Source organism: Salipiger sp. ABF4_146, from assembly GCF_056161345.1.
Genome location: NZ_JBSWYX010000007.1, coordinates 166981 through 279148 on the forward strand (window position 1 = coordinate 166981; position 112168 = coordinate 279148).

The 112168-nt window shown below is 66.7% G+C and carries 103 protein-coding genes, 2 tRNA genes and 2 riboswitches (2 of these 107 running past the window's edge); of the genes, 34 read left to right on the forward strand and 71 right to left on the reverse strand.

Annotated elements, in window-relative coordinates; all coding sequences use genetic code 11:
• The 4 genes from ACXAJT_RS12190 to ACXAJT_RS12205 form a co-directional block, all read right to left on the reverse strand.
• On the reverse strand, positions 1 to 65 hold the 5' end (the start) of the coding sequence (locus ACXAJT_RS12190) for a DUF1499 domain-containing protein (RefSeq protein WP_475235803.1). The gene continues 343 nt to the left of window position 1, outside the view; the window shows 65 of its 408 coding nt (coding positions 1-65); the start codon lies at positions 63 to 65; the stop codon falls past the left edge of the window.
• 121 nt (positions 66 to 186) lie between these two features.
• Entirely contained in the window at positions 187 to 1146 is a 960-nt protein-coding gene (gene speB / locus ACXAJT_RS12195) for an agmatinase (protein ID WP_475235627.1), read from the reverse strand.
• 4 nt (positions 1147 to 1150) lie between these two features.
• Entirely contained in the window at positions 1151 to 2317 is a 1167-nt protein-coding gene (locus ACXAJT_RS12200; RefSeq protein WP_475235628.1) for a M20 aminoacylase family protein, read from the reverse strand.
• Positions 2318 to 2407: 90 nt separating this feature from the next.
• Positions 2408 to 3568 carry a M20 aminoacylase family protein gene (locus ACXAJT_RS12205; protein ID WP_475235630.1) on the reverse strand — a complete coding sequence of 387 codons (1161 nt, stop codon included), beginning with the start codon at positions 3566 to 3568 and terminating at the stop codon, positions 2408 to 2410.
• 63 nt (positions 3569 to 3631) lie between these two features.
• On the opposite strand from ACXAJT_RS12205, the gene mazG reads away from it, so the two are divergent.
• Both mazG and ACXAJT_RS12215 read left to right on the forward strand, forming a co-directional pair.
• Entirely contained in the window at positions 3632 to 4492 is an 861-nt protein-coding gene (mazG, locus tag ACXAJT_RS12210; RefSeq protein ID WP_475235632.1) for a nucleoside triphosphate pyrophosphohydrolase, read from the forward strand.
• A 92-nt stretch (positions 4493 to 4584) separates the two neighbouring features.
• Entirely contained in the window at positions 4585 to 5595 is a 1011-nt protein-coding gene (locus ACXAJT_RS12215) for a Fe(3+) ABC transporter substrate-binding protein (protein WP_475235634.1), read from the forward strand.
• 200 nt (positions 5596 to 5795) lie between these two features.
• Here the strand turns inward: ACXAJT_RS12215 and ACXAJT_RS12220 are convergent, their stop codons facing one another.
• Entirely contained in the window at positions 5796 to 6938 is a 1143-nt protein-coding gene (locus ACXAJT_RS12220) for an alpha-D-ribose 1-methylphosphonate 5-triphosphate diphosphatase (RefSeq protein ID WP_475235635.1), read from the reverse strand.
• 72 nt (positions 6939 to 7010) lie between these two features.
• Here ACXAJT_RS12220 and ACXAJT_RS12225 point away from each other — a divergent pair, with 72 nt between their 5' ends.
• Complete coding sequence (locus ACXAJT_RS12225) at positions 7011 to 7694, forward strand: DUF1045 domain-containing protein (RefSeq protein ID WP_475235636.1); 684 nt, start codon at positions 7011 to 7013, stop codon at positions 7692 to 7694.
• Here ACXAJT_RS12225 and phnN read toward each other — a convergent pair.
• From phnN to phnG, 8 genes are all read right to left on the reverse strand, one after another.
• Entirely contained in the window at positions 7676 to 8218 is a 543-nt protein-coding gene (gene phnN / locus ACXAJT_RS12230) for a phosphonate metabolism protein/1,5-bisphosphokinase (PRPP-forming) PhnN (protein WP_475235637.1), read from the reverse strand. The two genes, ACXAJT_RS12225 and phnN, sit on opposite strands and share 19 nt — an antisense overlap.
• The gene (gene phnL / locus ACXAJT_RS12235; protein ID WP_475235638.1) at positions 8215 to 8898 is read right to left on the reverse strand and encodes a phosphonate C-P lyase system protein PhnL; all 684 of its coding nucleotides are present in this window, start codon (positions 8896 to 8898) and stop codon (positions 8215 to 8217) included. The genes phnN and phnL overlap by 4 nt, the downstream gene beginning before the upstream one ends.
• A gap of 64 nt (positions 8899 to 8962) precedes the next feature.
• A complete protein-coding gene (gene phnK, locus ACXAJT_RS12240; RefSeq protein WP_475235639.1) occupies positions 8963 to 9733 on the reverse strand; it encodes a phosphonate C-P lyase system protein PhnK in 771 nt (256 codons plus the stop codon).
• Positions 9730 to 10599 carry an alpha-D-ribose 1-methylphosphonate 5-phosphate C-P-lyase PhnJ gene (locus tag ACXAJT_RS12245; protein ID WP_475235640.1) on the reverse strand — a complete coding sequence of 290 codons (870 nt, stop codon included), beginning with the start codon at positions 10597 to 10599 and terminating at the stop codon, positions 9730 to 9732. The genes phnK and ACXAJT_RS12245 overlap by 4 nt, the downstream gene beginning before the upstream one ends.
• Positions 10596 to 10988: a hypothetical protein gene (locus tag ACXAJT_RS12250; RefSeq protein WP_475235641.1), complete on the reverse strand. Its 393-nt coding sequence runs from the start codon at positions 10986 to 10988 to the stop codon at positions 10596 to 10598. The genes ACXAJT_RS12245 and ACXAJT_RS12250 overlap by 4 nt, the downstream gene beginning before the upstream one ends.
• A complete protein-coding gene (locus ACXAJT_RS12255; RefSeq protein WP_475235643.1) occupies positions 10985 to 12076 on the reverse strand; it encodes a carbon-phosphorus lyase complex subunit in 1092 nt (363 codons plus the stop codon). The genes ACXAJT_RS12250 and ACXAJT_RS12255 overlap by 4 nt, the downstream gene beginning before the upstream one ends.
• On the reverse strand, positions 12076 to 12642 hold the full coding sequence (gene phnH / locus ACXAJT_RS12260) for a phosphonate C-P lyase system protein PhnH (protein WP_475235645.1): 567 nt from the start codon (positions 12640 to 12642) through the stop codon (positions 12076 to 12078). Before phnH ends, ACXAJT_RS12255 begins: the two co-directional genes overlap by 1 nt.
• Positions 12642 to 13091 (reverse strand): phosphonate C-P lyase system protein PhnG, encoded by a 450-nt coding sequence (gene phnG, locus ACXAJT_RS12265; protein ID WP_475235646.1) that lies wholly within the window; start codon positions 13089 to 13091, stop codon positions 12642 to 12644. Before phnG ends, phnH begins: the two co-directional genes overlap by 1 nt.
• Positions 13092 to 13204: 113 nt before the next feature.
• Here phnG and phnF point away from each other — a divergent pair, with 113 nt between their 5' ends.
• Together phnF and ACXAJT_RS12275 are read left to right on the forward strand one after the other, a co-directional pair.
• Positions 13205 to 13975, forward strand: a complete 771-nt coding sequence (gene phnF / locus ACXAJT_RS12270; protein ID WP_475235648.1) for a phosphonate metabolism transcriptional regulator PhnF — start codon at positions 13205 to 13207, stop codon at positions 13973 to 13975.
• A gap of 41 nt (positions 13976 to 14016) precedes the next feature.
• The gene (locus ACXAJT_RS12275) at positions 14017 to 15198 is read left to right on the forward strand and encodes an alpha-D-ribose 1-methylphosphonate 5-triphosphate diphosphatase (protein WP_475235650.1); all 1182 of its coding nucleotides are present in this window, start codon (positions 14017 to 14019) and stop codon (positions 15196 to 15198) included.
• 204 nt (positions 15199 to 15402) lie between these two features.
• Here ACXAJT_RS12275 and ACXAJT_RS12280 read toward each other — a convergent pair whose 3' ends face one another.
• From ACXAJT_RS12280 to phnC, 5 genes are all read right to left on the reverse strand, one after another.
• On the reverse strand, positions 15403 to 16026 hold the full coding sequence (locus tag ACXAJT_RS12280; RefSeq protein ID WP_475235651.1) for an LbetaH domain-containing protein: 624 nt from the start codon (positions 16024 to 16026) through the stop codon (positions 15403 to 15405).
• Positions 16027 to 17337 carry a phosphonate ABC transporter, permease protein PhnE gene (gene phnE, locus ACXAJT_RS12285; protein WP_475235653.1) on the reverse strand — a complete coding sequence of 437 codons (1311 nt, stop codon included), beginning with the start codon at positions 17335 to 17337 and terminating at the stop codon, positions 16027 to 16029.
• A gap of 1 nt (position 17338) precedes the next feature.
• Positions 17339 to 18205, reverse strand: a complete 867-nt coding sequence (gene phnE / locus ACXAJT_RS12290) for a phosphonate ABC transporter, permease protein PhnE (protein ID WP_475235656.1) — start codon at positions 18203 to 18205, stop codon at positions 17339 to 17341.
• 130 nt (positions 18206 to 18335) lie between these two features.
• The gene (gene phnD, locus ACXAJT_RS12295; protein WP_475235658.1) at positions 18336 to 19235 is read right to left on the reverse strand and encodes a phosphonate ABC transporter substrate-binding protein; all 900 of its coding nucleotides are present in this window, start codon (positions 19233 to 19235) and stop codon (positions 18336 to 18338) included.
• A gap of 49 nt (positions 19236 to 19284) precedes the next feature.
• A complete protein-coding gene (gene phnC, locus ACXAJT_RS12300; protein ID WP_475235660.1) occupies positions 19285 to 20103 on the reverse strand; it encodes a phosphonate ABC transporter ATP-binding protein in 819 nt (272 codons plus the stop codon).
• 290 nt (positions 20104 to 20393) lie between these two features.
• Between phnC and ACXAJT_RS12305 the strand changes: the two genes are divergently transcribed.
• The 3 genes from ACXAJT_RS12305 (at position 20394) to thiD (ending at position 24005) form a co-directional block, all read left to right on the forward strand.
• Positions 20394 to 21818: a hypothetical protein gene (locus ACXAJT_RS12305; RefSeq protein ID WP_475235662.1), complete on the forward strand. Its 1425-nt coding sequence runs from the start codon at positions 20394 to 20396 to the stop codon at positions 21816 to 21818.
• A gap of 24 nt (positions 21819 to 21842) precedes the next feature.
• Positions 21843 to 22901 (forward strand): dipeptidase, encoded by a 1059-nt coding sequence (locus ACXAJT_RS12310; protein ID WP_475235663.1) that lies wholly within the window; start codon positions 21843 to 21845, stop codon positions 22899 to 22901.
• A gap of 115 nt (positions 22902 to 23016) precedes the next feature.
• Positions 23017 to 23135: riboswitch (TPP riboswitch) on the forward strand.
• 42 nt (positions 23136 to 23177) lie between these two features.
• The gene (gene thiD, locus ACXAJT_RS12315) at positions 23178 to 24005 is read left to right on the forward strand and encodes a bifunctional hydroxymethylpyrimidine kinase/phosphomethylpyrimidine kinase (RefSeq protein WP_475235805.1); all 828 of its coding nucleotides are present in this window, start codon (positions 23178 to 23180) and stop codon (positions 24003 to 24005) included.
• Here the strand turns inward: thiD and thiE are convergent.
• From thiE to fabD, 4 genes are all read right to left on the reverse strand, one after another.
• Complete coding sequence (thiE, locus tag ACXAJT_RS12320) at positions 24002 to 24631, reverse strand: thiamine phosphate synthase (RefSeq protein ID WP_475235664.1); 630 nt, start codon at positions 24629 to 24631, stop codon at positions 24002 to 24004. The genes thiD and thiE overlap by 4 nt on opposite strands.
• Complete coding sequence (thiM, locus tag ACXAJT_RS12325) at positions 24628 to 25431, reverse strand: hydroxyethylthiazole kinase (RefSeq protein WP_475235666.1); 804 nt, start codon at positions 25429 to 25431, stop codon at positions 24628 to 24630. Before thiM ends, thiE begins: the two co-directional genes overlap by 4 nt.
• Positions 25428 to 27233 (reverse strand): phosphomethylpyrimidine synthase ThiC, encoded by a 1806-nt coding sequence (gene thiC, locus ACXAJT_RS12330; protein ID WP_475235667.1) that lies wholly within the window; start codon positions 27231 to 27233, stop codon positions 25428 to 25430. The genes thiM and thiC overlap by 4 nt, the downstream gene beginning before the upstream one ends.
• 128 nt (positions 27234 to 27361) lie before the next feature.
• A riboswitch (TPP riboswitch) is annotated at positions 27362 to 27480 on the reverse strand.
• Between the two features lie 210 nt (positions 27481 to 27690).
• The gene (gene fabD, locus ACXAJT_RS12335) at positions 27691 to 28626 is read right to left on the reverse strand and encodes an ACP S-malonyltransferase (protein ID WP_475235669.1); all 936 of its coding nucleotides are present in this window, start codon (positions 28624 to 28626) and stop codon (positions 27691 to 27693) included.
• Between the two features lie 276 nt (positions 28627 to 28902).
• Between fabD and ACXAJT_RS12340 the strand changes: the two genes are divergently transcribed.
• The 5 genes from ACXAJT_RS12340 to ACXAJT_RS12360 all read left to right on the forward strand — a co-directional run bounded on the left by ACXAJT_RS12340 (position 28903) and on the right by ACXAJT_RS12360 (position 34102).
• Complete coding sequence (locus ACXAJT_RS12340; RefSeq protein ID WP_475235670.1) at positions 28903 to 30117, forward strand: ABC transporter substrate-binding protein; 1215 nt, start codon at positions 28903 to 28905, stop codon at positions 30115 to 30117.
• Between the two features lie 135 nt (positions 30118 to 30252).
• Complete coding sequence (locus tag ACXAJT_RS12345; RefSeq protein WP_475235672.1) at positions 30253 to 32112, forward strand: ABC transporter permease; 1860 nt, start codon at positions 30253 to 30255, stop codon at positions 32110 to 32112.
• The gene (locus ACXAJT_RS12350) at positions 32109 to 32879 is read left to right on the forward strand and encodes an ABC transporter ATP-binding protein (RefSeq protein ID WP_475235674.1); all 771 of its coding nucleotides are present in this window, start codon (positions 32109 to 32111) and stop codon (positions 32877 to 32879) included. The genes ACXAJT_RS12345 and ACXAJT_RS12350 overlap by 4 nt, the downstream gene beginning before the upstream one ends.
• Complete coding sequence (locus ACXAJT_RS12355) at positions 32872 to 33573, forward strand: ABC transporter ATP-binding protein (protein WP_475235676.1); 702 nt, start codon at positions 32872 to 32874, stop codon at positions 33571 to 33573. The genes ACXAJT_RS12350 and ACXAJT_RS12355 overlap by 8 nt, the downstream gene beginning before the upstream one ends.
• An 82-nt stretch (positions 33574 to 33655) precedes the next feature.
• Positions 33656 to 34102: a MarR family winged helix-turn-helix transcriptional regulator gene (locus ACXAJT_RS12360; protein WP_475235678.1), complete on the forward strand. Its 447-nt coding sequence runs from the start codon at positions 33656 to 33658 to the stop codon at positions 34100 to 34102.
• A 15-nt stretch (positions 34103 to 34117) separates the two neighbouring features.
• Here ACXAJT_RS12360 and ACXAJT_RS12365 read toward each other — a convergent pair whose 3' ends face one another.
• The 14 genes from ACXAJT_RS12365 to ACXAJT_RS12430 form a co-directional block, all read right to left on the reverse strand.
• Positions 34118 to 37231 carry a multidrug efflux RND transporter permease subunit gene (locus ACXAJT_RS12365; protein WP_475235680.1) on the reverse strand — a complete coding sequence of 1038 codons (3114 nt, stop codon included), beginning with the start codon at positions 37229 to 37231 and terminating at the stop codon, positions 34118 to 34120.
• A 3-nt stretch (positions 37232 to 37234) separates the two neighbouring features.
• Positions 37235 to 38317, reverse strand: a complete 1083-nt coding sequence (locus tag ACXAJT_RS12370) for an efflux RND transporter periplasmic adaptor subunit (RefSeq protein WP_475235681.1) — start codon at positions 38315 to 38317, stop codon at positions 37235 to 37237.
• A 310-nt stretch (positions 38318 to 38627) separates the two neighbouring features.
• Entirely contained in the window at positions 38628 to 39881 is a 1254-nt protein-coding gene (locus ACXAJT_RS12375; RefSeq protein ID WP_475235682.1) for an OpgC family protein, read from the reverse strand.
• Positions 39868 to 41661, reverse strand: coding sequence for a glucans biosynthesis glucosyltransferase MdoH (gene mdoH, locus ACXAJT_RS12380; protein WP_475235683.1), 1794 nt, complete (start codon positions 41659 to 41661; stop codon positions 39868 to 39870). Before mdoH ends, ACXAJT_RS12375 begins: the two co-directional genes overlap by 14 nt.
• A gap of 10 nt (positions 41662 to 41671) precedes the next feature.
• On the reverse strand, positions 41672 to 41854 hold the full coding sequence (locus ACXAJT_RS12385) for a hypothetical protein (RefSeq protein WP_475235684.1): 183 nt from the start codon (positions 41852 to 41854) through the stop codon (positions 41672 to 41674).
• The gene (locus tag ACXAJT_RS12390; RefSeq protein ID WP_475235685.1) at positions 41851 to 43404 is read right to left on the reverse strand and encodes an OpgD/OpgG family glucan biosynthesis protein; all 1554 of its coding nucleotides are present in this window, start codon (positions 43402 to 43404) and stop codon (positions 41851 to 41853) included. The genes ACXAJT_RS12385 and ACXAJT_RS12390 overlap by 4 nt, the downstream gene beginning before the upstream one ends.
• Before the next feature lie 281 nt (positions 43405 to 43685).
• A complete protein-coding gene (locus ACXAJT_RS12395) occupies positions 43686 to 44354 on the reverse strand; it encodes an aspartate/glutamate racemase family protein (RefSeq protein ID WP_475235687.1) in 669 nt (222 codons plus the stop codon).
• Complete coding sequence (locus tag ACXAJT_RS12400; protein ID WP_475235689.1) at positions 44347 to 44823, reverse strand: RidA family protein; 477 nt, start codon at positions 44821 to 44823, stop codon at positions 44347 to 44349. Before ACXAJT_RS12400 ends, ACXAJT_RS12395 begins: the two co-directional genes overlap by 8 nt.
• Positions 44820 to 46004: an amidase gene (locus tag ACXAJT_RS12405; protein ID WP_475235690.1), complete on the reverse strand. Its 1185-nt coding sequence runs from the start codon at positions 46002 to 46004 to the stop codon at positions 44820 to 44822. The genes ACXAJT_RS12400 and ACXAJT_RS12405 overlap by 4 nt, the downstream gene beginning before the upstream one ends.
• A 10-nt stretch (positions 46005 to 46014) precedes the next feature.
• Positions 46015 to 46992, reverse strand: coding sequence for an ABC transporter ATP-binding protein (locus ACXAJT_RS12410; RefSeq protein WP_475235692.1), 978 nt, complete (start codon positions 46990 to 46992; stop codon positions 46015 to 46017).
• 82 nt (positions 46993 to 47074) lie between these two features.
• The gene (locus tag ACXAJT_RS12415) at positions 47075 to 48163 is read right to left on the reverse strand and encodes an ABC transporter ATP-binding protein (RefSeq protein WP_475235693.1); all 1089 of its coding nucleotides are present in this window, start codon (positions 48161 to 48163) and stop codon (positions 47075 to 47077) included.
• Positions 48150 to 49037, reverse strand: a complete 888-nt coding sequence (locus tag ACXAJT_RS12420) for an ABC transporter permease (protein ID WP_475235695.1) — start codon at positions 49035 to 49037, stop codon at positions 48150 to 48152. Before ACXAJT_RS12420 ends, ACXAJT_RS12415 begins: the two co-directional genes overlap by 14 nt.
• Positions 49038 to 49040: 3 nt before the next feature.
• Complete coding sequence (locus ACXAJT_RS12425) at positions 49041 to 49994, reverse strand: ABC transporter permease (protein WP_475235697.1); 954 nt, start codon at positions 49992 to 49994, stop codon at positions 49041 to 49043.
• 70 nt (positions 49995 to 50064) lie between these two features.
• Positions 50065 to 51663 (reverse strand): ABC transporter substrate-binding protein, encoded by a 1599-nt coding sequence (locus tag ACXAJT_RS12430; RefSeq protein WP_475235700.1) that lies wholly within the window; start codon positions 51661 to 51663, stop codon positions 50065 to 50067.
• Positions 51664 to 52040: 377 nt separating this feature from the next.
• On the opposite strand from ACXAJT_RS12430, the gene ACXAJT_RS12435 reads away from it, so the two are divergent.
• The 3 genes from ACXAJT_RS12435 to ACXAJT_RS12445 all read left to right on the forward strand — a co-directional run bounded on the left by ACXAJT_RS12435 (position 52041) and on the right by ACXAJT_RS12445 (position 56382).
• Positions 52041 to 53069, forward strand: a complete 1029-nt coding sequence (locus ACXAJT_RS12435) for a family 8 glycosyl hydrolase (RefSeq protein WP_475235702.1) — start codon at positions 52041 to 52043, stop codon at positions 53067 to 53069.
• A 141-nt stretch (positions 53070 to 53210) separates the two neighbouring features.
• Complete coding sequence (locus ACXAJT_RS12440; protein ID WP_475235704.1) at positions 53211 to 54389, forward strand: HlyD family secretion protein; 1179 nt, start codon at positions 53211 to 53213, stop codon at positions 54387 to 54389.
• Between the two features lies 1 nt (position 54390).
• Positions 54391 to 56382, forward strand: a complete 1992-nt coding sequence (locus ACXAJT_RS12445) for a glycosyltransferase family 2 protein (RefSeq protein ID WP_475235705.1) — start codon at positions 54391 to 54393, stop codon at positions 56380 to 56382.
• A gap of 18 nt (positions 56383 to 56400) precedes the next feature.
• Here ACXAJT_RS12445 and ACXAJT_RS12450 read toward each other — a convergent pair whose 3' ends face one another.
• The 4 genes from ACXAJT_RS12450 to ACXAJT_RS12465 all read right to left on the reverse strand — a co-directional run bounded on the left by ACXAJT_RS12450 (position 56401) and on the right by ACXAJT_RS12465 (position 59886).
• On the reverse strand, positions 56401 to 56982 hold the full coding sequence (locus tag ACXAJT_RS12450; protein WP_475235707.1) for a hypothetical protein: 582 nt from the start codon (positions 56980 to 56982) through the stop codon (positions 56401 to 56403).
• Between the two features lie 297 nt (positions 56983 to 57279).
• A complete protein-coding gene (gene pcaF, locus ACXAJT_RS12455; RefSeq protein WP_475235709.1) occupies positions 57280 to 58473 on the reverse strand; it encodes a 3-oxoadipyl-CoA thiolase in 1194 nt (397 codons plus the stop codon).
• 1 nt (position 58474) lies between these two features.
• Positions 58475 to 59158, reverse strand: a complete 684-nt coding sequence (locus ACXAJT_RS12460) for a 3-oxoacid CoA-transferase subunit B (RefSeq protein ID WP_475235807.1) — start codon at positions 59156 to 59158, stop codon at positions 58475 to 58477.
• A gap of 20 nt (positions 59159 to 59178) precedes the next feature.
• Positions 59179 to 59886, reverse strand: a complete 708-nt coding sequence (locus ACXAJT_RS12465) for a 3-oxoacid CoA-transferase subunit A (protein WP_475235711.1) — start codon at positions 59884 to 59886, stop codon at positions 59179 to 59181.
• 121 nt (positions 59887 to 60007) lie between these two features.
• Here ACXAJT_RS12465 and ACXAJT_RS12470 point away from each other — a divergent pair, with 121 nt between their 5' ends.
• A complete protein-coding gene (locus ACXAJT_RS12470; protein ID WP_475235713.1) occupies positions 60008 to 60769 on the forward strand; it encodes an IclR family transcriptional regulator in 762 nt (253 codons plus the stop codon).
• Positions 60770 to 60940: 171 nt separating this feature from the next.
• On the opposite strand, the gene ACXAJT_RS12475 is transcribed toward ACXAJT_RS12470, so the two are convergent.
• From ACXAJT_RS12475 to rpiA, 6 genes are all read right to left on the reverse strand, one after another.
• Entirely contained in the window at positions 60941 to 62344 is a 1404-nt protein-coding gene (locus ACXAJT_RS12475; protein WP_475235810.1) for a DegQ family serine endoprotease, read from the reverse strand.
• A 265-nt stretch (positions 62345 to 62609) separates the two neighbouring features.
• Entirely contained in the window at positions 62610 to 62801 is a 192-nt protein-coding gene (locus ACXAJT_RS12480) for a DUF2065 domain-containing protein (RefSeq protein WP_475235714.1), read from the reverse strand.
• Complete coding sequence (gene hflC / locus ACXAJT_RS12485; protein WP_475235716.1) at positions 62798 to 63826, reverse strand: protease modulator HflC; 1029 nt, start codon at positions 63824 to 63826, stop codon at positions 62798 to 62800. Before hflC ends, ACXAJT_RS12480 begins: the two co-directional genes overlap by 4 nt.
• Position 63827: 1 nt before the next feature.
• Positions 63828 to 64985, reverse strand: a complete 1158-nt coding sequence (gene hflK / locus ACXAJT_RS12490; protein WP_475235717.1) for an FtsH protease activity modulator HflK — start codon at positions 64983 to 64985, stop codon at positions 63828 to 63830.
• A 61-nt stretch (positions 64986 to 65046) separates the two neighbouring features.
• Positions 65047 to 66504: an FAD-dependent oxidoreductase gene (locus tag ACXAJT_RS12495; RefSeq protein WP_475235718.1), complete on the reverse strand. Its 1458-nt coding sequence runs from the start codon at positions 66502 to 66504 to the stop codon at positions 65047 to 65049.
• 259 nt (positions 66505 to 66763) lie between these two features.
• A complete protein-coding gene (gene rpiA / locus ACXAJT_RS12500; RefSeq protein ID WP_475235720.1) occupies positions 66764 to 67528 on the reverse strand; it encodes a ribose-5-phosphate isomerase RpiA in 765 nt (254 codons plus the stop codon).
• Between the two features lie 203 nt (positions 67529 to 67731).
• On the opposite strand from rpiA, the gene ACXAJT_RS12505 reads away from it, so the two are divergent.
• Both ACXAJT_RS12505 and ACXAJT_RS12510 read left to right on the forward strand, forming a co-directional pair.
• Positions 67732 to 69105 carry an L-serine ammonia-lyase gene (locus tag ACXAJT_RS12505; RefSeq protein ID WP_475235721.1) on the forward strand — a complete coding sequence of 458 codons (1374 nt, stop codon included), beginning with the start codon at positions 67732 to 67734 and terminating at the stop codon, positions 69103 to 69105.
• Between the two features lie 123 nt (positions 69106 to 69228).
• Positions 69229 to 70098: a sulfotransferase gene (locus ACXAJT_RS12510; RefSeq protein ID WP_475235722.1), complete on the forward strand. Its 870-nt coding sequence runs from the start codon at positions 69229 to 69231 to the stop codon at positions 70096 to 70098.
• Between the two features lie 18 nt (positions 70099 to 70116).
• On the opposite strand, the gene ACXAJT_RS12515 is transcribed toward ACXAJT_RS12510, so the two are convergent.
• The 3 genes from ACXAJT_RS12515 to ACXAJT_RS12525 all read right to left on the reverse strand — a co-directional run bounded on the left by ACXAJT_RS12515 (position 70117) and on the right by ACXAJT_RS12525 (position 72689).
• The gene (locus ACXAJT_RS12515; RefSeq protein WP_475235723.1) at positions 70117 to 70656 is read right to left on the reverse strand and encodes a GNAT family N-acetyltransferase; all 540 of its coding nucleotides are present in this window, start codon (positions 70654 to 70656) and stop codon (positions 70117 to 70119) included.
• Positions 70653 to 71249, reverse strand: coding sequence for a helix-turn-helix domain-containing protein (locus ACXAJT_RS12520; RefSeq protein ID WP_475235725.1), 597 nt, complete (start codon positions 71247 to 71249; stop codon positions 70653 to 70655). Before ACXAJT_RS12520 ends, ACXAJT_RS12515 begins: the two co-directional genes overlap by 4 nt.
• A 195-nt stretch (positions 71250 to 71444) precedes the next feature.
• Complete coding sequence (locus tag ACXAJT_RS12525; protein WP_475235728.1) at positions 71445 to 72689, reverse strand: malonyl-CoA decarboxylase; 1245 nt, start codon at positions 72687 to 72689, stop codon at positions 71445 to 71447.
• Positions 72690 to 73023: 334 nt separating this feature from the next.
• Here ACXAJT_RS12525 and ACXAJT_RS12530 point away from each other — a divergent pair, with 334 nt between their 5' ends.
• The 5 genes from ACXAJT_RS12530 to ACXAJT_RS12550 all read left to right on the forward strand — a co-directional run bounded on the left by ACXAJT_RS12530 (position 73024) and on the right by ACXAJT_RS12550 (position 78969).
• On the forward strand, positions 73024 to 74049 hold the full coding sequence (locus tag ACXAJT_RS12530; RefSeq protein WP_475235729.1) for a BMP family protein: 1026 nt from the start codon (positions 73024 to 73026) through the stop codon (positions 74047 to 74049).
• Positions 74049 to 75587 carry an ABC transporter ATP-binding protein gene (locus tag ACXAJT_RS12535; RefSeq protein WP_475235730.1) on the forward strand — a complete coding sequence of 513 codons (1539 nt, stop codon included), beginning with the start codon at positions 74049 to 74051 and terminating at the stop codon, positions 75585 to 75587. Before ACXAJT_RS12530 ends, ACXAJT_RS12535 begins: the two co-directional genes overlap by 1 nt.
• Positions 75588 to 75691: 104 nt before the next feature.
• A complete protein-coding gene (locus ACXAJT_RS12540) occupies positions 75692 to 76738 on the forward strand; it encodes an ABC transporter permease (RefSeq protein WP_475235732.1) in 1047 nt (348 codons plus the stop codon).
• Positions 76735 to 77682: an ABC transporter permease gene (locus tag ACXAJT_RS12545; RefSeq protein WP_475235733.1), complete on the forward strand. Its 948-nt coding sequence runs from the start codon at positions 76735 to 76737 to the stop codon at positions 77680 to 77682. Before ACXAJT_RS12540 ends, ACXAJT_RS12545 begins: the two co-directional genes overlap by 4 nt.
• Positions 77683 to 78969 (forward strand): amidohydrolase family protein, encoded by a 1287-nt coding sequence (locus ACXAJT_RS12550; protein ID WP_475235735.1) that lies wholly within the window; start codon positions 77683 to 77685, stop codon positions 78967 to 78969. It begins immediately after the preceding gene.
• Positions 78970 to 79122: 153 nt separating this feature from the next.
• Here the strand turns inward: ACXAJT_RS12550 and ACXAJT_RS12555 are convergent.
• From ACXAJT_RS12555 to ACXAJT_RS12580, 6 genes are all read right to left on the reverse strand, one after another.
• A tRNA-Glu gene (locus tag ACXAJT_RS12555) sits at positions 79123 to 79197 on the reverse strand.
• 125 nt (positions 79198 to 79322) lie between these two features.
• A tRNA-Glu gene (locus tag ACXAJT_RS12560) sits at positions 79323 to 79397 on the reverse strand.
• A 130-nt stretch (positions 79398 to 79527) separates the two neighbouring features.
• Complete coding sequence (gene recJ, locus ACXAJT_RS12565) at positions 79528 to 81273, reverse strand: single-stranded-DNA-specific exonuclease RecJ (protein WP_475235737.1); 1746 nt, start codon at positions 81271 to 81273, stop codon at positions 79528 to 79530.
• A gap of 231 nt (positions 81274 to 81504) precedes the next feature.
• Positions 81505 to 82473 (reverse strand): class II fructose-bisphosphatase, encoded by a 969-nt coding sequence (gene glpX / locus ACXAJT_RS12570; RefSeq protein WP_475235738.1) that lies wholly within the window; start codon positions 82471 to 82473, stop codon positions 81505 to 81507.
• Between the two features lie 157 nt (positions 82474 to 82630).
• On the reverse strand, positions 82631 to 83923 hold the full coding sequence (locus ACXAJT_RS12575; RefSeq protein ID WP_475235741.1) for a homoserine dehydrogenase: 1293 nt from the start codon (positions 83921 to 83923) through the stop codon (positions 82631 to 82633).
• A gap of 140 nt (positions 83924 to 84063) precedes the next feature.
• Positions 84064 to 84501 (reverse strand): hypothetical protein, encoded by a 438-nt coding sequence (locus tag ACXAJT_RS12580; RefSeq protein ID WP_475235743.1) that lies wholly within the window; start codon positions 84499 to 84501, stop codon positions 84064 to 84066.
• Between the two features lie 116 nt (positions 84502 to 84617).
• Between ACXAJT_RS12580 and ACXAJT_RS12585 the strand changes: the two genes are divergently transcribed.
• On the forward strand, positions 84618 to 85205 hold the full coding sequence (locus tag ACXAJT_RS12585; RefSeq protein ID WP_475235745.1) for a TetR/AcrR family transcriptional regulator: 588 nt from the start codon (positions 84618 to 84620) through the stop codon (positions 85203 to 85205).
• Positions 85206 to 85389: 184 nt separating this feature from the next.
• Here ACXAJT_RS12585 and ACXAJT_RS12590 read toward each other — a convergent pair whose 3' ends face one another.
• A complete protein-coding gene (locus ACXAJT_RS12590) occupies positions 85390 to 85881 on the reverse strand; it encodes a c-type cytochrome (RefSeq protein WP_475235747.1) in 492 nt (163 codons plus the stop codon).
• Between the two features lie 134 nt (positions 85882 to 86015).
• On the opposite strand from ACXAJT_RS12590, the gene ACXAJT_RS12595 reads away from it, so the two are divergent.
• Positions 86016 to 86447 carry a DMT family transporter gene (locus ACXAJT_RS12595; protein WP_475235750.1) on the forward strand — a complete coding sequence of 144 codons (432 nt, stop codon included), beginning with the start codon at positions 86016 to 86018 and terminating at the stop codon, positions 86445 to 86447.
• Positions 86448 to 86456: 9 nt separating this feature from the next.
• On the opposite strand, the gene ACXAJT_RS12600 is transcribed toward ACXAJT_RS12595, so the two are convergent.
• The 3 genes from ACXAJT_RS12600 to ACXAJT_RS12610 form a co-directional block, all read right to left on the reverse strand.
• Positions 86457 to 87599, reverse strand: a complete 1143-nt coding sequence (locus tag ACXAJT_RS12600) for a calcium-binding protein (protein WP_475235752.1) — start codon at positions 87597 to 87599, stop codon at positions 86457 to 86459.
• Between the two features lie 97 nt (positions 87600 to 87696).
• A complete protein-coding gene (locus ACXAJT_RS12605; RefSeq protein WP_475235754.1) occupies positions 87697 to 88380 on the reverse strand; it encodes an ABC transporter ATP-binding protein in 684 nt (227 codons plus the stop codon).
• Positions 88373 to 89659: a lipoprotein-releasing ABC transporter permease subunit gene (locus ACXAJT_RS12610; protein WP_475235756.1), complete on the reverse strand. Its 1287-nt coding sequence runs from the start codon at positions 89657 to 89659 to the stop codon at positions 88373 to 88375. The genes ACXAJT_RS12605 and ACXAJT_RS12610 overlap by 8 nt, the downstream gene beginning before the upstream one ends.
• 237 nt (positions 89660 to 89896) lie before the next feature.
• Here ACXAJT_RS12610 and ACXAJT_RS12615 point away from each other — a divergent pair, with 237 nt between their 5' ends.
• The 3 genes from ACXAJT_RS12615 to ACXAJT_RS12625 all read left to right on the forward strand — a co-directional run bounded on the left by ACXAJT_RS12615 (position 89897) and on the right by ACXAJT_RS12625 (position 92157).
• Positions 89897 to 90469, forward strand: a complete 573-nt coding sequence (locus tag ACXAJT_RS12615) for a YceI family protein (protein ID WP_475235757.1) — start codon at positions 89897 to 89899, stop codon at positions 90467 to 90469.
• A 167-nt stretch (positions 90470 to 90636) separates the two neighbouring features.
• Positions 90637 to 91755, forward strand: coding sequence for a pyridoxal phosphate-dependent aminotransferase (locus ACXAJT_RS12620; protein WP_475235759.1), 1119 nt, complete (start codon positions 90637 to 90639; stop codon positions 91753 to 91755).
• A gap of 198 nt (positions 91756 to 91953) precedes the next feature.
• Positions 91954 to 92157: a histidinol phosphate aminotransferase gene (locus ACXAJT_RS12625; protein ID WP_475235760.1), complete on the forward strand. Its 204-nt coding sequence runs from the start codon at positions 91954 to 91956 to the stop codon at positions 92155 to 92157.
• A 176-nt stretch (positions 92158 to 92333) separates the two neighbouring features.
• Here the strand turns inward: ACXAJT_RS12625 and ACXAJT_RS12630 are convergent, their stop codons facing one another.
• Positions 92334 to 93533, reverse strand: a complete 1200-nt coding sequence (locus ACXAJT_RS12630; RefSeq protein WP_475235762.1) for a pyridoxal-phosphate-dependent aminotransferase family protein — start codon at positions 93531 to 93533, stop codon at positions 92334 to 92336.
• Positions 93534 to 93690: 157 nt separating this feature from the next.
• On the opposite strand from ACXAJT_RS12630, the gene ACXAJT_RS12635 reads away from it, so the two are divergent.
• From ACXAJT_RS12635 to ACXAJT_RS12650, 4 genes are all read left to right on the forward strand, one after another.
• Positions 93691 to 94386 carry a fused DSP-PTPase phosphatase/NAD kinase-like protein gene (locus ACXAJT_RS12635; protein WP_475235763.1) on the forward strand — a complete coding sequence of 232 codons (696 nt, stop codon included), beginning with the start codon at positions 93691 to 93693 and terminating at the stop codon, positions 94384 to 94386.
• Positions 94383 to 96173: an ABC transporter ATP-binding protein gene (locus ACXAJT_RS12640; protein WP_475235764.1), complete on the forward strand. Its 1791-nt coding sequence runs from the start codon at positions 94383 to 94385 to the stop codon at positions 96171 to 96173. The genes ACXAJT_RS12635 and ACXAJT_RS12640 overlap by 4 nt, the downstream gene beginning before the upstream one ends.
• A 70-nt stretch (positions 96174 to 96243) precedes the next feature.
• Positions 96244 to 96993: a CAF17-like 4Fe-4S cluster assembly/insertion protein YgfZ gene (gene ygfZ, locus ACXAJT_RS12645; protein WP_475235766.1), complete on the forward strand. Its 750-nt coding sequence runs from the start codon at positions 96244 to 96246 to the stop codon at positions 96991 to 96993.
• Positions 96990 to 97787, forward strand: coding sequence for a fructosamine kinase family protein (locus ACXAJT_RS12650; RefSeq protein WP_475235768.1), 798 nt, complete (start codon positions 96990 to 96992; stop codon positions 97785 to 97787). The genes ygfZ and ACXAJT_RS12650 overlap by 4 nt, the downstream gene beginning before the upstream one ends.
• Here ACXAJT_RS12650 and ACXAJT_RS12655 read toward each other — a convergent pair.
• Together ACXAJT_RS12655 and efp are read right to left on the reverse strand one after the other, a co-directional pair.
• Positions 97772 to 98230: a GNAT family N-acetyltransferase gene (locus tag ACXAJT_RS12655; RefSeq protein WP_475235770.1), complete on the reverse strand. Its 459-nt coding sequence runs from the start codon at positions 98228 to 98230 to the stop codon at positions 97772 to 97774. The genes ACXAJT_RS12650 and ACXAJT_RS12655 overlap by 16 nt on opposite strands.
• A gap of 93 nt (positions 98231 to 98323) precedes the next feature.
• On the reverse strand, positions 98324 to 98887 hold the full coding sequence (efp, locus tag ACXAJT_RS12660; protein WP_475235771.1) for an elongation factor P: 564 nt from the start codon (positions 98885 to 98887) through the stop codon (positions 98324 to 98326).
• 219 nt (positions 98888 to 99106) lie between these two features.
• Here efp and ACXAJT_RS12665 point away from each other — a divergent pair, with 219 nt between their 5' ends.
• A complete protein-coding gene (locus ACXAJT_RS12665) occupies positions 99107 to 99436 on the forward strand; it encodes a DUF6280 family protein (RefSeq protein WP_066101377.1) in 330 nt (109 codons plus the stop codon).
• A 181-nt stretch (positions 99437 to 99617) separates the two neighbouring features.
• Here the strand turns inward: ACXAJT_RS12665 and ACXAJT_RS12670 are convergent, their stop codons facing one another.
• The 9 genes from ACXAJT_RS12670 to ACXAJT_RS12710 all read right to left on the reverse strand — a co-directional run.
• Positions 99618 to 101000: a hypothetical protein gene (locus tag ACXAJT_RS12670; RefSeq protein WP_475235772.1), complete on the reverse strand. Its 1383-nt coding sequence runs from the start codon at positions 100998 to 101000 to the stop codon at positions 99618 to 99620.
• Positions 101001 to 101096: 96 nt separating this feature from the next.
• Positions 101097 to 102503, reverse strand: a complete 1407-nt coding sequence (locus tag ACXAJT_RS12675; RefSeq protein ID WP_475235773.1) for a TolC family outer membrane protein — start codon at positions 102501 to 102503, stop codon at positions 101097 to 101099.
• Positions 102504 to 102547: 44 nt separating this feature from the next.
• Positions 102548 to 103198 carry a protein-L-isoaspartate O-methyltransferase family protein gene (locus tag ACXAJT_RS12680; RefSeq protein WP_475235775.1) on the reverse strand — a complete coding sequence of 217 codons (651 nt, stop codon included), beginning with the start codon at positions 103196 to 103198 and terminating at the stop codon, positions 102548 to 102550.
• Between the two features lie 267 nt (positions 103199 to 103465).
• Positions 103466 to 103783: a phage holin family protein gene (locus tag ACXAJT_RS12685; RefSeq protein ID WP_475235776.1), complete on the reverse strand. Its 318-nt coding sequence runs from the start codon at positions 103781 to 103783 to the stop codon at positions 103466 to 103468.
• A 6-nt stretch (positions 103784 to 103789) separates the two neighbouring features.
• Positions 103790 to 104089, reverse strand: coding sequence for an ElaB/YgaM/YqjD family protein (locus ACXAJT_RS12690; protein ID WP_475235777.1), 300 nt, complete (start codon positions 104087 to 104089; stop codon positions 103790 to 103792).
• A gap of 171 nt (positions 104090 to 104260) precedes the next feature.
• On the reverse strand, positions 104261 to 106096 hold the full coding sequence (gene ggt / locus ACXAJT_RS12695; RefSeq protein WP_475235779.1) for a gamma-glutamyltransferase: 1836 nt from the start codon (positions 106094 to 106096) through the stop codon (positions 104261 to 104263).
• Between the two features lie 99 nt (positions 106097 to 106195).
• A complete protein-coding gene (locus ACXAJT_RS12700; RefSeq protein ID WP_475235780.1) occupies positions 106196 to 108457 on the reverse strand; it encodes a molybdopterin-dependent oxidoreductase in 2262 nt (753 codons plus the stop codon).
• Positions 108458 to 108624: 167 nt separating this feature from the next.
• Positions 108625 to 109806, reverse strand: coding sequence for a FliM/FliN family flagellar motor C-terminal domain-containing protein (locus tag ACXAJT_RS12705; RefSeq protein WP_475235781.1), 1182 nt, complete (start codon positions 109804 to 109806; stop codon positions 108625 to 108627).
• Positions 109807 to 109901: 95 nt separating this feature from the next.
• On the reverse strand, positions 109902 to 112168 hold the 3' portion of the coding sequence (locus tag ACXAJT_RS12710) for an ATP-binding protein (RefSeq protein WP_475235783.1). Its footprint extends 409 nt past the window's final position; the window shows 2267 of its 2676 coding nt (coding positions 410-2676); its start codon lies off the right edge, out of view; the stop codon is at positions 109902 to 109904.

Below are 112168 nucleotides of genomic sequence, written 5' to 3' on the forward strand. Positions count from 1 at the left end.
GACGGAGCGAGGCGAATCCAGGCCAGACCAGCCACGACAAGCAGGATGATGATCCAGAATACCATGCGCACCACGTTTTCCTTTCCTTCTTCGCGCCCGCCGCGCGGGGCGGCGGGTTGCTTCTGATTTCACGATTCCCGCGGGCAATCAAAGGCCGAACACGGCCGCTCGCGCGATTGTGCCCGCTCAGCGCCGGGTCCATCCCCAGAGGCACAGCAGTTCCGTCGCCACATGTGCCCCGGCGATGGCGGTGGCGCCGGTGGTGTCGAAGGGCGGCGAGACCTCGACGATGTCGCCACCGACCATGTTGATCCCCGCCAGCTCGCGCAGGCAGACCGCCGCCTGATGGCTTGTCAGACCGCCCCAGACCGGCGTGCCGGTGCCCGGCGCGAAGGCCGGGTCGAGCGCGTCGATATCGAAGGTCAGATAGACCGGATGGCCGCGCACGATCTCGCGCGCCCGCGCCGCCGCCGCCTCGGGGCCGATGCGGTGCAACTCGCGCGCATTGATGATGTTGAAACCCAGCGTGTCGGGGTTGTCCGTCCGGATGCCGATCTGCACCGAGCGCGCCGGGTCCACCAGTCCCAGCTTCACCGCCTTGTACATGAAGGTGCCGTGGTCGATGCGGCCGAAATCATCGTCGGCCCAGGTGTCGGTATGCGCATCGAACTGGATCACCGACAGCGGGCCATACTTGGCGGCATACGCCTTGAGAATCGGCAGGGTGATCGAGTGATCACCGCCCAGCGTGACCGTCGCCGTCTCGGTGGCGAGGATGCCGGCGATATGCGCCTCCAGCGTCTCGGGGAAGGCGGGCACATTGGCGTAATCGAAGGCCAGATCGCCATAATCGGCAATGGCGAACTCCGACAGCACGTCAAAGCCCCAGCCATAGGGCGCATCACACGGCTGCAGCAGCGAGGCCTCGCGGATCGCCCGCGGGCCCAGCCGGGTGCCGCTGCGATTGGTCACCGCCTGATCGAAGGGCACGCCGGTCACCGCAACGTCGGCACCGGACAAATCCTTGGTGTAGCGCCGCCGCAGGAACGAAGCCGCCCCGCCGAACACGTTCTCAAAACTCGGCCCCTTCAGATCCTCGCGGGTGAAGGCGTGGTCGATCTGGGTCTTGGCATCTTCAAGCGCCATGGGATCACTCCTGAACCGGCAGCGCGGTCTCGATCAGCCGCGCGAAGAAGCTCGCACCGATCGGCGCGATCTCGTCGTTGAAATCATACTGCGGATGGTGGCAGCCATAGGTGTCGCCCTGCCCCAGATGTAGATAGGCGCCGGGCCGCGCCTGCAGCATGTAGGAGAAATCCTCGGCCGGCATGATCGGATCACAATCGTCGGTCACCAGGTCGGCGCCCACCACCTCGCGGGCAATGCGCGCGGCAAAGGCCGCCTGCTCGGGGTGGTTTTCGGTCACCGGGTAGCCGCGGTGATAGGTCACCTCGGCGGTGCAGCCATAGACCTCGGCTTGCAACTTGGCGATCTCGCGGATGCGGCGCTCGGCCAGATCACGGGTCGGGGCGCTGAAGCAGCGCACGGTGCCGGTCAGATAGGCGGTGGCGGGAATGATATTGTCGGTGGTGCCCGCATGGATTTGCGTCACCGACACCACCAGCCGGTCGAGCGCGTTGACGTTGCGGCTGACAATGGTCTGCATCGCCTGCACGATGCTTGCCGCCGCCGGAATCGGATCGATGCAATCCTGCGGCGAGGCACCATGCCCGCCCTTGCCCGACACATCGATGCGGAACTCGTCGGCAGAGGCCTGCAGCGCCCCCGGCGTGGTGAGGAAATGGCCCGGCGCATCGCCCGGCGCATTATGCATCCCGTAAACCTCTGCGACGTCGAAACGGTCCATGATGCCTTCGTCGATCATCGCCTTGGCACCGCCGCCGCCCTCTTCGGCGGGCTGGAAGATCAGCGCCACGCGACCCGAGAAATTCCGCGTCTCGGCAAGATACTTGGCAGCGGCAAGCAGCATCGTTGTGTGCCCGTCGTGGCCGCAAGTATGCGCCACGCCCGGCACGGTCGAGGCATGGTCGGCGCCCGACAGGTCGTCCATCGGCAGCGCATCCATGTCGGCGCGCAGCCCGATGGTCCGGCCCGGCCCGCGCCCCTCGATGATCGCCACCACGCCCGATTGCGCAATGCCCTCGTGGATCTCGATGATGCCGAAGCTCTTGAGCTTGTCGACGACAAAGGCCGCAGTCTTGTGGCACTCATAGAGCAATTCGGGATGCTGGTGCAGGAAGCGGCGCCATTCTTTCAGCGTCTCGGCCTCGGCGGCGATAGAGTTGATCACGGGCATTGCGGTCTTTCCTTGGTGCTGGTCCGGGCCGCCTGTCCCCGCGGGGACAGGGCGGATCCGGTCTTTGGCGCCAAGAAAGGCCGAAAAACATCACGCCCGCAAGGGTTGACGCGACTCCACCAGTTTCACGAAATACGACGCACCGATCGGGGCCGCCTCATCGTTGAAGTCGAACTTCGGGTGGTGCACCGACGGGCCGACCCCCTGCCCCAGATAGACGAATGCCCCCGGACGCGCCCCGAGCATGTAGGAAAAATCCTCGGCCCCCATCGACGGCGCGATCTCGTCCAGCACGTCGGCCGCGACGCCCTGCGCAACCCGCACGGCGAACTCGGTCTGGCGTGCGTGGTTCACCGTCGGCGGGTAATTGGGCTGGAAATCCAGCGCCGCGCTGATGCCATAGGCGCGCGCCTGCCCCTCGACGATCTCGTGCAGGCGGCGTTCGGCCATGGCGCGGATTTCGGCATCGAAGCTGCGGATTGTGCCGGCTAGGCGCATCGTCTCGGGAATGACATTGGTCGCCGAGCCGCCCTGCACCGTGGTCAGCGACACCACCAGCGATTTCAGCGGATCGGCGTTGCGCGACGGCACCGACAGCAGCGCCTGCCCGATCGCCAGCGCGCAGGGCACCGGGTCGAGGCAGAGATCGGGATGCGCCGCGTGGCCGCCCTTGCCGGTCAGCACCAGTTCGAAATCGTCCACCGCCGCCATGATCGGCCCCTTGGTCGTGGCCATGGTGCCCAAGGGCAGCGAGGGATCGGTATGGATCGCGTAGACCTCGGAGATGCCGAAACGGTCCATGATGCCCTCTTCGACCATGATGCGCCCGCCGCCGATGGTCTCTTCGGCAGGCTGGAAGATCAGCGCCACCTTGCCCGCGAAGTTGCGCGTCTCCGACAGGTATTTCGCCGCGCCCAGCAGCATTGTGGTATGCCCGTCGTGGCCGCAGGCGTGCATCTTGCCCGGCACTTGGCTGGCGTGCGCCGCGCCGGTCTCTTCCTCCATTGGCAGCGCATCCATGTCGGCACGCAGCCCGGTCACCGGCCCCTCGCCCTGCCCCTCGATGATCGCAACGACGCCGGATTGGGCAATGCCCTCGTGAATCTCGGTGATCCCGAACTCGCGCAGCCGCGCCACCGCGAAAGCCGCCGTCGCGTGACACTCCAGGCTCAGTTCCGGGTTCTGATGCAGATGACGGCGCCATGTGCGCATCTCGTCGGCATAATCCGCGATCCGGTTCACGATGGGCATGACTGGACTCCTGAAGGTCTTTGAAGCAGGACAAGGTAAAATACCCATATAGCGGAGATGTCCATGACCAGCGATCCGAGCCGCGATCTGATCCACGATGAACGTGGCGGCATGCCCCGCCTTCTGGAGATCATGCGGCGTCTGCGCGACCCCGAAACCGGCTGCCCGTGGGATCTGGAGCAGGATTTCGCCACCATCGCCCCCTATACGATCGAAGAGGCCTATGAGGTCGCCGACGCCATCGAGCGCGAGGCCTGGGGCGAGTTGAAGGGCGAGCTCGGGGACTTGCTGTTCCAGTCGGTGTTCCATGCGCAGATGGCCGAGGAGCGCGGGCTGTTCAGCTTCGCCGACGTGGCCGACACCATGTCCGACAAGATGGTCGCCCGCCATCCGCATGTCTTTGGGGACGAAAGCAACGACAAATCTCCAGAGCAGCAGACCGCCGACTGGGAGAAGATCAAGGCCGCCGAACGCGCCGCCAAGGCCGAAAAGGGCGTGCTGGATGGGGTTGCGCTGGGGCTGCCGGCGCTGCTGCGCGCGGTGAAGCTGCAAAAGCGCGCCGCGCGCGTGGGTTTTGACTGGCCATCGACCGACGAGGTGATCGACAAGATCGTCGAGGAAGCACAGGAACTGCGCGAGGCCACCGATGCCGACCACGCCGAAGAGGAATTCGGAGACCTGCTTTTTGTGATGGCCAATCTCGCCCGTCACATGGACATCGACCCCGAACAGGCGCTGCGCCGGGCCAACGCCAAGTTCACCCGCCGCTTCGGCGCCATCGAAACGGCGCTCGAGGCGCGCGGCAAGCGGCCCGAAGACAGCGATCTGGCTGAGATGGACGCGCTCTGGGACGAAGCCAAGGCGGTGGAAAAGGCGCAGAAAGTCGCCCGGGCGGAGGCGTCGCAGGCCGAGTTTAAATCCTGATCTTTCCCCTAGGGTATTGACCTGATAAATTCGCTCGGGTTATTGGCCGCCTGCGACTAGCCAATTCTGACAAGCATGACCGGAGGACTTTGATGCTGCGTCTCGGAACCGCCCTCGCCTTGATTGCCCCCACTCTCACGGCGGCCCCCGCGCTGGCCGAAGAGGTCAATCTCTACTCCTACCGTCAGCCCGAGTTGCTCAAGCCGCTGACCGACGCCTTCACCGAAGCCACCGGCATCGACGTGAATGTCGCCTATATCGACAAGGGCCTCGAAGAGCGCCTCGTCGCCGAAGGCGACCGCTCGCCCGCGGATCTCATCTTCACCGTCGACATCTCGCGCCTCGCCGCCGCCGTGCAGGCCGGTGTGACCCAGTCGGTCGAGAGCGACGTGCTCGAGCAGAACGTGCCGGCGCAATACCGCGACCCCGACGGGCAGTGGTTCGGCCTGACCACGCGTGCGCGCATCGTCTACGCCTCGAAAGACCGGGTCGATCCCGAAGAGGTGGTCACCTACGAAGGTCTCGCCGACCCCAAGTGGGAGGGCCGCATCTGCACCCGCTCCGGCACCCATGACTACAACGTGGCGCTGGTGGCCGCGATCATCCACCACCACGGCGAGGAATACGCCAAGGAGTGGCTGACCGGCCTGAAGAACAACCTCGCCCGCCGCCCGCAGGGCAACGACCGCGCGCAGGTCAAGGCGATCTGGGCCGGAGAATGCGACATCAGCCTCGGCAACACCTATTACATGGGCAAGATGCTCGAGGACGAAGAGCAGACCGAATGGGCCGACTCGGTCAACGTGCTGTTCCCCGAGTTCGAAAACGGCGGCACCCATGTGAACATCTCGGGCGTGGCGATGACCAAATCCGCGCCGAACCGCGAGGGCGCGCTGAAGATGATGGAATTCCTGACCTCGCCCGAGGCGCAGGAAATCTACGCCCACGCCAACTACGAGTATCCGATCGCCCCGGGATCCGAGGCCGACGACCTGGTTCAGGGCTGGGGCAGCTTCACCGCTGACGACACCAACCTGATGACCCTCGCCGAGCTGCGCGGCACGGCGCTGCGGCTGGTGGAAGAGGTCGATTACGACGGCTGAGTGATCTCGGCGCCGAAAAAGTCATGAAGACATCACAAGGGCCCCGCGGGGCCCTTTTTCTTGTGCTGCGCCGGTGGCGCGGAGGTTGGGGGCGCTGCCTCCTCGCCGCGATGCGGCTCACCCCCGGCGTATTGTTGAAGAGAAGAAGCCGTCGGTGTCGCCCGTGCTTCTTCTCTTTTCAAATACGCAAATCCCGCGCGTCACGCCACGCGGCTCCCGTGGCTCCAGACGCCGCGCAGGCAGGGCTGGCCCTCGATGCGCCGCACCCGCACCACGTCGGCCAGCAGTCCCGGCGCCAGACGGCCGCGATCGTCGAGGCCGGAGGCGGCGGCGGGCGCCCGGCTCACGGTGGCGATGCCGCGGGGCAGATCGTCCCAGAGGTCGGCCAGCAGGAAGGCCGCCGCCATCAGCGCCGCCGGGACGTAGTCTGACGAGACGATGTCCAGCAGATCGAGCCGGGCCAGTTCCTCCGCCGCCACGTTGCCCGAGTGCGAGCCACCCCGGATGAGGTTCGGCGCGCCCATCATCACGGCGATGTCCGCCGCCTTGCAGGCCCGCGCCGCCTCGACCGTGGTCGGGAATTCGGCCAGCCGCACGCCATGGCCACGGCTCACCTGCACATGATCGGCCGTGGTGTCGTCATGGCTTGCGAGCACCGCGCCAAGCCGCCGCGCCGCCGCCACCGCACCGGCCTCATGCGCCGCGCCCAGTTCGCTGCGCAGGCGCGTGAGATTGTCCACATGCGCGTCGAAGTCATCCGAACTGAGCCCGTGCTTGCCGCACATGTAGTCGCGGTATTTCTCGATGTCGCGGAACTGCCGCTGGCCGGGCGTGTGGTCCATCAGCGACAGGATGCCGACCCGGTCGGCGGCGCCGAACTCTGCCAGTTCCTCCAGCAGCGTCTCCGAGCAGGTCTCGGCCCGCAGGTGCAGAAAGTGGCTGATCTTCAGCATCTCGCGGCTGCGCGCCTCAAGCAGCTCGCCCGCCAAGGCCCGCGCATATTTGCCGTATTTCGACTTGCCGTCGGTCACCACCGAGCCCACACGCATGGCGTCGAACACCGTGGTGATGCCAACCGAGGCCAGCTCGGCATCATGCGCGAGGATCGCGGCCGCATGCGGCCAGTTCACCTTCGGGCGCGGCTGCATGTGACGCTCGAGATTGTCGGTGTGCAGCTCGATCAGCCCGGGGATCAGCAGATCGCCGGCACAATCCTCGGCCCCCGCCACCGTGGTGTTGCCCGCATCAATGGCTTCGATCCGCCCGCCCTGCATCACCAGCGTGCCGGCGATCACCTCGTCTTCGAGCACGATCCGCGCGTTGCTCAGGATGGTTCGTGCCATGGTCTACCTCTTATCGTTGGCGCTCTTTGCGCCGTCATGCATCTGTGACATGACGCTGTCATGAAGCGCGCCATGCAAAATTATTCCCGATACGCCGTCTATTACGCTCCGCCGCCGGGACCGCTGGCCGAGTTCGCCGCCGCTTGGCTGGGCTGGGACCCGGCCACGGGCGATACCGTGCCGCACCCGCAGATCGAAGGGTTGCCGCGCCCGGTCTCGGAGATCACCAAGACCCCGCGAAAATACGGCTTTCACGGCACGCTGAAGCCGCCCATGCGGCTGACCGGCAGCGCCGAGGCGCTGCACGACGATCTCGCGGCGCTGAGCGCACGTCTCGCCCCGGTTACGCTGCCGGGCCTCGCGCTGAGCCGGATCGGCAGCTTTCTGGCGCTGACGATCGAGGGCGACGCCAGCCCGCTCGCGCGCCTCGCCGGAGAGGTGGTCGCAGGGCTGGACAGGCATCGCGCGCCGCCGACCGAGGCGGAACTGGAGCGCCGCCGCCGGACGCGCCTGAGCCCGGCGCAGGAGCAGAACCTGACGCGCTGGGGCTATCCCTACGTGATGGGGGAGTTCAAATTCCACCTCACGCTCACCGGCAAGCTGGCCTTTGGCGAGGCCGAACAAGTGGCCGAGGCGTTGGATCCGGTTCTCGCGCCGCTGCTGCCGCATCCTTTTTATATCCCCGACCTGTGCCTCTTCGGCGAGGCTGAAGACGGGCACTTTCACCTGCTGCACCGCTACGCCCTCACCGGCTGAAGCAATGCCTCGAGCCGGGCCGCCGCGACCTCCAGCGGCCCGGAGTTGTCGATCTCGTGAATTGTCAGCCCGCCCGGCAGCGGCAGCGCCGCGCGCGCCAGCCGCGCATTGATCTGCGCCGCGCTCTCGCGCCCCCGCGCAGTCAGCCGCTCCGCGAGCACCTCGGGTCGTGCCGTCACATGGAGCACCTCCAACTCTGGCAGCAGCTGGGCCGCCTGCGCCAAGGCCCCGCGCGAGCCGTTGAACACAACCGGGCGGCCCGCCTCGCGCGGTGCCAATTCCGACCAGCGGATGCCGTAGTGCAGCTCGTGCGCGCGCCAGTGCAGCGCGAACGCACCCTCCGCAAGCATCTGCGCAAACAGCTCCTCCGTCACCGCGAGGCAGGGCTCGCCACCCGCATCCGGCGCGCGGGTGATCACCCGTTGCACCAAATGCAATCCGGGCACTCTCGGCGCGACCTCGGCAAGCAGACTGTCCTTGCCCACCCCCGAGGGTCCGACCAGCGCGAAAACCCGCCGCCTCATGCCGCCCGCGCCGGGGTGAAGCCGCTGACGTCGATCTCGCGGTCGCAGACCGCCTCCCGCGCCTCGGCGTCGTGAAAGATGCCGATGATCGCAGCGCCGCGCGCCTTGGCCTCGGAAATCAGCTCCAGCACCACGGCGCGGTTGGTGGCGTCGAGCGACGCCGTCGGCTCATCGAGCAGCAGCGCCGGGAACGCATGGGCAAAGCCGCGCGCGATATTGACCCGCTGCTGCTCGCCGCCCGAGAAGGTGGTGGGCGAGAGGCTCCAGAGGCGCTCAGGGATGTTGAGCCGCGCCAAGAGCGCGCGCGCCCGCGCCTCGCCCTCGGCCGCGCTGCCGCCCGCGGCCAGCACCGGCTCGGCCACCACCTCCAGCGTCGGCACCCGCGGCACCACGCGCAGGAACTGGCTGACGTAGCCCAGCACCTCGCGGCGCAGCGTCAGAATCTCGCGCGGTTCGGCCTGCGCCACATCCACATCGCCCACCATGATGCGCCCGGCCCCGGCAAGATAATTGCCGTAGATCATCCGCATCAGCGTCGACTTGCCCGCGCCGGAATTGCCCACCAGGGCCACGCATTCCCCGGGCGCGACAGAAAGCGAGGCGCCCTCCATCACCGGGATCACCGCGCTGCCCTGATTGTGCAGCACGAAACTCTTTGCAACGTCCGAGATACGGATCATCCGCCCAGCCCTTCTTCTCTTTCCAAATACGCACATCCCGCCCGTGCCAAGGGCGCCGCGCCGCTCATACCTGCAGCACGCTGGACACCAGCAGCTGCGTGTAACCATGCTGCGGATCATCCAGAACCTGATCGGTGAGCCCGGTCTCGACCACCTGCCCGCCCTTCATCACCATCAGCCGGTCGGCGAGCAGACGCACCACCGCCAGATCATGGGTGACAATCACCGCCGAGAGGCCCATCTCGCGCACCAGCCCGCGCAGGAGGTCCAAGAGCCGCGCCTGCACCGAGACATCCAGCCCCCCGGTGGGCTCGTCCATGAACACCAGCCGCGGACCGGTGACGAGGTTGCGGGCAATCTGCAGGCGCTGCTGCATGCCGCCCGAGAAGGCACGGGGGCGGTCGTCGACGCGGTCCTCGGTGATTTCCACCCGGCCCAGCCAGTCGATCGCCTGCGCCCGGATATCGGCGTAGTTGCGCGCGCCGACGGCCATCAGCCGCTCGCCGACATTGCCGCCCGCCGAGACGCCCATGCGCAGCCCGTCGCGGGCGTTCTGATGCACGAAGGCCCAGTCGGTGCGCGCCAGCATCCGCCGCTCCGGCTCGGACATGGCAAGCACGTCGCGCGGGCCGTGTGCGCGGGTGTCGAAGACCACCTTGCCCGCATCGGGGGCCATCTGGCCCGACAGGCACGACAGCAGCGTCGACTTGCCAGAGCCGCTCTCTCCGACAATGCCCATAACCTCGCCGGGCCAGAGATCGAAACTCACATCGCCGCAGCCGAGCCGCGCGCCATAGTGCTTGGTGACGCCCTGAACGGAGAGCAGCGGGGTCATGCGAATTCCTCCTGTGGGGAGAGCGCGCCGCGGTGCCCTTCGGCCTGCCGCGAGGCACAGAAATCGGTGTCGGAGCAGACGAACATGCGCCCGCCCGCATCGTCGGTGATCACCTCGTCGAGGTAGCTGGTGCCGCAGCCGCAGAGGTCGCAGGCGTGGTCGGCCTTGCTGGCCTCGAACGGATGGTCCTCGAAATCGAGGCTCACGACCTTCGTGTAGGGCGGCAGCGCGTAGATGCGCTGCTCGCGCCCCGCGCCGAAAAGCTGGATCGCCGCGCTCTCGAGCTTGGGGTTGTCGAACTTGGGGATCGGCGAGGGATCCATCACGTAGCGCCCCTCCACTTTCACCGGGTAGGCATAGGCCGTGGAGATCGCGCCGTTGTGGGCGATGTCCTCGTAGAGCTTGACGTGCATCAGCCCGTATTCCTCGAGTGCGTGCATCTTGCGGGTCTCGGTCTCGCGCGGCTCCAGAAAGCGCAGCGGCTCGGGGATCGGCACCTGATAGACGAGGATCTGCCCCTCCTCGAGCGGCTGCTCTGGGATGCGGTGGCGGGTCTGGATGACCGTGGCCTCGGCGGTATGTTCGGTGGCCTCCACCGCGGCGGTGCGTTCAAAGAACTTGCGGATCGAGACCGCGTTGGTGGTGTCATCGGCCCCCTGATCGATGACCTTCAGCCGATCCTCGGGGGTGAGGCAGGCGGCGGTCACCTGCACGCCCCCCGTGCCCCAGCCATAGGGCATCGGCATCTCGCGGCTGGCGAAGGGCACCTGATAGCCCGGCACCGCCAGCGCTTTCAGCAGCGCGCGGCGGATCATCCGCTTGGTCTGCTCGTCGAGATAGGCAAAATTATACGCCTGATCGGTCATGCCTCTTCTTCCTCGCCAAAGAGATAGACCTCGCCCCAGACGATCTCGTCGCCCAGTTCCGGGTCGGTGAAAGCTTCGAACAGCGCCACGTCGGGCACGCCTTCCTCGTCGAGCGGCAGATCGAGCGGACCGGTGATCCGCTTCACGTCCTCGATGACGCCCGCCACACCGCCGCATTCCGCGATATGTTCGGCGATCTGAACCTCCACCTCGGCAGGCGAGCCCGCCGACAGGCAGATGAACAGCACCGCCAGCGCGCTCTCGGTGTCGCCATCCTCAAAGAAAGGCGACTCGCTGTCGGGCATCCGGATCACCTCGACCAGCGCGCAGTACCAATCCTGCCCCTTCGGCAGCTCGGGCAGTTTCGCCCCGTGATAACCCTTGCTCATTCCGCAGCCTCCTTGACCGTTGCAGCGCCCATCGCCTCGGCGCGCATCTTGCGCACCAGTTCCAGCTCGGACTGGAAATCGACGTAGTGCGGCAGCTTGATGTGTTCGAGAAAGCCTGTCGCCTGAATATTGTCGGAATGGGCCAGAACGAATTCCTCGTCCTGCGCTGGTGCGCCGACATTCTCCTCGCCCAGTTCCTGCCAGCGCAGCGCCCGGTCGACCAGCGCCATGGAGATCGCCTTGCGCTCGGTCTGGCCGAACACCAGCCCGTAGCCGCGGGTGAATTGCGCCGGCTCGGTCTTCGATCCGGCGAACTGGTTGACGGTTTCGCATTCGGTGAGGGTCAACTCACCGATGCAGACCGCAAAGCCAAGCTCGGGCACCTCCATCTCGACCTCCACCGCGCCGATGCGCAGTTCGCCGACGAAGGGGTGGTTGCGTCCGTAGCCGCGCTGGGTGGAGTAGGCCATGCCCAGCACGAAGCCCTCGTCGCCGCGGGTCAGCGCCTGCAGGCGCAGCGGGCGGTCCGCCGGGTATTCCATCGGCGCGCGGGTCATGTCGGGCGGCGTATCCTCTGCGCGAACCTCGTCCTGTATCAATCCGTCTTTGTTCAGAAAATCCGTCACGCGGGGCGTCGCCTCCCGACGCGGTTCCGCGCTGCGCGCACGTGGAGGCTCGCCCTCGGCCTGCAGCGCGAAATCCAGCAACCGGTGGGTATAGTCGAAGGTTGGGCCCAGCACCTGACCGCCGGGCACATCCTTGAAGGTGGCGCTGATCCGGCGGTCGCAGCGCATCTCGGTGGTGTTCACCGGCGCGGAATGGCCGAGCCGCGGCAGCGTCGTGCGATAGGCGCGGACAAGGAAAATCGCCTCGATCAAATCGCCGCGCGCCTGTTTGATTGCCAGCGCCGCAAGGTCGGGGTCATAAAGCGAGCCCTCGGCCATCACACGGTTCACCGCCAGCGCCATCTGTTCGCGGATCTGCGCGACGCTCAGTTCAGGCACCGCGGTGTCGCCGCGCCGCTCCTCTGCCAGCCACTCGTGCGCCGCGTCGATGGCCCGCTCGCCGCCTTTCACAGCCACATACATCAGAGCGCCTCCACTTTGGTCGTTCGCGGCAATGCCGCCAGCTTGTCATCGCAGGTGAAGAAACAATCCCAACCCAATGGGAACAGTTGACTATTTCTTTCGAACGCGTCCACCTCCGGCAGCGAGAGCGCTGCCGAGGCCTCGATCCCCGGTCCGGTCAGTCGCATCCCTTCGGCGCGCAGTTCATCGCGCTCAACGATCAGCGTCGCCGCCCGGTCGGGATACTCGGCGGTGCCGATACGGTAACGGTCGAGCGGCTTCAGCGCGTCCCAAGGGCCGAGCGCGAACATCGCCTGCTCGGCGCTGACCAGCGGCGCGCCGATGTGGAAGGCAATCCAGTCCCGCAACGCGTCGGCGTCGCAGCCCGGCGCGAGGAAGATCGGCGTTTCACGATCGCAGAGCGTCAGCAGCAGCACCGCCGCGGCGGTTGAAAGCCCCGGCGCCTCGGCGCCCGCGACCTGCTCGATCCGGCCCGGCCGGGCCATGGCCTCCAGCGCCGCGCGAAATGCCCGCGCCGCCTCTACCGGAGCATCCTTGAAGCCCCCAGTCAGTACATCCTCCCGCATCAGTCGCCCCGCACCATTGTAAAGAAGTCCACCTTCGTCGCCGCCGCTTTCGCCGCGCGCGCGTCCCGCCGCGCCGCTTCCTCGGCAGCCAGAGGCCTCAGGACACGCGCCTGCATCTCCTCGGCGCGCGCGCCCTGCATCAGCGCATCCACCAGCGCCGCGCGCTGCGCGTGCCCTCGGTCACGCCCCGGCACATGCGCATGCCCCACCTCGCCGCTGTCCAGACGCAGCGCGCAACGTGTCACCGTCATCTCCCCCATGTTGAAGGGCGCGCCGGTGCCGCCCATGCGGCCCCGCACCATGACGCCGCCGGTCTCGGGCACGCGCAGCCAGTCGAAGCCGGGCAGCGCCGCCCCCTCCATCAGCGCCGCCAGCCGCGCCGCCGGGGCGCGCGCCAGCAGACCCATCCAGCCCTGCCGCGCCTTGGTTTCCTGTTCGGGAGTTTCCATCTGGACATCTTTCCGATTTGTCTAGATAACTATACAACTAGACAAGTGATACCCACGAAGCCCCGAGTCGGGCAAGGGGTCAGCACGTGAAGTTTCGGTGACAGAGGTCTTTCATGCCCCGCTCCCCCGTCTGGCAATCCATCGCCACAACGCTTGAAAACGAGATCGCCCGTGGCCATTACCGCGCGGGCGACAAGCTGCCGACCGAGGCGCAGCTGGCCGCGCGTTTCGCGGTCAACCGCCATACCGTGCGCCACGCGCTTTCCGCACTGGCGGAAAATGGGCTCACCCATTCGCGTCGAGGCGCGGGCGTTTTCGTGCGGGCAGCGCCGCTCGACTATCCGATTGGCGGGCGCACCCGCTTCAGCCAGAACGTCCGCGCCTCGGGTCGCCTGCCCGACCGACGCGCGCTGCGTCTGGAGATCCGGCCCGCCGACGCCGCAGAGGCCGAGGCGCTGCAGCTGCCAGACAGCGCGCCGGTGCTGGTGCATGAGGGCATCTCGATCGCCGGCGGTGCGCCTGTGGCGCATTTCATTTCCTACTTCCCGATCACCCGCCTGCCCGGGCTCGACACGACGCTGCGCGAGACGCGCTCGGTCACCGAGGCGCTGCGCCGCCATGGCATCAGGGATTACACCCGTGCCAGCACCCGCCTCACCGCCGAAGCCGCCACGGCGACACAGGCGCGGCATCTCAACCTGCGCGAAGGCGAGCCGCTGTTGCGCTCGGTGGCACTGAACCTTGGCCCCGATGGGATGCCGGTCGAGCAAGGCCACACATGGTTCGCCGGGGATCGTGTGGCGCTCACCGTCAGTCACGACGATGTCAGCGGCCCTGCCCACGACGCGACCCCACGTCATGCCGGTGACATAGATTCAGGGTAGTTCCTCGGAAAACCATAGAGCAGGCACGGCGGGTACTCAGCATGACGACCCTTCTCCCACCTTTGCGCCTTACCGGGGCGACCCTCCTTCGCGACGGCCGCATGCAGCGCCGCTCGCTGGTGATCGAAGACGGGTTGATCACCAAGGGCCCGCTGCCGGAGGTTGACCTTTCCGGGTATCTGATCCTGCCCGGCATCATCGACCTGCATGGCGACAGTTTCGAGCGCCATCTGGCGCCCCGTCCCAGCGCCACCTTCCCGATCGCGGCGGCGCTGCGCTCCACCGACCGCGAGGCCGCGAGCCACGGCATCACCACCGCATGGCTGGCGCAGTGCTGGAGCTGGGAGGGCGGCATGCGCGGCCCGGATTTTGCCGAGGCGATGATGGCGGGGCTTGCGGCCTACCGCCCACAGGCCCACACCGACCTGCGTCTGCAAATCCGCTGCGAGACCCATCTGCCCGGCACGCGCGAGCGGCTGCTGGCTGCGGTGCTGCGCTACGGCGTCGACTACGTCGTGTTCAACGACCATCTGCCCGAGGCGCTGGAGACCGCCGCGCGCGAGCCGATGAAGCTGGCGCATTGGGCCGCCCGCGCCGGCTGCAGCGCCGAGGAGTTCCACGCCATGCTGCGCGCCGCCCGCGCCTCTGGCCGCGACGTGCCGCGCCACCTCTGCGCGCTGGCAGAGCAGTTCGATGCCCACGACATCCGCTATGGCAGCCACGACGACCCGGACGGCGAGACGCGCGAATACTATCGGCTCATCGGGGCGCGTATCGCCGAATTTCCCACCACGGTCAGCGCCGCCAAACTGGCCCGCGCCTGCAACGATCCGGTACTCATGGGCGCGCCCAACGTGGTGCGCGGCGGCAGCCAGTCGGGCAATGTCTCGGCCCGGCATCTGATCGCCGCGGGCCTGTGCGACGCGCTGGTGTCGGACTATCACTACCCCTGCCTTTCCGAAGCGGCATGGACGCTGGTGGACAAGGGGCTGAAATCCTTGCCCGAGGCTTGGGCGATGATCTCGACCGCGCCCGCCGAGATCATGGGGCTGGCCGACCGTGGCACGCTCGACCACGGCAAGCGGGCGGATTTCGTGGTGGTCGACGCCCGCAGCCGAACCATCGAAGCGACGGTGACCGGTGGCCGCCTGACCTATCTCGCAGGCGAGGCCGGCGCCCGCCTCGTCGCGGCGTTACCCTGCCGCCGCCTCGCCGCGGAATAGGCCGGGCCGCATCCGCGCCGCGCGGTCCCGGCTTTTCAGATCCGCCCCTTCTCAGCCCATGTCGGCCCATCATGTCGGTCCATGAAAGTCGGGCCATGCAGCAAGGGCCGCCCCAATGGCCACCCAAGGCCGGCGGCCAAACCGCGGCGCCCATAGATCGATGACACGGCGAACGGGGATCTTCGCCTGATCGCGGCGTTCTAGTCAGACGCGGCCCTCGGCGTATTTCTCGAGGAAGGCCTCTGCAGACAGGGTCCGAAAATCCTCGAGCCGCGCGCGCAGCACCTCATGCGGCCAATCCCACCACGCCAGCGCGATCATGCGGTCGGCCAGGTCCGGCGCATAGCGCGCCCGAAGCGGCTGCGCCGGCACGCCCGCGACGATCGTGTAGGGCGGCACATCCTTGGTCACCACCGCCGAAGAGGCCACCACCGCGCCATCTCCCACCGTCACTTCCGGCCGTACGACTGCGCCGTGGCCGATCCATGTGTCATGGCCGATATGGGCGCGGCGCGCATGGCGGGCGGTAAAGAACGCCTCGTCGCGCCCGGCGTCATCCCAGTAATCGCCCGAGCGATACAAGAAGTGATGCAAGGACGCGTTGCCCATCGGATGATCGGTCGGACCAATCCGGGTGAAACTGGCGATATTGGCGAACTTGCCCACCGTGCAATTGGCGATGTCGGCATAGCGGTCGCAATAGGCGTAGTTCCCCATCTGCACATGGTTCAACCGCGAGCCGCGCCCGATCTCGACATAGCTGCCGAACGCGGAGGCGGTGATTTCGCACTCGGGATGAATGAACGGATCAAGGCCGAGGCGTGCCATTCAGAGCCCCTTGATCAGCTTGCGGCGCAGCCAGCCCGAGGCGCTGTCCATGGCCATGACCATCAGCACGATAAGGATGATGTAATAGGTCACCTCTTCCCAATCCTTCTGGGTGATCATCGCCTGCGTCAGCAGCAGGCCGATGCCGCCACCGGTGATCGCACCGATGATCGTGGCCGAACGGGTGTTGGATTCAAGATAGTAGAGGATTTGAGAAATCAGCACCGGAACGATCTGCGGGATCACCCCGAAGCGGTAGCGCTGCAGCGGCTTGGCACCGGTCGAGGCAAGACCCTCGATCTGCTTGCCATCCACGTTCTCCAGCGCCTCCGAGAAGAGCTTGCCGAAGCTGCCGGTGTCGGTCAGCAGCATCGCCAGCGCCCCGGTCAGCGGGCCGGGCCCGAAGGCACGGCTAAGCACGATGGTCCAGATCAGCCCGTCGACCCCCCGCAGAAAGTCAAACACCCGGCGCATGGCAAAGCGAACGGCCCTCAGCGGCGCGAAGTTCTTCGCCGACAGGAAGGCCAGCGGCAGCGCCACGATCGCCGCGCCCATAGTGCCCAGAAAGGCCATCAGCACAGTCTCGAACAGCGCCCAGGCCACATCCGCGTGGCGCCACATCTCGTTGCCCCAGAAATCCTGCCACGCGCCCGCAAGATTGCCGCGCGCCGGATCGATCTGTGCGCCGAACAGAATGTCGCCCAGCCCGTGCCCATTGTAGGGGCTGTCGAGAGTGAAGAAGAACAGCTCCCAGCCGGGGAAATAGCGGAACAGCTCGGTCTTCGAGCGCGTCAGCGCCACGCGCGCGCCCTCGGCATTGATCTGAAGACGCGAAGAGGAGGCCGAGATCCAGTCGGGCAGCCCGTCGTCGGGCAGGTTGCTGACCAGCGTGCGGCCATCCAGACGCGCCTCGATCAGCCCGTAACCCGGCACATCCCAGCGGAACCCGTTATCCGGCAGCAGGAGCACTTCCTGCCCGCCCTCAAGCAGCACACGGGTGCTGCCGTCGGCCTGCGGGATCACCCAGTCGGGGCTTGTGCCTTCGGGGTATTCGCCCTTGCGTTCGCCCTCGATCGCCACCGCGACACCGCCGTTGCGGTTGTCGCGGGTGACATGGGTCTTGTAGCTCCAGACGTCCGACAGCAGCGTGCGGGCGTTGTCCCAACGCGCGCGCTCGGAAAGCCCTGCGATGTCGAAGGCGAAGAAGATGTAAACGAGGTAGGCGAGCACCACCACGGGCAGGCCGAAAGAGACCAGCCGCTTGCGGGAGAACTGCCGGTCGGCGGCGGCGTAGAGCGCGGCGTCGGCCATCTCACAGGCCTCCTTTCTTGGACGAGATCATGGCGTTGCGCACATGGCTCGACAGTTGATCGAAAACGACGATGGTCGCGAAAAGCAGGATGAAGATGGCGGCAGCCTGATCGAAGCGCCCCTGCCCCCAGGCCATGGCGTTGCGCAGTTCGTAGCCAATGCCGCCTGCGCCAACGAAGCCGAGGATGGCCGAGGCGCGGATGTTGATCTCGAAGCGCAGCAGCGCGTAGCTGAAGTAGTTCGGCGCCACCTGCGGCACCACACCCAGCCACATGCGCTGCAGCCAGCTTGCGCCCACCGACGACAGCCCCTCGACCGGCTTGAGATCGGCGTTCTCATTGACCTCTGAGAACAGCTTGCCGAGCGCGCCGGCGGTGTGGAAGGCGATGGCGATCATCGCCGGCACCGGCCCGCCGCCCAGCACGAAGATCAGCACCAGCGCGATGACGATCTCGGGCACCGCGCGCATGATGTCCATCAGCCTGCGGAAGACCGGGATGAGCCGTGGCCAGCGCGCCAGCCCACGGGTCGAGAGCAGCGACAAGAGCATCGCCGCCGCGGCACCGATCAGCGTCGAGCAGGCGGCGATATTGATCGTCTCGACCAGCGCCGGGAAGTAGTCGACCAGATGGCCGGGAAGCCGGTCGAGCTTGGGCAACGTGTCGCGCAGCACATCGGCCGGGAAATCGAAGATTTGCGGCAGGCCGCTCCAGAAACCGCCGGCATTGCGGCTGTCGGCCAGCGTGAAGCCCGAGACCATCAGCAGCGCGAAGATGGCGAGCGTCATCCCACCGTAAAGGCGTTTGCGGGCCATCAGCGCGAGGTAATTGGCGCGCGGATCGTGGGGGGCGTCTGGGGTCTGTGTCATGCGGCGGTCCTGCGGCTGGCCCGCGCCCTGCCCGGCCTGCCCCCGTCTGGGGCGGCGCTTTCTGGCGGCGGCGGTCCGGGAAACGAAAAGGGACCCCGCGGATCGGCGGGGCCCCTTCGGTCTTGGGCGATCAGTTGATCTTCGAGCGGCGGGCCGAAACGATCGACTCGTACTCTTTGTGGGTCACCGGGATGAAATCCTTGGCATCGCCGGCGGCCACGCCATAGGCGCAATCGGCATCGTCTTCCCAGAGGTTGGCGGTCAGCTCGGTCACGGTGTCCTTGACCGACTGCGGCAGCGCCTTGCGCATCACGAACGGTCCTTCGGGGATGACGTTCGACTGCCAGATCTGCACGAGATCGTTCATATCGACGAGGCCCGCATCCACAGCCTTGCGCAGCGCGCCCGAGTTGTAACCGTCTTCCCAGTTGCCCTGACCGTCGGCCCAGGTCACGCCCGCGTCGACGTCACCGTTGTTGACCGCGACGATGGTCTGCTCGTGGCCGCCGGTGAAGACGACATCGGAGAAGTAATCGCCCGGCTCCATCGAGTAGCCAGCGTCGGCGATCTCGATCGAGGGGATCAGGTAGCCCGAGGTCGAGTTCGGATCCCCGAAGCCGAACTCCTTGCCGGCCAGATCGTCCAGCGAGGTCACGCCGCTGTCGGCGCGGGCAAAGCCGATCGAGTAATAGCCGATGGAGCCGTCGAGGTTCTGCTTGACCAGTACCGGCTCGACCGCTTCGGGGTCGGCGATATAGGTGCCGGCGTAGGACGAGGCGCCCATCCATGCGGCGTCGATGGTGCCGCCCAGCAGGCCCTGCATCACGCCGTTGTAGTCGGCGGGGGTAAAAATCTTCACCTCGACGCCAAGCGCCGCTGCGATCTTCTCGGCGTAGCACTGGTTGGAGGCCAGACGGTCCTGGGCGTTCTCGCCGCCGAGGATGCCGAGGCGGAACTCGGAGATCTCCTGCGCCTGGGCGGCGCCCACGAGCACGGTGCTGGCCAGAGCGGCTGCGATCAGTTTCTTCATCTTCTGTCCCTCATGTAAGGAATGGGCCCGTCCCGATGGGCCCGGGTGGTCAGACCGCGACTTCCGCAGCCCGAATTTCTGCCACGGCCACGGGGTCGCGGATCTCGGTGGAGGTGGCGCTTTCCGAAAAATCGGCGCCGGCGCCGTAGATGTCGCGCGCCACGCCGGTGGTCAGCTGTGCCGGGCTGCCGTCGAAGACGATGCGCCCGTCTCGCATGCCGATGACCCGGTCACAGTAGCGCCGCGCCGTATCCAGCGTGTGCAGGTTGGCGATCACCATGCGGCCGTCTTCCTCGTGGATGCGGCGTAGGTCGTCCATCACCAGTTGGGCGTTCATCGGGTCAAGCGAGGCGATGGGCTCGTCGGCCAGCACCACCTTCGGGTCCTGCATCAAGGCGCGCGCAATGGCGACGCGCTGCTGCTGCCCCCCCGAAAGCGCCTCGGCGCGTTTGGCGGCATGACCGGCGATGCCCAGACGCTCGAGAATGTCGATCGCGCGGTGCACGTCTTCGCGCGGGTAGAGGTTGAACATCGTGGCCAGCGTCGCGCGCTTGGCCAGCGTGCCGTGCAGCACGTTCGACACCACGTCCATGCGCGGCACGAGGTTGAACTGCTGGAAGATCATCGCGCAGTCGGATTGCCACAGGCGCTTGTCTCCGCCCTTCAGTTGCAACACGTCGCGGCCTTCGAAGATCAGCTTGCCCTCGGTGGCGTCGGTCAGACGGTTCATCATCCGCAGGAAGGTCGATTTGCCAGCGCCCGAGCGCCCGATGATGCCGATCATCATGGGCCGGTCGACCGTAAAGCTCGCGTTGTCCACGGCGGTATTCGCGCCGAAGCGCTTCGTCAGGTTCTCGACGGTGAGCATATTTCCCCCAGACTGTCCGGGGCGGTGTGTCGCGCCGAACGGTATCGAGGCTGTGACGCTTCGGAATCGGTTCCATGTCGGTTCGATGAAGCTTTTCTAACGCCGCCGCACCGCCGGCATATCCGGACCTTGTGACCCGCGCTTTGCCCTTGAAACAGGCATGATTTGGCGGCGAACGCGCGGGCATCGCGGCAGACTCGCCGGGCGGCGATGACGCAGGGGCATTGCCCTCCCTTGGCAACAGTGGTCTATGTCCGGACTAAAGCCCGCACGAAACTGGACCCTGCCCCGTGCCCCTGAGCGCAACGACGACCCCTACTTCCCCGCCAAAATTCACCGACCGGCTGATCGGCGGCCTGTTGATCCTCATCACCGGTCTGGTGATCCTCACGGAATGGCACATCGCACCACCCGGTCTGGATTGGGGGCTCATCCCCGCCGTGACAGCGGTGGTCGGGCTGCTGGCGTCGCAGGTCGCGCCGGGGCGCCGGTTCTTCGTCGCTTTGGCGATCGTGCTCAGCCTCGCGCTGGTCTGGCGCGCTTCGGACTGGCAGCAGGTGCTGCTGAACGCCTTTCACTCGGCTGCTTTCATCGCCGCCTTCTTTGCCGCACTGGCGACGCTGCGCAGCGCTGCCCAGCAGGCCAGTTCGATCCGCGCCGCAGGCAATTTCCTCGCACTGCAGCCGCCGGGACGACGCTATCTCGCGCTGACCCTCGGCGGGCAGGCCTTCGCTCTGCTGCTCAACTACGGCGCCATCGCGCTGCTCGGCAGCCTTGCCACCGCCGCCGCGGCGGACGAGCCCGACGAGGAAATCCGCCACCACCGCACCCGGCGCATGCTCCTTGCGATCCAGCGCGGCTTTGTCGCCTCGCTGCCGTGGTCACCCATGTCGTTCTCGGTGGCGATCACCACCGCGCTGATCCCCGGCACCAGCTGGGGCTCGGTGGTGCTGCCGGCGATCGGCACCTCGGCGCTGATCACCCTGACCGGCTGGGCGCTCGATACGATCTTCAAACCCAAGCTGTCGCATCCGCCCGCCCCGCGCGCCGAGCCAGACGGCAGCTGGGCGCTGATGGCACCGCTGCTGATCCTGCTTGCCCTGCTGGTCACCTCGGTGCTGCTCCTGCAGAGCCTCACCGGCCTGCGCATCATCGCGCTGGTGCTGCTGGTGGTGCCCTGCATGGCCGCCGCATGGGCGGTGCTGCAAAAGCGCGAGGGCAATGCACCGCTGGGCCAGCGCGCCCGCGCCTTCGCCTTCAAGGAACTGCCCGCCTATCGCGGCGAGGTGACGCTGCTGATGATGGCCGGGTTCATCGGCACCGTTGGCGCGCCGCTGCTGGCACCGCTGGTCAAGGCCTCGGGCTTTCATCCCGAAGACCTGCCCCCGGCGCTGGTGCTGGTCAGCTTCGTCTGGATCATCCCGCTGCTCGGCCAGTTGGGAATGAACCCGATCCTCGCCGTGACGCTGATTGCACCGCTGGTGCCCGCCGCCTCCGATCTGGGCGTAGCACCCGAGGCCATCGTGGTGTCGATCACCGCCGGCTGGGCCTTGGGCGGCATCAGCTCGCCCTTCACCGCCACCACGCTTCTGGTGGGAAGTTTCGGCAACGTCAGCGCGCGGCATGTCGGTCTGCGCTGGAACGGTAGCTACATGATCTGCATGCTGCTCTTGTTGTCGGCCTGGGTGCTTGCGCTCGGCTATTTCATCCTCTGACCTCCAACTCGCGAAAGTTCCGCCATGAGCCTTGCCCAAACCCCGCCCATCTTTGACGGCCACAACGACCTGCTGCTGCGCCTGCTGCGCGGGACCGTGAGCGCAGCGGATGTGGTGGACGGCATGGCCAGCGGCCATATCGACCTGCCGCGCGCCCGCACGGGCGGGTTCGGCGGCGGCTTCTTCGCGGTCTTCGTGCCCAGCCCCTCGAAGTCCGGCGACGACATGGACGCCATGGCGCAGCCGCAATACGACCTGCCCCTGCCGCAGATGATCCCCCATGCCGAGGCGCTGGCGACCACATGGCAGGGCGTCGAGGCCTTCGAGGCGCTGGCCAAGGCGGGCGCCATCACCCCCTGCACCACCGCCACCGAGATCGAGACGGCATTGACCGGCCCGAAGATGGCCGCGGTTCTGCACCTCGAAGGCGCCGAGGCGATCGGCCCGGACCTAACCGAACTGCACGAGTTGCACGCCCGCGGCCTGCGCTCGCTGGGCCCGGTCTGGTCGCGCCCGACGATCTTTGGCCACGGGGTGCCTTTCCGCTACCCCTCCACCCCCGACACCGGCGAGGGGCTGACCGAAGCGGGCAAGCGGCTGGTCAAGGAATGCTGCGAGCTGAAGATCATGATCGATCTGTCGCACCTCAACGAAAAGGGGGTGGATGACGTCGCCGCGCTCAGCGAGGCGCCGCTGGTCGCCACCCATTCCAACGCCCATGCGGTCACCCCGCACGCGCGCAATCTGACCGACCGGCAGCTTGCGATGATCGCTGAAAGCGACGGCATGGTCGGCGTCAACTTCGCCTCGGCCTTCCTGCGCCCGGACGGGCGGATGGACCCTTCGTGCAGCCTCGACGTCGTGCTGCGCCACGTCGACCATCTGATCGAGACGCTGGGCGAAGACCGCGTCGGCTTCGGCTCGGATTTCGACGGCGCCACGGTGCCCGAAGGCATCACCGACATCGCCGGCCTGCCCAACCTGCGCGATGCCATGACCGCCCATGGCTTCGACGCCGCGCTGATGGAAAAGCTCTGCTACGGCAACTGGCTGCGGGTGCTGCGCAAGACCTGGGGCGAATAAGCCCCCCACGCCCCCGCGCCTTCGTCTAGACCCAAATATCCCGGGGGTCCGGGGGCAGCGCCCCCGGCTTTCCGAGACCTTACCCCTTTAACCGGTCCCTTCATCTGCTAAGATCCCTCGCACCTAGGGGGGTCCCGGCAAGGGGCTGAGATACTGCTGGCATCTTCGCGGCGCAGTGACCCTTTGAACCTGATCCGGGTCATGCCGGCGAAGGGACAGGTGGAGCGACCGCATGCCCTCGCCGGCCTCATTTTGGAGGCCGAACCCTTGAACACCATGGACCAATCTCCCGTCACATCCGCGCGCATCCCCAACGTGCTGACCATCGCCGGCACCGATCCCTCGGGCGGCGCGGGCATTCAGGCCGATCTCAAGACCTTCTCCGCCCACCGCGCCTACGGCATGAGCGTCATCACCGCCGTGGTGGCCCAGAACACCCGCGGCGTGCGGGCCTTTGAGGCGCTGTCGCCCGAGTTCGTCGCGGCGCAGATCGACGCTGTGTTCGACGACGTGCGGGTGGATGCGGTGAAGATCGGCATGGTCGCCAACCCCGGCATCATCCGCGCCGTTGCCGACCGGCTGCGGGCGCATGGCGCGCGAAACATTGTCTTTGACCCGGTGATGGTGGCCAAGAGCGGCGACGCGCTGCTCGACCCGGAGGCGGTGGCGGCGCTGCGCGAGGATCTGGTGCCGCTGGCAACGCTGATCACCCCCAATCTGCCCGAGGCCGCTGTTCTGCTCGAGCACGGCGACGACTGGACCGCCGAGGAGATGGCCGCGGAACTGCCCGCGCTCTCCGCCATGGGGCCCGAGGCGGTGCTGCTCAAGGGCGGGCACCTGTCGGGCAGCCCCGAGAGCACCGACCTGCTGTGGTGGCAGGGCGCCACCCGCAGCTACAGCGCGCCGCGCATTGCCACCAAGAACGACCACGGCACCGGCTGCACGCTGTCGGCGGCGATCGCGGCGCTGTTGCCGCGCATGGCGCTGCCAGACGCGGTGGCCGAGGCGAAGCGCTACCTGCAGCGCGCGCTCGCAGCCTCAGACCAGCTGGAGGTGGGCGGCGGCCACGGGCCGCTGCACCATTTTCACGCCATGTGGGGCTAGGCCGCGGCCCAGGCGCGGGTGATGTCCTGCGCCGCCGCCTCTGGCTCGGGCTGACCGCAAATCGCCGAGACAACGGCCAAGCCTTGCGCGCCAGCCGCTTTGGCCTGCGCCGCGTGATGCGCTTTCAGCCCACCGATGGCCACGGCGGGCACCGGGCTCGCCGCCACCTGCGAAGCCAGCCCCTCCCAGCCCACCGGCTGCTTGTGGTCGCGCTTGGTGGGCGTGGCAAAAACCGGCCCCGCCCCCACATAGTCCACCAGCGCGGGATCGACCGCCCTTGCCAGAGCGGGGCTTTCCACCGAAAGCCCCAGCAGCATCTCCGGCCCGACCAAGGCCCGCGCCTCGGCGGGTGACATGTCGCCCTGCCCGACGTGCAGCCCATCGGCACCGATCACCCGCGCCGCCTCCACGTCGTCATTGACGATCAGCAGCGCGCCCGAGCCCGCCAGTGCCGCCTTCAGCGCCCTGCCGGTCTCGATCATCCGCGCGGTGCCCCCGTCCTTGTCGCGCAGTTGCACCATGGTCGCCCCGCCTCGCGCCGCCAGCCGCGCCGTCTCGACCATGCCGATCCCGGCGCAAAGGCCGGGATCGAGCACCAGATAGACCGAGAGATCGAAGCGTTTCATGCCGCCCCGACCTCAAGCACCGTCACCTCGGCGTTGGCGTCCAGCGCCTCGGGCGTCAGCGCGTGCAGCGCGTCGAGGAAGACCGGCGCGAAGCTGCCCGGCCCCGTCGCCGCCTCATGCGCTTGGCTGCCCGCCACAGCGTAATGCGACAGCCCCGCCACGACCGCCTCGAAGGGATCGCCGCCAAGCCCGACGTAGGCCCCGCACAGCCCGGTGAGCGCACAGCCAAGCGCGGTATTCAGCGGCATCCAAGGCGAGCCGCCGCCGATGCGCACCGCCCGCGCGCCATCGGTGACGAAGTCGGTCTCGCCGGTCACCGCCACCACGCCGCCGGTCTGCCGCGCCAGCATGCGGGCGGCGGCCTCGGCGGCGGCAACCCCGTCGCGCCCGTCAACGCCCTGCCCGCGGCTGGCTTCGCCGGCCAGCGAGAGGATCTCCGAGGCATTGCCGCGCAGCACCGTCGGCTTCAGCGCCAGCAGCTCTGCCGAGACCCGCCGTCGCAGCGCGGTCGCCTGACAGGCCACCGGGTCGAGCACCCAAGGCGTGCCCGCCGCCTGCGCCCCGGCGATGGCGGCACGCATGCCGTCCACGAAGGGCCCCGACAGCGTGCCGATATTGACCGTCAGCGCGTGCGCGAGGCCGGCAAACTCGCCGGCCTCCTCTGCATCCGAGACCATGGCCGGCGAGGCGCCCGCCGCCAGCAGCACGTTCGCGGCGATGTTCATCGCCACGTAATTGGTGATGCATTGCACCAGCGGATTGGTCTGGCGCAGGTCCTTGAGCAAGAGACCGGATGTCATGCCTCGTCCTCCTTCAGCGGCAGGTAAAGCTCGCCCCCTTCGCGGAATTTCTCGGCCATCTTCGCCATGCCCTCTTTCTGGGCCTCGGCGCGGATGTCGTGGCTGATCCGCATGGAGCAGAACTTCGGCCCGCACATGGAACAGAAATGCGCCACCTTATGCGCCTCCTTGGGCAGGGTCTCGTCATGCATGGACCGCGCCGTGTCGGGGTCGAGCGCGAGATTGAACTGATCCTCCCAGCGGAACTCGAACCGCGCGCGCGACAGCGCATCGTCGCGGATCTGCGCCGCCGGGTGGCCCTTGGCGAGATCGGCGGCATGGGCGGCGATCTTGTAGGTGATCACCCCGGTTTTCACGTCGTCGCGGTCCGGCAGGCCGAGGTGCTCCTTGGGCGTCACGTAGCACAGCATGGCCGTGCCGAACCAACCGATCATCGCAGCCCCGATGCCACTGGTGATGTGATCATAGCCCGGCGCGATATCCGTGGTGAGCGGCCCAAGCGTGTAGAACGGCGCCTCGCCGCAGGTCTCGAGCTGCTTGTCCATATTGGCCTTGATCTTGTGCATTGCCACATGGCCCGGCCCCTCGATCATCACCTGGCACTCGTGCTTCCAAGCGATCTGCGTCAACTCGCCCAGCGTCTCCAGTTCGGCGAACTGCGCCTGATCGTTGGCGTCGGCGATGGAGCCGGGGCGCAGGCCATCGCCCAGCGAGAACGACACGTCATAGGCGCGCGCGATCTCGCAGATCTCCTCGAAATGCTCGTAGAGGAAGCTCTCGCGGTGGTGGTGCAGGCACCACTTGGCCATGATCGAGCCGCCCCGGCTGACGATCCCGGTCACCCGGTTCACCGTCATCGGGATCATATGCAGACGCACGCCGGCATGGATGGTGAAGTAATCCACCCCCTGCTCGGCCTGCTCGATCAGCGTGTCGCGGAACACTTCCCATGTCAGGTCCTCGGCGATGCCACCGACCTTTTCCAGCGCCTGATAGAGCGGCACCGTGCCGATCGGCACCGGGCTGTTGCGCAGGATCCAGTCGCGGATGTTGTGGATGTTGCGCCCGGTCGACAGGTCCATCACCGTGTCCGCGCCCCAGCGCGTCGCCCAGACCATCTTCTCCACCTCCTCCGCCATCGAGGAGGTCACCGCCGAGTTGCCGATATTGGCGTTGATCTTCACCAGAAAGTTGCGGCCGATGGCCATCGGCTCAAGCTCGGGATGGTTGATGTTGGCCGGGATGATGGCGCGGCCGCGGGCGATCTCGTCGCGCACGAACTCGGGCGTCACGTGGTCTGGGATCGACGCGCCCCAATCGTGGCCATCGCGCACCAGCTGCGCCTTGGCCGCCTTGCGCCCGAGGTTTTCGCGGATGGCGACATACTCCATCTCCGGCGTGACGATGCCGGCGCGCGCATAGGCCATCTGGGTGACCGGTTTGCCATCCCTGCCCCGGCGCGGCGCGTGGCGGACGGGAAACTCGGGCACGGCGCGGGCGCCTTCGGCAAAGCCGTTGTCTTCGGGCTTCACATGGCGGCCGTCGTAGCTCTCGGTATCGGCGCGGGCGACGATCCACTCTTCGCGCAGCCGCGGCAGACCGCGGTCGATGGCGATCTCGGCGGCGGGATCGGTGTAGGGGCCGGAGCTGTCGTAGACGGTGACCGGCGGCTCGCCAGCCGAAGGGTGCAGGTCGATCTCGCGCATGGGCACGCGGATCTGCGGATGCTGCTCGCCCTTGTGCCAGACGCGGCGAGAGGCGGGCAGCGGCCCGCATGTGACGGTGGGAGTGAGGTCTTTCATCGGTCGGAGCCTCCAAGCTCAAAGCGGTGGAGACCCAGTTCCGTGCGTGAATGGGGTGACATCGCTGCGGCCAAGGCGCGGGTGTGCCCCGCTTTTCCTATCCGCATGGTCCGGGGCACAGAGCCCCCGGCAACGCCAGTGCACCATCCCTACGCCAGTATGAACTGGATCAGGTTCGTCGGGTCACTGCGCTGCGCGGACGCCAGCAGAATCTCAGCCCCTTGTCGGGACCCCCCGGGTGAGTGGCGCCACCCTGCGGCGAGTCGGGCGGGGCGTCAAGGTAGGGTCTCTGCCCAGCGGCGCGCGGGCGGCACTGCGTTGTTGAGTATTTTTGGAAAGATGAAGACAATGCCACGCCCAGAATGCATACGACCAGAATGCACACGCCCGGAATGCAAGAAGGGCGGCGCCACATGGCACCGCCCCCTGTTTTCTCTTGGCAGAGTTGAGGCGCGCCTCAGACCGCTTCGAGCGCGGCCTTCACGTCATCCGGCGCGCCGACGTTGCGCAGCGTGGCCGGACGGTGGATGCGTTTCACCATGCCCGACAGCGCCTTGCCCGCGCCGATCTCCCAAAATTCGGTGACGCCCTGCGCGGCCATGTAGTCCACCGACTCGCGCCAGCGCACCGAGCCGGTGACCTGCTCGACCAGCAGCGCGCGGATGCGGGCGGGATCGGTCACCGCCTCGGCGACCACATTGGCCACCAGCGGCACGCTCGGAGCGGTGATTTCCACCTGCTCCAGCGCCTCGGCCATGACCTCGGCGGCGGGGGCCATCAGCGCGCAGTGGAACGGCGCGCTCACCGGCAGCAGCAGCGCGCGCTTGGCGCCTTTTTCCTTGGCGATATCCACCGCCCGTTCGACCGCGGCCTTGTTGCCCGAGATCACCACCTGCGACGGGTCGTTGTCATTGGCCGCGGCGCAGACTTCGCCCTGCGCGGCCTCGTCGGCGACGGCGCGGGCGGTGGCCAGATCGAGCCCCAACAGGGCGGCCATCGCCCCCTCGCCCACCGGCACCGCCTGCTGCATGGCCTTGCCGCGGGTGCGCAGAAGCTTGGCGGCATCGCCGACGCTCAGCGCTCCGGCGGCGGTCAGCGCCGAGTACTCGCCCAACGAGTGACCGGCGACATAGCCCGCGGCGGTGATCTCGATGCCCTCCGCCTCGAGCGCGCGCATCGCCGCCAGCGAAGTCGCCATCAGCGCCGGCTGGGCGTTTTCGGTGAGCGTGAGCGTTTCGATGTCACCGTCCCAGATCAGCGCCGAAAGGCTCTCGCCCAACGCCGCATCCACCTCGTCGAACACGGCTTTCGCCGCCGGATATGCCTCGGCCAGCGCCTTGCCCATGCCGATGGTCTGCGCCCCCTGACCGGGGAAGATGAAAGCTCGCGTCATGATCGTCTCTCCTAAGGCTCGCGCGTGCGTGCGTTTGGCGCGCAGTCCTAGCGCCAAGCGACAGCCCGCGCAACGCCCCCAACGATGACGCCAGCGGTCTTCTTCTCTTGGCAAATACGCCGGGGGAGCCGCGCCCCGCGCGGCGGGGGCAGCGCCCCCTCTGCTGGCCGCCGACCGAAAACTGCGTCACGGCACCTTGGTAAGACGGCATATTCCGGCGTAAGAGGGGCAAAGCGCCCCGCCCCGAGCCGCGCCCCCAACAGGAGAGACATGGACATGACCCTGCTTCGACGCACCGTTCTGGCAGCCGCCGCCGCCCTGACGCTGGCCCCGGCGGCCGTGCTAGCACAGGAGACACCGGTCAGGATCGGCGACATCAACCACTACAAGCGCCTCGCCGCCTTCGCCGAGCCCTACCGCAAGGGCATCGAACTGGCGCAGAGCGAGATCAACGCCGCAGGCGGCGTGCTGGGCCGTCCGCTGGAGTTTATCTTCCGTGACGATCAGGGCGATCCGGCCGAGGCGGTGCGCATCGCCGAGGAACTGATGACCCGTGATGGCGCGGTGATGCTCACCGGCACGATCCTCAGCAACGTCGGCCTCGCGCTCAGTTCCTACGCCGCCGAAAAGCGCTATGTCTATCTTGCCTCCGAGCCTCTGGCCGACACGCTGGTCTGGGCCTCGGGCAACCCCTACACCTTCCGCCTGCGCACCTCGACATGGGTGCAGGCGGCGATGCTGGCCGAGCAGGCCGCGACCACCGATGCCATTCGATACGCCACCATCGCCCCGAACTACGCCTATGGCACCGAGGCGGTGGAGGCCTTCAAAGCCAACCTCAAGCGCCTGAAGCCAGAGGTCGAGTTCGTCGCAGAACAATGGCCGGCGCTGTTCAACATCGACGCCGGGGCGGAGGCTCAGGCGCTGGAACGCGCCAAGCCCGATGCAATCTACAATGTCACCTTCGGCACCGACCTCGCCAAATTCGTGCGTCAGGGCGGCGACCGCGGCCTGTTCGACGGGCGGGATGTCTACGGTCTGCTGACCGGCGAGCCGGAGTACTTCGAGCCACTCGGCGACGAGGCGCCCGAGGGCTGGTTCGTCACCGGCTACCCTTGGTATGATTTTGCCGCGGACACGCCCGGCGGTGCCTTTGTCGCCGCCTACGAGGAGATGTTCGGCGAGACCCCGAAGAACGGCAGCAACGTCGGCTACCTCACCGCGCTGTCGGTCGCCGCAGCGATTGAAAAGGCTGGCAGCACCGAGACCGAGGCGATCCGCGCCGCCTTCGAGGGGCTCGACATTCCCGACACCCCCGTCGGCCCGCTGCACTACCGCGAGATCGACAACCAATCGACGCTGGGTGCCTTCGTCGGCACCACAGCACTGAACGAGGCCGGAGAAGGCGTCATGGTCGACTGGTCGTATAAAGAGCCCGGCGCCTACATGCCTTCGGACGACGAGATCCGCGAGATGCGCCCTGCCGAGTGAGACAGCGGGAAGCGGGCGAAGGCGCCCGCTTTCATCTTTCCCCAAAACACCCTTCCCCAAACGCTCCGGGGTGACGGCCCTGCGGCCAAGAGCGGCAGCGCCCCTCCCCGGTTCCCTCTCCGAGTCTCTTGCACCATGGCCTTCTTCTTCGCCCTGTTCCTGACCGGTCTTGCCAATGCCGCGGCGCTGTTTCTTGTCGCTTCGGGGCTGTCGCTGATCTTCGGCGTCACCCGGATCGTCAATTTCGCGCATGGCTCGTTCTACATGCTCGGGGCCTTCATCGGGGTCACGTTGATGGAGCTTCTGCCCGGACATGTCGGATTCTGGGGGGCCATCGTGCTGACCGGGCTGGCGGTGGGGCTGATCGGCGCGCTGATCGAGATCACCGTGCTGCGCCGCATCTACCACGCGCCGGAGCTCTTCCAACTGGTTGCCACCTTCGGGGTGATCCTCGTCATTCAGGATCTGGCGCTGATGATCTGGGGCGCCGAGGACCGGCTCGGGCCCCGCGCGCCCGGACTGCGCGGCGTCTGGCGCATTTTTGGCGAGCCGGTGCCGAAGTATGACATCGTGCTCATCGCCATCACCCCGGTGATCCTCTTCGCCCTTTGGTATCTGATCACCCGCACCCGGCTTGGCACCCTCGTGCGCGCGGCGACGCAGGACCGCGAGATGGTCGGCGCTTTGGGCGTCAATCAGGCGTGGCTGTTCACCGGGGTCTTTGCGCTCGGCTCGGCGCTGGCGGGCTGGGGCGGCGCGCTGCAACTGCCCAAGGGCGGCGCCGATCTGCTGATGGATTTCAACATCATCGGCGCGGTCTTCGTGGTGGTGGTGATCGGCGGCATGGGCAGCCTGCCCGGCGCCTTCATCGCCGCGGTGCTGATCTCGGTGCTCAACGCGTTCGGCGTGACCTACCTGCCGCAATCGACGCTGGTACTGATGTTCGTCGTCATGGCCGTGGTGCTGATCATCCGCCCCTACGGCCTGCTTGGCCGCGAGGAAGTGGCGGGCGAGCACGGGCAGGTCGGCGCGCCGGAAACGCCCATCCGCCCGTATGGCGCCAAGGGCATCGGGCTGACCGCGGCGCTGCTGGCGGCGCTTGCGCTGCTGCCGCTCTTTGCCGACCAGTTCCTGATGGTTCTGGTGATCGACATCGTCGTGTTCGCCCTTTTCGCGGCAAGCCTGCATTTCATCCTTGGCAGCGGCGGGCTGATCAGCTTCGGCCACGCCGCCTTCTTTGGCGGCGGCGCCTACGCGGCGGCGTTGCTGGTGTTTCATACCGGCACGCCGATGGAACTGGCCTTTCTCTTCGCGCCGCTCGCCGCCGGGCTTCTGGCGCTGGCAATCGGCTGGTTCTGCATCCGGCTCTCGGGGGTCTATTTCGCCATGCTGACGCTCGCCTTCAGCCAGTTGGTCTGGAGCCTTGCATTCCAGTGGCGCAGCGTGACGCGCGGCGATGACGGGCTGATCAACATCTGGCCCGCCGACTGGCTGAACGCCACCGTGCCCTATTATTACTTCACCCTGATCCTTGGCGTCGGCGGCATTCTGACACTGCGCCATATCATCCACGCGCCCTTTGGCTATGCGCTGCGCGCCGGACGCGACAGCCCGCGGCAGGCCGAGGCGATGGGCATCGACGTCAAGCGCGTGCAATTGGTGGCCTTTGCGCTGGCGGGCATGATGGCCGGTCTTGCGGGGGGGATTTTCGTTTTTTCCAAAGGCTCGGTCTTTCCCACCGAACTGGAGATCGCCAAGAGCTTCGATGCGCTGATCGTCGTTTTCCTCGGCGGGGTGAAGACCCTGGCCGGCGGCGTGGTGGGCGCCAGCTTCATGACCTCGGTCGAGCATTGGCTGACCCGGCTGGAGTACTGGCGGCTGGTGCTCGGGCTGGTGATCATCGCCGTGGTGATCCTCATGCCAGAGGGCATCGTCGGCACGCTGCGTCGCGTGACCGGACGGCTGCGCCGCACCGATAAGGAGGCAACGCGATGACCGAGATCCTGCGCGCCGACGGCCTGCGCAAGAGCTATGACGGGTTTCTCGCCGTCGATGGCGTGTCGTTTGCCGTGCGGCAAGGTGAGCTGAAGGCACTCATCGGCCCCAACGGAGCGGGCAAGTCCACCTGTTTCAATATGCTCACCGGGCAGTTGAAGCCGACCGCCGGCGAGGTGTTCCTCAACGGCGCAAGGATCACCGCCAAACCACCGCGCGAGATCTGGCGCATGGGCGTCGGGCGCACCTTCCAGATCACCGGCACCTACCGTTCGATGAGCGTGATCGAAAACGTGCAGATGGCGCTCATCAGCCACCACCGTCGCATCTTTTCCTTCGGGCGCCGGGCGTGGACGCTCTACCGCGACGAAGCGATGGCGTTTTTGCGCACGGTGTCGCTGCAGGATCAGGCCGACCGGCCCTGCTCGGTGCTGGCCTACGGTGATCTGAAGCGGCTGGAACTGGCGATCGCGCTGTGCCATCGCCCACGGCTGCTGCTGATGGACGAGCCGACCGCGGGCATGGCGCCCTCGGCGCGCATTGCCCTGATGCAACTGGTGGCGGATATCGTTCGGCGCGAGGGGCTCTCGGTGCTCTTCACCGAGCACGACATGGATGTGGTCTTTGCCCATGCGCATCATATCATGGTGCTGAACCGCGGTCGCCTGATCGCCGATGGCGATAGCGAAGCGGTGCGCAACGATCCCAAGGTGCAGGAGGTCTACCTCGGCGGCGGAACCCTCTTTGCGGAAGGCAAACATGCTTAAGCTCGACAGTGTCCACAGCTATTACGGCAAGGCGCATATCCTCGACGGGCTGAGCTTCGAGGTCGGGCGCGGCGAGGTCGTCGCCCTGCTTGGGCGCAATGGCGCTGGCAAGTCCACCACGATGAAATCGATCATGCAGCTGCTGCGCCCGCGCAGCGGCGCGGTGCGGTTCGAGGGGCGCGATCTGATCGGCCTGCCCGCCTATCGGGTCGCCAAGGCGGGGATCGGCTACGTGCCCGAGGATCGCCGCGTTTTCAGCGATCTGACGGTGCTGGAAAACCTCGAGGTCGGGCGCCAGCCGCGCCGCGAGGGAGCGCCGCAGTGGACCGTCCCGCAACTGTTCGAGCTCTTCCCCAACCTAGCGGAGCGCCGCGCCAACCGCGGAAAACAGATGTCCGGCGGCGAGCAGCAGATGCTGACCATCGCCCGCACACTGATGGGAAACCCCGCACTGCTGCTGCTCGACGAGCCCTCCGAAGGCATCGCTCCGGTCATCGTCGAACAGATGGCGCGCAGCATCCTGCAACTGAAGTCCGAAGGGCTGACGGTGCTCATCTCCGAGCAGAACCTGCATTTTGCCCGCGCCGTCGCGGATCGCGCGATCATCATCGAGAGCGGCCAGAAGAAGTTCGACGGCAGTTTCGAAACGCTCGAAAAACAGCCGGAAATCCGCGACGCCTATCTTTCGGTCTAGGCGTGACGCCATGTAGCGCCAGTTCCCGTTGCGATTGCACGAGGGGCACCCTAGGTCTGAAGGATAAGGAGGATCCTGCCCCTTGGCCTACACGCCCGAAAACGACCGCACCGGCGCCCCGCGCTATCACCTCGACGATCAGGTCGGCTTCCTGCTCCGCCGCGCCTACCAGCGCAACTGCACGATCTTTTCCGACAGGGTCGGCGGCGCGCTGACCCCGGTGCAGTTCTCGGTATTGCAGCGCCTCGCCGAAGCCGGGCCGATGTCGCAGAACCTGCTCGGCCGCTCGGTGGCAATGGACGGCGCAACGACGAAGGGCGTGGTCGACCGGCTGGGTGCCCGCGGGCTCCTGCGCAGCGAGCGCGACCCGGCTGACAAACGGCGCCATCTGGTCTCGCTCACCGCCGAAGGACAGGCGCTTGTCGAAACCACCGTCAGCAAGGCGCTCGACGTCGCTGCTGAAACCCTCTCTCCGCTGCGGGCGCGCGAGCGTCAGACCTTGATCCGCCTGCTGCAGAAGTTGGTCTGAGGCCCGCGCCGCCGCCTAGGCTGCGGCTTTGCCTCCGCCGACCCGGCGGACCAGACGCATCACCAGCACGTAGAACCCCGGCACAAGGAAGATGCCGATGATCGTCGAGGCCAGCATGCCGCCGATCACACCGGTGCCGATGGCATTCTGCGCCGCCGCCCCGGCCCCGCTGGCGGTCGCCAGCGGCACCACGCCAAGGATGAAGGTCAGCGCGGTCATCAGGATCGGACGCAGGCGCAGTTGCGCCGCCTCCTGCGCGGCCTGTGCGATGCTACGCCCTTGCCGCCGCAGGTCTTCGGCGAACTCCACGATCAGGATGGCGTTGCGCGCCGCAAGCCCGATGGTCGTCAGGATGCCCACCTTGAAGTAGACGTCGTTCGACTGGCCAAAGAGGTAGGCTGCCAGAAGCGCTCCCAGCAGGCCCACCGGCACCGACAGCATCACCGAGAAGGGGATCGCCCAGCTTTCATAGAGCGCCGCCAGTGCAAGGAACACCACCAGCCCCGAGATCGCGTAGAGCAGCGGCGCTTGCGCGCCCGACTGCTGCTCTTGGTACGACAGCCCCGTCCACGCCAGCGAATAGCCGCCGTCCATCTCACTCACCAGCCCCTGCATCACCTCCATCGCCTCGCCCGAGCTGACGCCCGCGGCCGGAGAGCCAGAAACCTCGATGGCGGAGGTGGCCGAGTAGCGCTGCAGGCGCGGGGCCACAGGCTCCCACTCGGTGGTCATGAAAGATGAGAAGGGCACCATCTCGCCCTCGGAGTTGCGGGCGTACCAATCCATGATGTTGTCGGGCTGCATCCGGTGTTCGGCGTCGGCCTGCACGATCACCGGCCGCAGTTCGGAGCCGAGGATGAAATCGTTCACCTCGCTGCCCGAGAAGATCACCGACAGCATCGCATTGATCTCCGACAGAGTAAGACCAAAGCTCTCGGCCTTCTCGCGGTCGATCTGGATGCGCAGCGCGCTTTCGTCCTCGGTCCCCGACACCCGCACGTTGGCAATCTCTGGCCGCGCCGCGGCCTGCGCCTCGAGATCGTCGGCGGCGTCCTGCAGCGCCACGATGCCGTTGCCAGCCTGATCGACGAGGTAGAAGGAAAAGCCGCCGGTGTTGCCCAGACCGCGGATCGCGGGCGGCTGCATCACCATGATCTGCCCGGCGCGGCTCGACGCGAAGGCCGCGCTGGCGCGCGCCGCCACGGCGCTGGCAGACAGCTCGGGGGTGTCCTCGCGCTGCGCGAAGTCGCGCAGTTTGACGAAAACCATCGCCCGGTTCTGCCCGGACCCACCGAAACCGAAGCCCAGCGAAGCGAAGGTGCTTTCCACCGCGTCGCCTTCCTGTTCGAGCAGATAGTCCTCGACCTGCTCCAGTGTCGCAAGCGTCTGCTGCGTGGTCGCGCCTTCGGTGAGGTTGATGATCGTGATCAGCACCCCCTGATCCTCGGGCGGGATGAACGAAGAGGTCAGCCGCTCGTTGACCATCCATGCCCCGCCGAGCGATCCGAAGAGCACAAGCAACACCAGCGCCGGCATCTTCAGCGACCACGCCACCGCACGGCCATAGCCCTCGGTGACTTTGGCGAGGCCAGAGTTGAACCAGCGCGCCGGGGCGAATTTCGTCGGGCCATGCGCGGGCTTCAGCAGCCGCGCCGACATCGGCGGCGAAAGGATGATCGCCATCACCAGCGACAGCGCCATCGCCGCCACCATGGTGATCGAGAATTGCCGGTAGATCACCCCGGTCGAGCCGCCGAAGAACGCCATGGGCAGGAACACCGCCGCGAGCACCACATTGATGCCGACCAGCGCGCTGGTGATCTGGCCCATCGAGCGTTTCGTCGCCTCATGGGCCGACAGTTTCTCTTCCTCCATCAGGCGTTCGACGTTCTCGACCACCACGATGGCGTCATCCACCAGCAGGCCGATGGCCAGCACCATGGCGAACATGGTCAGCGTGTTGATGGTAAACCCCGTCGCCATGAGCACCGCGAAGGTGCCAAGCAAGACCACCGGCACGGCGATCAGCGGCACCAGCGTGGCGCGCCAGCTTTGCAAGAAGATCAGCAGCACCGCGAGCACCAGCACGATCGCCTCGAAGAGCGTGTGGTAGACCTGCTCGATCGACAGTTCGACAAAGGGCGAGGTGTCGTAGGCGGTGCGGAACTCGACGCCATCGGGCAGCGCCGCGCTTAGCGTTTCGAGTTGCGCGCGGACCCGCGCGGCGGTGTCGACCGCGTTGGCGCCGGTTTCAAGGTTCACCCCGAAGCCCGAGGAGCTGAGGCCGTTGAACCGTGCGTCGCCGCCATAGTCCTCCTGACCGATCTCGACCCGCGCCACATCCCCAAGCCGCACCACGCCGCCCTCTTCGGACGAGCGCAGCAGGATCGAGTTGAACTCCTCGACCGTGGTTAGCTGGCTTTGGGCGGTGATCGTCGCGGTGAACTGCTGGCCGGTGGTCGTCGGCTGCTCGCCCAGCGACCCGACCGAGACGGTAGAGTTCTGCGCCGAGACCGCGCTGGTCACATCCGAGGCGGTCAGCTGGTAGCGCGCCAGCGACAGCGGATCGAGCCAGATGCGCATGGCGTAGCCCGAGCCGAAGCTTTGCACCCCGCCCACCCCTTCGAGCCGTTCGATCGGTCCCTCGACCGTGGTCGACATGATGTCGCCCAGTTCCAGTGTGCTGTAGCTGCCGGTGGTGTCGACCAGCGCGCCGACCATGAGGATCGAGGACGACGAGCGCGAGACGCTGACCCCCTGGCTCTGCACCGGGGTCGGCAGCCGGCCTTCGACCTGACTGACCCGCGACTGCACCTCGTTCTGCGCATCCACCGGATCGACGCTTTCGTCAAAGATGATCTGGATCGAAGAGCGCCCCAGCGATGAGCTTGAGGTCATGTAGAGCATGCCGTCGAGGCCGGTCATCACGTCCTCGATCTCGCGCGTCACCGAGTTTTGCACCGCCTCGGCGGTAGCGCCGGAATAGCTGGCAGAGACGCGCACCGTGGTCGGCGCGATGTCGGGGTATTGGCTGACCGGCAGCGTCACCACCGCCAGCGCGCCCCCCAGCATGGTGAGGATCGCCAGAACCCAGGCAAAGACCGGGCGCGCAATAAAGAAATTGCCCATGGATCAGCCCTCGTCGTCCGCAGACGCGCTGCCAAAGCTCTCGGGCTCGCCGTCGCTGCGCGTGACCACACCGCTTTCCGAGATCGCAACCTCGACCGGGTTTACCTCGGCCCCGTCCTGCAGATTGCGCAGCCCGTCGACGATCAGCCGCTCTTCGGCCTCCACCCCCTCGGTCACCATCCATGCGTTGGCGTAGCTGCCGTCGTAGGTGAGCGCGCGTTTCACCGCCGTGCCCTCATGGTAGACAAAGGCGGTCAGCGTTCCGTCGGAGGCGCGCGCGGTGGCGTTCTGCGGCACCAGCACGGCAGGCGTGGTGCCAAAGGTCAGCTTCACCCGCAGGAACTGCCCGGGCAGGATGCCGCGGCGGGGATTGTCAAAGCGCAGCCGCACCACCGAAGTGCCGGTGGTGGTCGACACGCTGACCGGGGGCGACACGAAAGTGCCCTGCCCCTCGAACATCGATCCGTTCTCCAGCTCCAGCTCGGCCTCGATCCGCGCGCCACGATTGAGCGAGCCGCGTTCGAGCCGCGCGCGGGTCTGTTGGATGCGGGTAATGGATTCCTGCACGTCCACATAAATCGGATCGATGCGCGTCACGGTGGTCAGTTCATCCGATTGGTTCGCTGTCACCAGATCGCCGACTGAAACCTCTGGCAGCAGCGCGATCCCGTCGATCGGGCTGGCGATCTCGGTGCGGGCAAGATCGAGGTTGGCCAGTTCCAGCGCCGCCCGCGCCGAACTGAGCGTTGCCCGCGCCTGCATGACATCGACCTCGGCGGTGTCCACATCCGCCGCCGTGACCCCGGTGCCGACCAGCCGCTGATAGCGCGACAGCGTCGCCTCGGCACTGCGCAGCGCCGCCTCGGCCCCTGCCACATCGGCCTCTGCCGCCGCCACATCAGCCTGATAGGTGTCGCCGTCGATGCGGAACAGGACCTCGCCCTTTTCCACGTCGCTGCCCGGCTCGTAGAGGATTTCCGAGATCACCCCGTCGACGCGCGGGCGGATCGCCACCTCTTCGAACGCCGTGGAGCGCCCCGGCAGGGTCACCGAATAGGGCACGTCGGCAGTCTGCAGCGTGACCACACCGACCTCGCGGGCCGGCTGCTGAGCCGATGCGGGAAGCGATGCAAGCTGCGGAAAAGTCAGCGCAAGAGCTGCGACGAGAGCCCGCGGGAGGCGAGCGGAACGGCTTTGCGCCATTTGTGTAGTCTCCTTCTGTCGGTCGCACGGGCTGGGAGGGGCCCGCACGGAACCGTAGTACGCCGCGAGGATGACGTTCCGTCGCGAGTTTTCCAAAACAATCAATCACGCATCATCGTGAAGACGTGAAAGCGGCGCCCCCTGACGGGGACGCCGCTTTTATTTCCGTTCAACTTCTGCCCGTCCGGGCGTGTCAGCCGGTGCGCCGCTGCCCGGCCCGCGCAACGATCCCGCCGGGGGCCTCCGCCGCGCCCGCCCCGGTGCGGGACGCCCGTTTGCGCGCCGAGCCCAGCCACGCTGCGATCAGCATGATCACGATGCCCAACGGCGGCAGCCCCCAGCCCATCCACGCGGAGAGCGGGTTGCCAGCCATATAAACTTGGAACAGCAGCGACACGACGGTGCCGGTGCAGAACACCAGCAGGCCTTGCTGGCCCAGCAGGCGCAGCGGCGCGGCGACCTTCTGCGCACAGACCCGTTTCACCCACGGCAGGCACGACAGCACATAGGCCAGCGCAAGGATGTTGAGCAGCCGCGGCAGCGCCACGAAGGTCTTGTCATGCGTGGTCAGGTGGAAGGGGATCCCCGCCTGATAGAGCCGCGCCATCTGGTGGTTGATCGTGTCGCCGATGGCCGGAACGAACTTCCACACCACCGCCAGCACGCAGAAGCTGGCGCAGGTCCAGAACAGCGCGCGCGACTGCGGCACGAACCGTTCGCCGCGGCGCATGCCCAGCCCGGTCAGCACCCCCAGCACGAACAGCAACTGCCACGAGATCGGGTTGAAGAACCAGCCTCCGGGATTGGGGAAGTTCGGCAGGTTGAGCCGCCACAGCCCCGCCGCCATCCAGATCGCCAGCGACAGCGCCAGCAGCGCCGATGGCCGCCAGAGGCCGATCATCAACATCAGCGGCGCAAACAGCAACAGAACCGAGTAAGCCGGCAGGATGTTGACGTAGCCAAGCTGGTGGGTCAACGCGGCAATGCCGAACAGCGCCTCACCCGTGTTGCCGAAGACCTGCCGCAGATTGATCTGCTCTAAGAGGTCGGGCATCGCGTAGATCCCCGCTCCGGCGGCGAAGATGGCGATGGCCCAGATCGTCATGAAGATATGCGCGAGGTAAAGCGTCCAGCTGCGCTTCCACATGGGAGCGATACCATTCCACAGCCCATGCTCGGCGCGCGCCTCAGAGGTCAGACGTCCAGAATAAGCCAGCGCGGCGGCAAGGCCCGACATCAGAAAGAAGGCCTCTGCCGCGTCCGAATGGGTGAAGTTGCGGATGGTCAGATACTCGTAGGGATTGCCGGGCACATGGTCGATGAAGATCATCACCAGCGCCAGCCCGCGAAAGGCGTCGATGCGCGGGTCGCGCGGACGCCGGACGCCAGCACCCGCCCCAGCGCCCGCTAGGGCGGGCGTCTGCCTGCTGCCATCAGGCTGCGGCATGGTTTGGCTCCTTGGCGCCGGACCCCGGCTCCGGCTGCGGGGCCTGCGGCGCGCCAGTCCACTGCGCGAGGATCTCGCGGTAGGAGGCCACCACGGGCGACGGATTGCTTTCGTCAGGCGTGACAAACAGCATGTGGGTCAGCGGGCGCGAGGTCCAAGAGATCAGCACCGGCGCGAACAGCATGGGCAGGCAGACCGGCAGCAGCCACGGCACCAGCCCACGCGACAGCCAGAAGGTCACCCCCAGCGCCACGGCGCCGGTGACGGTAATCCAAAGACCAGCGCGCAGCCCCTCCATGAGCGACAGTTGCCCCTCGCCGCGCTGGCTCGACGGCCAACCACCATCGCGGCCCGACAGCACCTGAAGCACCGCCTTGGTCTGATACATCAGCATCAGCGGCGCGATCAGCGAGGTCAGCAGCACCTCTGTAATCACCGACCAGAAGGCGCGCATCACCCCGCCAAATCCGCCAACCCGCCCTGTCAGCGCGCTCTCGGTAAGAATCGCGAACTTGGGCATGATCAGCAGACCGAAGATGCCGATCATCAGCGCGATCATCTCCTTGGTGCGGTCGCTGGGGAAGACCGGGAACAGCAGGTGCGGCTCGGGGAAATAGTCCGGTGGCGGTGCGGTCACTGCGGCGATCACCGAGGCCACGAGGAAGCCGAACCACAGGAGCGAGACGAGATAGGAGAAGATCCCCAGGATGAAAACGAAGCGGCTCCAAGGTGCCAGACCGGGCGCCATTACCAGCCGGATGTGCTGCAGGTTGCCCTGACACCAGCGCCGGTCGCGCTTGGCGAAGGACAGCAGGTTTTCCGGGCCTTCCTCGAACGACCCGTCGATGCTGGCATCCACCTCGACCTTCCAACCGCCCCGCGCAAGCAGCGCGGCCTCGACATAGTCGTGGCTGAGGATGTGCCCGCCGAAGGGCGCCTTGCCCTGCAGTTCAGGCAGGGCGCAGCTTTCGGCGAAGGCGCGCACACGAACAATGGCGTTATGGCCCCAGAACGGACCTGTTGCGCCCTGCATCCGCGCAAGCCCGCGGGTGAACACCGGCCCGTGGAATGCAGCGGCGAACTGCATGGCACGGCCAAAGAAACTCTGCCCTCCGACGACGCGCGGCAGCGTCTGCAACAGGCCCATCTTCGGATCGGCCTGCATCCGAGCGATCATCTGGCGGATGGCATTGCCTTCCATCAGGCTGTCGGCGTCAAGGATGACCGCATACTCGTACGCGCCGCCCGAGCGGCGGAAGAAGTCCTCGATATTGCCCGCCTTGCGCCCGCGGTTGTCCTCGCGGCGGCGGTAGAAGATGCGGCCTTGCCCCCCCGTGGTGTCGAGGAGCTTCACGAACGCCTTACGCTCCGCCTCTGCGGCCGCCTCGTCTCGCGTGTCCGACAAAATAGCGACATCGGCCTCAACGCCCGCCGCGCGGATCGAGCGATCCATCGCCGCAATGCGCGCGAAGGTGGACACAGGATCTTCATTGCAGACCGGCACCAGCACCGCAGTCTTGGGCTGCGGCATCTGCATGTCCACCGGCGCGCGCCGACGCATGGGCGCCAGCCCCGAGAGCGCAAGTGCCGCGCCCCAGGCCAGCCATGCGGTGGTCACGAGGATCAGCCCCGCTCGCACGAAGTCCCAGACCGAGACGCCGTCCTGCAGCGCGACCTCCAGAAGCAACGCGGTAGCGGTACCAGCGGCAGCCAGAGCAAACACCGCCGCAGCGACACGGATGACGACCGTCTTGCGGTCAGGCGAAGGCAGAACGGGCATTGGCGCGTCCTCAGGCCTTCTGGCCCGGGAGGACAACGCGCTGGAGCCATTCCTGCAGCGAGACGCGCTCGCGGCGCTGCGCCTCGACGTGCTGGCGTGGCATTTCCATTGGCGCCTCGGGCGGTGCCCAATGCGGCATTTCGACGGGCCGAGCTTCGGTCACGTCCTGATCTTTCATCGGTTCAGCATTCATTCCTTCACCCATTGATAAGTCCAGGTTTCGGTAAGAGTACGTCCATAACCTTTGAGCCCGGCCTTCAGCTCTGCCACCGCCCCGTCGGGGGCTTCGACTTCGAGCACGAGGCGCCACGTCTCTGTTCCAGAGATCCGGCTCACAACCGCTTCGGCAATCTCGCCGTTCGCGGCACTCACTGAAGGTTCAACCTCGGCACCGGCAGGAAGTTCCCCCAAAGTACCGCCTTCGAAATCGATGACGAATTTCCGCCGACCGTTGTCCTCGTCGGTGCCGGAAATGCCGCCCTTGCCGACGCGCGTGCGCACCACGCGGGCCCGGTCTACCGCACCGTCACCTTCGGGAGACATCCCCCAGTGCAGGCGATAGGCGAACTCCAGCGCATCGCCGGCTTTGGTCTCGGCCTTGGGGATCCAGAAGGCGACGATATTGTCGTTGCCTTCGAGGTCCGAGGGGATCTCGACCAGCCGCACCGAGCCTTCGCCCCAATCGCCGATCGGCTCGACCATAAGCGTCGGGCGCTTTTCGTAATGCGCCTCTGCGTCGAGGTAGTGCTCGAACTCGCGGTTGCGCTGCACCAGCCCGAACTTCACCGGGCTGAGCGCGCCGAAATAGGAACTGGCCAGACGCGGCGGGTTGTTCAGCGGGCGGAAGAATGTCTCGCCGCCCTGCGTGGTCAGCACCAGCGCTTCGCTGTCGTGCACCGCCGGGCGGAAATCGTCGAAATCGCCCATGTCGGGCCCGCCGAAGAGGAACATCGAGGTCAGCGGCGCGATGCCCAATTGCTGGATGTCGTTGCGCAGGTAGAGCCGCGCAGTGACGTCGATGCGGGTGTCCTCGCCGGGGCGGATGACAAAGCGGTAGGCCCCGGTGACCGAGGCGCTGCTGAGCGCCGCGTAGATGGTCATATGTTCGGCGCCCGGCCCCGGACGTTCGATCCAGAAGTCATTGAAGCGCGGGAACTCTTCGACGCCGGACAGGCCGGTGTTCACCGCAAGTCCGCGCGCGCTCAGGCCGTAGAGAGTGTCGCGTCCGAGCGCGCGGAAGTAGCTGGCACCGAGAAAAGCGACCAACTCATCGAACACATCGGCGCGATTGAGCGGGTTGTGCAGCCGGAAGCCGGCGACGCCGGGCATTTCGGCATCGGCCGGGATCTCTGTCTGCACGTCGGAATAGTCGAAATCCGAGGTCGAGAAGTTCATCAGCGTGGCCTGCCCGTCGACCACTTCGTGCAGCCGCACGGGCTGTTTGAACAGCCAGCCCAGATGAAAGGCATGCAAGCGGAAGGTGTCATCGGGCTGATCGGCCCAGCGAGCCTGATCTGGATCAAAGCGAATGCGCTGGTAGCCGTCGTAATCAAGCTCGGCGAGGAACCCCTCGACCTGCTCCGGCTCTTTCGGAGCCTCCTGCGCGGCTTGCGCCATCTGCTCCGACAGAATGTCGAACGAGAATGGAACGCCCTGCGCTTCCGGCGCGTTACCGTCGGACGCAGCTTCGCTGTCCGCTACCTCCTGCGCGGCAAGCGGGCCACCTGCGACAAGCGCGGGCACGGCAACGGACCCCGCCAAGCGGGTCAGAAATTGGCGTCTGTTTTGACGCGCCACGGCTGCGCGTCCGGACACAACGGGACTCTGGATCGGATACTTCCGCAAATGTCTGCTCCAAGGGATAGTGCTGCCGGGAAAATGATATGGACTACGGGAAAGACAACACCCGGTATTCCAAGGGGTTCCCTGCAAAAGCGAGCTTTCGCTGCGCGGCAGCGAAACTTCGCCGAATCCCCGCTCATACTGCGCTTTCGCAGACAATCCACAGGCGGATTGCCGCAAAGTCAGACGTTTGACAAGCGGAGTTTTGCCTGCATTTCGAGCGCCGCAAATAAAATAGGCGAAACAAGTGCACAGGGCGCGTGATCAGCGAGTCGGTCTGCCGCCTCGCCCAGCGGTCCGCCCCCGATGATCACCGCCCGCGCACCATCACGATGCGCGCGTTGCGCCGCGTAAAGCAATGCCTTGTCTAGCTTTTCCGGATCGGCAGCTAGGGCGACAGGATCGCCTTCGGCAAGATAGGTTCCCAAGTACTCTGCTTCCGGTGCCGCCTGCCTCATCAGGGCATCAATGCTCATTTCCAAGGCGGGCGTGTGGGTCACCACCGCAAAACTTCGCCCGCCGCGCGCCGCAGCGCGGGCGGCCGCCTCACCGATCCCGACCACCGGCACGTCGAGCCGCGCAGCAAGCGTCGCCCGCCCCGGATCCCCGAACGCCGAGACGATCACCCCCGTGACTGCCTCGGGCAGAACGCCCTGCGCCACATGCCACGCCGCGGCTGTCAGTGCCTCGGGCGTGGTGATCAGTGGCGGACCTGCGGGCGCGGTCCAACCGGTCACGCCGGGCAGAACGCGCGCCGCAATGGCGCACATTGCGCGGGTGGTCGCGGCGTTGCTGTTGGGGTTCATCAACACGACCTGCGCCGCGCCTGCGGCGGCAGGCCGGTCAGCCAAGTTCCACCGTCGCCTCGATCTCGACCAGCGCATTGGCCGGCAACGAGGTCACATTGACCGCGGTCCGCGCGTGCCGCCCGGCATCGCCCCAAAGGTCGATGAACAACTGCGAGGCACCGTTGACGATCATCGGCCCGTCCGGATACCCCGCAGGCGCCGCGACAAAGCCGCCAAGCCGCACAACCGAGACAACCCTATCGAGCGACCCAGCAACCGCCTTGATGGAGTACAGAAGGTTGAGCGCGCACATGCGCGACGCCTCCTGCCCGGTTTTCACGTCGAAGCCGTCGGGCACCGGGCCGAAGTATTTCGGCACACCTTCCCATTCGCAGATCTGCCCCGACAGAAACAGCAGATTGCCACTGATCTTGCCCGGCAGGAACAGCGCCCGCGACGGGGCCGAGGGCGGCAGGGCCATCCCCATGTCGGCAAGTTTGCTCTCGATGCGGTCCATAGTTTTCTCCGTCATGCTGCCACCGGTGCGTCTGCCACGATCCGGCAGGCCAGCGCCAGCAACGACAGGTCCGAACCGCGCGGGCCGATCAGCGACAGGCCGTAGGGGGCGCCGTCCACATTGCCCGCCGGGAAGACCACCTGCGGCAGCCCAGCCAGCCCGGCAACGCACAGGAGCCGCGAGCAGTCATGCCGGAAGCGGTCAAAGACCTCGAGCGGCGGGTCGAGGCGGAACGGCGCGTCATGCACCACCGGCGCCAGCAAAACACCCGACGGACCCAGCAGCGCATCCAGATGCGCGGTGAACGCGCGACGCGTGGCCTCGCCGCCGGCGATCTCGGCCTCGGTCAGAGCCTCGGCCGCCTCGGCGCGCCCCTCGATCCCGCGCACCAGCGGCATGCCGCTTTCGCGAATGAACGGCACGACCCACCTCCGCGCGTCGGCACCAAGGGTGCGCAAAAAGGAGGTATAAGCCGCCTCGACGCCTTCGGGATAAACGCTGACCTCGCGCGCCGACAGCGCGCCAAAGCCTGCCTGCCAGACCGCCATCTGCTCGGGGCCGATCTGCGCCAGCATGTCCGCCGGTCGCAGAAAGTCGGGGCTGTCGGGCAGAGCCGTGGTTTCACCATCCAGCAGCACCGACATGGCGCGCAGCAAGGTTTCGCCGTCGCGCGCGAACAGCCCGCAGGTGTCGTAGCTCTCGGCCAGCGGCTGCACGTGCTGCAGCGAAATGCGCCCATGCGTCGGGCGGATGCCCCAAAGGCCGCAAAAGCTGGCGGGCGCGCGCACTGAGCCGCCGGTGTCCGAGCCGATGGCGATATCCGCCAGCCCCGCGGCCACCGCCACCGCCGAGCCCGAAGACGAGCCGCCGGGGATGCGGTCCGGCGCGGCAGGGTTCACCGGCGTGCCGAAATGCGCGTTCATCCCATACATCGACCACGCAAGCTCGTCGGTATGCGTCTTGCCGACGAAGCGCGCGCCGGCATCGAGCAGTTTCTGCGCCGCGGGGGCGGTGTGGGTGTAAACCGGGCTCTGCGCCAGCCGCATCGGACAGCCCGAGCCGGTGCGATAGCCCGCCACGTCGTAGATATCCTTCACCGCCAGCGTCAGGTCGGCGAGCGGCCCCTCTTCGGCGCTGGCCACGGGCACGGGCGCGTAGGGCATGAAACAGCGGAACGGGTCTTCGTTAATCAACATGACCGGGGTCTCACTCGGCCGCGACGGCGGGCTCGGCCTTCACGCAGGCCACCCGGCGGCGCGGGCTGGGCGTGTAGACCGGCGGCAGCGCGGCGCGACACTCTGGCATGGCATGCGGGCAACGCGGCGCGAAAGAGCAGCTGTCGGGCTTGGTCTCCAGCGAGGGCGGCGCACCGGGAATGGCGCTGAGCCGCGCGCCGCGCTCGACATCATGCAGGTTCGCCGCCAAGAGCCCCTGCGTATAGGGATGGCGCGCGTCCTTGATGATCTCGCGCGTGGTCCCTTCTTCGACGATCTGCCCGGCGTACATCACCGCGACCCGCTCCGAAATTTCCACTGCCACGCCAATGTCATGGGTGACAAAGATCACCCCCATGCCGAACTCTTTCTGCAACTCGCGCAGAAGCAGCAGGATCTGGATCTGCACCGTAGCATCAAGCGCCGTGGTCGGCTCGTCGGCCAGCAGCAGGCGCGGACGGCAGGCCAGCGCGAGCGCGATCATCACCCGCTGGCGCATGCCTCCCGACAGTTCGTGCGGGTAGTTGTGCAGCCGCCGATTGGCCGAGGGGATGCGCACCCGGTCGAGCATATCAAGCGCGGTCGACATGGCGTCGGCTTTGCTGACGCCCTTGTGGCGCATCACCGACTCGGCGATCTGATGGCCGATGGTATAGACCGGATCGAGCGCCAGCGCCGGCTCCTGAAACACCATCGAGACCTCGCCGCCCCGGTACTTCTGCAGCTTCTTGCCCGACAGGCTGAGCACGTCGGTGCCGTTGACGTGCATCGAGCCTTCGATGTCCGTGCGCTTTGGCGGCAAGAGGCCCAGCAGCGCCTTCAGCGTCACCGATTTGCCCGAGCCGGATTCGCCCAGCAGCGCCAGCGTCTCGCCCTGCTCCATGCCCAGCGAGACATCGTTGATCGCGTTGACCGTGCGCTTGCCCTTGAAGCGGACGGTGAGGTTCTGGATGTCGAGAAGCTTGGTCATTTGCTCTCCTCTTGTTGCGAGGCGCTCTTCGGCGCGGTCCAGAAGACCTCTCGCCGCGATTTCGTGCATTTGCCCGAGAAGATCATTCCGGCACCCCCTGCCCGGCCTTGGGATGGCCCGAACTGGCGTCATGCAGGTGACAGGCGGTCAGATGCTCGGCATTGGCGGTGATCGCCTGCAGCTTCGGCACCTTGCTCTTGCAGACCTCGCTGGCGAAACGGCAGCGGGTGTGAAAGCGGCAGCCCTTGGGCGGGTCGATCGGGTTTGGCGGGTCGCCAGCCAGCGGCGGCTCCTGCGTGCGGTCGTCCGGGTCCATCGCCGGCATCGCAGAAAAAAGCGAGCGGGTGTAGGGATGCGCCTGCTCGCGCCAGATGCTGTCCACCGGCGCGACCTCGACCACCTCGCCGAGATACATCACCAAGATACGGTCCGAGATATAGCGCACGACGTTCAGGTCGTGGCTGATGAAGATATAGGTCAGGCCGAACTCGCGGCGCAGGTCGGTCAGCAGGTTGAGCACCTGCGCCTCGACCGACTTGTCGAGCGCCGAGACCGCCTCGTCGAGCACCACCAGTCGCGGCGACATGGCGAGCGCGCGGGCGATATTCACCCGCTGGCGCTGGCCGCCCGACAGCTCGTGCGGGTAACGGTGGGCGAAGCGATCAGGATCGAGCCCCACGCGCGCCATCAGGCTGCGCGCCCGGCCATTGGGATCGTCGAGCCCCTGCACCTTGGCGCCGAAGGCCACGCTGTCCTCGATGGTCAGGCGCGGGTTGAGCGAGGCGTAGCTGTCCTGAAAGACCATCTGCACGTCTTTGCGCAGGTCCTTCAGCGACAGCCGCTCGCCAAGGCCCTGCCCGTCGAAGATGATCTCGCCCTTGTCCTTCTCGATCAGGCCGATGAGCAGTCGCGCCGTGGTCGACTTGCCGCAGCCAGACTCGCCGACGATGCCCAGCGTCTCGCCCTTCTTCACCTCGAATGACACGCCGTCGACCGCCTGCACCACCGCCTGCGTGCGACCAAGGACGCCGCCGCGGACGGGGAAGTGCTTTTGCAGGTCCTTCACGATGACCAGCGGCTGCGCCGGGCCGCCCTTGTCGCGGCTCTCGGGGGCGGCGGTTTTCGGTTTGATCGCCTGAACTTGGCTCGGTGACAGGTCAGTCGCGGACATTCATCGCGCTCCTCAGTCCGTCGCTCAGCAGGTTGAGGCAGAGCGAAGTGATAAAGATCATCACCCCCGGCAGCGCCGAGAGCCACGGGTTGATGTAGATGGCCGAGCGCAGCGTGTTGAGCATCAGGCCCCACTCGGGCTCGGGCGGGCGCACGCCGATGCCAAGGAACGACAGGCCCGCTGCAAGGATCATGCACACGCTCGTCAGCGAGGTGGCATAGACGAAGATCGGCGACAGCACGTTGCCGATCACATGCACCCGGATCACCGTCCACGCACTGGCGCCGGTGGCCCGTGCCGCGTCGATATAGTCGAGAGCGCGGACGCCCGAGGTGACGGCCTCGGCAACACGGGTGATCGGCGGGATGAAGACGATGGTCAGCGACACGAGGCTGTTGACGATCCCCGCCCCCAGCGCGCCCGAGATGGCGATCGCCAGAAGCACCGAGGGGAAGGCAAAGAACACGTCGACCACGCGCATGATGATGGTGTTGGTCATGCCGCCGACGTAGCCGGCGACGATGCCGAGCGCCGAGCCGATGAAGAAGGCAAAGACCACCGGCATCAGCCCGATGAACAGAGTCAGCCGCCCGCCGTAGATCAGGCGTGCGAGCATGTCCCGCCCCTGCTCGTCGGTGCCAAGGATGTGCCCTTCGGTGCCGAGCGGTTTCAGGCGGGCGATCATCGAGCCCTTGTAGGGATCGGCAAGGCCCAGATAGGGCGCGAAGATCGCCGAGAGGATCAGCAGCAGCACCACGCCGAAGCAGATCATCGAGACCGGGTCGCGCACCACGCGCGCGCCAACCCCGGCCCAGTAGCCCTGCGGCTTTTCGGCCTTGGCGCCCTGCATGTTTTCGGTTTCCACAAGCGCCATGGGTCAGGTCCTCTTGATGCGGGGGTCGATGGCGGCCTGCGCCACGTCGACGATGAGGTTCATCGCCACGAAGAACAGGGCAAGCACGAGGATCGTGCCCTGCAGCAGGGGCAGATCGCGCTGGAAGATGGCGTTGGACAGCAGGAAGCCCGAGCCCGGCCAGTTGAACACCGTCTCGATCAGGATCGAACCGCCCAGCAGGTAGCCCAGTTGCAGGCCCATGACCGACAGCGCCGTGGCGGCGGCGTTGCGCGCCACGTGGCGCAGCACATCGCCGCGGCTCATGCCCTTGGCATAGAGCGCCTGCACGAAGTCTTGTGTCAGGATGTCGCCGGCCAGCGCGCGCACGGTGCGCGCGACGATACCGATAGGCACCACGGCCAGCGTCACGGCGGGCAGGATCAGGTGGCGGATGTGTAGCCAGTCCCACGCCCAGCTTTGCGAGCCCCCCGGCCCGGCGCCCATCGAGGGCAGCCAGCCGAGGTTCACCGAAAAGATGATGACCAGCACGATGCCGAGCCAGTAATTCGGTACCGACACGCCGGTGATCGACAGCGCGGTGACCGCGCGATCAAGCAGCGTGTCGCGGAAATAGCCGGCCAGAAAGCCGAGAAAGATGCCGATGGGAAAGGCGATGACCGCGGCGCTCACCGCCAGCAGCAGCGAGTTCTGAACCGCGCCGAACACCTCGTCGGCGACCGGACGGCCAGTGGCGATGGATTTGCCCATATCGCCCTGCATCAGGTTGCCGATCCAAACGGCGTATTGGATGGGCAGCGGTTTATCGAGGCCGTAGGCGGCGCGCATGGCGGCCTGCTCTTCGGCGGTGGCGTCGACGGGCATGATCGCGGTCAACGGATCGCCGGGGGCGATCTGGACCAGCAGAAAACAGATGACCGACACGCCAAAGGCCACGGGCAGCACGAGGATGAGGCGGCGGAAGAAATAGCTGAGCACGGGTGGGATCCCTGGCTTGAAGTGATCCCCCGCCGCGGCGCACGCGGCGGGGGTGTCGCCCTTGCGAGCCTTACTCTTCGATCGTGATCGACGAGAAGTTCTGGTACCAGTTCTGGGCCTGCACGAAGCCCTTCACCTTGGGCGCCATGGCGCGCGGCGCCACGTCGTGGGTGACCATCAGGAACAGCGCGTCATCGACGTACTTCTCATGCGTCTTACGCAGCACCTCGTCCTGTGCCTCGGGATCGAAGGTGGTCTTGATCTGCGAGAACAGCTCCTGCATCTCCGGATCGCTGTAGTGGCCCCAGTTGGTGCCATTGGGCGCGATCAGGTTCTCGTCGAGGTGACGGATCAGGCCGGTGAACGGGTCCTGAATGAAGTAGGTGAAGTTGATCGAGTGCGCGCCATCGGCCGAAGGGTCCTCCGCACCGGCACGCCACAGGTTGATCATCTGGTTCCACTCGACCACCGAGAATTCGACGTCGATCCAGATCTCCGCAAGGCTTTGCTGGATGTATTCGTTCATCGGCAGCGGCAGCATCTGACCCGAGCCCGACGGCGAGATCAGCGCCTTCACCTCGAGATGATTGTCGGGGCCGTAGCCGGCCTCTTCCATCAGCGCCTTGGCGGCGTCGAGGTCATAGGAGATGTCGAACTCCGGCTCGCCGAACCACTGCGAGCTGGGCGGCAGGAAGCCCTTGGCCGGCACCATCAGCCCGCCAAGAAGCGGCGCCATGCCTTCACGGTCGATGGCGAGGTTGGCCGCCTTGCGCACGCGGATGTCGTTCCACGGCGAGCCTTCGAGGCGCGACAGGTGCCATGTCCAGTTGTGCGGATAGGCGTTGGACGAGATGACAAAGCCATTGCCTTCCATCGCCGGGATGGTGTCGGGCGCCGGTGCCTCGATCCAGTCAACCTGACCCGACAGCAGCGCCGCCGAGCGGGCGTTGGGCTCGGGCAGCGGGATCAGCACCAGCTTGTCGAGCTGCGGGATACGGCTTTCGTCCCAGTAGTCATCAAAGGGAACCAGCTCGGCGCGCTCGCGCGGCACGAAGGTTTCCAGCTTCCAAGGGCCGGTGCCCGATGGCGTGGCGGCCACCTGCTCCCAGTCCTTGTCCAGCGCTTCCCAATTCGCCTTCGACGACATGAGAATCCACGTCATCTGGTAGGGCAGCGTGGCGTCGGGCTCTTTGGTTGTGATCACCAGCGTGTAATCGTCGACCGCCTCGTAGGAGGCCACGGCGGGAATGCGCGACTTGCCCTGCGCCGCCTGACGCGGGTCGTACTGCTCAGACTCTTCGTCGAGGATCTTGTCGAGGTTCCACACCACGTCCGCAGCGGTGAACGGTGCGCCGTCGTGGAAGGTCACGCCTTCGCGCAGCGTGAAGGTCCACTTGGTCTTGTCTTCCTCGTCCACCGACCATTCGGTGGCGAGCCCGGGGATCAGGACCGACGGTTTGTCGGCGCTGGTCAGGTCCCATTCGATCAGCGAGTCATACACGGTATAACCCATGAAACGCATCCCCTCGCCGCCCTGGTCGGTCTGACCGGTGGTGAGGGGGATGTCGGCTGCGGTCATGCCGACGCGCAGCGTGCCCTGTGCCATTGCGGCACTGGCCATGGTGGCAGCGACGGCGAGCGCCGCGATGCCTGCTTTCAGACGAAGCATCAGAACCTCCGAAATATCCCTGTTGAATGCCCGGCCTCATAAGTGTGCCGGATGCACGATCAGCTTGGCGCGGGCTCGGAGACTTGGGCAGTGAGGCGCGGTCGATCAGAGAATTTCCCGGCGGCATTCGCCCAGAAACGCCCAAAAATTGAACCAAAAAATCAAGCGCGCACACAAACGCGGCACGGAAAATTCATATATGTACAAACAAAAGCCGATTGCGGCCCACCGGCCAAGCGTTGCCAATCGGCCTCACGCTCAAGTAGAAAAAATCAAGTTACGCTCGCGTAACCTATGGCTATAGGCGAATTTGCGCGCACTATCGACCGCATCGAGCGCACTTGCTGAAAAACATGCCGCAAAATGATCGAGCAGTTATGAACAGACGCACTTTTATTGCCGGGCTTTCCGCCTTGGCCTGCAGCGCGGCCCCCGGCCAAGTTGCCGCGTATGAAACTGACGAGTGCTGGCGCCTGTGGCGCGCCCGTTTCCTGCAGCCCGATGGCCGGGTGGTGGACGACCTTCAGGGCGGAACCAGCCATTCCGATGGTCAGGGGTATGGGCTGCTTCTGGCGCAGGCGCACGGCGACGAGCGCAGCTTCAGGCGCATTGATGAATGGGCGCAGTTGAACCTTGCGGTCCGCAAGGATCGGCTGATGGCATGGCAATGGGTGCCGCGCCGCCGCGCAGACAATGTCGAAGATTGGCACAGCGCCACCGATGGCGATCTGATGCGCGCATGGGCCCTGCTGCGCGGCGCGCGGGAAAACGGCTGGTACGAATACCACGACACGGCCCTTGCCATCGCCCGCGATATCGCCCGGCTGTGCCTTGCGCCCGACCCGCGTGCGTCCGAACGGTTGGTGCTGAAACCCGGTGCCGAGTCCCGTTCGGCCGAAGGCCGCGTGCTGTTCAACCCCTCCTACATCATGCCCCGCGCGCTGCGCGAGCTGGGCGTCGCCGCCAACGAGCCGCTGCTGATCCGCGCCGCCGATCATGGCGAGACGCTGCTGGCAGAGCTTGCGCAGCGACCAGTTCTGCCCGACTGGATCGACCTCACCTCGGACGGGTTCGCAGCGCCGCTGGATCACGAATTGCGCTCAAGCTACGACGCCATGCGCATCGCGCTCAACCTGTGCTGGTCAGGGCGGCCGGAGCACCCTGCCGTCGCCGCCGCGCTTGCCGGGTTTGATCGCGCGGGTCCCAGCGGTAAGGTCGCCGTCTCGCTTGGTGCGGAGGGACAGGTGCGGGCGGTGTCCGACAGCGCCGGCTATCGCGCGGTCGCCGCGTTCTCGCGCTGCGCCGCCCTGCCCGAGCCCACCCGGCAGGATTCCGCGCAGAGCTATTACCCGGCCACGCTTCAACTTCTCGCGAACGTGGCGGACCGTGAACGCGACACCTGTTGATCGCCGCGTTCGCGCCATATTCATGAAGGAAAACCTACCGCGGATCGGCGCTGCGTAAACTTTTGCCGCACAACGGCTTGCACTCTTGCGGCGCCGCCATGAAAATCGCCCCAAACGGGCAAAAAACACCGCGAGCAGTTCATGAAATATACCCGCCTTATCATCGGCATCGCCGCGATCCTCGTCACGCTTTGGGTGATCATCGGCGAACAGATGACCGCTGCGAGCGCAAACGCCACGGTCAACGCGCCGGTGGTCACCCTGCGCGCGCCGGTGGCGGGCACGCTGGAAATGCAGGGCCACGTGCTGGGCGCACGGCTCGCGCAGGACGAACTGCTGGCCACCGTTACCGATCCGCTGGCCGATTCCGTGCGCCTTTATGATCTGCAGCTCGAATCCGATGTTGCCGGAGCCACGCACGCGCGGCTCGAATCCGACATCGAAGCCAAACAGAAGACCCGCGCGGAACTTCAGGACCGGGCCGAGCGCTTCCACGACGCACGACTCGAAGAGATCGAAGCGCGACTGGACGCGGCGCGGGATCGCGTTGCCATGCTCGAGGATACGGATGAGGCTACGGGCACCGCCGCCGCCTCGCTGGCCGACGCTGTGGCGGTCGAAGACAGCCGCCGCCCGGGCGAGCCTGTGACCCGTGCGCTAGCCCTGTCGCATGCCCGCGAACGCGTCGCGACGCTGGAGATCGAACTCGCCACAGCGCGCGACGGAGTCTACCTCGGCGACGGCTACAATGATGCGCCCTATGCCGGGCAGCGTCTGGCCCAGATCGACGCCGAACTCGACAGCCTCAACGCCGCCCTCACCGAAAACGAGGCCCATCGCACCGCGCTTGAACGCCGGATGACCCGCGCCCGTTCGAGCCTTGGTCGCCAGTCGCGGGCCGAACTGCGCACCCCCGCCGAAGGCATGCTGTTCTGGGAAACGCTGGAGGCCGACGCGGTGAACGTGCAACGCGGCGACCCGGTACTGCGCCTTGTGGATTGCAGCCGCAGCATGATCACCCTGTCGGTGACCGAACGCACCTTCAACACGCTGCGTGTGGGGCAGGATGCCAGCTTCCGCTTCATCGGGCAGTCACAACTATATCCCGCCACCGTCGGGCGCCTTGCGGGCAGCGGCGCGCAGTCGATCTATGCCAATCTTGCCGTGGCGCCGAGCGACAAGCACCTGCAGCGCTTCGACGTGACGCTGCTGGTGCCCTCGCTCAATGCCGACCCCGAAATCGGCTGCGCCGTCGGCCGCACCGGACGTGCCTTCTTTGACGGGCGCCCGCTGGACCTCTTCCGCGGCTGGTTCGACTGAGATGAACTTCGATCTGGCCCCTTTTCCCCATCTCGGCGAGCTGGGTTCAAGCAGCGCGTATCTGCTGCTGGTGGCCGGGTTCGGACTGATCCTGCCGTTCATCGTCAACCCCTACCGCACCCGCGACCGCGCCATTCTCTTCGGCATCGCCTTCATCCTTGCGGCGCGCTACGCGTGGTGGCGCGGCACCGAAACGCTTGCCCCGCTCGAGTTCAGTGCGAACGCGGTTTTCAGCTACAGTCTCTTCGCGCTTGAACTGGCCACGCTGATCGGATCACTCAGCGCCTTCACCATGCTGACGCGCTATCGCCAGCGCAGCGACGAGGCCGACGCGCACGCCGGCTGGTGGGGTGAGCACGAGCCCAAGGTGGCGGTGATGATCGCCACCTACAACGAGGACCGCGAGGTGTTGGAACGCACCATCATCGGCGCCAAGTCCCTGCGGCATCGCAACAAAGAGGTGATCGTCCTCGACGACAGCCGCCGCGATTGGCTGCGCGACTACTGCGCCGTGCAGAACGTCCGCTACATGCGCCGCCCCGACAACAAGGGCTCCAAGGCCGGCAATATCAACCACGCGCTTGACCGGCTGGCCGAAGATCCCGAACCGCCGCAGTTCTGCGCCGTGCTCGACGCCGACTTCGTGCCGCACCGCGGTTTCATCTCGCGCTCTCTGGCGCTTTTCCACGATCCCTCTGTCGGGCTGGTGCAGACGCCGCAGCACTTCTTCAACGCCGATCCGATCCAGCACAATCTGGGGCTCGCGGCCTCCTACCCCGACGAGCAACGCTTCTTCTTCGACCATCTGCAATGCTCGCGCGATGCTTGGGGCATCGCGATCTGCTGCGGCACCTCGTCGGTCAGCCGGTGGGAGGCGCTGCGCGAGCTTGGCGGGCTGCCGACGGAAAGCGTGACCGAAGATTTCATGCTGACCGTCGAGCTGCAGACGATCGGCTGGAAGACGGTTTACCTCAACGAGCCGCTGACCGAGGGTCTCGCCCCCGAGGGCATGGCCGAATACATCACCCAGCGTGCCCGCTGGTGCCTTGGCCTGATGCAGATCGCCCGCTCACATGTCGGTCCGTTCAGCCGCTCCAAGGTGCGCCTGCGCGACCGCTGGAGCGTGCTCGACACGGTGTTCTTCTGGGCGACCACCTTCCCATTCCGCATCGCGGCCATCGCCTTTCCGCTGCTCTACTGGTTCTTCAACATCACCGTTGTGGACGCGCGGCTGCCCGACGTGCTGACCTTTTTCGGCCCATACTACGTCTGGATCACCATGGTGATGAACCTGCTGTCGCGCGGGCTGATGATCCCCATCATGCACGATGTCAGCCAGCTCATCGGTGCGATCCCGATCACCCGCGCCGCATATTCGGGTCTGCTCCGGCCCAAGGGGCACAAGTTTTCGGTCACAGCCAAGGGCGGGGATCGCTCGAAGGTGGTGGTGCAGTGGCGCCTGATGATGCCCTTTGCGATCTGTCTCGCGCTGAGCGTGATCGGCCTGAGCCTTGGCATCTTCGACGACAGGTTCGCGCATGACGACGCCGGGGACGGTAAATGGGTGATTCTCTTCTGGACTGTCTACAACATGGCGGTGCTGACGGTGACCTGTTTCACCTGCATCGAATTGCCCCGCGCCGAGGCGCATGTCGCGGACCAGCCCGAACGCGTGAGCTTCACCGCCAATGGCCGCAACGATGCGCTGTGGCTCTCGTCGCTGACGCTCGACACGGCACGGCTGCGCGGGCAACTTTACCCGCTGCAGACCCGCGGCGTGCTGCATTTGCCAGACGTGGGCGATCTCGAGGCCTATGTGATCTCCACCACCACCGACGGCGCGCGCCTGAAGCTCGAACCGACGCCGGAACAGCGCGAGGCGCTCTTTTTGCGCTTCTATGCCGAGGGCGACGCGCCGGGGATTGTCAGTACAAGAACCTCTGCGGTGATCGCGGATATCGCGCGGCGCATCAGCTTCGGCCTGCCGGGCTGAGCGCGCCGCGCGCGGCGCTCAGAACGTGTTGATCGAGAAGCCGATGAAATACTCGCCGGAATTGAAGCGATAGCCCGCGCGCCAGCTCACCGGCCCGTCGTAATGCTTGTTCACCGCAAGGGTCGTATCCAGATAGCTGTCGCTGCCCCCGCGTGAGAACTCGGTGTTGAACCCCGAGTCGCCCCAGCCGAAGGATACCAGCCCGAACCAGCTGTTCTCGATGCTGTTGACCTCCCCAAGATAGTAGAACGACCCGAAGGACGTGGGCATCCAGCGGTCCAACGAGGCCCGGACGCCCAGCTCATACTCGTCTTCTTCGCCATCCTTGTAGACGCCGCCCAAGGCCGGGCCGATCTTGAAGGCGGCCTCGATCGGCGTGTCGAACGCGTAGGTAAGGCTGCCGACAACCGAATAGCCACCATCCCAGTGGCTCACCACGGCGCCGTAGTTCAGCTTGTCGCGGGTCACTGCCAGCACCGCGCCCGACGTGCTGTCCGCCTGCTCGAGCTGTAAGAATGTGCCGTCCGCAGCCGCCGGGGCCGCGCCAAGAGCGAGCGCTGCCGCGACACCGGCCACACCGATAAAGCCAGAATTCGTCATTGCCGGATCCGTTTTCTTGAGGAACTGCCTGCCGGGTCTGCGCCCGGCTCTGTCTACGCTTCGCAATGCCGCGCAGGCGACACAAGGGGCGCGCGGCACGGCGGGATGCGACGTGTCATTAACGGAACATTATTCGGTGACATAGGCAATTCCCCGCGCATCGCGAGACCCACAACAAGAAGGGGCGGAGATGTCCCCGCCCCTTCTCGACTGTCTGCCACGCCATTCGCGCCAAAGCACATGTTGATCACGCGCTGTCGCGCAGGTTCGCTCACGCCCCTTCGAGGGCTGGTTTCTTCACGCCCCTTCGAGCGCGATCGCGATGCCCTGACCGACGCCGATGCACATGGTCGCCAGCGCCTTCTGCCCGGGCTTGAGCTCCAGCGCGGCGGTGCCGGTGATGCGCGCCCCCGACATGCCCAGCGGGTGGCCAAGCGCGATGGCGCCGCCGTTGGGGTTCACTCGCGGATCGTCATCGGCAACGCCCAGATCGCGCAGCGTCGCGAGGCCCTGCGAGGCGAAGGCCTCGTTCAGCTCGATCACATCGAACGCGTCCTGCGTCAGACCCAGCCGCGTCATCAGCTTCTTCGACGCCGGCGCCGGGCCAAAGCCCATGATGCGCGGCTCGACGCCCGCCGTGGCACCGCCAACGATGCGCGCGATGGGGGTCAGCCCGTGCGCCGTCACCGCCGCTTCCGAGGCGACGATCAGCGCCGCGGCCCCATCGTTCACCCCCGAGGCATTGCCCGCCGTCACCGAGCCCCCCTCGCGGAACGGCGTTGGCAGCTTGGCGAGCTTCTCCAGCGAGGTCTGGCGCGGGTGCTCGTCGGTGTCCACAACCAGCGGATCGCCCTTGCGCTGCGGGATGGTCACCGCGGTGATCTCCTGCGCCAGACGGCCATTGGCCTGCGCCGCCGCCGCCTTCTCTTGGCTGCGCAGGGCGAAGGCGTCCTGATCCTCGCGCGAGATGCCGAACTGCTCTGCCACGTTTTCGCCAGTCTCGGGCATGCTGTCGACGCCGTATTGCGCCTTCATCAGCTTGTTGACGAAACGCCAGCCGATGGTGGTGTCGTAGATCTCGGCATTGCGCGAAAACGCCGAAGACGCCTTCGGCATCACGAAGGGCGCGCGCGACATGCTCTCGACGCCGCCCGCGATGGCCAGCTCGATCTCGCCCGCCTTGATGGCCCGCGCCGCGGCGATGATCGCATCCATGCCCGAACCGCACAGGCGGTTGAGTGTGGTGCCCGGCACGGTCACCGGCAGGCCTGCCAGCAGCGACGACATGCGCGCGACGTTGCGGTTGTCTTCACCGGCTTGGTTGGCGCAGCCGAAATAGACCTCGTCCACCGCCGCCCAGTCGATGTCGTGCTTGGCCATCAGCGCCTTCAGCGGGATGGCGCCCAGATCGTCGGCGCGGACCTGCGAAAGCGCGCCACCGAAACGGCCGATGGGCGTCCGGATATAGGAACAGATATAAGCGTCGGTCATCTCAAAGCTCCGGGCAGACAAGATCGCCGATCTCGCCCTCGACATGCAGCGGCGCACCGGTGAGCGCTTGCAACTCGTCGAAGGAAATGGCCGGAACTTTTTCGCGCAGGACGAACTTGCCGCCCTCCACGTCGACCACCGCCAGCGAAGTGTAGATACGCGTCACGCAGCCCACGCCGGTCAGCGGCATGGTGCAGGCGTCTACCAGCTTCGGATCGCCCTTTTTGGTGACGTGGTCGGTCAGCACCGCGACGCGCTTGGCGCTCTGCACCAGATCCATGGCGCCGCCGACGGCGGGCACGCCGCCCTTGCCGGTGGACCAGTTCGCCAGATCACCGGTCTGCGCGATCTGATAGGCCCCGAGGATCGCCACGTCGAGATGGCCACCGCGCACCATGGCGAAGCTGTCCGCATGGTGGAAAAACGCGGTGCCGGGCTTGATGGTGATCGCCTTCTTGCCGGCGTTGATGCAGTCCCAATCTTCCTCTCCCGGCTCCGGCGCCTTGCCGAAATCCAGCACGCCGTTCTCGGTGTGGAAGATCGCCTGCTTGCCCTCGGGCTGGAACTTGGCGACCATCTCCGGAAAGCCGATGCCGAGGTTGACGTAGGCGCCATCCTCGATGTCCTGCGCCGCGCGCCAGGCGATCTGGGCGTTGCTCAGCTTGAGGGCCGAGATGTCGGTCATGGTCTCGTTTGCAGTATCGCTCATGGGTAAACGGCCTCCGCCCGGTTCAGCTCTTCTTCCTGTGCGGGCTTGGCCACCTCGACCACCGAGCCGACAAAGATGCCCGGGGTGATGACGTGCTCGGGATCAATGCCGCCCAGCGGCACGATCTGCGACGCCTGCGCGATGGTGTGCGTTGCGGCCATGGCCATCACCGGATTGAAGTTGCGCGCCGCCATCCGGTAGGTCAGGTTGCCGTGCGGATCGGCCTTCTCGGCCTTGATCAGCGCGAAGTCGGCTTTCAGCCAGCGTTCGCGGACGTAGTGCTTACCCTCGAACTCTTCGACCTGTTTGCCCTCGGCCAGTTCGGTGCCGTAGCTCGTCGCGGTGTAGAAAGCGGGAATGCCCGCGCCGCCCGCCCGGATGCGCTCGGCGAGCGTGCCCTGCGGCACGATCTCAAGCTCGATCTCTCCGGCCAGATAGGCCTCGGTGAAGACCCGCGGGTCCGCCGAGCGCGGGAAGGAGCAGATCAGCTTCTTCACCCGCTTCTGCTCGATCAGCGCGGCGAGGCCGACATGGCCGTTGCCGGCGTTGTTGTTGACGACGGTCAGGTCCTTGGCGCCGTGGTCGATCAGCGCGTGGATCAGCTCGATCGGCGCGCCGGAGCCGCCGAAGCCGCCGATCATCACGGTCGCACCGTCGGGAATGGCCGAAACGGCCTCCGCGGCGCTGGCGATGGTCTTGTCCATGAAAATCCTCCTGTGGGCGCGTGTCGCCCTCGGAAGGGGAAATATGACCTGCCGGTGACAGACGCCACACCTCTGCGTGCGCATGTTGACATTTGTTCACATCCCGGCAGAGATCGTGCGCATGTTGAACAAACCGACCGATTTCATCGCCTCGCTGGCGAAAGGCCTGCAGGTGATCGAGTGCTTCCGCGCCGAAACCCCGCGGCTGTCGATCGCGCAGGTGGCCGAGACCACCGGCCTCGACCGCGCCACCGCACGGCGCTGCCTGCTCACCCTGCACCGGCTGGGCTACGCCGATTACGACGGCAAGTTCTTCCAGCTCACGCCGCGTATCCTGCGGCTCGGCATGGGCGCACTGGCCGCCCTGCCCCTGCCGCAGCTGGTGCAACCTTGGCTCGACCAATTGTCCGAGCAAATCCACCAATCAAGCTCGGTGTCGATCCTCGACGAGACCGAGATCGTCTATCTCGCCCGCGCCGCGCAGCGGAAGGTGATGAGCATCGGGCTGATGCCCGGCTCGCGCCTACCCGCCCATTGCACCTCTATGGGCCGGGTGCTGCTCGCCGCCCTGTCCGAGCCCGAGATGCGCGCCCTGCTCGAACGCTCCGACCTCACCCCGCGCACGCCGCGTTCGCTGACCGACCCCGAAGAGATCGTCGCCCGCATCACCCAGACCCGCACGCAGGGCTTTGCCATCATCGATCAAGAGGTGGAGATGGGCCTGCGCTCCATCGCCGTGCCGCTCTACAATGTGCATGGCCGCGTGGTGGCGGCGCTGAACACCGGCCTGCCCGCCATGCAGGCCGAGCCGGAGGATCTCGCACAGGATTATCTGCCCGCTCTCCTCAAGGTGCAGGCGGGTCTGCGCCGGGTGCTTCCTTGAAGCTTTCATCTTTCCAAAAATACTCATGTCGCCACCGGCTCAGATCACCGGACGTGAGTATTTGGAGAAAGATGAAAGCCAAGCGCCGCCAGAGACACCCGGGCGACACGAAAAGGGGCGAGGGTTTCCCCCCGCCCCGTTTTCATGAGCGTTGCCTGTGGAACCGTTGGGTTATTCGGCCGCGTCGAGGTTCAGAGCCACGAAGCGCGGATCGCCGCCACGACGCACCAGCAGAAGCAGCGACTTGCGGCCCGCGTCCTTCGCCTCGGTGATGCGGTCCTCAAGGTCGGTCAGGCTCAGCACTTCGGTCTGGCCGGCCTCGGTGATCACGTCGCCGGCGCGCAGGCCCTTCTCGTAGGCTTCCGAGGCCGGGTCCACATCGGTGACCGCAAGCCCCTTGGCGGCATCATCCAGACCCAGCTCGCCGCGCAGTTCGGCGGTGAGCGGCGACAGGGTCAGGCCCATCAGGTCCTTGGTGGCGGGCTCTTCCACGTCGCCTTGCTGCTGCGAGGCGGGCACAGCAGTGGCGGTTTCCTCGCGGCGGCCGAGCGTGACGAGAAGCGTTTCGGTGTTGCCGTTGCGGTTGACCACCACGCGGACCGATTTGCCGACCTCGGTGTTGCCGACGATGCGCACCAGCTGGCGGGTGTCGGAGACCGGTTTGCCGTCGAAGGAGACGATCACGTCACCCGACTTCATGCCAGCGTCCTTGGCCGGGCCATCGGGCACGTCAGAGACCATCGCACCTTCGGCGTTTTCGAGGCCAAGCGCCTCGGCCATATCCGGGGTGACGTCCTGAATGCGCACGCCAAGCCAGCCGCGGCGGGTCTCGCCGTATTGCTTGAGCTGGTCGACAACCTTGGTCACCACATTCGAGGCCATCGAGAAGCCGATGCCGATCGAGCCACCATTGGGCGACAGGATCGCGGTGTTCACGCCGATCACGTCGCCGTCCATGTTGAACAGCGGGCCGCCCGAGTTGCCGCGGTTGATGGCGGCGTCGGTCTGGATGTAATCGTCATAGGTGCCCGACAGCGCGCGGTTGCGCGCCGAGACGATCCCGGCGGAGACCGAAAAGCCCTGCCCCAGCGGGTTGCCCATGGCCATCACCCAGTCGCCGACCTGCGAGTCGTCAGAGTTGCCGAATTTGACGAAGGGCAGCGGTTCTTCCGCTTCGACCTTCAGCAGCGCGATGTCGGTGTTGGGATCGGTGCCGACCAGTTCGGCGTCCAGCTCACGGCCGGAGAAGAACTCGATGGTGATCTCGTCGGCGCCCTCGATCACGTGGTTGTTGGTGACGATATAGCCGTCTTCCGAGACCACGAAGCCCGAGCCGAGCGCCGAGGAGCGGCGCGGGCGGTCGCCGTCGGGACCGGGTCCGTTGCGATCCTGGAACTCGCGGAAGAAATCCTCGAAGGGCGAGCCTTCGGGCACGATGCCCTGCGGGCCGGTGCGGCCCGCAACCATCGTCGACGTGGTGATGTTGACAACCGACGGGCTGACCCGCTCTGCCAGACCGGCAAAGCTGTCCGGCGCGCTCTGCGCCTCTGCCATCAGCGATTGCGAGACGATCATGAATGCGGAGACAGTGGCGAGCCAGAACAGCCGCACCGGGCTCGCACCCTCCGTCACTGCAAGTTTTTGTGGTTTCACAGGGAACTCCTTCTGTTCGGCAGCCTTGAGCGCGGTGCCCCCACGCGGCACGCTGCCTCCTCATGAACAAGCCTAACATAGGAGGTTTGAGCGGCCACCAAAGAAAAGGTTTCAAGGTTTCAAGCCCATGTGACAGGGCGGTGAAAACCTCGGCGGTGCACCGCCTGCCGATGCGGCACCGGGCCGCCTAGCGCCGCGCGATCCACAGCAGCAGAATGCCGGTGATCAGCGTCACCAGGCCCAGAAATCTCCGTGTCTCCAGCGGCATATCGCGCAGCGCCTCCAGCAGGCGCTCCACAAGCGAAGGGGCCAGTGCGTACACCAGCCCCTCGATCACGAGGACCAAGGCGATCCCCGTCAGTATGTCGCTTCCGCTCACTCGGAAGCGGTGGCGCCGGTGTTGGCGCTGTCGCCGCCGGTGGTACCGCCGCTGTTGCCAAGCGTGACCGTGGGCTCCGAAGGCTCCGACGGTGCCGCAGCTGCGGAATCTTCGCCGTCGTCTTCCGAGGTTTCCGGCAGCGGTGCGGGGACGCCCTCACCCTGACTGCGGAAGTACTCGAAGAACTCGCCGTCCGGGGTCATCACCATGGACGAGTTCCCGCCCGGCAACGCCCGCTGATAGGCCTGCAGCGACCGGTAGAAGGCAAAGAACTCGGGATCGGCGCCATAGGCCCCGGCGTAGATGTTGTTGCTTTCGGCGTCGGCCTCACCGCGGATGATGTCGGCATCACGGTTGGCTTCCGATTGCGTCTCCACCACGGTCCGGTCGGCCAGCGCGCGCACGCGCTGCGCGGCCTCGTTACCACGGGCGATCTCGTCGGCGGCTTCGCGTTCCCGCTCGGCGCGCATCCGGGCGAAGGTCGCCTCGAGGTTCTGCGACGGCAGGTTGGTCTGCTTGAGACGCACGTCCACCACATCGAGACCCAGCGACAGCGCCTGCTGGCGTGCCTGATCGCGGATGCGGTTGGTGAGCTCACGGCGATCTTCAGAGAGGATCACGTCCGAGGTCACCTGATCGGCACCCAGCACCTCGCGGATTTGCGCGTTGAGGATGCCCTGCAGGCGGTCCTCTGCGGTACGCAGACCGCCAACGCCAACCGCCTGACGGAACTGCACCACGTCGGCGATGCGGTAGCGTGCGAAGGCGTCGACGACAAGGCGGCGATCATCCGACGGCGTCACCTCGATGGTCTGGGTGTCGAGCGACAGGATACGGTCGTCGTATTTCACCACTTCTTGGATCAGCGGCACTTTGAACGCCAGCCCTGGCTCTTCCTTGACCGATTTGATCTGGCCGAACTGTAGCACGAGAGCCTTCTCGCGTTCGTCCACGACGAACATCGACGACAGGGCAATCACCGCCAGAACGACGATCACCGGCAGCACATAAGTCGACTTGCGCATGTCAGTTGCCCTCCTCGGTGGTGGTTCGGCTGCGGTTCAGCTCATTCAGCGGAAGATACGGTACCACGCCGCCCTCGCCGGTCACGCCCTCGTCGAGGATCGTTTTGTCGACCCCGCCCAGCACGTCCTCCATCGTCTCCAGATAGAGACGGCGGCGGGTGACTTCGGGCGCCTTGGCGTATTCCTCGCGCACGGCCGAGAAGCGGCTGGCTTCACCCAGCGCCTCGTTGACCACCTGCGCGCGGTAGCCCTCGGCTTCCTCTCGGATCTGCGCCGCTTCACCGCGGGCCTCGGCGACCACGCGGTTGGCGTAGGCGTCGGCCTGACGTTCGAGCCGGTCACGTTCCTGCTCGGCGGCCTGCACCTCGCGGAACGCGTCGATCACCTCACGCGGCGGGTCGGCCGTGTCGAGGTTGATCCGCACGATGTTGATGCCGCTCTCGTACTCGTCCAGCGTCGCCTGAATCTGCTCGCGCGCGGTATCGGCAATAATGCCTCGGTCGCGGTTGAGGATCGGCGCGAGGTTGCTGGCCGCGATGATCTCGCGCATCACCGCCTCAGAGACCGCCTGAACGGTCAGCTGCGGGTCGCGGATGTTGAACAGCAGTTTCGCCGGATCGTTGATGTTCCAGACAACCTGAAACTCGATGTCGACGATGTTCGCGTCGGTGGTGAGCATCAGGCTCTCCGACGCATCCCGGCTGTTGCCGATGGTCTCGGTCCGCTCCGAGGTCACATTCACCACCTCATGGGTGACGAAGGGCCAAGGCGCGAAGTTGAGACCGGGATTGCCGGTCGAAGAGTATTTGCCGAGGAAAAGCTCCACCGACTGCTCTTCGGGCCGCACGGTGTAGAAGCTCATCCAGCCCCAGACACCAACCGCGACCAGCGCGATCAGGGCCACGGTGCCGCGATTGAATTTGGGCCCGCCCGAGCCGCCACCGGTGCCACCGGTGCGCCCGCCGTTGTTGCCGCCGCGCCCGCCCATCAGCACGCGCAGCCGCTCCTGGCCCTTCTTCATCAGCTCGTCGATCTCGGGGATCTGCGGATCCTCCGGGCGTCGGCCGCCGTTGTTGTTGCCGCCTCCGCCACCGCTGGGCGGCCTGCCGCCGCCCTGATTGCCACCGCCGCCCCAGGGGCCGCCGCCGTGTCCTGCCATTAGGTTCCTTCCCTCTCACTCACGTCTGTGTGTCCCCTACCTGTGCATTTTTGCCGCCAATTCAAGCGGTGCGCACCGGAGACTTCAGTGTCACAATCTCTTCCGACATGGTCGGATGCACCGCCACGGTACGATCGAAATCCTCTTTCGTCGCCCCCATCTTTACGGCAATGCCCGCCAGCTGGATCATTTCCCCGGCATTGGGCGCGACGATATGGCAGCCAAGAACCTTGCGCGTCTCTTTCGAAACCACCAGCTTCATCATCACCCGGTCGGGCCGCCCGGCAAAGGCAGTCTGCATCGGCCGGAACGACGTCGCGTAGACCTCGATCGGCTCCTGCTCGGCCGCCTCTTCTTCCGAAAGCCCGACGGTGCCGAACTCGGGCTGGGTGAACACCGCCGAGGGGATCAGTTCGTGATCCACCTTTGTGGGGTTGTCCTTGAATACCGTCTCGACGAAGGCCATGCCCTCGCGGATCGCCACCGGGGTGAGGTTCACCCGGTCGGTGACATCGCCGATGGCGTGGATCGAGGGCACATCGGTGGCGCTGAAATCATCCACGAGGATCTCGCCCTTGCGGCCCAGCTTCACGCCCGCCTCTTCAAGGCCCATATCGTCGGTGTTGGGCAGACGGCCGGTGGCGAAGAACACCTTGTCGAAGACCTTCACGTCGCCGTTCGACGCTTTCACCCAGACCGGACCTTCGCCCGGCGTGCCGCCGCTGTGGTCGGCGAGCATTTCCTGCATCCGCGCGCCCATCGGCACACCGGCGATCTCGTGCTCTTCAAGGTCTTCGGCGGTGGCGTGGCGCATCTCGACGATGTCGGTGCCGCAGTGCAGTTGCACGCCGTTCTCGATCATGCTGTCGGCGATCAGCCCGCGCGCCTGCTCGTCAAAGCCGCGCAGAACCTGCGCGCCCCGGTAATATTGCGTCACCTCGACGCCCAGCCCGTTGAGGATGCAGGCAAACTCGCAGGCGATGTAGCCACCGCCGACAATCAGGATCGAGCTCGGCAGTTCCTCGAGGTGGAAGATGTCGTCCGACACCAGCCCCAGCTCCGAATTCGGGATCTCGGGGCGCATGGGGCGCCCGCCGGTGGCCACGAGGATGTGTTTGGCGGTGATCGTCTCGCCGGTCGAAAGCTCGACCGTGTGCGCGTCTTTCACCTTGGCCCGCGCGTCATAGGAGGTGACGCCGGAGTTTTTCAGCAGGTTGCGGTAGATGCCTTCAAGCCGGTCCAACTCGTCGTTCAGCCGCTGGCGGAAGTTGCCCCAGTTGAAGCTGCCTTCCTCGATCTCCCAGCCATAGCCTTTGGCGTCCTCGGCCACGGTGCCGTATTCGGACGCAAAGACCATCAGTTTCTTGGGCACGCAGCCGCGGATGACGCAGGTGCCGCCATAGCGGTCCTCTTCCGCGAGGGCCACCTTGGCGCCGGTGTCGCCCGCCGCCACGCGCGCGGCGCGCACGCCGCCCGAACCGCCGCCGATCACAAAGAGATCATAGTCAAAATCGCTCATGGGTCGCCTCTGGGTCGCCTCGTTATCAGTCGGCGGGAGGTAGACCACAGAGCCGGGCGGATGACCAGAGCAGGCGGGCCCGATGGCCGCGGCGCCGTGCGCGATGCGCGCTGCGCGTGCAGAGGTCATGCGCCGAGGCGGGGGCCAGCCCCCGCGCCCCCGGAGTATTTGTGGAAAGATGAAAGGCCGCCCGCGGGGGTTCCTCGGGCGGCCTGTCGTTTTGGTGTCGGTCTGGTTGGTGTCAGTCTGGGCGCAGGGCTCAGAGCAGCGTCTGGGCCTCGCTGAGATCGACCGTGCTCTCGCCCGCCGCGCCGCCGCGCAGTTCGGCGCGGCCATCGGCGTGACCGATCACCACCGTGTCGCAGATGCCGAGGAACAGGCCGTTCTCGACCACGCCGGGTATCTGGTTGATCGCCAGCGACAGCGCGCGCGGATCACCGATGCGCTTCAGGTGCAGGTCGAGCACATGGTTGCCTTCGTCGGTGATGAAGGGCGCGTCGCCCGCCGTGCGCAGAGTGGTCTCGCGGCCGTCCACATCCATACCCGCCAGCGCGCGCTCGACCAGCTTGCGCGTCGAGGCGCCGCCGAAGGGGATCACCTCGAGCGGCAGCGGGAAGGCGCCCAGCGTCGCCACGTCCTTGGCGGCATCGGCGATGACCACCATGCGGTCCGAGGCGCTGGCGACGATCTTCTCCTGCAGATGCGCGCCACCGCCACCTTTGATCAGGTTCAGATCGGGATCGAATTCATCGGCGCCGTCGATGGTGAGATCAAGCCAGCCTGCCTCGTCCAGCGTGATCACCTCGATGCCAACCTGCCGCGCCAGGTCTGCGGTGCGGCTGGAGGTCGGCACGGCGCGGATCTTCAGCCCGTCCTCGCGCACTCGTTTGCCCAAGCTGCGCACCAGCCACGCGGCGGTGGAGCCGGTGCCGAGACCGACGCGCATGCCGTCCTCGACGAAATCCGCCGCACGGCGGGCGCATACGAATTTGGCCAGATCGCTGGCCGAAAGCTGTCCGGACATCGCCGCGATTCCCCTTCCTGTGAGTTCGCCGCGCTTATAGGAAAGATCGCTGCTGCGGGCGATAGCCAAAATCCCTGCCTTGGCGTGCGCCAGCACCCGCGCAGCAGCGTTTTTCCCCGGCGGAATGCCGCTTTCCGCGGGTGACATCGCCGCGCCAGCGGCTAGGGTCGCCCGAAACAGCCCAATGCCAGCCGAGGTTTTTCATGTTTCTGTCCGTCTTCGAGATGTTCAAGGTCGGCATCGGTCCGTCGTCGTCGCATACGATGGGACCGATGGTGGCGGCCGGGCGCTTTCTCGACCGGCTGCGCGCGGCCCCTTTCGCCGCGCATGGTCTGCGCGGGTCTCTGCATGGCTCGCTGGCGTTCACCGGCGTCGGCCATGCCACCGACCGCGCCACCGTTCTCGGGCTGGCGGGCTTCATGCCGGACTCCTACGACGCCGAGGCCGCCGAGGCGGCGCTGGCGGAGATCGCCGAGACCGGCATGGTGCGCCCCGACGGGCTGGCCCCGCTAAAGTTCGACCCCAAAAGCGATCTGCGCTTCGACTATGACCGCAACCTGCCCGGCCATGCCAACGGCATGATCCTGATGGCCACCGATGCACAGGGCGACGTGATCGCGCAGGAAACCTACTACTCGGTCGGCGGCGGCTTCGTGCTGACCGAAGACGAGCTTAGCTCTGGCGAGGACAAGGACCACGGCCCCGCCGTGCCCTACCCGTTCAAGACCGCCGCGGAGATGCTGGAGATGGCCGAGAAATCCGGTCGCAGCATCGCCGAGATGAAACGCCGCAACGAGCTGTCGCGCCGCCCCGCCGCCGAGCTCGACGCCGGGCTGCTGCGCATTTCCGAGGTGATGATGGAGTGCCTCAACCGCGGGCTGGAGGGCGGCGGCATCCTGCCCGGCGGGCTGAACGTCAAGCGCCGCGCCGGACACATCCACGAGCAGCTGCAGGCCGAGCGCGGGCGCAACCTCACCGCGCCGCATGTGATCAACGACTGGATGAGCTGCTACGCCATGGCGGTGAACGAGGAGAACGCCGCCGGCGGTCAGGTGGTCACCGCGCCGACCAATGGCGCGGCGGGCGTGGTGCCCGCGGTGCTGCGCTACTGGCTCGATTTCGTGCCCGGCGCGGCCCCCTCACGCATCCCCGAGTTCCTGCTCACCGCCGCCGCCATCGGCGGGCTGGTGAAATACAACGCCTCCATATCCGGTGCCGAGGCGGGCTGTCAGGCCGAGGTCGGCAGCGCCTCGGCGATGGCTGCCGCCGGGCTCTGCGCCGTCATGGGCGGCACGCCCGCGCAGATCGAGAACGCCGCCGAGATCGCGCTTGAGCATCACCTCGGCATGACCTGCGATCCGGTAAAAGGTCTCGTGCAGGTGCCCTGCATCGAGCGCAACGGGCTTGGCGCGATCAAGGCGGTCTCGGCGGCCTCGCTGTCGATGCGCGGCGACGGGCAGCACCTTGTGTCGCTCGACGCCTGCATCGAGACCATGCGCCAGACCGGGCGCGACATGGGACACGAGTACAAGGAGACCTCGCTGGGCGGGCTGGCGGTGAACGTGCCAAACTGCTGACCCTCCCCAAACGGATTAGAGGGGCATCCACTTGCCCCCCGCCCCTGTCCGCCGCCGGAGCGGACGGACCCGCTTTCCGCGCTGTAACATGCTGCGACAGGCATGTTTTCAGTGACGGTTTCCATGGCACGCTCCGCTTTGAAGGACTACCCGGACTTCTATATCGTCGGCGCGGCAGCATCGGGCACCGAGACGCTTGGCGCATGGCTGGCGCAGCACCCGGATGTGTTCCTGCCCAGCCCCCGCGCGCCGGGGTTCTTTGCCCACGCCGGAGACGACCCACGGCCCACCGCCGGGCCCTATGACCGCGAACATGCCGCAGCGGCGGTGACCGACGAAGCCGCCTATCTGGCGCTCTATGCCGGTCAGGCCGACAGGCTGCGCGGCGACGTCTCGCCGTGCTACCTTGCCCATCCCGCCGCTGCCGCGCGCATCGCCGAGTCCCGGCCCGACGCGCGCATCGTCATCGCCCTGCGCGACCCGGTGGCCCGCGCCTTCGCGCAATATGCCCAGCACCGCGCGCAGGGGCTCGATCCCAGCCCCAGCTTCGAAGAGGCGCTTGCCGCCGAGCCGCAGCGGCTGGCCAGCGGCTGGAGCGCGAAACACGGCTACGCGCAGCAAAGCCACTACGTGACGCAACTGCAGCGCTACCTCGACGCGTTTCCGCGCGCCCAAATCCTTTTCCTGAGTTTCGAGGCGTTGCAGGACGACCCCGCCCCGGCATGGGACGCCCTGTGCAGCCATCTGCGGCTCGCCCCGGCGCAGGTGGTCTACACCGCGGCCCCGACCGTGGAGCCGACCGCGGAGCCGTCTCGCGCCGGAACCGTGCAGCGGCTACTGGACCGCGCCCTGCCCGGCCGCACGCAGGTGGCGCAGCCGACGCTCAGCGAGCGGACCCGCCGCGCCCTGGCCGGGCGCTACGTGTCGGAACACGCCGCGCTGCGCCGGATGACCGGCCTCGACCTCAAAGACTGGTCGACGCCGACCGGCTGAGGCTCGGACCGGCCGAGCTCAACCTAGCCTGTACATGAAAAGCGTCGCATCGCGCCGGGCGCTTCCCTCGGGCGCCAGCGCGTAATCGGGAATTTCCCCGGCTGGCAGGAAGCCGCAACTGGCGTAGAGCTTTTGCGCCGCGTCGCCGGTGCGGGTGTCCAGCGTCACCAGATCGCGGCCCATCTCTGCCGCCTGCGCCAGCAGCGCCGCCATCAGTGCCCGTGCCAATCCACGCCGCCGGAACGCCGGATGCACCAGCATTTTCGACACCTCCGCGCGGTGCGTCTGGTTCGGCATGCCCGCCGGCACGAGCGAGCCCGTGCCCACCAAGCGCCCGTCGACAAAGGCGCCGTAAAGCACGCGCCCGCCGGTCTCTACCTCGGGGAGCAGCCCGCGCCAGAACGCCTCGGCCTCGCCGACCGAGAATGGCAGCACAAACCCCACGCTGGCGCCATCCTCGACGCAGGCGACCAGCACCTCGGCCAGATCCGTCAGATTGGCCCGTGCCGCCGGCGCGTCGAGCGCCCGGATCTCCACCCCGCGCGTCATCGCGCTCATGGCGTCACCAAGACCAGCACATAATGCGCCGGTTTCTTCTTGCTGAGCGCCGCGAAACGGGTTGCCCCCTCAAGCCGGTAGCGCAGCGTGTCCCCCGCCGCGAGATCATGCACCGCGCCCTCGACCTCGACCCGCAGCTTACCCGAGAGCAGGTGCAGGTGATGCTCCAGCCCCGGCACCGGCGCGGCGTCATAGGCGATCTCGGCGCCCGATCGTAGCGTGCACTGCAGCATCTCCGCCGCCAGACCGGTCGCCCCGGGCGACACAACCCGGCGCAGGAAGCCGGTCTCGGCATCCTCCCAGACCGGCTGTTCGGCAGCGGGCACATGCGCGGTGAACCCCTCTTCGACCATCGCCATCAGCCGCGACATGCTGAGCCCATAGGCCAAACAGAGCTTGCCCAACACCTCGGCGGTGGGGCTGGTCTCGGCCTTCTCGAAGCGCGAGAGCGCAGCGCGCGAAACGCCGCTTTGCTCGGACAACTGCTCAAGCGTCAGCCCACGCTCGGCGCGCAGCGCGGCGAGGCGGCGGGCAAGGCGCGCCGCAAAGCCGGAAAGGTCATCGACCGGCGTGAAGGGGGTTGTATCTGTCATGCAAAGCAGGCTCCGAGAATCTCTATGATGAGAAATATTCCCGGATTCGACGCGAGGCGCAAGAGAGTTGGCTCTCTGCTCGGTCCATCGCTCTGTACCCGAGCGCCGCTCGGGTACAGAGCCTGCGACATGCGTATTTTTGAAGAGAAGAAAGGGACAGGCGCGTTCAGAGAGGGACGTTTAAGCGGGGGGCATTCAGGCTTGGGCTTTCTCGCGGCCCGCCGACAGGGATTTTACCGCCGACGAGGCAATCACCTCGCCGGTGCCCGCAAAACGGTCGTGATAAAGCTCGACCTTCGACAGATCGTAAAGATAGTTCACCATCGCCCCGCCCGACTGGCGCTGGCCGTTCTCCGAGGTGTCGGCCCCGCCATGCACCGCATGCACTATGGCGCCATTGCCCAAATGGAAACGCGCCACCGGATCGCGCGGGCGCCCGTCGCCGCGCTTGGCGGTGAGCAGATAATGCGCGGCAAGCTGGCTCATCCGCTTGCCGTCCTGCGGATCGAAGGCAATACCCCGCTCCTCAAGCCATGCCACCAGACCCGGGATCGGCGAGAGGGTCACAAAGGTCTTGAGCCCCGGCAGCGCGCTGGCCAGATCCGAGGCCACCTGCTTGATCAGAGAATTGCCGAAGGAAATGCCCGCCAGCCCCGGCTGACAGTTGGAAATCGAATAGAACACCGCGGTATCTGCGCTCGCCTCGTCCAGCGGCTCGCGCTCTTCATGCAGCAGCGCCTGCACCGAGCCCGGGACGCCGCGCGTCAGCGCCACCTCGACGAAGATCAGCGGCTCGTCCGGCATCGCCGGGTGGAAGAAGGCAAAGCAGCGCCGGTCCGGCGGCGCAAGACGGCGGCGCAGATCGTCCCAGCTGTGAATCGCATGCACCGCCTCGTAGGCAATGATCTTCTCCAGCACATGCGCCGGGCTTTCCCAGCTGATCGGTCGCAGCACCAGAAAGCCGCGGTTGAACCAACTCTTGAACAGATGCCGGAAATCCTCGTCGAGCGCCTGCAGTTCAGGTTCATCGCGCCCGCGCCGCAGCAGGTCGGAGCGCATCCGCACCAGCCGCTCGGTGGCGCCGGGCACCATGTTGAGCCGCCGCAAAAGCTCCGCCCGCGGCGGCTCGGCAGCAGCCATGAAGGCGCGGTAGCTGCGGCCCGAGGGCGCCTGCTCATAGGCCGCCAGCGCCGCGCGCAGCGCGTCCGCATCGATGTTGAGCGCCGCCAGCCCGCGGAAGGCTTCGAGCTTTTCCGGCCCCGACATGCCGTCATAGCGCTGCAGCACCTGCCGGGCGAGCGCCGTCACCACGCTTTCGCTGCGCGCCTCCAGCAGATCGGTCACCAAGGCAGGGAGCGGGCGCGGATCGCGGCGCAGCCGCGGCGCAGCCCCGATGCGGCGGTCGAAGATTGTGCTCAGCAGATCGGCAAAGAGACTCATCGCGGGCTCCTGCTTGGGCCGGGTCAGCTGCGGTCGCCCCCGGCCCTTGCAAGGGTGCGCAGCCCCGCGCCGCATGGCAAGCCTGTTCGCGCCAACGCCGCGCCCGCGCGGCCTCCGTCGCGCAGGCGCTTTGCATACGTCCGGCCGCGCAACCGCCCCCCGGACCTCCCCGGGCCCGACACCGCGCACATTTGTTAGGCACCCGCATCCATGCCGCCGCTTTTGGCACCGGATTTCGACAGACCGGCGTGCCCGCCGATTGCTCGAATCATCGGATTCCTTACCGCTTGGTAAAAAAACCAACGATCGCACAGGGATGGAAAAGGACAGACGGATGGTCTTCAAGACGAACAAAGGGAAGCTGACCCGAAGAAAGCTGCTGCTGGGCACCGGCGGGCTTGCCGCACTGGCCAGCGCCGGGCTGCCGGGCACGCTGATGGCGCAGGATCCGATCAGCGTCGCGGGCATCTACACGGTGCCGGTCGAGCAGCAATGGGTGAGCCGCATCCACGTCGCCGCAGAGGCCGCTGCGGCGGCGGGGCTGATCACCTACAGCTTCTCGGAAAACACCGCCAACACCGACTACCCGCGCGTCATGCGCGAATATGCCGAAAGCGGCGCGCGACTGATCATCGGCGAGATCTTTGGTGTCGAGCAGGAGGCCCGCGAGGTGGTGCTCGACTACCCGGACACGGCCTTCCTCATGGGCTCTAGCTTCATGCCCGACGAGGCCTATCCGAACCTCGGCGTCTTCGACAACTACATCCAGGACGCCTCGTATCTGTCGGGCATCATCGCCGGCGCGATGAGCGAGAGCGGCAATATCGGCATGGTCGGTGGCTTCCCGATCCCCGAGGTAAACCGGCTCATGCACGCCTTCATGGCGGGCGTCCGCGAGGTGAAACCCGAGGCCAGCTTCCAGGTCAGCTTCATCGGCTCGTGGTTCGATCCGCCCAAGGCCAAGGAAACCGCCTTCGCGATGATCGAAAACGGTGCCGACATGCTCTATGCCGAGCGCTTCGGCGTGTCGGACGCAGCGCAGGAGAAGGGCGTGCTGGCAATCGGCAACGTCATCGACACGCAGGCCGACTATCCCGACACGGTGGTCGCCTCGGCGCTCTGGGACTTTGGCCCGACGCTGGACGCCGCGCTGGCGAAGGTGGCGAGCGGCAGCTTCTCGGCCGAGAACTACGGCATCTATTCCTTCATGAAGGAAGGCGGCTGCACGCTCGCCCCGCTCGGCACCTTCGAGGGCAAGGTCCCGCAAGAGGCGCTCGATCTGGTGGCCGAAAAGGAAGCGGCGATCAAGGACGGCTCCTTCACGGTCGAGATCAACGACGAAGAGCCGACTTCCTCCTGATGGCACAGGCACCCAAGGCGCAGGACGTGGTCCTGCGCCTTTCCGGCATCACCAAACGGTTCGGCGCGCTGACCGCCAATGACGCCATCAATGTCTCGTTGGCGCGCGGCGAGGTCGTGGCGCTTCTGGGCGAGAATGGCGCCGGCAAGACCACCCTGATGAACATCCTCTTCGGCCACTACACCGCCGACGCGGGCACGGTCGAGGTGTTCGGCCAGCCGCTGCCCCCGGGCCTGCCCGGCGCGGCGCTGGCAGCGGGCGTGGGCATGGTGCACCAGCACTTCACGCTCGCGGACAACATGACCGTGCTGGAGAACATTCTGCTCGGCACCGCCCCGCTCTGGCGTCCCGGCCTCGGCCGCGCGGCGGCCCGGCGACGGGTGCAGCAGTTGTCGCGCGACTTCGGTCTTGCGGTCCATCCCGATGCCCGCGTCGCGACGCTGTCGGTGGGCGAGCGGCAGCGGGTCGAGATCCTGAAAGCCCTCTACCGCGACGCCCGCATCCTCATCCTCGACGAGCCCACCGCCGTGCTCACCCCGCAGGAAAGCGAGGCGCTCTTCGAGACGCTGCGCCGCGCGGTGGCGCAGGGGCTGTCGGTGATCTTCATTTCCCACAAGCTGCACGAGGTCATGGCGGTCTCTTCGCGGGTGCTGGTGCTGCGCCACGGCAGGCTCGTGGGAGAGGTCGCCACGCAACAGACCGACCGCCAACAGCTTGCCGAACTGCTGGTCGGCGCCGAGATCACGCCCCCCGCCCCCGCCAAGGCCCGCCCCGGCGCCACCCTGCTGACCCTGACAAACGTCTCCACCCCGGCCCGCGGCAACCGCACCGGGCTGCGCGGCGTCGACCTTGAGTTGAAGGCCGGGCAAATCCTCGGCCTCGCCGGGGTGTCAGGCAATGGTCAGGGCGCGCTCGCCGATCTGCTGTCGGGCCTCGAGACGCCCAGCGCGGGCACGATGGAACTGGCCGGTGAAATGGTCACGACCTGGTCCCCCCGCGACGCGCTCAAAGCCCGCATCGGCCGCATCCCCGAGGACCGCCACAAGACCGGCACCATCGCCGATTTCACGCTGACCGAGAACGCCGTGCTGGAGCGCTATGCGCAGGCCCCCATCGCCCGTCGCGGCTGGATGGACTGGCCCGCTGCGCGCCGCGCAGCCGAGAAGATCATCGAGAGTTACGATGTCCGCTGCCCCGGCCCCGACACCCGTATCCGCCTGCTCTCGGGCGGCAATATGCAAAAGCTCATCCTCGGGCGGGTGCTGGGTGCGCAGCCGCGGATAATCCTTGCCAACCAGCCGGTGCGCGGCCTCGACATCGGCGCCGTCACCTACGTGCAGGAGCGTCTCATCGCCGCCCGCGACGCCGGCGCCGCCGTACTGCTGATCTCCGAGGATCTCGACGAGGTGCTGACGCTCTCGGACGTGGTGCGGGTGATCTGCGAAGGCCGCCTCTCGCCGGAATTCCGGCGCGGCAGCAAGACCCCCGCCGAACTGGGCCAATGGATGGCCGGACAGGGGTTCGACGATGCCGCCTGAAAACCTGTGGACCGTCCGCGCTTCTTCTCTTTCCAAATACGCAAATCCCGCGCCCACCGCCCAGGCCATCACCGGGGCAAAAGCGCAAACCCTCAGAGGCCGCCATGCGCCTTGATCCGATCACCGCCCCCTCACCCGCCCGCACGCTCGGCCTGCCCATGCTGGCGCTCGGCGCCACGGTACTGGTCGCCATGGGCCTCGCGCTGATCGCCGGGGCCGACCCGCTCGCCACGCTGGGTCTGATCGTCAAGGGCGCTGCGGGCTCGAAGTTCGCATTGCTGGAAACGCTCAACCGCGCGACGCCGCTCATTTTCACCGGCCTCGCCATCTCGGTCGCCTTCCGCGCCAAGCTCTGGAATATCGGCGCCGAGGCGCAGCTTTACGCGGGCGCGCTGGTCACCGTGGTGATCGGCACGCAGCTTGGCCTGCCGGGGCCTCTCGCGCTGCCGCTGATGGCGCTCGGCGCGGTGCTTGCCGGGGCGCTGGTGCTGCTCGGGCCGGTGCTGCTGAAGACACGGCTCGGGGTCGATGAGGTGGTGACCACGCTGCTGATCAACTTCATCATGGCGCTGTTCATCTCTTATCTGCTCGAAGGCCCGCTGAAGGACCCGATGGGCATGGGCTGGCCCAAGTCGCCCGCCCTGCCGAGGGACGCGCGCCTGCCGCGCCTTGTTGAGGGGCTGCGGCTGCACTGGGGGTTCGGCCTTGCGCTGATCTCGGCCGCCGCCGTCTGGCTCATGCAGACCCGCAGCACGCTCGGCTACGAGATCCGCGCCACCGGCCTCAACCCCGAAGCGGCACGCTTTGCCGGCATCCCTGTGGGCCGGGTGTTGGTGAAGACCGCGCTGATCTCCGGCGGGCTCGCCGCGCTCGCGGGCTTTTCGGAAGTGGCCGGGCTGAAGGGCAATCTCACCGCCGACCTGTCGCCCGGCTTCGGCTATACCGGCATCGTTGTCGCCATGCTGGCGCTGCTGCACCCCTTGGGGGTCGTCGTCTCGGCGCTCTTCGTGGCCGGTGTCTTCGTCGGCGCCGACAGCATGTCGCGCGCCGCGGGGGTGCCGACCTATATCGCCGACATCCTGCTCGCCACGGCGCTGCTGTTCATGGTGCTGGCGATCCTGCTCACGAAAGTCCGGGTGGTGCGCGGATGACCGAGATCATCGACATTCTCATCTCCGCCAGCTTCTGGGCCGCTGTGTTGCGCATCGCCTCGCCGCTGATCTTCGCCACCCTCGGAGAACTGATCTGCGAACGCGCGGGCGTGCTCAACCTCGGCATCGAAGGCATCATGGTCTTCGGCGCCTTCGCCGGCTGGATGGCGGTCTACGCCGGGCTCGGCCTCTGGCCCGGCGTGCTTGTGGCGCTGCTGGCGGGCATGGCCTTCGGCGCGCTGCACGCGCTGCTGACGGTGCCCTTTGGCCTGTCGCAGCACGTGGTGGGTCTGGGCATCACCATGCTTGCCACGTCGTCGGCCTATTACGCCTACCGCCTCGCCCTGCCCGAGGTCACCAGCCCACCGCGTATCGATCCATTCCAGCCGCTGCACATCCCGGTGCTGTCGGACATCCCGTGGCTGGGTCAGGCCGTGTTCTCGCAAACCGCGCTCACATGGGCCGCCTTCGCCTGCGCCGCGCTGGTGGCGCTGGTGCTCTACCGCACGCCGCTTGGGCTTGCGGTGCGCGCCGCCGGAGAGAACCCGCAGGCGGTAGAGGCGCAGGGGCTCTCGGTGGCGGCGATCCGCATGGGCGCGGTCATCGTCGGCTCCGGCCTCATGGCCGTGGGCGGCGCTTTCCTGACCATGTCGGCCTTCTCGTCCTTCTTCTTCGAGATGGTCAACGGCCGCGGCTGGATCTGCATCGCGCTGGTGGTCTTCGGCGCGTGGAAGCCGGGCAAGGCGCTCTTGGGCGCGCTGCTTTTTGCCGGGTTCGACGCGCTGCAGATACGCCTGCAGCAAACGCCGATGGGACAGATGGTGCCCTATCAGGTCTTCCTGATGATCCCCTACGTGCTGTCGATCCTCGCCCTCATTCTCATGTCGCGCCGGGCCGAGGTGCCCGCGGCGCTGATGACCCCCTTCAACCGCGGAGAGCGCTGAATGGCCACTTTCGACATCCTCGTCACCGGCGGCACCCTGCCGGACGGGACCATCGCCGACATCGGCATCACCGGCGGCCGCATTGCCGCCATCGGCGATCTTGCGGGCTCCGAAGCCGGCGAGACCATCGACGCCAGCGGCGATCTCGTCGCCCCGCCCTTCGTCGATCCGCACTTTCACATGGATGCAACGCTGAGCTATGGCACCCCCCGGATCAACGCCTCCGGCACCCTGCTCGAAGGGATCGATCTCTGGGGGGAACTGCGCGAAGAGGCGAGCGTCGACGAGATGGTCGCGCGGGCGCTGGCGTATTGCGACTGGGCGGTCTCTCTGGGCCTTCTGGCGATCCGCAGCCACGTCGACACCACGCCCGATCACCTCAAGACCGTCACCGCGATGCTGGAAGTGCAGGAGAAGGTGAAACCCTACCTCGACCTGCAACTCGTCGCCTTCCCGCAGGACGGTTTCCTGCGCACGCCGACGGGGCGCGAGAATCTGATCCGCGCACTCGACATGGGCGTCGGCGTGGTCGGCGGCATCCCCCACTTCGAGCGCACCATGGCGGACGGCGCCGCCTCGCTGAAGGAGCTTTGCGAGATCGCCGCAGACCGCGGCCTGCTGGTCGACATCCATTGCGACGAGACCGACGATCCCCTGTCGCGCCACATCGAGACCCTCGCCTATGAGACCCAGCGGCTCGGCCTACAGGGGCGCGTGGCGGGCAGTCACCTGACCTCGATGCACTCCATGGACAACTATTACGTGTCAAAGCTACTGCCCCTGATTGCAGAGGCGGAAATCTCCGCGATCCCCAACCCGCTGATCAACATCACCCTGCAGGGGCGGCACGACAGCTTCCCCAAACGCCGGGGCCTCACCCGTGTGAAAGAGATGCAAGCCATGGGCATCCGCGTCGGCTGGGGGCAGGACTGCGTGCGCGACCCGTGGTATTCGCTCGGCACCGGCGACATGCTCGACGTGGCCTTCATGGGGCTGCATGTGGCGCAGATGACCTCGCCGCAGGACATGGCGCGCTGCTTCACCATGGTGACAGAAGAGAACGCGAAGATCCTGCATCTGGATGGCTACGGGCTGGCGGTCGGCAATATGGCCTCGCTGGTGGTGCTCGACGCGGGCGATCCGATTGAGGCGCTGCGCCTGCGGCCCGACCGGCTTTGCGTGATTTCCAAGGGCAAGGTGGTCTCGAAACAGGCCCGCAACGACGCGACGCTCGCCTTGCCCGACCGCCCGGGCAGCGTGCGCCGGCGGCACAAGGTTCCCACCTGAGCGCGCGAAGCGGAGCGCTGTCCCTGCGGGGACAGCGGCTTTCGCTGCCCGGACGGCGAACCTCACAAACGCAAAAAGGCACACGAAAATGCGTGTGCCCTGAGCGTCTTGTCCGGCGTCTGGTTCATGGTGTCCGGTGCGTGAGTGGTGGAATGGCAGCCCGTAGGGGAATCGAACCCCTCTTTCCAGGTTGAAAACCTGGCGTCCTAACCGATAGACGAACGGGCCATTGCAACGCGACCGCCGAAACTTTTGAACCGACGGAGAGGCTGTTGCGAACCTCATGAACCCCAGCTGACCCGGTCTCTGACCCCTGATTTTGCCTGTCCCCGCGGGGACAGAAGCAAAACCAGTGGCAGCCCGTAGGGGAATCGAACCCCTCTTTCCAGGTTGAAAACCTGGCGTCCTAACCGATAGACGAACGGGCCGTGCCGGCTGGTGAGGGGCGTTCTAGTCAAAGCGCCCCCCCCTTGCAAGCGGAATTTTACGGTTTTTAGAGCCTCCGGTGATTTTTTCTCAAATCACTGACAAAAAACGAAAATTCCGAAAGATCGCCACTTACCCTGCGGCAGGCGCAGCATCCTCCAGGCGCATCTGCACGTTGCGCCGTCCGTTCCACTCATTGATCTCGAAGCGTCCGGCGAGGTGGAATCGTGCGCCCTTGTGCTGGCTCAGCGCCTGCCCCATCGGCGTGTCAAACGCGCCAAAGCAGATCGCGTCGATCTTCGCCCCCAGCCCGTCCCCAGCAGTGATCTTGAGGTGCCCGGTGCCGACCTCCTTGGCGAAAAGAATCTGCGCATCGGGCATGGCGAAGCGCGGCCCCGGCGCCCCCGCGCCAAACGGCCCGGCCTGCTCCATCCGGTCACAAAGCTCGGTGCTGGCCACCCCCGGCATCATCAGCCCGTCGAGCCGCAGGTCCGCCGCGCCGCCCTGCCCGGCGCCCTGCTTGGCCAGCAGCTCCGACAGCCGCGCCATGGCCGCATCCAGCTTATCCTCGGCCACGGTGAGACCCGCCGCCATCTTGTGCCCGCCGCCCTTGATCAGCAGCCCCTCGGCGGCGAGCTTCTGGATGCTCGCGCCCAGATCAACGCCCGAGACAGAGCGGCCCGAGCCCTTGCCCTCGCCGCCGTCGAAGCCAATGACGATGGAGGGCCGGTTGGTCATCTCCTTGAGGCGCGAGGCGACGATGCCCACCACACCCGGGTGCCACCCTTCGCCCGCCGCCCAGACCAGAGGCGCGTCGAGCCCGCGCTCTTCGGCCTGCGCCAGCGCCGAGGCGCGCACCGCCTCCTCGACCTCGCGGCGCTCGGAGTTGAGCTTGTCGAGCCGTTCGGCCAGCGCCTCGGCCTCATGCCGGTCGCGGGTCGAGAGCAGCCGCGCGCCAAGATCGGCCTGCCCGATCCGTCCGCCGGCGTTGATCCGCGGCCCGAGCACATAGCCGAGATGATAGGACGACGGCGCCGTGTCGAGCCGCGCCACATCCGACAGCGACACAAGACCGGGGCGTTCGCGCCGCGACATGACCTGCAGGCCCGCGCGGACGAACGCGCGGTTGACCCCGCGCAGCGGCGCCACATCGGCAACGGTGGCCAGCGCCACCAGATCGAGCAGCGACATGAGGTCCGGGCCGCGCGTGCCCGCCTCGCGCATCAGCCGCCCGCAATCGACCAGCACCATAAAAACAACAGCGGCCGCGCACAGATGCGCCAGCGCGCCATCCTCGTCCTGCCGGTTGGGGTTCACCACCGCAACGCACTCCGGCAGTGTCTCGCCGCCGAGGTGGTGATCGAGCACCACCACATCCGCGCCCTGCGCCGCGGCGATGGGCTCATGCGAAAGCGTGCCACAGTCGACGCAGATGATCAGATCATGCGCCGAGGCCAGCTTCTGCATCGCCGGAACGTTGGGGCCGTAGCCCTCGTCGATCCGGTCGGGGACATAGAGCGTCGCCTCCAGCCCCAGCTGGCGCAGCCAGTCGATGAGCAGCGCCGCCGAACTGCCGCCGTCGACATCGTAATCGGCGAAGATGGCGATGCGCTCGCGCCGTTGCACCGCCTGCAGGATGCGGCCCGAGGCCTTGTCCATGTCGCGCATCGAGCGCGGGTCGGGCATCAGGTCGCGCAGCTTCGGCTCGAGAAACCCCGGCACTTCCTCGCCGGGCACCCCAAGCCGCGCCAGCACCGCGCAAAGCGGGCGCGGCAGATGCGTCATCTGCACCAGCGCCTCGGCCTGCCGGTCGATCTCGACCGCCGGCCCCACCCAGCGCCGCCCGGTCAGCGACTGCTCCACTCCCAGATAGCTCATGCGGCCCTCGCGTCTTTTCACTCTGCCCGAAATCGGCCCCCTCCTAGCGCGAAACGGCGGGAAACGGAACGGGCGGCAGTGCGCGGTGGCGCGGTCGGATTTGCGTATTTGGAAAGAGAAGAAGCCGCATGGACCCGAAACATCATCGATGCACAACGCAAAGGGGCCCGCGCGACGCGAGCCCCTTCTTCTCTTTGAAAATACGCAAATCCGGCGAGGACCGGCCCGCGCTCAGCCCTCGAACGGGTTGCGGTACTGCACCCGGCGCACCGAGCCGGTTTTGGAACGCATCAGAATGGTTTCGGTCTCGATCCAGCCCGGCTGGCGCTTGATGCCCGAGAGGATCGAGCCGTTGGTCACGCCGGTGGCGGCGAAGATCACGTCAGCGGTGACCAGTTCGTCGCGCTTGTAAACCTTGTCCAGTTCGGTGATCCCGGCCTTGGCGGCGCGGCCGCGCTCGTCGTCGTTGCGGAACAGCAGCTTGCCGTACATCTGGCCGCCCATGCACTTCAGCGCTGCGGCGGCCAGAACGCCTTCCGGCGCGCCGCCCGAGCCCATGTACATGTCGATGCCGGTGATCTCGGGCTCGGCGCAGTGCATCACGCCCGCCACGTCGCCGTCGGTGATCAGCCGGATGCCCGCGCCGGTGGCGCGCACTTCGGCAATCAGATCCTCATGGCGCGGACGCTCGAGGATACAGACGGTAATGTCGGTCATCGCGCAGTTCTTGGCCTTGGCCAGCGCCGCGACGCGTTCCGACGGGCTCATCTCGAGGGTCACCGTGTCTTCGTCGTAGCCCGGACCGATGGCCAGCTTTTCCATGTAGACGTCGGGCGCATGCAGCATCGAGCCGCGCGGGCCCATGGCGATCACGGTCAGCGCGTTGGGCATGTCCTTGGCGGTCAGCGTGGTGCCTTCCAGCGGGTCGAGCGCAATGTCCACGCCCGGGCCATTGCCGGTGCCCACTTCCTCGCCGATGTAGAGCATCGGCGCTTCGTCGCGTTCGCCCTCGCCGATCACCACCACGCCGGCGATGTCCAGCATGTTGAGCTGGTCGCGCATGGCGTTGACCGCAGCTTGGTCCGCGGCCTTCTCATCGCCGCGGCCGATCAGGCTGGCAGAGGCGATGGCGGCCTGCTCGGCGACCCGGGCGAGGCCCAGAGAAAGCATGCGGTCATTGAAATCGATGGGAGCCGACATGGAGTCTTCCTTGAAAAATTTACCGTTGGGAAGGGTGTAGCGCGCAGGGTCGACGAAGGGCAAGCCCGCTCGCGCTAACCGCCGCCGCGCATGACGGCGCGACGGCGGTTCGGTATCAGCAGGATGACAAAGCGCGCGTCGCGGCGTCTGAACGGAGTCAGACCGCTTCGATTCGCAGCGCCACGGGGGTGCCATGCACCACCCCGGTCTCTTCCATGGCCACCAGCGCCGAATCGAGCGCGGCACGCGTCGTCTTGTGCGTCACGATCAGCACCGGCGCAGTGTCGGACGTGGTGCTCTGGCCGTATTGGCGCAGGCGGTTGATCGACACCCCCGCCTCGCCGAGCGCCGCGGCCACTTTGGCCAGCGCGCCGGGCCGGTCGGCCAGCGCCATGCGCAGGTAGTAGGGCGCGGGCGTGGTGGCCTGCGCCGAGGGCGCCGCCACCAGCGCCGAGGCCGGGGCCCCGAAGGTCGACACGCGGGTGCCGCGGGCCACATCCATCACGTCGCCCATCACCGCCGAGGCGGTCGGTCCCTCGCCGGCGCCAGCGCCGCGCAGCACGATCTGGCCAACGTCGTCGCCCTCGATCACCACCATGTTGGTGCCGCCCTCGAGTTGCCCCAGCGGCGAGGACGCGGGCACGAGGCTCGGCGCCATCGACTGCTCCAGCCCGCGCTCGGTCAGGCGGCAGACGCCCAGCAACTTGATGCGGTAGCCCATGTCGGCGGCCTGACGGATGTCGTCGATCGACACGCGGCCAATGCCTTCAAGCTCGACCGCGTCGAAGGCAACCTGTGTGCCATAGGCGATGGACGACAGCAGCGAGAGCTTGTGACCGGCGTCGATGCCGCCGACGTCAAGCTCGGGGTCAGCCTCGAGAAAGCCCAGACCGTCGGCCTCGGCAAAGGCCTCCTGATACGACAGGCCCGCGCTTTCCATCCGCGTCAGGATGTAGTTGCAGGTGCCGTTCATCACGCCCATGACGCGGGTGATGCGGTTGGCGGCCAGCCCCTCGGTCAGCGCCTTGATCACCGGGATGCCGCCCGCGACCGCCGCTTCGAAGCGCAGCACGCCGCCGGTGCTTTCGGCCAGTTCGGCGAGCGCCTGCCCGTGATGGGCCAGCAGCGCCTTGTTGGCGGTGACCACATCCTTGCCGGCCTTCAGCGCCGCCTCGGTCGCGGCTTTCGCCGGACCGTCCGAGCCGCCCATAAGCTCGACCAGCAGATCAACATCGTCGCGCTTGGCCAGCGCCACCGGATCGTCTTCCCATGCGTAGCCTTCGAGCGAGACGCCACGGTCCTTGTCGCGGTTGCGGGCAGAGACCGCGCTGATCACGATCTTGCGGCCCGAACGGGTCTGCAGCAGATCGGCCTTTTGCTGGACGATCTTGACGACGCCGGCGCCGACAGTGCCAAGGCCCGCAATCCCCAGGCGGAGAGGTTCAGACATATGCGGGATCCTTCTATCTTCGGTAAACTAAGGGCGGTGTGATTTGGTGTGCGCCGCCTTAGCCGTATCGCCGCGGCTGTGCAACGGCGTCTCGGCAGCGCCGGGGCGCATATTGGGGGTATTCAGGGCAGGATCGCCGCTTACTCGTCGGTCTGATCGTCCGCCGCGGTGCCGGTCAGCGGCGCGGTGTCTGCGCTGCTGTCTGCTGCGCCGGCACCCTCTGCGTCGGGAGCCAAGGCCCCCTCTTCGCCGGACATGGCGGCCTCGGTAAGCGCCTCGGTGCGCACGCCTTGCCGCATGCGGCCACGCGCGCCGCTTGCGACCACTTCGCCCCCCTGCAGCCCGGCGGCGCGGCGGCGCAGCGCCTCGGCGCGGGCCGTCAGGGTCTCGCTGGTTTCGGGCTGTGCCCGGACCGGCGCAGGCGCGGCCAGCAGATCGGACATCGGCACCAGATCGGGCCATGGCGCGCTGGCCACACCGCGGCTCTGCGCGCCATCGAACTCGGGGAAATCGGTGCAGGCCGCCAGCATGGCGCAAAGGCAAAAAGGCACGAGGCTGAACGGGAGCACGGGGCGCATGGCGGTGAGACGTCTTTCGCTGGACACTGTGCCCGTCTTGCCGCAAGCGGTGGCGCAGGGCAAGGCCGCGGCGCAAGGCGCTTGATCTGAACAATCGTTCAGATAAAACTGCCCGCATGGCTCGTACTGCAGGATCGCACTCCGACATCACCGGGCCGCGGATCCGCGAGGCGGCGCTGCGGCTCTTTGCAAAACACGGCTATGCCGCCGTTTCGATGCGCAAAATCGCATCGGAGGTCGGAGTGCAGGCCGGCGCGCTCTACAATTACATCCCCGACAAGCAGGCGCTGCTGGTCTCGCTGATGAAGGGGCATATGGACGAGCTTCTGGAGGCGTGGCAGGCCGAACCGCGCCCCGACGACCCTCTGGCGCGGCTCGAGGCCTTTGTGCGGTTCCATATCGGCTTCACGCTGCGGCGACCGGAATCGATTTTCATCTCCTATATGGAGTTGCGCAATCTCGAGCCCGAGAACTTCGCGGTGATCGAAGACCTGCGCGGGCGATATGAGGCGGTGCTGGAGCAAATCCTGCGCGACGGGCGCGCCGCCGGGCAACTTTCGGTGCCCGATACGCGGATCGCCGCCTTCGCGCTGATCGCCATGCTGACCGGGGTGAACACGTGGTATCGCGAGGGCGGGCGACTTTCCGAAGACGAGGTCGCGACGCTTTATTGGGACATGGCACGCAAGGCGGTGGGGGCCTAACCCGGAGCCGGTCGCCCCCCCGAAGCGCAGCGGCCTCGACCTCACCGTCGCACGCAGTCCCTTTGGGGCCACGCCAATCTCGCACCGTCTTAGAATGGAGAGGATGCAGGCCTAGGATAGTGGCCTGCATCGGGCACGAGACGCCTTGGCAGGCGTCTACCCCCTCTTGCGACGGGCGCGGTCGTTACTCGGCCACCTGTATCGCCTCGAGGTATTCCAGCAGCGCCACCATCTTGCGCGGTGTCGGCGTCAGCACGCCATCGCCGGTGTCGAGCGGCAGTTCGTCGCCTTTCAGCAGTTCGCCAAACTCGGGCATCGCCGGGCCGTCGAGATCGGAACGGGTGTAGCCGTCGATCTTCGACAGCACCTCGGCGCGCGGGAACACCCCGTCGCGGCGCGCGGCAATACGCGTCAGGTCTGCCGGGGCACCGCCCAGATCGGCGGCCAGCGGCCCGTCGCCGGTGCCCGAATTGCCGTGGCAGGCGGCGCAATACTCGACAAAGAGCGCCTGCCCGTCCGCCGGTTCGGGCATCGAAGCCTCCATGCAGGCGCCAAGCGCCAGCAGCGCCGCCGCGCCAAAGGCCCAGTTCCGCGGATGCAGCGGCTTGTGTGTCGTCTCAGTGCTCATCGTCTCGGTGTTCATCGGCGCGTATCCCTCGTCCTGCCTGTTTCCCATGTCTCGCGCGCCGCGCGCGGGGGATCAAGACCGCAGGTCGGCTTTCGCGCCGGCCATCCGGCGGGGGTGACATTCCGCCCGCACCGGGCCAGTCTCGCGCCAGACATCACGCCAGCCAGCCGCCGGAGACCGCCATGCCCGCCCAAGCCCTCATCATGCTCGCCGCCGGGATCGGCATTCCGGTGCTTGCTGCGCTCAACGCGCGGCTTGGGGGCTGGATGGGCTCGCCCGCGGCGGCGGCGGTGGTACTGTTCTGCGTGGCGCTGAGCGCCAGCGTGATCGTGCTCTTCTCGCTCGATCCCCGGCCCATCGCACGCGCCGTGGACGCGCCGAAACATCTGTTCCTCGCCGGGCTTTTCGTCGCTTTTTACGTGCTGAGCATCACCTATGTGGCGCCCACCTTCGGCGTCGGACGGGCAGTGTTCTTCGTGCTGCTGGGGCAATTGATCAGCGCCGCGCTGATCGACCATTTCGGCCTGCTTGGCGTGAAACCCGCGCCGATCTCGGCGCAGCGCGGGCTGGGCATTGCGATGATGGCGGCGGGCGTGTTCCTCGCGCAGCGCTGAGCCGACGCCTCAGCCTTCGGCCACGAAAGCAAGGCTGGCCGAGGTGATCGGCGCGCTGCGCCCGATCAGCGTGACAGAGGCGCCGTTGTCGAGCGTCACCACCAGCCCGCTGGAACTGGCCACCTGCGCGGCGATGCCCGGCGTCTCGGCACCGCTGTGGCTGAAGACGATGAGGTCTTCGGCCTCGTCGAAATCCTCTATGATCGCACCGTCGGAGAGCACAAAACTGTCGGATCCGGCGCCGCCGAGGGCCAGATCCCCCTCACCCAGCATCAGCGTGTCATCACCGGTGCCACCGATCAGCAGATCGCTCTCGGCGTCGTCACCCTCTGCGTCCGCCCCCCAGAGCAGATCGTCCCCCGAGCCGCCGAGCAGCGTGTCGGCCCCGCCGCCCCCGACGAGCGTGTCGCCGCCGCTGCCGCCTTCGACGTAGTCGTCGCCCGCCTCGCCCGACAGGCTGTCGGAGCCGCCGCCGCCGCTCAGCACATCCGCCCCATCGCCCGCCAAGATGATGTCACCGATATCGGTGCCGGTGAGCGTATCGTCGCCGTCGGTGGCGGCGGCGATGGGTTCGTCGACTGTGTCCTCGCCCGAGGCATCGCCGAGGTCGTCGCCAGCCGCATCATCGCTGGCGTCGCCGCTCGAGCCCACTTCGACCGCCGTCTCAGTGTCCTCGGTGGTGGCGTCTGTGGTGGCGTCGTCCATGCCCGAAGCCCCGGTGTCTTCGCCCGTGGCCTCTTCGGCGGCGGTGTCCCCGCCCTCGCTGTCTTCGGACGTGTCAGGGCCGTCCGCGCCGAGATCGTCGTCCGTCGCGCCCTCTTGGCCGGCTGGCGCATCAACAGCAGCGTCCTCGCCGGTGCCATCGTCCGGGGTGTCGGCGCCGCCCTCGTCCGGGGTGTCCTCTGGCGTGTCCTCGGCGCCCTCGTCCGCGATGTCTTCCACCACATCGTCGGCGCCGCTTTCGACAACGTCATCAGTGGGACCGTCTTCGGCGTCGGCCTCCTCCTCCACCGGAAGGATCAGCCCCTCACCGAGCTCCGCAACATCGGCATCGTCCGAGGTGTCCTCGTCGTCATCGTCGCCGCCCATCGGAAAGGCGACGGCGGCAAAGGGGAAAAGCGCCGCGAGCGCGACAAGTAATTCCAGCGGCATGAAGGCGACTCCAAAGGCTAAGTCCCCGGAACCCTGATGCTCAAGTTTGACGAAAATCGGGCAGCGCCACGGCCCCGCAGGGGTCTTCTCGCGGCGCTCAGAGCGGCACCAACTGGCCCTCGCGCATCTCGACCTGCCGGTCCATGCGGCCTGCCAGTTCAAGGTTATGGGTGGCGATCAGCGCCGACAGCCCGGTCTCGCGCACCAGTGTCATCAAGGCACCGAAGACCCGGTCGGAGGTGGTGGGATCAAGGTTGCCCGTGGGCTCATCCGCCAGCAACAGCTTCGGCGCGTTGGCCATGGCGCGGCAGAAGGCAACACGCTGCTGCTCGCCACCCGACATCGCGGCGGGGCGGTGCGCCACGCGGTCCTGCAACTCGACGCTGCCCAAAAGGTCCTTGGCGCGCGCCTCGGCCTCGGCGGCGGGCACGCCGTTGGCAAGCTGCGGCAGGGTGATGTTCTCGAGCGCGGTGAACTCGGGCAGCAGGTGGTGGAACTGGTAGACAAAGCCCACCTCCTGACGGCGCACGATGGTGCGGCGACGGTCGGACTTGCCGCCCAGCACCTCACCGGCAATCGCCACCTCGCCCGCGTCGGCGGTGTCGAGCAGCCCGGCGATGTGCAGCAATGTCGACTTGCCAGCACCGGAGGGAGCGACCAGCGCGACCACCTCGCCGCGCTGCACTTCAAGCGAGGCGCCACGCAGCACCTGCACCTCGTTGGGCGCGCCGCGGTTGTAGAATTTCTCGATGCCCGAGAGGCGCAGAACGGGATCACTCATAACGCAGCGCCTCCACGGGGTTCATACGCGCGGCGCGGCGCGCGGGAAAGATCGTCACGATGAAACTCAGGCCGAGCGACAGCGCCATAGCGGCAAAGACGTCGCCCCACTGCAGCTTGGCGGGCAGCGCGTAGATGCCGCGCACCGCCGGGTCCCAGACGCCGCCACCGGCGACGTAGTTCACGAACGAGAAGATCGGATCGATGTAGATGGCAAAGAGACAGCCCAGCACCACGCCCATGATCGTGCCGATCACCCCGGTGAAGGCGCCGCAGATGAAAAAGACCCGCAGCACCGAGCCTTCGGTCAGCCCCATGGTGCGCAGAATGCCAATGTCGCGGCCCTTGTTCTTCACCAGCATGATCAGGCCCGAGACGATGTTCATCGTGGCGATCAGTACCAGAACCGACAGGATCACGAACATCACGTTGTCCTCGACCTCCAGCGCGCGCAGGAAGCCGCCCGAGGCGTCCTGCCATGTCCAGATCAGCGCGCCCGCCCCCGCGGCCTGCTGGATGGCGGTGGTCAGGCCGTCGACCTGCTCGGGGTCTTCGACCATCACTTCAAGCTCGTCGGCGACGCCTTCGCGGTTGAAGTAAAGCTGCGCCTCCTCGAAGGGCATATAGGCGCGGGTGCGGTCGATGTCGTAGCGTCCGGCGGTGAAAATCCACGTCACCTCATAGGCCTTTACGCGCGGCGAGACGCCGAAGGCGGTCTTCACGCCCTCGGGCGAGATCAGCTTGACCTCATCGCCCACGTCCACACCTAGCTCGCGCGCCACGCCCGAGCCGAGCGCGATGCCCTCGCCAAAGCGCGAAAGATCGCCGCGCCCGGTCTCGGGATCGACGATGCGGCGGATGCCCTGCAGGTCCTCTGCGGTGATGCCGAACACCTCGACCCCGGCGTTGCGGCCGTTGGCGTTGCCCATCACCTGCCCCTTCACCAGAGGCGCGGCGCGGGTCACGCCGGGCACTTCGGCCACGGCGGCGGCGCGCTCGGCATAGTCGGGGAAGGTGCGCACGGTGCGTTCGAACTCATCCTCGCGCGCGGCGGCGTAGACGGTGACATGGGCGTTCGAGCCAAGAATGGTGTCGACGAACTCGGCGCGGAAGCCAGAGCGCACGGCCAGCGTGGCGATCAGCGCGAAGACCGCGAGGGTGATGCCAATCAGGCTGATCCAGGTCATCACACTGACCCCGCCCTCGGCGCGCCGGGCGCGCAGATAGCGCCAGGCGATCATCCATTCGAACGGGGCAAAAGGTGGCGGGGTACGGGCCATCGGCAATCTTTCCGGGTGATCTCTTCGCGGCGGAACCTGACCCCAACCCATGGCGGGGTCAATCCCTCGCTCCATGCTAGGGCTGCGGCGCGGCATATCCAGCACCGGTGCACATGCGCAGAAGTCCAGTGTTCGAATTTCAACATACCCTGTGGGCGCAGGCCGAATTGCCGCGGCGCGGCACATGCCCCCATGTTCAGGCATCGAAAACGCACAACACCAGCGGAGTTATCCGATATGAAATCCCTTCTGCTTGCCGGCGCCGTCGCGCTTGCCCCGTTCGCCGCAGCTGCCGCACCCGAAAGCTATGTCTTCGACGCCAGCCACACGCAGATCGTGTTCTCCTACAACCACCTCGGCTTCTCGACAGGCTACGGCATGTTCGGCGGCTTCGAAGGTGAAATCGAGTATGACGCCGAAGACCCCGCCGCCTCGACCGTGACCACCTCCTTCGACGTCACCTCAATGATCACCGGCTGGCAGGGTCGCTACGATCACTTCATGAGCGAAGATTTCTTCGGTGCGACCGACGAGAACACCGTGACCTTCACCTCGAAGTCGATCGAAGTGACCGGCGAAGACACCGGCCTGATCACCGGCGACCTGACGCTGAACGGCGTGACCAAGGAAGTCGTGCTCGACGCGGTTCTGACCCAAGCGGGCGAGCACCCGATGGAAGGCAAGCCCTGGCTCGGCTTCCACGCCACCACCACGCTGATCCGCTCGGACTACAACGTCGGCATGTTCGCGCCCTACGTCAGCGACGAAGTTGAAGTCGAGATCTCGATCGAGGCGATGAAGGCCGAGTGAGTGCGCATTCCGGTCGTCGCCCCGCGCGACGGCCAGAACGGTAACGAGTGACGCGTCAAAATCGTTTTGTCAGTGCCCCCGGAGCCCATGGTTCCGGGGGTTTTGCGTGCCCGCCGCCCCGCGCAGGCTCTTGCCAGAGCGCGGGCGCTGCGGCATATCTCCGGCCCATGACTGGACCTCGCTACACCCCGCTCGTCGCATCCCTTCCCGAGACCGTGCCTTTCGTCGGCCCGGAAACGCAGGAACGCGAGCGCGGCGCACCGTTCCGCGCCCGCATCGGCGCCAACGAGAACGTCTTTGGCCCCTCGCCCCGCGCGATCGAGGCGATGCAGCGCGAGGCGGCGGAGATCTGGAAATACGGCGACTCGAGCAGCTTCGATCTGCGCAACGCCATCGCCGCGCATCATGGCGTGGCCCCCGAGAACGTCATGGTCGGCGAAGGCATCGACGGGCTGCTGGGCTATCTGACACGGCTGGTGGTGGCGCAGGGCGACGCCGTGGTCACCTCGGACGGCGCCTATCCCACCTTCAACTACCACGTGGCGGGCTTTGGCGGCGCGCTGCACAAGGTGCCCTATAAGGACGACGGCGAGGATCTGCCCGCGTTGCTGGCCAAGGCCGCCGAGGTTGATGCCAAGCTGGTCTATTTCGCCAACCCAGACAATCCGATGGGATCGTGGAAATCCGGCGCCGAGATCGCCGCGCAGCTCGATGCGGTGCCCGAGGGCACGCTGTTGGTGCTCGACGAGGCCTATGTGGAGTTCGCCCCCGAGGGGACCGCGCCCGAGATCGACATTGAGGACCCGCGGGTGATCCGCTTCCGCACCTTCTCGAAAGCCTATGCGATGGCGGGCGCGCGCGTCGGCTACGCGCTGGCGGCGGCGCCGCTCATTCGCGGCTTCGACAAGATCCGCAACCACTTCGGCATGAACCGCACCGCGCAGGCCGGGGCGCTGGCCGCGCTGCAGGACGGCGCGTGGCTGCAGCAGACCATCGACAAGGTCGCCCAAGCGCGTATGCGCATCGCCGAGATCGCCAAGGCCAACGGGCTAACCGCCCTGCCCTCGGCCACCAATTTCGTCGCGGTAGATTGCGGCGGCGACGGCGCTTTCGCCAAGGCGGTGCTGGAGGGTCTCGGCAAGCGCGGCGTCTTCGTGCGGATGCCCTTCGTGGCACCGCAGAACCGCTGCATCCGCATCGGCGCTGGCACGCCCGACGACCTCGACGCGCTGGCCGAGGCGCTGCCCGGCGCACTGGAAGAGGCGCGCGGCACCAGCGCCGCCTGAGCCTGCCCTACAAGCCCGCCCTCTGCGGGCTTGTGCACAAATATTGCGCCGGAGTTTGGCAGCACGTCGCCGCGCAACCTTTTAGAAACAAGTTTTGATCAGCCTGATGCGTGACCAAAGGGAAGGTTGCGCTACCCTTCTTCTATTGAACTTTGTCTTTCTGCCCGCCTTCGACATGGCCCGTCCGAGGATCGCATCATGGCCCCCTATTCCGAACCCCCGCGCCCCGACTTCTTCAGCGCCAATCTCGTTCTGCTCTTCGTGGTGATCTTTGCCGTTCTGCTGTTGCTGTGGATCAGCTACGGCCTTGGCATCGCGGTGATCGCCGGCGTGGCGATCAACCACGTCATCTCGGTGATCGACCACCGCCGCAACGACGAGACGACCCCACCGCAGACCTGACGCTGCCTGCACTGCCAGCGACGTCGCTCTCCTAAAAGTCATAGCGCCAGCCCCTACGGAGCGCCGGCGCGTTTGAGGCGGTCTCTGACGGCATGGTATCTGAAGGCGCAGGTTCTGAAGGCACAGGATCTGAAGACACAGGCCGAAAGCGCGATGGCCCGCGCCTTAGCGCTTCCTTAGCCCTTGGCGATTTCCGCCGCGGCGGCCGACATGGCGCCCTGCCCATGCGGGATGCCCAACGAGGTGAAACCCGCCTCGAGCACACCCAGCAGACCAAGGATCATATGCGCGTTGACGTGCCCCATGTGGCCAAGCCGGAAAAAGCCGGTGCCGCCGGGATCGTCGGGCTCGGCCATGCCAAGGCCGATGCCCAGCGTCACCCCCGCCTCGCTCTCGCACCATTTGCGCAGCTGCGCGCCATAAGGCTTGCCCAGCCGCAACGCGGTGACTGCGTGGCTGCGCAGGGCGCGATCCTCGATGTTCAGCGTCAGCGGGCCGCCCTCGCCCCACGTCTCTGCAGCGGCCCAGATCGCCCGGGCGAGCACCGCGTGGCGATGCCACACCTGCTCGATTCCCTCTTCGCGGATCATGTCGAGCGCGGTGCGCAGCCCGTAGAGATGGTGCGTCGGCGCTGTTCCGCCGAAATACTGGTAGAAGAAATCCGGCGCGCCGCGCGCCGTCCAATCCCAATAGAGGCTGACGCGCTTCATCTCGGCGCGCCGCGCTTCGGCCTTGTCGTTGAAGAAGACAAAGCCCAGCCCCGGCGGCACCATCAGCCCCTTTTGCGAGCCGGTGACCATGATGTCGACGCCCCAGGCATCCATATGGAATTCCTCGACCCCCAGCGAAGCGACGCAGTCGGCCATCAGCAGTGCCGGGTGGCCGGTGCTGTCCATCGCCGCGCGCAGGCTGGCGATGTCGTTGCGCACTGAACTGGCGGTGTCGACATGGCTGACCAGAACCGCCTTGATCTCGCGCGCCGTGTCGGCGCGCAGCGCATCGGCGATCAGCTCAGGGTCGTAGGTGGACTTGGTGCCGAACTCGAGGATCTGAGGCTCAACGCCAAGGCCGCGGGCCATCTCGGCCCAGCCATGCGCAAACCGGCCAGTCGCGGGCACCAGCACCTTGTCGCCTTCGCCCACCACATTGGCGAGCGCCGCCTCCCATGCACCGTGGCCGTTGGCGATGTAGATCGCCACCTTGGCCGCCTCGGTCTTCGCAACATAGCGCAGATCGGGGATCATCCCGGCAACCATATCGACGATCGCGCCCTCATAGATATTCGGCGACGCGCGGTGCATCGCACGCAGGACTGCGTCGGGCATGACGGACGGACCGGGAATGGCCAGATAGGGGCGACCGTGGGCTAGAGACATGGGGAAACTCCGAAAGCACCCCTTGAAATTCCGGGGCGAGAGCCAACCTAACGGCGGCTGCGCCGAGGTCAATCACCTCCGGGCGCAAGACGCGCGACGCTTGCCAGCAGGCACCTTAGCCCGTAAACGACCGCCCGACAGGTACAGGAATTGAGCAATGCTGACGAAGCTCTGGGACAAGATCGAGAGCGCCGAACGGCGCTTCCGCCGGTCGTTCGGCAAGGATATCTCGACCCCCCGTGCGCGGGCGCTGTCGAAGTTGCACTACCACGTGTTCGACCACGCGTTCCTGCGCATGTTCTGGACCAATTTCTGGCAGCTGGCGCCGGGCGTCTGGCGCTCGAACCAGCCGACGCATGCGCGGTTCGAGAAATACGCCGCGATGGGCATCAAGACCGTGATCACCCTGCGCGGCGAAGAGAAGTTCTCGCACTACCTTTTTGAAAAGGAGAGCTGCGAGAAGCTGGGGCTGACGCTGCTGCACGCCAAGCTCTGGGCCCGGTCGGCGCCCAAGCGTGAGCGCGTCGTGCATCTGATCGATACCCTGCGCAGCGCTGAAAAGCCGCTGATTTTCCACTGCAAATCCGGCGCTGATCGGGCTGGCTTCGCCTCCGCCGTCTACCTGATGGTGTTCGAGGGCGTGCCGGTCGAGGAGGCGCGCAAGCAGATGGGTCTCAAATACGTTCACCTCGAATTCACCAAGACCGGGATTCAGGGCTACATTCTAGACACATACGCCGCCCGCAACCGGCGTGATCCGATTTCCTTCGAAGATTGGATTCGCACCGAGTACAATGCCAAGAAACTACAGGCGGGCTTCAACGCGAAGCGCCCGCCGGAAGAGATGGCATGAGCGCGGACACGTCCGAGACCAAAAAACTCTCCAAGACCCCCAAAGGGGACTCGCGCAAGCTGCTGCTCTGGCTGGGGCGTAACTACCTCTGGCGCTATCGCTGGCAGATCTCCGTCGCGCTGGTGTTCATGATGCTCGAAGGCTCGATGTTCGGCTTTCTGAGTTACATGATGAAGCCGATGTTCGACGAGGTGCTCGTCGGCGGCAGCCGGTCGGCGCTGGTCTGGGTGGGCGTGGCGATCTTTGCGATCTTCGCGATCCGGGCACTGGCCAGCATCGTGCAGAAGGTCATGCTGACGCGGGTTTCGCAGCTGACCGTCGCCGACATCCGCAACGATCTGCTGTCGCATCTGATGACGCTCGACGGCAGCTTTCACCAAGCCTACGGCCCCGGCTACCTGATGCAGCGCGTCGAAGGCGACGTGGAAGCGATCAACAAGGTCTGGCGCATCCTGATCACCGGCGCCGGGCGCGACGTGGTCGCGCTGGTCTCGCTGTTCGGCGTGGCATTGGGCATGGACTGGCGCTGGACATTGGTGGCGTTGATCGGCGTGCCGCTGATGGTCGCCCCGTCGATCCTGCTGCAGCGCTACGTGCGCAAATACGCCCGCCGCGCGCGCGACATCTCGGCCGGGCTGTCGACGCGGCTCAACGAGGTGTTCCACGGCATCGTGCCGATCAAGCTCAATAGACTCGAGGACTATCAGGCCGCGCGCTACCGCCGGCTCACCCGCGAGCGCGTGCGCACCACCGTCTCCTCGAGCCTCGGGCAATCCGCGATCCCCGGCCTCATCGACGTGATGTCCGGCATCGGCATCCTTGCCGTGCTGATCTATGGCGGCGGCGAGATCATCTCGGGGCAGAAAACCGTCGGCGACTTCATGGCCTTCTTCACCGCCATCGGCCTCGCCTTCGAACCCCTGCGCCGGCTGGGGGCGATCAGCGGCACATGGCAGATCGCCGCTGCCTCGATCGAGCGGATCAAGGAACTGCTGGATATGAAACCGGCGCTGCGCGACCCACCGGATCCGCTGCCCGTGCCGGACGGCGTGCCGGAGATCGTGCTGGACGATGTGACCCTGTCCTACGCCCGATCCGCCGTGCTGCGCGGCACCAGCTTCACCGCCGAGGCGGGCAAGACCACCGCTTTGGTCGGCGCGTCTGGCGCGGGCAAGTCGACGGTGTTCAACGTGCTGACCCGGCTGGTCGACCCCGAGAGTGGCGAGGTGACCATCGGCGGCATCCGCACCGACGCCATGCGCCTTGCCGATCTGCGCGGGCTCTACTCGGTGGTCAGTCAGGATGCGCTGCTGTTCGAGGACAGCCTGCGCGAGAACATTTTGCTGGGCCGCGAGGACGTCTCGGAAGAGCAGTTGCAGACCGTGCTGGAGGCGGCGCATGTCTCCGATTTCCTGCCGCGTCTGCCGCAGGGGCTCGACAGCCCGGCGGGCACCCGCGGCAGCAATCTGTCGGGCGGGCAGCGTCAGCGCGTCGCCATCGCCCGCGCCTTGCTGCGCGACACGCCGATCCTGCTGCTGGACGAGGCGACCTCGGCGCTCGACGCGGCCTCGGAACAGGTGGTGCAGGCGGCGCTCGACCGGCTTTCTGCCGGGCGCACCACGCTGGTCATCGCGCACCGCCTGTCGACCGTACGCGGCGCCGACAAGATCGTGGTGATGGACGCCGGCCAAGTGGTCGAACAGGGCACGCATGCCGAACTGCTTGCGAAAAACGGTGCCTATGCGCGTCTGCACGCCATGCAGTTCGAGGATGAACAGACCGGCTGACCGCCGCCCCCTGTCACCTGCCCCGCATCACACCTATACTCCGCCCCAAGACATTCAGGACGGAGTTCCCATGACCGCCACCACGGAAACACAGCGCAGCGTTCTGCGCGTCAGCGGCCCAGAGGCCCACGACTTTCTGCAGAACCTTGTCACCAACGACCTCGGCAGGCTCAGCGACGGGCTGGTCTATACTGCGCTGCTGACACCTCAGGGCAAGTACCGGGCCGATTTCTTCCTCGTGCCGCGCGAAGACGGCTCGATCCTGATCGATGTGGCCGAGCCGCTGGCCGCCGATCTGACCAAGGCGCTGACGCTCTACAAGCTGCGCGCCAAGGTCGACGTCACGCCCACCGAGATCGCCGTCAGCCGCGGCACCGGACCGGAACCCGAGGGCGCGTATCCTGACCCGCGCGATCCCCGCATGGGTTGGCGCGGCTACGACGGCCAGCCCGGCGAAGAGGCCGACTGGGACGCGCTGCGCGTTGCCGCCTGCGTGCCCGAAACCGGCATCGAACTGACCCCCGACACGTTCATCCTCGAGGCGGGCTTTGACCGGCTCAACGGCGTCGACTTCCGGAAAGGCTGCTTCATCGGCCAAGAAGTGGTCGCCCGGATGAAGCACAAGACCGAGCTGCGCAAAGGTCTCGCCACTGTCGAGATCGATGGCGACGCCGCGGTCGGCACCGCCATCGAGGCGGATGGAAAACCGGCCGGCACGCTGTTCACCCGGTCCGGCGACCGCGCCATCGCCTACCTGCGCTTTGACCGCGCGAAGGGCGAGATGACCGCGGGCGAAGCCACCCTGCGCCGGGTCTCTTGAGCCGCGCCGCGCTGGAGCGCGCGCTGGGATCGGCAATCACCGGCGCCCGCGCCCTGCACGGCGGCGATCTGTCGGAGGTGCAACTGGCGACCCTCGCCGATGGGCGGGCGGTCGTGATCAAACGCGGCACGCTGGTTGGGCCCGAGGCGCGGATGCTGCAGGCCATCGCCGCCGCAGGGGCCCGCGCGCCGCAGGTGCTGGCGCAGGAGGGCGATCTGCTGGCATTGGAGGCGCTGCCCGAAACCGGCGCAAGCGCCGCCGGGTGGCAGGCGCTCGGACTAGAGTTGCGCAGGCTGCATGCGGCGCGTGGCGATAGCTACGGCTGGGCCGAGAGCTACGGCTTTGGCACCCTGCGCCTCGACAACGCGCCGCGAGACGACTGGCCGGGTTTCTGGGCCGCGGCGCGGCTTCTGCCTTTCGTGCCGCATCTTCCAACCGCGCTTGCCACGCGGGTCGAGACACTGTCCCGGCACCTGCCGGACCTGCTGCCCGCCTCACCGCCGAAAGCGCTGCTGCACGGCGATCTCTGGACCGGAAACGCGCTGTTCATGCAAGGCGCCGCCGCGCTGATCGATCCGGCCAGCTACTACGGGCACGCCGAAGTCGATCTGGCCCTTCTGGAGCTTTTCGGCACGCCGCCCGCCGCGTTCTGGCAGGGCTATGGCGAGACAGACCCGGGCCGCGACGCGCGCCGCCCGATCTACCAGCTGTTTCCCGCACTGGTGCACCTGCGCCTGTTTGGCGGCAGCTATGCCGGGATGGTACGCGGCCTGCTGGATCAAACCGGTTTCTGAAACCCCTTCCCCAGACCGGCCGCCGACCGGCGCGCACCCGCACGCGCCATAAGCGCACCCGTCGGGGCACTGCCCTCGGTCAGGGGGCTCTCCCACCCGATCGCGCCCTGCCCTGCGATCTCGGCCTCGAAGGCGGCGATCAGCCGCCGACCGACCCCGCGGCGGCGCCATGACGGTTCCACCCAGATATGCTCGAGCCGCGCCCTGCGCCCCGCCTCCCCCCAGCGCCACATCAGGTAGCCGCGCGGCACCGCCTCGGCGTGGTAGGCCAGCAGCTGCACGCCTGCATCCAGCAGTGCCGCGACATACGCCCGCCGCCCGGCCTCGCCACCGGGTTCGGCAGGCCAGTGCTGGCCACCGGACGGGAGCGGCGTTCCGCGCAGCATGCGGGCCAGCGCCGGCACATCCTGCACATCGCAGCGGGAGATCGGAGAGTTAAACATCAAAAGGGCCTCCTGGCTGGTGCGCCGGAGGCCCTTTGGTTCATCGTTCTGTCGCCCCCGGATCGCACGGGGACAAAGTGGTCGGCGCGCGGGTTATGCGCGTTCCGAATACTCCATGGTCTCGGTGTTCACGACGATGTCCTCGTCCTGCCCGACGAAGGGCGGAACAGAGACGCGCACGCCATTGTCGAGCACGGCGGGCTTGAAGCTGTTGGCGGCGGTCTGGCCTTTGACGACCGGCTCGGTCTCGACGACCTTGCAGACCACCTTTTGCGGCAGCGTCGCGTTCAGCGCTTCGGACTCGTAGAATTCCACAACGATGGTCATGCCGTCCTGCAGGAACGGGCGACGCTCGCCAAGGATGTCGGACGGCAGTTCGACCTGATCGAACGTCTCGGTGTCCATGAAGCTGAGCATGCCGTCGCTCTCGAAGAGGAACTGCATGTCTTTTTGCTCGAGGCGCACGCGCTCGACCTTATCCGCCGAACGGAAACGCTCGTTCAGCTTGGAGCCGTTGCGCAGGTTCTTCATCTCGACCTGCGCGAAGGCACCGCCCTTGCCGGGCTTGACGTGGTCGACCTTCACCGCGGCCCAGAGGCCACCGTTGTGCTCCAGAACGTTGCCGGGGCGGATCTCGTTACCGTTGATCTTGGGCATGGGGTCAAAACTTCGCAGTAAGGTTGAAGGGATTTTCCGGCCTCCTATATATGGCCGGTTCGCCCCGTGCAATACAACGTATCTCGTGTTCCCTACAAGCCGAGACATGCACCGAATGCAACGACGCTATGCGTTTGTGATGTATCCGAATCGAATGGAATAGTTCATACAGCCGCGTACGCCAGAAAAGACAAGAGCAATAATCATAAAGGTCGAAAGATGAAGGATTTCGTGGACAGCACAGCCTACCATGCCGAACAAGGCAACCGCGCGCGGAAACTTTTCGCCGCTGTGGTTCTGGCTGCGCTCGACGATGCAATCGCCGATGACAAGAAATACGGCAACGGCCCCGAGCAGATCGCCCGCTGGGCACGCTCGCGCGATGGTCGTGAAGTTCTCAGCTGCGCCGGTATCGACCCCAACGAGCGGGTTGTGTCGGGCCTGATGGAATTCGTGTCGAAAGGTGTTCGTACCTCCGTCGCGCTGTCGCGCGAGGAGAGCGAGCGTCGTCACGCAGCCGCAGCCGCGGAGCAGGCCGAAGCCGCCTGATCCCGGTCCGGGGACATCCCCCGAACAGTCGAAGGCGCGCCCCTAACAGGGCGCGCCTTCGGCGTTTCTGAAACCCTCTTTGGCAAAAGACTGCCGGTTTTGCCGTCACGCGCCGGCCATAAAACGCGCAACCCCGCGCAGCGCGGCTGGCGGGGTCGCAGTTGCGGACATGGACAAAGGTTTAGTCGAGGTCGGCGCTCATCGCGATGCGCTGAATTTCCTGCCGCACCAGCTTGCGCAGGTTGCGCGTGACACGCTCACCAACCGCGCCCTGCAGCTCTTCACGCACCACGTCAGCGACCAGCTTGCGCAGCGTCTCTTGATCGAGCGCGGCAAGCAGATCCGTCGCCTCATCGGTGCTTCCACTCTCGGAAAGCGTCGCAGTGTCGGCGCTCTGGGACTCCGATCCGGCGTCGGACTGTGCGGCGACCGGGGCGGCGGGCTGCTCTACCGGCTGCTCGACGCGCGGCGTGGCGCCAAGCTCCTCCGCTTCGCGGCGCAGGTTGCTCTGGCTGCGTTGCCAGACCGGGTTGCGCAGAATTTTCACAGGACGGCGCGCAGAGGGTTTGGGCACCTCTGGCACATCCAAGGCCTCCGGCTGATCAAGCTCCGCAGCCCTTTCGGCCTCGTCAGAGTCGTCGCGACCAGCGATTGGCTCGCGGTCAAAAGACGACCGGCGGAAGGCGAACGGCGCATCCTCTTGGTCGTCCTCATCCGGCTCGCCGGTGGCATCGGTCTCGAAGGGGCGGTCAACAAGCTCTGGCTCGGGCATCGGGCGGCTGGCCAGTTCGGCGTCGTCCTCGTCGGGCTCGGCCTGAGGCGCGATCTGCGGCTCGTCCGTGCTGTCCTGAGGCGCAGCCATCGGCTGATGCCGGAAGATTGCCTCCGGCGCCTCCTCGCCCGTTTCGGGCTCGAACTCGCTGGTGCTGCGCGCGATCATCTCTTCCAGCTCGGCGATCTTTCGTGCGAGGCTGCCCTCTTTCGGAGCGATCTCGGCAATTGGCTCCGGCGCAGGGCCGCGCGGCGTGTCGCGCAGTTTCGCGGCAAAGAAATCGGCGATGGACGCGCCCTGATCTTCCTGCGCGTCTTCTTCTGTAACCTCGATAAAGGGTGCCTCTTCGGCCTCCTCGACCGCTTGGCTCGCAGGCGCGATCATCGGTGCATCGGCATCAGGCTCGGGGACCTCGATGCTGTCGGCGTGGCGCGCGGCGGGCTCTTCGCCGACCTCCGGCCGCACTGGCTCCAGCGAGGCGCGGCGCCAAGCCGGGGTGGACAGCTCTTCCTCGGAGGGCAGCAAACGGCTGGTGAGGCGCATCTCGTCGGGTCCCGGTGCCTCGCTAAACGCAGGATGCGCCGCTTGCTCCGGCGGCGTCTTCGGCTTGGGGTCGGAAACGCGCAGGGCCGGCGTCAGAACCAGCCGCTCTGGCGCGGCAGGCTGCGCTTCGGCCTTGTGCTGAGGCTCGCGCTCCGCCGTATCTTCGGGCGCACGGGAATCTTCGGAAACCAGCCTCCGTATGGAGGAAAGAACGTCCTCGATTTCCACATTGGTCACGGGATCGGACATATGTTTACCACTCTTGCCTGTCCCTGAAGTGTAAACGCGGATCGCGGCTCCGACAACGGTCGAGCTGCAATCCGCGCGCCAGTGTGTCAGGCAAGCTTACTGCTTGCCCATCGCCTTCAGGATACGGTTGAGGTCCGCGCCCTGACGGGACTGGACCGGAGCGGTCTTGACCAGATTGTAGTACTCGGCCGGATCGTAACGCGGCACGTTCAGCGCGAGGTCTTCCGAGGTCAGCTGGCCCATCGCGTAGAGCACCGTGTAGGCAGCGATGGTTTCGTCGACCACGGCCGAGATCTGCGTGTTGCGCGCGTCCAGCAGTTCCTGTTCGGCGTCGAGCACGTCGAGCGTGGTGCGGGCGCCGAGAGTGGCCTCTTCGCGGGTGCCGCGGAAGGCGACGGTTGCGGCGCGGACCTGCTCGTCCGAAGCCTCGCGGGCGGCCTGTGCGACGCGCAGGTTGGCATAGGCGTTGGCCACCGTCTGCGGAACCGACTTTGTCAGCTGCAGCAGCGCCGCACGGTTCTGATCGCGGGTGGCCATCGACTGACGCTTCACCGAGCTGAGCGCCCCGCCGCTGTAGATCGGGCCGTTAAAGTTCAGGCCGACAGTGCCGCCGCGCGAGCCCGCTTCGCTGTCGAAGCTCTCGTCATACCCATAGGTGCCCTGCAGCGAGACTGTCGGGCTCATCTGCGCCTGCGCGATAGCGATGCCGATCTCGGAGGCCGTCACCTGATGCTGCACCTGAATGATGTCGGGGTGGTTGCGCAGCGCGATAGCCTTGGCCGCATCGGCGTTCGGCGGGATGTTCGGCAGCGAACTGGGCGACACGAGGTTGCCCGGCAGACGGCCCACGGAGGCGCGATACTCCTCGCGCGCCTGCGCCAGCGCGCCCTCTGCGGCCGCCAGCAGCGAGCGGGCAGCGGCAAGGCGGGCCTCGGCGGAGGCCACGTCGGTGCGGGTCACTTCGCCAACTTCGAAACGGTCGTTGGCGGCGCGCAGTTCCTCGCCGATCACCCGCACGTTGTTCTGGCGCAGGGTCAGCGTCTCGATGGCGCGGCGCACTTCCATGAACGCCTGAACGCCGCGCAGAAGCACGTCCTGCTCGACCGAGACGAGGCCCGAGCGCGTGGCCAGAACCGCCTCTTTCGCGGCGTCGACCGACAGCCGGTTTCTGCCGCCATCAAAGAGCGTCAGCGTTGCGCTGAGCGCGATCGACGCGGTGTCGCTGGTGGAGCCGGTGCGCTCGAAGCCGGTGGCGAGGCTGCGGGTCGTGCCGTAGTTGCGGCTGATATCGCCGGTCCATGCGACCACCGGGCGCAGTGCCGCGATCGCCTGCGCCACGTCTTCATCGGCGGCCCGCAGCACCGCGCGGTTCTGCTCGAGCAGACCGCTGGTGTTGTAGGCGCCGGAAAGCGCTTCTGCCAGAGTTTCCGCCGAAGCGGGCATTGCCAGCCCTGCCGCGAGGCAGACACCCGTCATCCATGTCCTAAGCGTTTTACGCGCCATCTTCCTGCCCTCTTATCCCTTGTCCTGCATCCCTGCCCTTTGGGTCAGAGTGCGAAGGCCACCTGTTTTTCGAACCCGGCAAGCACCGGCGCGGTGGCGTTGAAAGAAAACCGCCAGGTGATGGCGCCGTCGATCTTCCAGCCGACCTTCACCGTTCCCAGCGCTCCGTCCATGAAAATACAGGCGATCCGCCCGCCGTCTTTCAACTGCCCGGCAATCGTTTCGGGCAATTCTTCGATCCCGCCTTCGATGACGATCGCATCGTAGGGGCCGTGCTGCGGCGCGCCCTCGGCGAGCGGGCCGGTGTGCTGGATCACATTGTCCGCGTGCTCCATCAGCAGCGGCAGCGCCTCCTGCGACATGTCCTCGTCGTCCTCGACGGCGACAACCGCCTCGGCGATGCGCGCGATGACCGCAGCGCTGTAGCCCTGCGCCGAGCCGATATCGAGCACCAGATCGTCACCATCGACGTTCAGCGCATCAAGCATCTTCGAAAAGGTCCGGGGGTCGAGCACCACGCGCCCATCGCCAAGCTCGATATTGCGCCCGGCATAGGCGGCATCGCTCATTTCGCTGGGCACGAAAAGCTCTCGCGGAACGCGCAGCATCGCATCGATAATGGGAAACTTGGTCACGTCCGAGGGACGAACCTGTGTATCAACCATCATACGGCGAAGGGTAACGAAATCGGTCATCCGCTAAACTCTTCCGTTCAGATATCCTACTAAGTTTTTGCCACAGTTGCCTCTGCGGGGCAATGACCGGCTGCCGACAAATGCATGCAGCGGCGCGCGACTGTGACCCGGGCGCTGCGAAATTCAGAGATTTGCAGCTTCTCCGCACCCGTTTCTCAAAGCATTCCGAAAAATCTGCGGGCACCGCGATCAATCCTGCGTGTGCCTGCCCTTGGCGTCACCGGACGGGCCTCGGGCGGCCCATCCGGGGGTCGTGGGCGACGCCCGTCACTCTTTGCGCATCGCCTGCCCTGCGGCGCGACCGGCCAGAAACGCCTCGATCATCGATCCGACGGGGGCCGAAGGCGGCACTGGGTTGACCGGCACGCGCGGGCGCACGGGCACGTAAAAGAGCAGCAGCGCCAGCACGAAATAGATGCCGCCAAAGATCAGCGCGGCATGGATCGTGCCGTACATCTCGACCAAGACCAGCCAGCCGGCGATAGAGAAAAAAACTGCCGCGACGGCCAAGCAGACCGCCCCGGCGATGTTGCGGCCGGCCCGTGTCAGGCCGGCTCTCAGTCTTGCCTCAAACAGGGCGAACAAGCGCAATTACCTCCGGCTGCCGACGTAACCGATCAGAAAGCCGACAGCGGCGGCGAGGCCGATGGCCTGAAACGGGCTGGCCTGAATCTGGCCGCGCGCATTCTCTTCAAGTTCCGACACGCGCATTCCAGCTTCACGCAGGGCATCTTCGCCCTTGCCGCGCATCTCGGTCGCCTTGGCTTCGCCAGCGGCCTTGTACTCGGCGCCGCGGCGCTTGCCGATGTCGCCCACCAGTTCGGCCAGCGCAGACACGTCGCTGCGCAGTGTCTTGATCTGCTCGCTCAGAGCTTCGCTGTCAGTGGGCATGCTGGGCTCCGGGGTTTTGGGTGCGCCGTTCGTCTTTGTTGCAGTCTGGGCCATGGGGACGTCCTCCGTCTGCGATTGCCTTTGGTAAAGCAACACTGCAAGTCTGCGCGAAGTTCCCCTCCGCGCGCAAGTTTCCTTACCAGACGGCAGGCGACTGTGCCTTGCGCGACATCAATTGCCGCCGTCGCCCAAGGCGAAATTGCCCCCGTCGCCCAAGGCGATCCCCTCGCGGCGCGGATCGGCGCCGCCGGTCAGTTTCTCTCCAACGGCGATAACGTGAAGCCCCGAATTAAGGCTCCGCAGGTTGGTTTCAAAGCCGATCTCGGCCAGTGGCCCCGACAGCGCTTCGGCCTCGGTGCCGGCCTCGATATCCATGGTGCCAAAGCGATTGAGCACATGCGGCGCGGCCACCGCTGCCTGCGGATCCATCCCCCAGTCAAGCTGGTTGATCACCGCCTGCGCCACATAGCCGATGATCCGACTGCCGCCGGGCGAGCCAAGCACCATCACCGGCGCGCCGTCCTTCATCACGATGGTCGGCGCCATCGACGAGCGCGGCCGCTTGCCCGGCTCCAGCCGGTTGGCGATGGGCCGGCCCTCGTCATGCGTGGCGAAGCTGAAATCGGTCAGTTCGTTGTTGAGCAAGAAGCCCCGCACGAACAGCCGAGAGCCAAACCCGTTCTCGATCGTCGTGGTCATCGACAGGGCATTGCCCTGCGCGTCCACGATCGAGATATGGCTGGTCGATGGAAATTCGATCGAGCGGTCGTCGGCCCACAGCTGCGCGTGGTCCCATTCCGGCTCGCCGGGGGCCACCTGGGTCAGCGCCGTCTCGCCGCCGAGCAATTCTGCGCGGTGCTGCAGGTAGGTGGGATCGGAAAGCCCCTCGGTTGGCATGGGCACGAAATCGCTGTCGGCCATGTAGCGGCCCCGGTCGGCGAAGCCGAGGCGCGAGGCGTCGCCGATCAACCGCCACGCCTCGGGGCTGTCCGGCCCCAGCGCGGCAAGATCATAGGGCTCCAGCATTCCGAGGATCTGCCCAACGGTCAGCGCCCCGGACGACGGCGGCCCCATGCCGCACACCTCATGCGCGCGATAGGACACGCACACAGGCGCGCGCTCGATCACATCGTAAAGCGCTAGATCGGCCGTGCTGAGCTTGCCCGGATTGCCCTCCGCCTCGCGCACGCGGCGCACGATGGCTTCCGCGATCTCGCCGGTGTAGAACGCGCGGCTGCCGTCTTCTGCGATGGCCTTGAGCGTTTCGGCGTAAGGCTGGTTGACCACCCTGTCGCCGGCCTGCAGCGCGGTTCCGCCGGGAAAGAAATACGCCTCGGTCTCGGGGAAGCGGCGCAGCCGATCGCCGTCGCCCGCCACCAGTTCAGCCAGACGCGGCGAAACGGTGAAGCCATCCTGCGCCAGCGCGATGGCCTCGTCGAACAGTCCTGCCCAATTGGCCGTGCCCCAGCGCCGATGCGCCTCTTCCAGCAGCCGCGGCGTGCCGGGCGTTCCGACCGAGAGCCCGCCGACAACTGCCTCGAAAAAGCCCAAAGGCGCGCCGGCGTCATCCTGAAAATGCGTGGGACGTGCATCCAGCGGCGCGGTCTCGCGCCCGTCGAGCGTGGTCAGGCTCTGCGTCTTGGCATCATACCAGACAAGGAACGCGCCGCCGCCAAGGCCCGAGCTTTGCGGCTCGACCAGCCCCAGCACCGCCTGCACGGCGATCATCGCATCGGCGGCGCTGCCCCCCTCGCGCAGCACCCGCGCGCCCGCTTCCACTGCCAAAGGATTGGCGGCGGCCACCATCCAAGTGTCCCCCTCGGTCGGCTGTCCCTGTGCCTTGGCCTCAAGCGCGGCCTGCGCCGGCGCGGAGAGCGTTTCGAACGCGCCCGACGCGGTGGCCGTCTCTGGCGCGACGGCGTCAGCGGCCTGCTGCGCCGCAAGCGGCAGCGCGAATGTCAAAAGCAGACTTGCGGCGAAACTGGCGGTGAGAGCGGTGGCGCGCATCGATATCCTCCAAACCGGGGTCCCGCGCCGCACTTGGCGCCCGGGCACCAGAGTGATGGTATCGCGCGCGCTGCGTTTCGCAACCACGCGTCGCGCGGCTCAGCCCAGCGGGCCGACCTCGACCAGCGTGGTATGCGCCGAAGACCCCTGCCCGAGCGACGACGTTCCCTTGTCACGGGTAAGCACGTTGGGGTTGCCATGCGGGTCGATGTTCTCGGACGCGTCACCGTACCAAGCGCCGGTGGGCAGCGCCACGACGCCAACGCGGATGTCATCGCTGACCACCGCCCGCGCCCGCACCGCGCCGCGGGCATTGCGCACAAGCACCAGATCGCCCGAGGCAATGCCGCGCGGGCCTGCATCCTCGGGGTGGATCAGCAGCCGTTCGGGCCGCGCGTCGGGCGCATCGGCCAGCGCGGCCTCAAGCTGGCTGTGCAGCTTGTCGCCGGGCTGCGGCGACACAAGATGCAGCGGCGTTTGCGCGCTGGCCGTGCCGAGCCATTCGGTCGGCGGCAGCCAGACCGGATGACCGGGGCAATCGGCGTAGCCAAACCCGTCGACTGTCTCGGAAAAGACCTCGATCTTGCCCGAGGGCGTGTTCAGCGCGTGCCCCTCTGGATCGGCGCGAAAGCGGGCAAGGAACGAGGGCAGCGGAGGCTCTTGCACGATCGGCAGCTTGACCCAGTTGCGTGCGCGCAGATCGTCGAAATCCGGCACGTCGATCCCCGCCTCGGCGCCGGTCGCGCGGTAGCCTTCGTAGAGGTGACGCAACCAGCCTTCGCTGCTGCGCCCTTCGGTGAAGGCCTCTCCCTCGCCCATGCGCGCGGCCAGACCGGCGAAGATGTCGTAATCATCGCGCGCCTCGCCCACCGGCGGGATCAGCGCGGGCATGTTAAACAGATATTCATCCAGATCGGTGCGCCCGATGTCCTCGCGCTCGTAGCTGGTGGTGGCAGGAAAAACGATGTCGGCGCGCTTGGCAGTGGCGGTCCACCATGGCTCGTTGACGATCACCGTCTCGGGGCATTTCCACGCCTCGTGCAGGCGATTGAGGTCCTGATGGTGGTGGAACGGGTTGCCCCCCGCCCAGTAGACAAGGCGAATATCCGGGTACGGCTCGCGTCGCCCGTTGAAGTCATAGGGCACGCCGGGATTTTCCAGCATGTCGGCAATCCGCGCCACGGGAATGAAGGTGCCGACCGGGTTCTGTCCCTGATCGAGCGTGATGCCGCGCAGCGATTTCATCGATTTGCCGATGCCGCCGATGGCCCCATAGCCGTAGCCGACGCCGCCGCCGGGCAGACCGATCTGACCCAGCATCGCCGCCAGAACGGCCGACATCCAATACGGCTGCTCGCCGTGTTCGGCGCGCTGCAGCGACCATGCGACAGTGATCAGCGTGCGGGTGCTGGCCATGCGCCGCGCCAGCGCGCGGATCGTCTCGGGATCGGTGCCGCAGATCGGGCTGGCCCATTCCGGCGTTTTGGGCAAACCGTCGCTTTCGCCCATCAGGTAAGGCCGGAAGCGCGCAAAGCCGACCGCGTAACGGGCGAGGAAATCGTGATCCGTCAGCCCCTCCTGCTCCAGCACGAAGGCCAGCGCCAGCATCAGCGCGGTGTCGGAGCCCGGACGCACCGGCAGCCACGCGCAACCTTCGGGCGCATCGCGCCGCTGCGGGCTGATATTGACGCGATGCATGTTTCTTTCGCCAAAATGCTCGAACCAGTTCTGGGTGTCGTGACGGGTGATCCCGCCCATACTCACCTGCGCGTTCTTGCGATTGATGCCGCCGAACATCACCAGCGTCTGAGTGTTCTCGGCGATGGTCTGCCAGCTGTCTTGCTCGTTATAGAGATAGCGCAGGAAGGGCACGCCGAAGACATGCGGCATGATCGCCTGTGCGCAGCCGGTGGAATAGCTGCCGAAAGAGGCGACATACCCTCCGATGCTGTTCAGGAAGCGGTGCACCTGGCTTTGCGCGTGGTGAAACCGCCCCGCCGAGGACCAGCCGTAGGAGCCGCCAAAGATCGCCTGATTGCCGTGGGTCTTTCGAATGCGGTCAATCTCTTGCGCGGCGATGTCCAGCGCCTCGTCCCATGGCAGATCGACAAAACTGTCGTGGCCGCGGCCCGCGCGGTCTCGGGTTTCGAGCCAGCCACGACGGATCGACGGCCGAGAGACGCGGCTGCGGTGATGCACGGCGGCGGGCACCGCAAGCGGAATGTCATTTGCCTCCGGGTCCTCCGCAAAAGGTCCGGTGCCGACAATACGATCCCCCTCGGTCGTCACCTCGAACGCCCCCCAGTGGCTGGTGGTGACGCGGGTCTTGCGGTCGGCGGCGGGGGTGTCGTGAACGGTCATTCTGGCAGGCTCCGGGTGGGTCGTGGCCAGAGTAACACGATATGGCGCGGGAAATGGCAAGGGAGCCCGCCGGGTGTGAGGCCCACTTTGGCCGCCTCGCTCATGCGAAGACCACTGCAAATGCTTGTGAAATGCCCGGCAGCCGCCTTTGCGCCGCTGCGGTTCGGTCACTCGTCGGGCGGCATCGGGCTGGCGGAAAAATCGAAATCGAAATCCATGCCGCCACCGTCCTCCGAGTCGTCTGATGAAACCGCGGGCGCGGCGTCAAAATCAGCCGCGAAATCGCCTGCCCCGTCATCGCCGAGGGGCGGCAGGTCGGGCAGATCCGGAAGCCCTGAGGTGATCTCATCAAGGCCAAACTCCGCAGCAGCGGCGGGCGCCGCGACGTCTTCCTCCAGCGGGACCGGTGCAGAGCCCGGCTCTGCCCGAGGCGCGCCCGCGGCCTGCCCCGCGGCGGTCCCCCCTTGCGGCCAACTGAGCCGCACCGCGCGCATGCCGTTCATCTGGCCCAGCCGCCCGCCCGCGACGGCGGTGCCGCCGTCCCGCGCCGCGCCGGTGCAAAGCGTGACCTTGTCGAGCAGTTCGGGCGCCAACGGCAGCACATCGCCCGGCTTCAGCGCCTGTACCCGGCTCAGCGGCAGGCGCAGCGCGCCCAGCACTGCGCGCATCTGCGCTGGCAGCAGCGCCATGCGCGCCTCATAGGCGCCTTCGCCCGCAACCGCATCGGCCCGCTGCGCACCAGGCCGTTGCGGCAGGAACAGGCGCAGCTCGCCCTTGCGGCGCCCCAGCGCCAGATCGATCTCGACCCGGAAGCCCGAGTAACCGGGCGCGTCGAGCAGCATGCCAGCGGCGCGCGCATCCTCGAGCATGGCGCCAAAGCGGAACCCCTCAAGCTGCGCGCGCAGAGGATGATCCTCGAGAAATCGCGGAAACCGCTCCAGCATGCCGTCGATCAGCGGCGCGGTCATCGCGGCATCGGTGGCGGTGAGCGGGCGCGGATCGGCGGGCATCTGGGTGACTTGCAACATGGTCTGCACCTCGGTCAGCCCGGTGACCAGGTCACGCTCGAGCGAGATCAGCCCGACCGCCCCGTCGGGTCCATCGAGCAGAACCAGCAGCACCTCTGGGCGCAGCTGGGCCACCACGCCATCCTGATCGAACTGATCCAGTTCCACGGCGCGGGTGACCAGCGCCAGATCCCACAATAGATCAGCCGTGCGCGACAGCGCCCGGCGCAGCGCCTTGGCCGGCGACATCGCACGCGCCTCAAAGGCGCGGCGCGCGGCGGCGGCCTTGCGACTGAGCACATCCTGTCCGGCAGGGTTCGACTGTCTGGCGGCGTCCGGCATCTTTCCTTTCAGTCTGATCTGCTGCGCATTTGCCCCGCCGTTTATCGGGCAAATTGGTTACCGCGGGCTTTAGCAGGCCAGAAAAGCTTTGCCGGTCACTGCGCCGCGATGGCCAGATCCGCAGGCAAGCTCACGCGGAATGACGCGCCGCCGCGGCCGGGCACATAGGTGATGTCACCACCGAGACGAGTGACGATCTGCCGGCAGATCGCAAGCCCCAGCCCGGCGCCGCCCGCCTTCTGATCGCTGACCCGACTAAATTTTTCAAAGATCAGGTCCTGCGCCTCGGCGGACACGCCCGAGCCATTGTCGGTGAAATCGACCGCCAGCCGCGCGCCCGGCCTGACGGTGATCTCCAGCACCGGATGCGGCGCGTCGCAGTATTTGCGGGCGTTGGCGACAAGGTTGATGAACACCTGACTGAGCCGGTCGAGATCGGTGTGCAGCATGATCTGTTCGGCGGCGTGATCACGGCGAATTTCCAGCCGCGCCCCGGCCTCATCCGCCGCCGCGGCGGCCACCGCCCGATCAAGCAGGTCCGACAGCAGGCCGCGCCGCAGGTTGAGGCTGACCTGTCCGTTCTCCAGCACCGACAGGTCCAACAGGTCATCAAGAAGCCGGGTCAGTCGAACCGCTTCGTCATGAATGATCGAGGCGTATTTTGTCTTTTCCTCGGGCGTCATGCCGCCGGTGTCGCGCAGGATCTCGGAAAACGCACGGATCGAGGTCATCGGGGTGCGCAATTCATGGCTGATCTGACTGAGGAAGGCGTCCTTCTGCACCGACAGACGGGTGAGCTTGGCGTTGGCCTCGCGCAGCTGCGCAGCGGTGCGGGCCAGTTCCTGCGACTGCGCCTCGAGCCGGGCAGAATACTCCATCATCTGCGCGGTCTCGTCGGCTACGGCCATCAGGTCCTCGACCGAGACCGACATGCCACCGACGATCTGACCGACCATGGCGTGGGCCGTCGCCGCCCCCACCGACCCGGCCAGTTCGCGCTCCAGCGTTTCCAGAAAGCGCGGCGTCACGTCTGGCAGCGGGCCGCGCGCGCCCTGCCGCTCGGCCTCGCGCTCGAACAACCGCTGCGCATCGCGCGCACCCAAGATGCGCTGCGCCATGATCATCAGGTCTTCGCTCTGCGCGATATTGCCGGTCCAGCTGCGCGGGCTGGTGGAATGCTCGAAGACATTGACGAATTGCGCGCCCTGCAACCGCTCGATCGGCTGGGGGAAACTGAGCAGGGACGCCAGAACGAAACCGCCGGTGTTGAGGGTCATCGACCAGAAAAACGCATGCAGCAGCGGGTCCATGCCCGACAGGCCGAACATCCCCTGCGGGCGCAGCCAGCCGATGCCGAAGGGCCCGTCGAGCAGCCAGCTTTCCGGCAGGAAGACGCCCGGCCCGAAGGACGGCAGGAACAGCGCATAGCCCCAGCAGCAAAAGCCCAGCAGCAGGCCGGTGACCGCGCCGAGCCGGGAGGCGCCGCGCCAGAAGATGCCGCCCAGCATCGACGGCAGCACTTGTGCAAGGCCGACGAAGGACACAAAGCCGATGGTGGCCAGCGCCTCGCCGCCGCCAGAGAGGCGGTAGTAGAGATAGCCCAGCATCACCACGCCGACGATCGACAGGCGCCGCGCCAGCAAAACCACATGCCGCACGTCGCCCGATACGTTGGCGCCGGTCTCGGCAAAGCGCAGCCAGAGCGGCATAACCACGTGGTTCGACACCATGGTCGACAGCGCGATGGCGGCGACGATGACCATCGAGGTCGCCGAACTGAAGCCGCCAAGGAACGACAGCACCGCCAGTCCGCCCTGCCCTTGCGACAGCGGCAGGGTCAGCACGAAAAGATCAGGGTTCGAACCTTCGGGCAGCAGATCGAGGCCAATTACCGCGATCGGCACGACGAAGAGGCTGATCAGGCCAAGGTAGAGCGGAAAGGCCCAGCTGGCCGTGCGCAGATGGGTTTCGTTGTCGTTCTCGACCACCAGCACCTGAAAAATCCGCGGCAGGCAAAGAAAAGCCGCCGCAGAGAGCATGATCACCCCGGCCCAGCGGCCGCCGTCGATGCGCCATTGGCCAAGCTCCGAGGCATCGATCCGCGCCAATGTCTCGGTCAGCCCGCCGCCCAGCCCCCAGACCACGAAGACGCCAACGGCGAGCAGCGCGAAGAGTTTCACCACCGCCTCGACGGCGATTGCCATGACAACACCATTGTGCCGCTCATTGGCGTCGAGGTTGCGGGTGCCGAAGATCACCGTGAACAGCGCCAACCCGGCCGCTAGCCACAACGCCGTATGGCCGCTCTCCTCGCCGGTGGCCAGATCGCCGGCCGAAAAGACCTCGAAGCTGAGCGTCACCG

Bases quoted from the DNA above. Each gene is read 5' to 3' on its own strand.
- ACXAJT_RS12205 (WP_475235630.1), bottom strand. From the start codon at position 3,568: ATGCCCATCGTGAACCGGATCGCGGATTATGCCGACGAGATGCGCACA.
- phnH (WP_475235645.1), bottom strand. From the start codon at position 12,642: ATGCGGGAGGATGTACTGACTGGGGGCTTCAAGGATGCTCCGGTAGAG.
- ACXAJT_RS12530 (WP_475235729.1), top strand. From the start codon at position 73,024: ATGGTCTTCAAGACGAACAAAGGGAAGCTGACCCGAAGAAAGCTGCTG.
- ACXAJT_RS12495 (WP_475235718.1), bottom strand. From the start codon at position 66,504: ATGAGCGATTTTGACTATGATCTCTTTGTGATCGGCGGCGGTTCGGGC.
- phnK (WP_475235639.1), bottom strand. From the start codon at position 9,733: ATGACCCCGCTGCTCTCCGTTCAGGGCGTCACCAAGCACTATGGCGCG.
- ACXAJT_RS12515 (WP_475235723.1), bottom strand. From the start codon at position 70,656: ATGAGCGCGATGACGCGCGGGGTGGAGATCCGGGCGCTCGACGCGCCG.
- ACXAJT_RS12245 (WP_475235640.1), bottom strand. From the start codon at position 10,599: ATGACCGATCAGGCGTATAATTTTGCCTATCTCGACGAGCAGACCAAG.
- ACXAJT_RS12635 (WP_475235763.1), top strand. From the start codon at position 93,691: ATGCTGACGAAGCTCTGGGACAAGATCGAGAGCGCCGAACGGCGCTTC.
- ACXAJT_RS12595 (WP_475235750.1), top strand. From the start codon at position 86,016: ATGCCCGCCCAAGCCCTCATCATGCTCGCCGCCGGGATCGGCATTCCG.
- thiC (WP_475235667.1), bottom strand. From the start codon at position 27,233: ATGAAAGACCTCACTCCCACCGTCACATGCGGGCCGCTGCCCGCCTCT.
- ACXAJT_RS12525 (WP_475235728.1), bottom strand. From the start codon at position 72,689: ATGAGTCTCTTTGCCGATCTGCTGAGCACAATCTTCGACCGCCGCATC.
- ACXAJT_RS12630 (WP_475235762.1), bottom strand. From the start codon at position 93,533: ATGTCTCTAGCCCACGGTCGCCCCTATCTGGCCATTCCCGGTCCGTCC.
- phnL (WP_475235638.1), bottom strand. From the start codon at position 8,898: ATGATCCGTATCTCGGACGTTGCAAAGAGTTTCGTGCTGCACAATCAG.
- ACXAJT_RS12680 (WP_475235775.1), bottom strand. From the start codon at position 103,198: ATGACCGATTTCGTTACCCTTCGCCGTATGATGGTTGATACACAGGTT.
- speB (WP_475235627.1), bottom strand. From the start codon at position 1,146: ATGGCGCTTGAAGATGCCAAGACCCAGATCGACCACGCCTTCACCCGC.
- ACXAJT_RS12400 (WP_475235689.1), bottom strand. From the start codon at position 44,823: ATGACGGAGAAAACTATGGACCGCATCGAGAGCAAACTTGCCGACATG.
- recJ (WP_475235737.1), bottom strand. From the start codon at position 81,273: ATGAGCTATCTGGGAGTGGAGCAGTCGCTGACCGGGCGGCGCTGGGTG.
- ygfZ (WP_475235766.1), top strand. From the start codon at position 96,244: ATGACCGCCACCACGGAAACACAGCGCAGCGTTCTGCGCGTCAGCGGC.
- ACXAJT_RS12700 (WP_475235780.1), bottom strand. From the start codon at position 108,457: ATGACCGTTCACGACACCCCCGCCGCCGACCGCAAGACCCGCGTCACC.
- rpiA (WP_475235720.1), bottom strand. From the start codon at position 67,528: ATGTCCGGACAGCTTTCGGCCAGCGATCTGGCCAAATTCGTATGCGCC.
- ggt (WP_475235779.1), bottom strand. From the start codon at position 106,096: ATGCGCGCCACCGCTCTCACCGCCAGTTTCGCCGCAAGTCTGCTTTTG.
- ACXAJT_RS12655 (WP_475235770.1), bottom strand. From the start codon at position 98,230: ATGTTTAACTCTCCGATCTCCCGCTGCGATGTGCAGGATGTGCCGGCG.
- ACXAJT_RS12545 (WP_475235733.1), top strand. From the start codon at position 76,735: ATGACCGAGATCATCGACATTCTCATCTCCGCCAGCTTCTGGGCCGCT.
- ACXAJT_RS12505 (WP_475235721.1), top strand. From the start codon at position 67,732: ATGTTTCTGTCCGTCTTCGAGATGTTCAAGGTCGGCATCGGTCCGTCG.
- ACXAJT_RS12585 (WP_475235745.1), top strand. From the start codon at position 84,618: ATGGCTCGTACTGCAGGATCGCACTCCGACATCACCGGGCCGCGGATC.
- ACXAJT_RS12340 (WP_475235670.1), top strand. From the start codon at position 28,903: ATGACCCTGCTTCGACGCACCGTTCTGGCAGCCGCCGCCGCCCTGACG.
- ACXAJT_RS12590 (WP_475235747.1), bottom strand. From the start codon at position 85,881: ATGGGAAACAGGCAGGACGAGGGATACGCGCCGATGAACACCGAGACG.
- pcaF (WP_475235709.1), bottom strand. From the start codon at position 58,473: ATGACCGACGCTTATATCTGTTCCTATATCCGGACGCCCATCGGCCGT.
- ACXAJT_RS12465 (WP_475235711.1), bottom strand. From the start codon at position 59,886: ATGGACAAGACCATCGCCAGCGCCGCGGAGGCCGTTTCGGCCATTCCC.
- ACXAJT_RS12510 (WP_475235722.1), top strand. From the start codon at position 69,229: ATGGCACGCTCCGCTTTGAAGGACTACCCGGACTTCTATATCGTCGGC.
- phnD (WP_475235658.1), bottom strand. From the start codon at position 19,235: ATGAAGAAACTGATCGCAGCCGCTCTGGCCAGCACCGTGCTCGTGGGC.
- ACXAJT_RS12445 (WP_475235705.1), top strand. From the start codon at position 54,391: ATGAACTTCGATCTGGCCCCTTTTCCCCATCTCGGCGAGCTGGGTTCA.
- ACXAJT_RS12575 (WP_475235741.1), bottom strand. From the start codon at position 83,923: ATGTCTGAACCTCTCCGCCTGGGGATTGCGGGCCTTGGCACTGTCGGC.
- ACXAJT_RS12540 (WP_475235732.1), top strand. From the start codon at position 75,692: ATGCGCCTTGATCCGATCACCGCCCCCTCACCCGCCCGCACGCTCGGC.
- ACXAJT_RS12275 (WP_475235650.1), top strand. From the start codon at position 14,017: ATGACGACCCTTCTCCCACCTTTGCGCCTTACCGGGGCGACCCTCCTT.
- ACXAJT_RS12690 (WP_475235777.1), bottom strand. From the start codon at position 104,089: ATGCCCACTGACAGCGAAGCTCTGAGCGAGCAGATCAAGACACTGCGC.
- ACXAJT_RS12365 (WP_475235680.1), bottom strand. From the start codon at position 37,231: ATGGGCAATTTCTTTATTGCGCGCCCGGTCTTTGCCTGGGTTCTGGCG.
- glpX (WP_475235738.1), bottom strand. From the start codon at position 82,473: ATGTCGGCTCCCATCGATTTCAATGACCGCATGCTTTCTCTGGGCCTC.
- mazG (WP_475235632.1), top strand. From the start codon at position 3,632: ATGACCAGCGATCCGAGCCGCGATCTGATCCACGATGAACGTGGCGGC.
- ACXAJT_RS12600 (WP_475235752.1), bottom strand. From the start codon at position 87,599: ATGCCGCTGGAATTACTTGTCGCGCTCGCGGCGCTTTTCCCCTTTGCC.
- thiD (WP_475235805.1), top strand. From the start codon at position 23,178: ATGGACCAATCTCCCGTCACATCCGCGCGCATCCCCAACGTGCTGACC.
- ACXAJT_RS12385 (WP_475235684.1), bottom strand. From the start codon at position 41,854: ATGAATGCTGAACCGATGAAAGATCAGGACGTGACCGAAGCTCGGCCC.
- ACXAJT_RS12215 (WP_475235634.1), top strand. From the start codon at position 4,585: ATGCTGCGTCTCGGAACCGCCCTCGCCTTGATTGCCCCCACTCTCACG.
- ACXAJT_RS12625 (WP_475235760.1), top strand. From the start codon at position 91,954: ATGGCCCCCTATTCCGAACCCCCGCGCCCCGACTTCTTCAGCGCCAAT.
- ACXAJT_RS12705 (WP_475235781.1), bottom strand. From the start codon at position 109,806: ATGCCGGACGCCGCCAGACAGTCGAACCCTGCCGGACAGGATGTGCTC.
- efp (WP_475235771.1), bottom strand. From the start codon at position 98,887: ATGCCCAAGATCAACGGTAACGAGATCCGCCCCGGCAACGTTCTGGAG.
- ACXAJT_RS12665 (WP_066101377.1), top strand. From the start codon at position 99,107: ATGAAGGATTTCGTGGACAGCACAGCCTACCATGCCGAACAAGGCAAC.
- ACXAJT_RS12675 (WP_475235773.1), bottom strand. From the start codon at position 102,503: ATGGCGCGTAAAACGCTTAGGACATGGATGACGGGTGTCTGCCTCGCG.
- ACXAJT_RS12350 (WP_475235674.1), top strand. From the start codon at position 32,109: ATGACCGAGATCCTGCGCGCCGACGGCCTGCGCAAGAGCTATGACGGG.
- ACXAJT_RS12280 (WP_475235651.1), bottom strand. From the start codon at position 16,026: ATGGCACGCCTCGGCCTTGATCCGTTCATTCATCCCGAGTGCGAAATC.
- thiE (WP_475235664.1), bottom strand. From the start codon at position 24,631: ATGAAACGCTTCGATCTCTCGGTCTATCTGGTGCTCGATCCCGGCCTT.
- ACXAJT_RS12410 (WP_475235692.1), bottom strand. From the start codon at position 46,992: ATGACCAAGCTTCTCGACATCCAGAACCTCACCGTCCGCTTCAAGGGC.
- ACXAJT_RS12610 (WP_475235756.1), bottom strand. From the start codon at position 89,659: ATGGCCCGTACCCCGCCACCTTTTGCCCCGTTCGAATGGATGATCGCC.
- ACXAJT_RS12405 (WP_475235690.1), bottom strand. From the start codon at position 46,004: ATGTTGATTAACGAAGACCCGTTCCGCTGTTTCATGCCCTACGCGCCC.
- hflC (WP_475235716.1), bottom strand. From the start codon at position 63,826: ATGCGCAAGTCGACTTATGTGCTGCCGGTGATCGTCGTTCTGGCGGTG.
- fabD (WP_475235669.1), bottom strand. From the start codon at position 28,626: ATGACGCGAGCTTTCATCTTCCCCGGTCAGGGGGCGCAGACCATCGGC.
- ACXAJT_RS12220 (WP_475235635.1), bottom strand. From the start codon at position 6,938: ATGGCACGAACCATCCTGAGCAACGCGCGGATCGTGCTCGAAGACGAG.
- ACXAJT_RS12225 (WP_475235636.1), top strand. From the start codon at position 7,011: ATGCAAAATTATTCCCGATACGCCGTCTATTACGCTCCGCCGCCGGGA.
- ACXAJT_RS12470 (WP_475235713.1), top strand. From the start codon at position 60,008: ATGTTGAACAAACCGACCGATTTCATCGCCTCGCTGGCGAAAGGCCTG.
- ACXAJT_RS12310 (WP_475235663.1), top strand. From the start codon at position 21,843: ATGAGCCTTGCCCAAACCCCGCCCATCTTTGACGGCCACAACGACCTG.
- ACXAJT_RS12475 (WP_475235810.1), bottom strand. From the start codon at position 62,344: ATGATCGTCTCGCAATCGCTGATGGCAGAGGCGCAGAGCGCGCCGGAC.
- ACXAJT_RS12435 (WP_475235702.1), top strand. From the start codon at position 52,041: ATGAACAGACGCACTTTTATTGCCGGGCTTTCCGCCTTGGCCTGCAGC.
- ACXAJT_RS12200 (WP_475235628.1), bottom strand. From the start codon at position 2,317: ATGCCCGTGATCAACTCTATCGCCGCCGAGGCCGAGACGCTGAAAGAA.
- ACXAJT_RS12450 (WP_475235707.1), bottom strand. From the start codon at position 56,982: ATGACGAATTCTGGCTTTATCGGTGTGGCCGGTGTCGCGGCAGCGCTC.
- ACXAJT_RS12550 (WP_475235735.1), top strand. From the start codon at position 77,683: ATGGCCACTTTCGACATCCTCGTCACCGGCGGCACCCTGCCGGACGGG.
- ACXAJT_RS12520 (WP_475235725.1), bottom strand. From the start codon at position 71,249: ATGACAGATACAACCCCCTTCACGCCGGTCGATGACCTTTCCGGCTTT.
- phnG (WP_475235646.1), bottom strand. From the start codon at position 13,091: ATGGAAACTCCCGAACAGGAAACCAAGGCGCGGCAGGGCTGGATGGGT.
- ACXAJT_RS12605 (WP_475235754.1), bottom strand. From the start codon at position 88,380: ATGAGTGATCCCGTTCTGCGCCTCTCGGGCATCGAGAAATTCTACAAC.
- ACXAJT_RS12430 (WP_475235700.1), bottom strand. From the start codon at position 51,663: ATGCTTCGTCTGAAAGCAGGCATCGCGGCGCTCGCCGTCGCTGCCACC.
- phnE (WP_475235653.1), bottom strand. From the start codon at position 17,337: ATGGCCGACGCCGCGCTCTACGCCGCCGCCGACCGGCAGTTCTCCCGC.
- ACXAJT_RS12580 (WP_475235743.1), bottom strand. From the start codon at position 84,501: ATGCGCCCCGTGCTCCCGTTCAGCCTCGTGCCTTTTTGCCTTTGCGCC.
- ACXAJT_RS12250 (WP_475235641.1), bottom strand. From the start codon at position 10,988: ATGAGCAAGGGTTATCACGGGGCGAAACTGCCCGAGCTGCCGAAGGGG.
- ACXAJT_RS12640 (WP_475235764.1), top strand. From the start codon at position 94,383: ATGAGCGCGGACACGTCCGAGACCAAAAAACTCTCCAAGACCCCCAAA.
- ACXAJT_RS12615 (WP_475235757.1), top strand. From the start codon at position 89,897: ATGAAATCCCTTCTGCTTGCCGGCGCCGTCGCGCTTGCCCCGTTCGCC.
- ACXAJT_RS12355 (WP_475235676.1), top strand. From the start codon at position 32,872: ATGCTTAAGCTCGACAGTGTCCACAGCTATTACGGCAAGGCGCATATC.
- mdoH (WP_475235683.1), bottom strand. From the start codon at position 41,661: ATGCCCGTTCTGCCTTCGCCTGACCGCAAGACGGTCGTCATCCGTGTC.
- ACXAJT_RS12255 (WP_475235643.1), bottom strand. From the start codon at position 12,076: ATGTATGTGGCTGTGAAAGGCGGCGAGCGGGCCATCGACGCGGCGCAC.
- ACXAJT_RS12415 (WP_475235693.1), bottom strand. From the start codon at position 48,163: ATGTCCGCGACTGACCTGTCACCGAGCCAAGTTCAGGCGATCAAACCG.
- ACXAJT_RS12620 (WP_475235759.1), top strand. From the start codon at position 90,637: ATGACTGGACCTCGCTACACCCCGCTCGTCGCATCCCTTCCCGAGACC.
- ACXAJT_RS12440 (WP_475235704.1), top strand. From the start codon at position 53,211: ATGAAATATACCCGCCTTATCATCGGCATCGCCGCGATCCTCGTCACG.
- ACXAJT_RS12420 (WP_475235695.1), bottom strand. From the start codon at position 49,037: ATGGCGCTTGTGGAAACCGAAAACATGCAGGGCGCCAAGGCCGAAAAG.
- phnN (WP_475235637.1), bottom strand. From the start codon at position 8,218: ATGAGGCGGCGGGTTTTCGCGCTGGTCGGACCCTCGGGGGTGGGCAAG.
- phnF (WP_475235648.1), top strand. From the start codon at position 13,205: ATGCCCCGCTCCCCCGTCTGGCAATCCATCGCCACAACGCTTGAAAAC.
- ACXAJT_RS12345 (WP_475235672.1), top strand. From the start codon at position 30,253: ATGGCCTTCTTCTTCGCCCTGTTCCTGACCGGTCTTGCCAATGCCGCG.
- ACXAJT_RS12460 (WP_475235807.1), bottom strand. From the start codon at position 59,158: ATGACCGACATCTCGGCCCTCAAGCTGAGCAACGCCCAGATCGCCTGG.
- ACXAJT_RS12375 (WP_475235682.1), bottom strand. From the start codon at position 39,881: ATGCCGCAGCCTGATGGCAGCAGGCAGACGCCCGCCCTAGCGGGCGCT.
- phnC (WP_475235660.1), bottom strand. From the start codon at position 20,103: ATGCTCACCGTCGAGAACCTGACGAAGCGCTTCGGCGCGAATACCGCC.
- hflK (WP_475235717.1), bottom strand. From the start codon at position 64,985: ATGGCAGGACACGGCGGCGGCCCCTGGGGCGGCGGTGGCAATCAGGGC.
- ACXAJT_RS12535 (WP_475235730.1), top strand. From the start codon at position 74,049: ATGGCACAGGCACCCAAGGCGCAGGACGTGGTCCTGCGCCTTTCCGGC.
- thiM (WP_475235666.1), bottom strand. From the start codon at position 25,431: ATGACATCCGGTCTCTTGCTCAAGGACCTGCGCCAGACCAATCCGCTG.
- ACXAJT_RS12670 (WP_475235772.1), bottom strand. From the start codon at position 101,000: ATGTCCGATCCCGTGACCAATGTGGAAATCGAGGACGTTCTTTCCTCC.
- phnE (WP_475235656.1), bottom strand. From the start codon at position 18,205: ATGACACAGACCCCAGACGCCCCCCACGATCCGCGCGCCAATTACCTC.